The organism is Bartonella sp. AA1HLJMS (genome assembly GCF_042197445.1).
Classification (GTDB): Bacteria; Pseudomonadota; Alphaproteobacteria; order Rhizobiales; family Rhizobiaceae; genus Bartonella.
Genome location: NZ_JBHIRW010000004.1, coordinates 1 through 110,553 on the forward strand (window position 1 = coordinate 1; position 110,553 = coordinate 110,553).

General features: G+C 37.7%; 88 protein-coding genes and 5 pseudogenes. 42 read left to right on the top strand and 51 right to left on the bottom strand.

The features are described 5' to 3' along the window. Nucleotides 1-672: pseudogene (locus ACFIQE_RS02195) on the top strand (ATP-binding protein); the annotation flags it as partial. On the opposite strand, the gene ACFIQE_RS02200 reads toward ACFIQE_RS02195, so the two are convergent. From ACFIQE_RS02200 to lgt, 4 genes are all read right to left on the bottom strand, one after another. Next, nucleotides 669-1,601 carry a ribose-phosphate pyrophosphokinase gene (locus ACFIQE_RS02200; protein ID WP_375606345.1) on the bottom strand — a complete coding sequence of 311 codons (933 nt, stop codon included), beginning with the start codon at nt 1,599-1,601 and terminating at the stop codon, nt 669-671. The pseudogene ACFIQE_RS02195 and the gene ACFIQE_RS02200 sit on opposite strands and share 4 nt — an antisense overlap. 473 nt (nt 1,602-2,074) lie before the next feature. After that, the gene (pgeF, locus tag ACFIQE_RS02205; RefSeq protein ID WP_375707233.1) at nt 2,075-2,866 is read right to left on the bottom strand and encodes a peptidoglycan editing factor PgeF; all 792 of its coding nucleotides are present in this window, start codon (nt 2,864-2,866) and stop codon (nt 2,075-2,077) included. Between the two features lie 102 nt (nt 2,867-2,968). After that, the gene (locus tag ACFIQE_RS02210) at nt 2,969-4,048 is read right to left on the bottom strand and encodes a class I SAM-dependent methyltransferase (protein ID WP_375640209.1); all 1,080 of its coding nucleotides are present in this window, start codon (nt 4,046-4,048) and stop codon (nt 2,969-2,971) included. Continuing rightward, nucleotides 4,023-4,901 carry a prolipoprotein diacylglyceryl transferase gene (gene lgt, locus ACFIQE_RS02215; protein WP_375640205.1) on the bottom strand — a complete coding sequence of 293 codons (879 nt, stop codon included), beginning with the start codon at nt 4,899-4,901 and terminating at the stop codon, nt 4,023-4,025. The genes ACFIQE_RS02210 and lgt overlap by 26 nt, the downstream gene beginning before the upstream one ends. Before the next feature lie 305 nt (nt 4,902-5,206). Here lgt and ACFIQE_RS02220 point away from each other — a divergent pair, with 305 nt between their 5' ends. Together ACFIQE_RS02220 and ACFIQE_RS02225 are read left to right on the top strand one after the other, a co-directional pair. Continuing rightward, nucleotides 5,207-5,452 carry an accessory factor UbiK family protein gene (locus tag ACFIQE_RS02220; RefSeq protein WP_273791228.1) on the top strand — a complete coding sequence of 82 codons (246 nt, stop codon included), beginning with the start codon at nt 5,207-5,209 and terminating at the stop codon, nt 5,450-5,452. Between the two features lie 403 nt (nt 5,453-5,855). Beyond that, nucleotides 5,856-6,356, top strand: a complete 501-nt coding sequence (locus ACFIQE_RS02225) for a YbjN domain-containing protein (protein ID WP_273724125.1) — start codon at nt 5,856-5,858, stop codon at nt 6,354-6,356. A 45-nt stretch (nt 6,357-6,401) separates the two neighbouring features. On the opposite strand, the gene ACFIQE_RS02230 is transcribed toward ACFIQE_RS02225, so the two are convergent. After that, complete coding sequence (locus ACFIQE_RS02230) at nt 6,402-7,742, bottom strand: ATP-binding protein (protein WP_375637402.1); 1,341 nt, start codon at nt 7,740-7,742, stop codon at nt 6,402-6,404. Nucleotides 7,743-7,750: 8 nt separating this feature from the next. Beyond that, a complete protein-coding gene (locus ACFIQE_RS02235) occupies nt 7,751-8,455 on the bottom strand; it encodes a response regulator (protein ID WP_375705063.1) in 705 nt (234 codons plus the stop codon). Between the two features lie 143 nt (nt 8,456-8,598). On the opposite strand from ACFIQE_RS02235, the gene ACFIQE_RS02240 reads away from it, so the two are divergent. Further along, nucleotides 8,599-9,249, top strand: a complete 651-nt coding sequence (locus tag ACFIQE_RS02240) for an MBL fold metallo-hydrolase (RefSeq protein WP_375606477.1) — start codon at nt 8,599-8,601, stop codon at nt 9,247-9,249. Between the two features lie 71 nt (nt 9,250-9,320). On the opposite strand, the gene ACFIQE_RS02245 is transcribed toward ACFIQE_RS02240, so the two are convergent. After that, nucleotides 9,321-9,944 carry a BA14K family protein gene (locus tag ACFIQE_RS02245; RefSeq protein WP_375706657.1) on the bottom strand — a complete coding sequence of 208 codons (624 nt, stop codon included), beginning with the start codon at nt 9,942-9,944 and terminating at the stop codon, nt 9,321-9,323. A 471-nt stretch (nt 9,945-10,415) separates the two neighbouring features. Continuing rightward, nucleotides 10,416-10,814, bottom strand: a pseudogene (locus ACFIQE_RS02250) (sensor histidine kinase); the annotation flags it as partial. Nucleotides 10,815-10,818: 4 nt separating this feature from the next. Between ACFIQE_RS02250 and ACFIQE_RS02255 the strand changes: the two are divergent. Next, a pseudogene (locus tag ACFIQE_RS02255) lies at nt 10,819-11,130 on the top strand (MBL fold metallo-hydrolase); the annotation flags it as partial. A 69-nt stretch (nt 11,131-11,199) separates the two neighbouring features. Here ACFIQE_RS02255 and ACFIQE_RS02260 read toward each other — a convergent pair. The 3 genes from ACFIQE_RS02260 to ACFIQE_RS02270 form a co-directional block, all read right to left on the bottom strand. After that, nucleotides 11,200-11,979: a BA14K family protein gene (locus tag ACFIQE_RS02260; RefSeq protein WP_375707234.1), complete on the bottom strand. Its 780-nt coding sequence runs from the start codon at nt 11,977-11,979 to the stop codon at nt 11,200-11,202. Between the two features lie 629 nt (nt 11,980-12,608). Then, nucleotides 12,609-14,918 (bottom strand): excinuclease ABC subunit UvrB, encoded by a 2,310-nt coding sequence (gene uvrB / locus ACFIQE_RS02265; protein WP_375702807.1) that lies wholly within the window; start codon nt 14,916-14,918, stop codon nt 12,609-12,611. A 257-nt stretch (nt 14,919-15,175) separates the two neighbouring features. Next, entirely contained in the window at nt 15,176-15,490 is a 315-nt protein-coding gene (locus ACFIQE_RS02270) for an SH3 domain-containing protein (RefSeq protein WP_375702808.1), read from the bottom strand. Nucleotides 15,491-15,828: 338 nt separating this feature from the next. Here ACFIQE_RS02270 and greA point away from each other — a divergent pair, with 338 nt between their 5' ends. Together greA and ACFIQE_RS02280 are read left to right on the top strand one after the other, a co-directional pair. Further along, on the top strand, nt 15,829-16,302 hold the full coding sequence (gene greA, locus ACFIQE_RS02275) for a transcription elongation factor GreA (RefSeq protein WP_007347010.1): 474 nt from the start codon (nt 15,829-15,831) through the stop codon (nt 16,300-16,302). Nucleotides 16,303-16,319: 17 nt separating this feature from the next. Beyond that, nucleotides 16,320-17,378, top strand: a complete 1,059-nt coding sequence (locus ACFIQE_RS02280; protein ID WP_375707235.1) for a glycosyltransferase family 4 protein — start codon at nt 16,320-16,322, stop codon at nt 17,376-17,378. A 1,220-nt stretch (nt 17,379-18,598) separates the two neighbouring features. Here the strand turns inward: ACFIQE_RS02280 and ACFIQE_RS02285 are convergent. Further along, on the bottom strand, nt 18,599-19,993 hold the full coding sequence (locus tag ACFIQE_RS02285) for a TrkH family potassium uptake protein (protein WP_375620704.1): 1,395 nt from the start codon (nt 19,991-19,993) through the stop codon (nt 18,599-18,601). Between the two features lie 310 nt (nt 19,994-20,303). Between ACFIQE_RS02285 and trxB the strand changes: the two genes are divergently transcribed. Together trxB and ACFIQE_RS02295 are read left to right on the top strand one after the other, a co-directional pair. Continuing rightward, on the top strand, nt 20,304-21,260 hold the full coding sequence (gene trxB, locus ACFIQE_RS02290) for a thioredoxin-disulfide reductase (protein ID WP_375620705.1): 957 nt from the start codon (nt 20,304-20,306) through the stop codon (nt 21,258-21,260). Nucleotides 21,261-21,302: 42 nt separating this feature from the next. Then, complete coding sequence (locus ACFIQE_RS02295; protein WP_273791217.1) at nt 21,303-22,208, top strand: LysR family transcriptional regulator; 906 nt, start codon at nt 21,303-21,305, stop codon at nt 22,206-22,208. 1,161 nt (nt 22,209-23,369) lie between these two features. Here the strand turns inward: ACFIQE_RS02295 and ACFIQE_RS02300 are convergent. From ACFIQE_RS02300 to ACFIQE_RS02315, 4 genes and pseudogenes are all read right to left on the bottom strand, one after another. Next, nucleotides 23,370-24,572 carry a pyridoxal phosphate-dependent aminotransferase gene (locus ACFIQE_RS02300; protein ID WP_375645492.1) on the bottom strand — a complete coding sequence of 401 codons (1,203 nt, stop codon included), beginning with the start codon at nt 24,570-24,572 and terminating at the stop codon, nt 23,370-23,372. A 322-nt stretch (nt 24,573-24,894) separates the two neighbouring features. Then, entirely contained in the window at nt 24,895-25,104 is a 210-nt protein-coding gene (locus ACFIQE_RS02305) for a cold-shock protein (protein WP_012754908.1), read from the bottom strand. A 247-nt stretch (nt 25,105-25,351) separates the two neighbouring features. Beyond that, a complete protein-coding gene (gene carB / locus ACFIQE_RS02310; RefSeq protein ID WP_375611195.1) occupies nt 25,352-28,837 on the bottom strand; it encodes a carbamoyl-phosphate synthase large subunit in 3,486 nt (1,161 codons plus the stop codon). Nucleotides 28,838-29,094: 257 nt separating this feature from the next. Beyond that, nucleotides 29,095-29,193: pseudogene (locus tag ACFIQE_RS02315) on the bottom strand (integrase); the annotation flags it as partial. A 455-nt stretch (nt 29,194-29,648) separates the two neighbouring features. Between ACFIQE_RS02315 and ACFIQE_RS02320 the strand changes: the two are divergent. Further along, nucleotides 29,649-30,173, top strand: coding sequence for a methylated-DNA--[protein]-cysteine S-methyltransferase (locus ACFIQE_RS02320; RefSeq protein WP_375620707.1), 525 nt, complete (start codon nt 29,649-29,651; stop codon nt 30,171-30,173). Here the strand turns inward: ACFIQE_RS02320 and ACFIQE_RS02325 are convergent. The 9 genes from ACFIQE_RS02325 to thiC form a co-directional block, all read right to left on the bottom strand. Further along, on the bottom strand, nt 30,170-32,491 hold the full coding sequence (locus ACFIQE_RS02325; RefSeq protein ID WP_375707236.1) for an ATP-binding protein: 2,322 nt from the start codon (nt 32,489-32,491) through the stop codon (nt 30,170-30,172). The two genes, ACFIQE_RS02320 and ACFIQE_RS02325, sit on opposite strands and share 4 nt — an antisense overlap. 287 nt (nt 32,492-32,778) lie before the next feature. Continuing rightward, on the bottom strand, nt 32,779-35,406 hold the full coding sequence (gene pepN / locus ACFIQE_RS02330) for an aminopeptidase N (RefSeq protein ID WP_375707237.1): 2,628 nt from the start codon (nt 35,404-35,406) through the stop codon (nt 32,779-32,781). Between the two features lie 73 nt (nt 35,407-35,479). Beyond that, nucleotides 35,480-36,319 carry a uracil-DNA glycosylase family protein gene (locus ACFIQE_RS02335; RefSeq protein WP_375674708.1) on the bottom strand — a complete coding sequence of 280 codons (840 nt, stop codon included), beginning with the start codon at nt 36,317-36,319 and terminating at the stop codon, nt 35,480-35,482. 447 nt (nt 36,320-36,766) lie between these two features. Next, nucleotides 36,767-37,525, bottom strand: coding sequence for a hydroxymethylpyrimidine/phosphomethylpyrimidine kinase (locus ACFIQE_RS02340; protein WP_375611294.1), 759 nt, complete (start codon nt 37,523-37,525; stop codon nt 36,767-36,769). Beyond that, nucleotides 37,516-38,121 (bottom strand): thiamine phosphate synthase, encoded by a 606-nt coding sequence (locus tag ACFIQE_RS02345; RefSeq protein ID WP_375611199.1) that lies wholly within the window; start codon nt 38,119-38,121, stop codon nt 37,516-37,518. Before ACFIQE_RS02345 ends, ACFIQE_RS02340 begins: the two co-directional genes overlap by 10 nt. Next, a complete protein-coding gene (locus ACFIQE_RS02350) occupies nt 38,118-38,891 on the bottom strand; it encodes a thiazole synthase (RefSeq protein WP_375629378.1) in 774 nt (257 codons plus the stop codon). Before ACFIQE_RS02350 ends, ACFIQE_RS02345 begins: the two co-directional genes overlap by 4 nt. A 4-nt stretch (nt 38,892-38,895) precedes the next feature. Beyond that, nucleotides 38,896-39,093 (bottom strand): sulfur carrier protein ThiS, encoded by a 198-nt coding sequence (thiS, locus tag ACFIQE_RS02355; protein ID WP_273791115.1) that lies wholly within the window; start codon nt 39,091-39,093, stop codon nt 38,896-38,898. Between the two features lie 3 nt (nt 39,094-39,096). After that, a complete protein-coding gene (locus tag ACFIQE_RS02360; RefSeq protein ID WP_375611201.1) occupies nt 39,097-40,047 on the bottom strand; it encodes an FAD-dependent oxidoreductase in 951 nt (316 codons plus the stop codon). After that, nucleotides 40,044-41,879 (bottom strand): phosphomethylpyrimidine synthase ThiC, encoded by a 1,836-nt coding sequence (gene thiC / locus ACFIQE_RS02365; RefSeq protein WP_375707238.1) that lies wholly within the window; start codon nt 41,877-41,879, stop codon nt 40,044-40,046. Before thiC ends, ACFIQE_RS02360 begins: the two co-directional genes overlap by 4 nt. Before the next feature lie 1,867 nt (nt 41,880-43,746). On the opposite strand from thiC, the gene ACFIQE_RS02370 reads away from it, so the two are divergent. Beyond that, the gene (locus ACFIQE_RS02370) at nt 43,747-44,721 is read left to right on the top strand and encodes a tail fiber protein (protein WP_375611203.1); all 975 of its coding nucleotides are present in this window, start codon (nt 43,747-43,749) and stop codon (nt 44,719-44,721) included. A 1,121-nt stretch (nt 44,722-45,842) separates the two neighbouring features. Here the strand turns inward: ACFIQE_RS02370 and ACFIQE_RS02375 are convergent. From ACFIQE_RS02375 to ACFIQE_RS02395, 5 genes are all read right to left on the bottom strand, one after another. After that, nucleotides 45,843-46,676, bottom strand: coding sequence for a heme ABC transporter ATP-binding protein (locus ACFIQE_RS02375; protein ID WP_375611204.1), 834 nt, complete (start codon nt 46,674-46,676; stop codon nt 45,843-45,845). Then, nucleotides 46,673-47,770, bottom strand: coding sequence for a FecCD family ABC transporter permease (locus tag ACFIQE_RS02380; protein ID WP_375612958.1), 1,098 nt, complete (start codon nt 47,768-47,770; stop codon nt 46,673-46,675). The genes ACFIQE_RS02375 and ACFIQE_RS02380 overlap by 4 nt, the downstream gene beginning before the upstream one ends. A gap of 5 nt (nt 47,771-47,775) precedes the next feature. Next, a complete protein-coding gene (locus ACFIQE_RS02385; RefSeq protein ID WP_375620711.1) occupies nt 47,776-48,678 on the bottom strand; it encodes a hemin ABC transporter substrate-binding protein in 903 nt (300 codons plus the stop codon). Nucleotides 48,679-48,696: 18 nt separating this feature from the next. After that, nucleotides 48,697-49,740, bottom strand: coding sequence for a hemin-degrading factor (locus ACFIQE_RS02390; RefSeq protein ID WP_375620712.1), 1,044 nt, complete (start codon nt 49,738-49,740; stop codon nt 48,697-48,699). A gap of 263 nt (nt 49,741-50,003) precedes the next feature. Then, a complete protein-coding gene (locus ACFIQE_RS02395; RefSeq protein ID WP_375707239.1) occupies nt 50,004-52,181 on the bottom strand; it encodes a TonB-dependent hemoglobin/transferrin/lactoferrin family receptor in 2,178 nt (725 codons plus the stop codon). Nucleotides 52,182-52,423: 242 nt separating this feature from the next. Between ACFIQE_RS02395 and ACFIQE_RS02400 the strand changes: the two genes are divergently transcribed. Beyond that, nucleotides 52,424-53,194, top strand: a complete 771-nt coding sequence (locus ACFIQE_RS02400) for an energy transducer TonB (protein WP_375707244.1) — start codon at nt 52,424-52,426, stop codon at nt 53,192-53,194. Nucleotides 53,195-54,208: 1,014 nt separating this feature from the next. Here the strand turns inward: ACFIQE_RS02400 and ACFIQE_RS02405 are convergent. Further along, nucleotides 54,209-56,299: a lytic transglycosylase domain-containing protein gene (locus ACFIQE_RS02405; protein WP_375620714.1), complete on the bottom strand. Its 2,091-nt coding sequence runs from the start codon at nt 56,297-56,299 to the stop codon at nt 54,209-54,211. 251 nt (nt 56,300-56,550) lie between these two features. Between ACFIQE_RS02405 and dapA the strand changes: the two genes are divergently transcribed. Both dapA and smpB read left to right on the top strand, forming a co-directional pair. Continuing rightward, nucleotides 56,551-57,435 (top strand): 4-hydroxy-tetrahydrodipicolinate synthase, encoded by an 885-nt coding sequence (gene dapA, locus ACFIQE_RS02410; protein ID WP_375620715.1) that lies wholly within the window; start codon nt 56,551-56,553, stop codon nt 57,433-57,435. Between the two features lie 18 nt (nt 57,436-57,453). Then, nucleotides 57,454-57,930 carry an SsrA-binding protein SmpB gene (smpB, locus tag ACFIQE_RS02415; protein WP_012231306.1) on the top strand — a complete coding sequence of 159 codons (477 nt, stop codon included), beginning with the start codon at nt 57,454-57,456 and terminating at the stop codon, nt 57,928-57,930. Nucleotides 57,931-57,978: 48 nt separating this feature from the next. Here the strand turns inward: smpB and ACFIQE_RS02420 are convergent, their stop codons facing one another. Beyond that, nucleotides 57,979-58,647: a uracil-DNA glycosylase gene (locus ACFIQE_RS02420; protein WP_375620809.1), complete on the bottom strand. Its 669-nt coding sequence runs from the start codon at nt 58,645-58,647 to the stop codon at nt 57,979-57,981. Between the two features lie 567 nt (nt 58,648-59,214). Between ACFIQE_RS02420 and rpoZ the strand changes: the two genes are divergently transcribed. From rpoZ to panB, 11 genes are all read left to right on the top strand, one after another. Beyond that, nucleotides 59,215-59,613 (top strand): DNA-directed RNA polymerase subunit omega, encoded by a 399-nt coding sequence (rpoZ, locus tag ACFIQE_RS02425; protein ID WP_273791104.1) that lies wholly within the window; start codon nt 59,215-59,217, stop codon nt 59,611-59,613. Nucleotides 59,614-59,741: 128 nt separating this feature from the next. Continuing rightward, nucleotides 59,742-61,967, top strand: a complete 2,226-nt coding sequence (locus tag ACFIQE_RS02430; protein WP_375645484.1) for a RelA/SpoT family protein — start codon at nt 59,742-59,744, stop codon at nt 61,965-61,967. A 16-nt stretch (nt 61,968-61,983) separates the two neighbouring features. Then, complete coding sequence (pyrE, locus tag ACFIQE_RS02435; protein WP_375620810.1) at nt 61,984-62,562, top strand: orotate phosphoribosyltransferase; 579 nt, start codon at nt 61,984-61,986, stop codon at nt 62,560-62,562. Nucleotides 62,563-62,655: 93 nt separating this feature from the next. Then, nucleotides 62,656-63,264: a DUF2062 domain-containing protein gene (locus ACFIQE_RS02440; protein ID WP_375610146.1), complete on the top strand. Its 609-nt coding sequence runs from the start codon at nt 62,656-62,658 to the stop codon at nt 63,262-63,264. A gap of 26 nt (nt 63,265-63,290) precedes the next feature. Beyond that, the gene (acpS, locus tag ACFIQE_RS02445) at nt 63,291-63,692 is read left to right on the top strand and encodes a holo-ACP synthase (RefSeq protein WP_375620717.1); all 402 of its coding nucleotides are present in this window, start codon (nt 63,291-63,293) and stop codon (nt 63,690-63,692) included. 79 nt (nt 63,693-63,771) lie between these two features. Then, nucleotides 63,772-64,584, top strand: coding sequence for a signal peptidase I (gene lepB, locus ACFIQE_RS02450; protein ID WP_375620718.1), 813 nt, complete (start codon nt 63,772-63,774; stop codon nt 64,582-64,584). Further along, entirely contained in the window at nt 64,565-65,272 is a 708-nt protein-coding gene (gene rnc, locus ACFIQE_RS02455; protein ID WP_375612949.1) for a ribonuclease III, read from the top strand. Before lepB ends, rnc begins: the two co-directional genes overlap by 20 nt. Next, entirely contained in the window at nt 65,265-66,170 is a 906-nt protein-coding gene (gene era / locus ACFIQE_RS02460) for a GTPase Era (protein ID WP_012754937.1), read from the top strand. The genes rnc and era overlap by 8 nt, the downstream gene beginning before the upstream one ends. Before the next feature lie 25 nt (nt 66,171-66,195). Next, nucleotides 66,196-66,942, top strand: a complete 747-nt coding sequence (recO, locus tag ACFIQE_RS02465) for a DNA repair protein RecO (RefSeq protein WP_375620720.1) — start codon at nt 66,196-66,198, stop codon at nt 66,940-66,942. Between the two features lie 23 nt (nt 66,943-66,965). Then, a complete protein-coding gene (gene panC / locus ACFIQE_RS02470; RefSeq protein ID WP_375620721.1) occupies nt 66,966-67,826 on the top strand; it encodes a pantoate--beta-alanine ligase in 861 nt (286 codons plus the stop codon). After that, nucleotides 67,823-68,638 (top strand): 3-methyl-2-oxobutanoate hydroxymethyltransferase, encoded by an 816-nt coding sequence (gene panB, locus ACFIQE_RS02475; RefSeq protein WP_375620722.1) that lies wholly within the window; start codon nt 67,823-67,825, stop codon nt 68,636-68,638. Before panC ends, panB begins: the two co-directional genes overlap by 4 nt. Nucleotides 68,639-69,158: 520 nt before the next feature. On the opposite strand, the gene ACFIQE_RS02480 is transcribed toward panB, so the two are convergent. Together ACFIQE_RS02480 and ACFIQE_RS02485 are read right to left on the bottom strand one after the other, a co-directional pair. Then, nucleotides 69,159-69,776 (bottom strand): YfbR-like 5'-deoxynucleotidase, encoded by a 618-nt coding sequence (locus tag ACFIQE_RS02480; RefSeq protein ID WP_375707240.1) that lies wholly within the window; start codon nt 69,774-69,776, stop codon nt 69,159-69,161. Beyond that, nucleotides 69,769-70,641, bottom strand: coding sequence for a YgfZ/GcvT domain-containing protein (locus tag ACFIQE_RS02485; protein WP_375620724.1), 873 nt, complete (start codon nt 70,639-70,641; stop codon nt 69,769-69,771). The genes ACFIQE_RS02480 and ACFIQE_RS02485 overlap by 8 nt, the downstream gene beginning before the upstream one ends. Nucleotides 70,642-70,705: 64 nt before the next feature. On the opposite strand from ACFIQE_RS02485, the gene ACFIQE_RS02490 reads away from it, so the two are divergent. Further along, nucleotides 70,706-72,034, top strand: coding sequence for a dihydroorotase (locus ACFIQE_RS02490; RefSeq protein ID WP_375629361.1), 1,329 nt, complete (start codon nt 70,706-70,708; stop codon nt 72,032-72,034). A 418-nt stretch (nt 72,035-72,452) separates the two neighbouring features. Here ACFIQE_RS02490 and ACFIQE_RS02495 read toward each other — a convergent pair whose 3' ends face one another. Beyond that, nucleotides 72,453-72,821 (bottom strand): TIGR02301 family protein, encoded by a 369-nt coding sequence (locus tag ACFIQE_RS02495; protein WP_375673753.1) that lies wholly within the window; start codon nt 72,819-72,821, stop codon nt 72,453-72,455. Nucleotides 72,822-73,322: 501 nt separating this feature from the next. Between ACFIQE_RS02495 and cysS the strand changes: the two genes are divergently transcribed. The 5 genes from cysS (at nt 73,323) to pssA (ending at nt 79,215) form a co-directional block, all read left to right on the top strand. Next, nucleotides 73,323-74,831 (top strand): cysteine--tRNA ligase, encoded by a 1,509-nt coding sequence (cysS, locus tag ACFIQE_RS02500; protein ID WP_375612941.1) that lies wholly within the window; start codon nt 73,323-73,325, stop codon nt 74,829-74,831. Nucleotides 74,832-74,880: 49 nt separating this feature from the next. After that, nucleotides 74,881-75,552, top strand: a complete 672-nt coding sequence (locus tag ACFIQE_RS02505) for a DUF421 domain-containing protein (protein WP_375620811.1) — start codon at nt 74,881-74,883, stop codon at nt 75,550-75,552. Nucleotides 75,553-75,667: 115 nt separating this feature from the next. After that, nucleotides 75,668-77,551 carry an ABCB family ABC transporter ATP-binding protein/permease gene (locus tag ACFIQE_RS02510; RefSeq protein ID WP_375620728.1) on the top strand — a complete coding sequence of 628 codons (1,884 nt, stop codon included), beginning with the start codon at nt 75,668-75,670 and terminating at the stop codon, nt 77,549-77,551. Nucleotides 77,552-77,668: 117 nt separating this feature from the next. Continuing rightward, nucleotides 77,669-78,367 carry a phosphatidylserine decarboxylase gene (locus tag ACFIQE_RS02515; protein ID WP_375611224.1) on the top strand — a complete coding sequence of 233 codons (699 nt, stop codon included), beginning with the start codon at nt 77,669-77,671 and terminating at the stop codon, nt 78,365-78,367. Between the two features lie 8 nt (nt 78,368-78,375). Next, nucleotides 78,376-79,215 (top strand): CDP-diacylglycerol--serine O-phosphatidyltransferase, encoded by an 840-nt coding sequence (pssA, locus tag ACFIQE_RS02520; protein WP_375611225.1) that lies wholly within the window; start codon nt 78,376-78,378, stop codon nt 79,213-79,215. 70 nt (nt 79,216-79,285) lie between these two features. Here the strand turns inward: pssA and ACFIQE_RS02525 are convergent, their stop codons facing one another. From ACFIQE_RS02525 to rpsF, 9 genes are all read right to left on the bottom strand, one after another. Further along, a complete protein-coding gene (locus ACFIQE_RS02525; protein WP_375620812.1) occupies nt 79,286-80,035 on the bottom strand; it encodes an SDR family NAD(P)-dependent oxidoreductase in 750 nt (249 codons plus the stop codon). A gap of 2 nt (nt 80,036-80,037) precedes the next feature. Continuing rightward, on the bottom strand, nt 80,038-81,531 hold the full coding sequence (gene purF / locus ACFIQE_RS02530) for an amidophosphoribosyltransferase (RefSeq protein WP_375610159.1): 1,494 nt from the start codon (nt 81,529-81,531) through the stop codon (nt 80,038-80,040). A gap of 115 nt (nt 81,532-81,646) precedes the next feature. Next, nucleotides 81,647-82,189 (bottom strand): CvpA family protein, encoded by a 543-nt coding sequence (locus ACFIQE_RS02535; RefSeq protein ID WP_375620729.1) that lies wholly within the window; start codon nt 82,187-82,189, stop codon nt 81,647-81,649. A gap of 142 nt (nt 82,190-82,331) precedes the next feature. Then, nucleotides 82,332-83,708, bottom strand: coding sequence for a DNA repair protein RadA (gene radA / locus ACFIQE_RS02540; RefSeq protein WP_375611228.1), 1,377 nt, complete (start codon nt 83,706-83,708; stop codon nt 82,332-82,334). Nucleotides 83,709-83,714: 6 nt separating this feature from the next. Then, nucleotides 83,715-85,205, bottom strand: coding sequence for a replicative DNA helicase (locus ACFIQE_RS02545; RefSeq protein ID WP_273791081.1), 1,491 nt, complete (start codon nt 85,203-85,205; stop codon nt 83,715-83,717). A 592-nt stretch (nt 85,206-85,797) separates the two neighbouring features. Continuing rightward, complete coding sequence (gene rplI / locus ACFIQE_RS02550) at nt 85,798-86,394, bottom strand: 50S ribosomal protein L9 (RefSeq protein ID WP_375620730.1); 597 nt, start codon at nt 86,392-86,394, stop codon at nt 85,798-85,800. Nucleotides 86,395-86,419: 25 nt separating this feature from the next. Next, nucleotides 86,420-87,400, bottom strand: a complete 981-nt coding sequence (locus tag ACFIQE_RS02555) for a hypothetical protein (protein ID WP_375702811.1) — start codon at nt 87,398-87,400, stop codon at nt 86,420-86,422. Between the two features lie 149 nt (nt 87,401-87,549). Continuing rightward, nucleotides 87,550-87,798 (bottom strand): 30S ribosomal protein S18, encoded by a 249-nt coding sequence (gene rpsR, locus ACFIQE_RS02560; protein WP_375620813.1) that lies wholly within the window; start codon nt 87,796-87,798, stop codon nt 87,550-87,552. Beyond that, nucleotides 87,798-88,205 carry a 30S ribosomal protein S6 gene (rpsF, locus tag ACFIQE_RS02565; protein WP_375612935.1) on the bottom strand — a complete coding sequence of 136 codons (408 nt, stop codon included), beginning with the start codon at nt 88,203-88,205 and terminating at the stop codon, nt 87,798-87,800. Before rpsF ends, rpsR begins: the two co-directional genes overlap by 1 nt. A 335-nt stretch (nt 88,206-88,540) precedes the next feature. Between rpsF and ACFIQE_RS02570 the strand changes: the two genes are divergently transcribed. The 7 genes and pseudogenes from ACFIQE_RS02570 (at nt 88,541) to gmk (ending at nt 94,949) form a co-directional block, all read left to right on the top strand. Beyond that, a complete protein-coding gene (locus tag ACFIQE_RS02570; RefSeq protein ID WP_375702812.1) occupies nt 88,541-89,128 on the top strand; it encodes an undecaprenyl-diphosphatase in 588 nt (195 codons plus the stop codon). Between the two features lie 77 nt (nt 89,129-89,205). Beyond that, on the top strand, nt 89,206-90,150 hold the full coding sequence (gene fabD / locus ACFIQE_RS02575) for an ACP S-malonyltransferase (protein ID WP_375707241.1): 945 nt from the start codon (nt 89,206-89,208) through the stop codon (nt 90,148-90,150). Between the two features lie 18 nt (nt 90,151-90,168). Further along, nucleotides 90,169-90,906 (top strand): 3-oxoacyl-[acyl-carrier-protein] reductase, encoded by a 738-nt coding sequence (gene fabG, locus ACFIQE_RS02580; protein WP_375673755.1) that lies wholly within the window; start codon nt 90,169-90,171, stop codon nt 90,904-90,906. A gap of 261 nt (nt 90,907-91,167) precedes the next feature. Further along, nucleotides 91,168-91,404, top strand: coding sequence for an acyl carrier protein (locus tag ACFIQE_RS02585; protein ID WP_004860281.1), 237 nt, complete (start codon nt 91,168-91,170; stop codon nt 91,402-91,404). Between the two features lie 101 nt (nt 91,405-91,505). Continuing rightward, entirely contained in the window at nt 91,506-92,768 is a 1,263-nt protein-coding gene (gene fabF / locus ACFIQE_RS02590; RefSeq protein WP_375620735.1) for a beta-ketoacyl-ACP synthase II, read from the top strand. Nucleotides 92,769-92,864: 96 nt separating this feature from the next. Beyond that, a pseudogene (gene mltG / locus ACFIQE_RS02595) lies at nt 92,865-93,973 on the top strand (endolytic transglycosylase MltG). A gap of 298 nt (nt 93,974-94,271) precedes the next feature. Then, complete coding sequence (gene gmk, locus ACFIQE_RS02600) at nt 94,272-94,949, top strand: guanylate kinase (protein WP_375620736.1); 678 nt, start codon at nt 94,272-94,274, stop codon at nt 94,947-94,949. 29 nt (nt 94,950-94,978) lie between these two features. Here the strand turns inward: gmk and rsmA are convergent, their stop codons facing one another. The 6 genes from rsmA to lptF form a co-directional block, all read right to left on the bottom strand. Next, nucleotides 94,979-95,809, bottom strand: coding sequence for a 16S rRNA (adenine(1518)-N(6)/adenine(1519)-N(6))-dimethyltransferase RsmA (gene rsmA, locus ACFIQE_RS02605; RefSeq protein ID WP_375631726.1), 831 nt, complete (start codon nt 95,807-95,809; stop codon nt 94,979-94,981). Next, a complete protein-coding gene (pdxA, locus tag ACFIQE_RS02610) occupies nt 95,800-96,813 on the bottom strand; it encodes a 4-hydroxythreonine-4-phosphate dehydrogenase PdxA (RefSeq protein WP_375620738.1) in 1,014 nt (337 codons plus the stop codon). Before pdxA ends, rsmA begins: the two co-directional genes overlap by 10 nt. Further along, the gene (locus ACFIQE_RS02615; RefSeq protein WP_375707242.1) at nt 96,813-97,769 is read right to left on the bottom strand and encodes a SurA N-terminal domain-containing protein; all 957 of its coding nucleotides are present in this window, start codon (nt 97,767-97,769) and stop codon (nt 96,813-96,815) included. Before ACFIQE_RS02615 ends, pdxA begins: the two co-directional genes overlap by 1 nt. Before the next feature lie 109 nt (nt 97,770-97,878). After that, nucleotides 97,879-100,239, bottom strand: a complete 2,361-nt coding sequence (locus ACFIQE_RS02620) for an LPS-assembly protein LptD (RefSeq protein WP_375629336.1) — start codon at nt 100,237-100,239, stop codon at nt 97,879-97,881. Further along, nucleotides 100,240-101,331, bottom strand: coding sequence for an LPS export ABC transporter permease LptG (gene lptG / locus ACFIQE_RS02625; RefSeq protein ID WP_375612925.1), 1,092 nt, complete (start codon nt 101,329-101,331; stop codon nt 100,240-100,242). Continuing rightward, nucleotides 101,328-102,518: an LPS export ABC transporter permease LptF gene (lptF, locus tag ACFIQE_RS02630; RefSeq protein WP_375706672.1), complete on the bottom strand. Its 1,191-nt coding sequence runs from the start codon at nt 102,516-102,518 to the stop codon at nt 101,328-101,330. Before lptF ends, lptG begins: the two co-directional genes overlap by 4 nt. Nucleotides 102,519-102,925: 407 nt before the next feature. On the opposite strand from lptF, the gene ACFIQE_RS02635 reads away from it, so the two are divergent. The 3 genes from ACFIQE_RS02635 to ACFIQE_RS02645 are packed head-to-tail and all read left to right on the top strand — an operon-like array spanning nt 102,926 to nt 103,804. Further along, on the top strand, nt 102,926-103,372 hold the full coding sequence (locus ACFIQE_RS02635; protein ID WP_375620743.1) for a DNA polymerase III subunit chi: 447 nt from the start codon (nt 102,926-102,928) through the stop codon (nt 103,370-103,372). Further along, nucleotides 103,372-103,551: a hypothetical protein gene (locus ACFIQE_RS02640; protein ID WP_375611245.1), complete on the top strand. Its 180-nt coding sequence runs from the start codon at nt 103,372-103,374 to the stop codon at nt 103,549-103,551. Before ACFIQE_RS02635 ends, ACFIQE_RS02640 begins: the two co-directional genes overlap by 1 nt. Further along, nucleotides 103,538-103,804 carry a hypothetical protein gene (locus tag ACFIQE_RS02645; protein ID WP_375620744.1) on the top strand — a complete coding sequence of 89 codons (267 nt, stop codon included), beginning with the start codon at nt 103,538-103,540 and terminating at the stop codon, nt 103,802-103,804. The genes ACFIQE_RS02640 and ACFIQE_RS02645 overlap by 14 nt, the downstream gene beginning before the upstream one ends. On the opposite strand, the gene ACFIQE_RS02650 is transcribed toward ACFIQE_RS02645, so the two are convergent. Further along, nucleotides 103,801-105,090 carry an MFS transporter gene (locus ACFIQE_RS02650; protein WP_375620745.1) on the bottom strand — a complete coding sequence of 430 codons (1,290 nt, stop codon included), beginning with the start codon at nt 105,088-105,090 and terminating at the stop codon, nt 103,801-103,803. The two genes, ACFIQE_RS02645 and ACFIQE_RS02650, sit on opposite strands and share 4 nt — an antisense overlap. Nucleotides 105,091-105,660: 570 nt before the next feature. Between ACFIQE_RS02650 and ACFIQE_RS02655 the strand changes: the two genes are divergently transcribed. Next, nucleotides 105,661-110,553 (top strand): pertactin-like passenger domain-containing protein (locus tag ACFIQE_RS02655; RefSeq protein ID WP_375707243.1); only part of this gene is annotated, 4,893 nt, incomplete at its 3' end.

Below are 110,553 nucleotides of genomic sequence, written 5' to 3' on the forward strand. Positions count from 1 at the left end.
CGGGATGATGTGCAAGAGCTCGTTTTTACTGCTTCACCAGAGGAAATTTTAACGCCATTTAAACAAACACGAGAGCCGATGAGGGAAAAGTCAATGCACGAGATGTTAGAGGAGGTCGTGCATAAAAAACAAGAGTTGTTGGAAGAAAACCCAAGTTTATTTCCTGAACTTTCTGATGTTGAGCGTGACGGGCAAGCAGAACATATTATTCGGGAAATTCTTGAGGATTCTGAAGCTTTTTATCGTTCAACAGCGGTGCTTTATCAAGATTTTTCAGTTCGTTGCCGTATCCATGGGATGTCAAAGGTTCCTTTTAATCTTTCACAATTTCGGCGTAAATTGGCTATTGCTCAGGCTTTTGTTGATGAACAAACGGCTGTCAGTGAACATTGGAAACATATTTTGCAGATATCAGAAAGTTTGGAAGAAGATGTTCAAGGAGTCTTCTTGAACGTGGCACAGTCCGCATTAGGGGGAAAGCCATGTCCATCTGATGCATTTTTAGCACGTCTTTATGGGACTCATTCTTTAAGCCGTGCACGCCGACTTTTAACCTACTTTGAAGAGCGTGGACTTATTGTTATTCACACGCATTTTAGTGGTCAACGTATTGTTGCCTTTCCTGATCTTGGTGTTGAAACAGCGCCGGGAGACCCCAAGGAACCACTTTAACCAAATAAGCTGGAAACCGATTGTTCTGCTGCTGTCCTTGCTATTGCTTCTCCCATAAGGTCGGCAATGGGCAAAACACGAATATTATGGGTTTTCTCAATAGCTTGTGTTGGCATAATTGAATCTGTAATAACCAATTCTTTCATCTCTGAATTGGCAATTCGCTCGATTGCATTACCAGAAAGAACACCGTGCGTGATATAAGCCGTGACACTATTGGCACCATGTTTAAGCAGAGCACTTGCTGCATTGCATAAAGTTCCACCTGAATCAACAATATCATCAAGCAAAAGGCAATCTTTTCCCGATACATCTCCAATGATATTCATAACTTCTGATTCACCGGGGCTTTCGCGACGTTTATCCACAATAGCGAGCAAACTGTTCAAGCGCTTGGCGAGCGCGCGCGCGCGCACCACACCACCCACATCAGGTGAAACAACGATAACATTTTCAAGAGAATAATGCACTTTGACATCGCGAGAAATGACAGGAACAGCATAGAGATTATCCGTAGGGATATCAAAAAAACCTTGAATTTGTCCTGCATGAAGGTCCAATGTTAAAACACGATGGGCCCCTGCTTCAGTAATTAGGTTGGCAACAAGTTTTGCAGAAATAGGAGTTCGTGGTCCTGGTTTTCTATCTTGGCGGGCATAGCCAAAATAGGGGATAACAGCTGTAATACGACGCGCAGAAGAACGACGAAGGGCATCAATCATGATGAGTAATTCCATCAAATGATCATTTGCGGGATAGGATGTAGATTGCAAAACAAAAACATCTTGTCCACGTACATTTTCATGCAGTTCTACGAAAATTTCTTGATCAGCAAAGCGCTTTACAGTCGCTTTGCCTAAGGGGATGTTCAAATAATTTGCAACATCTTCAGCTAGGCGTGGATTAGAATTTCCGCAGAAAAGTTTCATAGTAGAACCTCTGAATCATCATGGTGGGAATGCGACACGGTTTTTAATTTCTTTTTATTAAATTGCAAGAGAACAATTACAAAAGCCTTACAATTTTATCGATTATTATTAAAGAGCTATGCAGTATGTTTTCTCTTTTTCCAAAAGTTTATTACTTTTAGAGCAAAGTTTTTTCTCCATGCGGCAAAGAAATACATATTGATTAAGCTTTTTGGTTATTACTTTATAAAAATACTTTCAATATGGGGAATGCTTCATATTTAAGATGAATGAAGGGGAGTAATAAAAAGAAGTATCATCTTGCCTTCAATCATTATAACCAAACATTGAAAATGATCATAGCGAAGGCTATCATATTTTATGGGCTGGTAGATAATTTCGTGAAAAAAGCAAAGTACAATGGGATTTATTTTTACATTTGGGTAAAAAGTTTAGTTTTGCAGTTTTGGTATTGTTCTCAAGCATAAAGAGGCTCATCTTTTGTTTTTCAGCATAATAGCAGAAATCTGCCGTCCGTAATCGGGTTCGTTGCGGTGTATTGCACGGCGATAGGAGAAAAAACGCTGTTCATCTTGATAGGTACAAAGCTCTACACAAGAAGCATTAACACCTGCTTCTTTGAGTTGGTTTATAATAAATGCCCATAGATTAAAATAAAAGCGATTTATTTTGTCTGTTTTTAAAAAATATTTTTGGTATTTGCTGTGGTAATCAATAAATTGGTCGTAAAATTCATTTGTTACTTCATAGTGATAAGGGCCAATACAAGGTCCAAGGACTGCTGTTATTGATTGTCTTTTGGCTCCTTGTTTTTCCATAACAGCAATTGTTTTCTCGATAATTCCATTTAAGCTTCCACGCCAGCCAGCATGAGTTGCAGCGATGACTCCAGCTTGTGGATCAGCAAACAGAATGGGTCCGCAATCTGCTGTAAGAACCCCAATAACGAGTTCTGGGGTGGTCGTAACCAGAGCATCAGCTTGAGGAGGTGCACCGATAATTGCTTGATGAGCTACGACAACGTTACAGGAGTGTATTTGATTAACTGTGACTAAATTTTGCGCTTCAATAGAAAAATAATTGGCAATCAAAAGACGATTCTGTACAATATATTCAAGTTGATCATTTGAACCTTTCCCAACATTAAGACTATGATAAAGATTTTTTGAAACACCATCTTGACGTGTAAAAAATCCATGTTTTATTCCATGGGAGTGTAAAGTAGAAAGATTTTTTGCAAGAATGGGATGAGGGATAGATTTCATAAAAGTTCCTTATGGAGATTATTTAAAGTGAGGATGGAGATGTTCATATTTGTCAATGAATATTTCAGATAATGATGTGCTTATTGACAAAAGCGCCGATCATTAAAATTGGGGAGGTATGGAGATATTTTTATCACTGAAATGTAAAACTTTAAATAATTTTCCCATCTGATCTGGACTAGCGAGCCGTTCGATGTCTTGGCGGATTTTGTCTTGCAAAGGAGCACTTTTGCCAACTCCAAGCTGGTTTGCGCGCTCCAGTAGCCCCATTTTAAAAAGAAAATCTCCTTGCTCGAAGATTTCAGCAAAACAGCCCTGTTCAAGAGCTATGTTTTTTAAAAAAGAAAAATCAACATGGGATGTTAAATCATGTTCACCAGGGGCATCAAAAACATCACGAAATCTATGTTTTGAGAGTGCTTGCAAGGTATCGCCAAAGGCAAGCTCACAAGCACCATAGTCGATAAGTAAAGCAGAACCTGTCACTTGCACTAAATGGTGGCTGATTTGTTGCATGAATTGATGCCGTAAGGGGGCATGTTCAAAAATTGTTCCGTCAGGCACTTTAGAACAACAGGTTTGTAGACAAGAAGAGGGAAGTTTATGCGGGGCAGCAATAAAGATGAAATCTCCATTTTGATTGACTGTAATGCGGCGCTCTTTCCATTCTCCATTGACTTTAATATATTGGTTGATAGGGAGTGTATCGAGAAATTCATTAGCAATGAGGAAGAGAGGTTTTGAAGGAATTTGATTAAAATTTTCAATGCTATGGATTTGTTTTTGATAAGAGAAAAGGCGCTTTTTTTGTTCTTTTGCAAGTTTTTTGCTTATTTCGATCAGAAAAATTTCAGCAGCATTAAATGCCGTTTGAGAGAGCTTTTGGATGGTTCGCAAAATGTCATCCATCAAAGTTCCTCGTCCTGGACCTATTTCAGCGAGGATAAAAGGGTGAGGGCACCCTTGAGCTTTCCAGCTTGCAAGAGTCCAAATGCCAATCATTTCTCCAAATAATTGGCTTATTTCAGGTGCTGTAATGAAATCACCAGCACGTCCAAAAGGGGTTTGTGTTTGATAATAACCAAATTGGGGATCGGTGAGTGCCAACGTCATATATTGGCTAACAGTGATTGGTCCATTAAGGACAATCATTTCTTTAATTTTTTCTTTGAGATTGGCCATTTTCTGTCGATTTATATTTAAAGGCGTGGAGAAGAAGATAACCCCCTAAAAGAAGCATGGGAAGAGATAAAGCCATGCCATAGGTAAAACCAGTAGAATGGAAAAGAGTCGAAAACCATTCTGGATCTTCTTGAGGCGCACGGTAAACTTCAGAAATGCTGCGTGTTACTGCGTAGCCTATAATAAATGTTCCTGATACAGTACCGGGACGCTTTAATGCTTTGAATCCAAAAATAAGAAGACACAGGATGATGAAGAGAAGAAATCCTTCCATAAATGCTTCGTAAAGCTGGCTTGGATGGCGCGGTAAATAGTAAGGATCGAGAGGAAAACAAACAGCCCAAGGATGTGTAGTGATATTGCCCCATAACTCTTGGTTGATGAAGTTGCAGATTCGTACAATGCCGATACCAATAGGAGCACCTGCAGCAATGATATCAAACATGGCTCGTATGTTAATATAATTTTTACGGGCAAACCAGATCATAGCAATGATAATACCAATAAGTCCGCCATGAAAGGACATTCCCCCATCCCATACGGCAATAATAGCACTTGGATGGTTAAAATAGTAAATGGGATCCCATACAAGAACTTGTCCTAAACGCCCTCCGATAACAACACTTATGGCAGACCAGACAACAAAATCTCCGATCTTTTCTTTATCCATAGGAGGGTGGTCTCTATACCATAGAGATGTTTTTTTTAATAATTTTTGCGCATACCACCAAGCAAAAAGAATACCCAGTACGTAACCAAGTCCATACCAATGAAGTGCTATGGGACCTAGCTGGATAATGACAGGATCAAGGAAAGACGGAAAAGCAATGGCTGGACAAGACAGATTGTTCATGAGTTAAGCATTTTACATTATACGAGATGAATATGAAGTGACTCTGATGGTCAGAAATGACAGATGAATGCACAATGGTCAAGTCAGTAGGGAGGCTAGTCAGAAAGGGAGATAGATTTCCACTGATTTATCGCGGTAAAAAATATGGTGATAAAGGAATATTAAAAAATCTTAAACAAAATCGTTATGATAAAGTCTACATAGTATGTAAAATATAGAGTAAAAGGAACAAATTACAGTATCTAAATGTTATGAGAATACGCTATAATGCGTGCGTCAATAATTAAAATTTAAGGAAAAATGTTATGCGTAATGGATCAAATCGTATTCTTGATGAATTAGCAAAATTAGCAACGGATGCTGCTGACGTTGCGCAAGGCATACGACGTGAAGCTGGAACAGCTTTTCGTGTGCAGGCTGAAAAGATAGCAAACAAACTTGATCTTGTTTCTCGCGAAGAGTTTGAGACTTTTAAGGAGATGGTGCTGAAAATCCATGCTGATAATGCTGATTTGAAAAGGCGCCTTGATGATTTAAAAAAAGATGATTAAAAAAACGCAGACACAAAAAAGTAAAATAGTTTCTTAAAAAAAGAATCTTCAAAAAATATCCCCAATTTTTCAATGTGATGCGTGAAACTAAAAAATGCTTAATCTTGAGTCTGTTAGAGCGGAGCATTTGTTTATTTTTGATTTTTTTTTGGGTAAAATACATTTTTTTGAATCAGGGGGGCTGGCGCTATGAAATTGTATCAATACACTGAAAAGACTTGATGATTCGTTTTATGACTATCAGGTTGCCCTAAACAGCGCGATTGTGTTCTGGGTGTTTGTGTACTGTCGATGTTTTTATGTGTATTTGTTTGGTGTAAAGGTTCTGATTGTAGCAAAATATTGTTACAGTTTAGACGGTTTATATTCTGTTGACAATGTTTTAAGATGATTGAGGATTGTGATGAGGCTTGCATTTTGCGCCACAGAAAGAAAAGAGCACCCTGTTGACTTTATCGAACAGATTGCCTGTGAATATGATTGGTCGTTTGAGCGGGATGCACAAGATGAAATTAGCGTTTGTGTGGAAGGAAAACGCGCAAACTATCGTCTTGCTTTTTCATGGATGGAAGAGCATGAAGCACTTCATTTAGCTTGTTCGTTTGATCTTTCTATTAAAAATGCTCGAACAGCTGAAATACAGCGCTTATTGCTAGCAATTAATGAAAAGTTGTTGTTGGGACATTTTGATTACTGGCAAAGGAATAATTCAGTTATTTATCGACAAGGTCTTCTTTTGGCTGGTGGGATGCATCCATCTCATATACAGGTTGAAACATTATTGATACATGCACTTAAAGCCTGTGAAAGCCATTATGTTGCATTTCAGATGGTTGCTTTGTCGGGAGAAAGTGCTTACAAGGCACTACAGTACACTTTGTTTGAAACTGTAGGGAATGCCTAAAATATACAGTTTGTTATTTTTACAGATGGTTTGCGGAAATATTGCTCATAGGGGGACATCAAGAATAGCGCGCACTCCCCCGAGTGGGCTCTCATCTAATTGTATATTGCCACCATGGCTGCGTGCTATGTCTTGAGCAATAGAAAGACCAAGTCCTGTTCCACTTGCATCTTGATTTCGCGCTTTATCAAGTCGAAAGAATGGCTTAAAAACTTCTGTGCGCATATTTTCATGAATTCCAGGTCCATTATCATCGATTATCAATATAAAAGATTCTTGTTGAGAGTTAGCGGTTAGTTTAACAGTCGTGCCGTAACAAAATGCATTTGTTACAAGATTGCTGACTAAGCGTGTGAAAGCACGGGGACGTACTTGTATTTCTGTAGGACCTTCAATGGTGTAAGAAAATTGACGTTTGTGAAGACGAGCATCGGTGGAGAATTTTTGCATAAGAGCATTTAAATCAAAAGTCTTGACACTTTCACTTCCTTCACCACGAGCAAAAGCAAGATAATCTTCTAACATATTTTGCATGTCACTTACATCTTGCTCAAGCGGTTTAATATCAAAGTCAGTATTTACTAATGCCAGCTGAAGTTTAAAGCGTGTAAGAATGGTTCTTAAATCATGACTTACTCCTGAGAGCATCATGGTACGTTGTTCAATTTGGCGTTCAATACGTTCACGCATGCGTAAAAAAGCGATGCCTGCACGACGGACTTCATCAGCTCCTTGTGGTTGAAATCCTTTTGGTAAAGGACGACCGCGTCCAAAGCTTTCTGCTGCTTCAGCCAATTGTTGAATCGGTTTGATTTGATTGCGTAAAAAGTAAATTGCTATCAGCAATAAAACAAGAGCTGTTCCTACCATCCAGCTTAAAAAAATAGCAGTATTGGAAGCATAGGCTTGGCTGCGTGGAGCAAAGACGCGTAAAATGTTGTGACCAAGGTGGATACGGATTTCAACAAGATCAGAATCTCCTACGGTATCGATCCAGAAGGGACGGTTAATTTGACGGGTGATTTCTTCACTTAAAAAATAGTCAAGAATTGCAAAAAATGGCTTAGGTCCTGGAGGGGGTAAGGAGGTAGGAGATAGAATAGAAATATTTAATCCCATACGTTGTTGTGCAATACGCTTGATATCTTCATAGTTATCTTGTTGGGGATATGTTTCAAGAATATCAATAATGGCTGAAATATCATGCACGACAGCCGTTGAAAGACGCTCCGTTACCATTTGCCAATGGCGTTCCATAAAGACATAAGCAATGACCGTTTGCAGAAGCACCATGGGAGCAATGATAATGATCAAAGAGCGAGCATAAAGCCGTTTAGGCATTTTTTTCGTTAACCATCGAAGAAAAAATCTTAAAGGTTTGATCATTCTTGTGCCTATTCAATAGAGAGTTTATACCCTATTCCTCGCACGGTTTGGAGCCATATAGGCAGTGCTGGGTTTTTTTCGATCTTACGACGAAGGCGGTTGATCTGCACATCAATGGCACGTTCACTTATATTGCTGTCATCGGTCGCGAATTTATGGCGCGGAATTGTATCGCCTGCATTTTCGGCAAACATGACCATCATTTCTTGTTCTTTATCTGTTAATTTAATAATTTCTCCTCCTTTTTTGAGTTCGCGTCGTGAAATTGAAAATATATAAGGACCAAAAACTATTTGCTCAATTTTGGGTTGGTGAGGGGGAAAACCACGTCGTAAAATGGCGTTGATGCGAAGGAGAAGTTCACGAGGGTCAAACGGCTTAGCCAGATAATCATCTGCCCCTGCTTCTAATCCACGGATACGATTGTCTATTTCTGATAAAGCTGTTAACATAAAGATAGGGACATCTTTTGTTTGGCGGAGTGAATGAGTGAGATCAATACCGTTTTCGCTAGGCATCATGACATCAACAATAAGAAGATCAAAATCTAAACTTGCTAACAGTCGTCTTGCTTCATTCGCATTAGCTGAAACTGAAACACGAAATCCATTTTTAATGAGAAACTGAAATAAAAGATTGCGAATACGTGTATCGTCATCAATCACAAGAAGGTGAGGGGCATCGTCACACAAAACTTGAACGTGATTGCTCATTCTTAAAAAACCTTGATAAAAATTTAGTTTACACAAAATGCAAGTTTACATAAGTTGTATAAAGCTGTCGAGCAGCACCTTTACCTTAAAGGAAAGAAAGTTTTATTTATAAATTTAAAAAAGTTATTTTTGAAAAGGATATTATGGGTAGTCTTAATATACATATTATTCCAGTTACGACATTTCAACAAAATTGCACTTTGCTTTTTGATAGTGAATGTAAAACGGGGGTTCTCGTTGATCCTGGTGGTGATTGGCCGCGGATTCAAGACGTAATCGAAAAGAATGGTGTTATCGTTGAGGCTATTTGGATAACACATGGTCATTTTGATCATGTAGGAGCAGCAATGCAAGTAAAAGAAGCGCTTAATGTAAAAATTATCGGTTCACATCGCGATGATAAGCCTGTGATGGATGCCGTGAGCGAAAGCGCAAAAAATTATGGCATCACTGATGCTTGCATTTGTATTCCTGATCGATGGTTAGAAGATGGTGAGTGCGTTCATTTTGCTGGACATGTGTTTAAGGTTTTTCATACACCAGGGCATTCTCCTGGTCATGTTATTTATTTCAATGAAAAAGAGCGCTTAGCCCTCTTGGGTGATGTTCTTTTTCGTGGCTCTATTGGACGTACGGACTTCCCCTTCTGTTCCCATGAAAAATTGATGCAATCTCTTCGAGAAAAAGTTTTACCTTTAGGCAACGATGTTCGTTTCATCTGTGGGCATGGTCCCAAAAGTAGCATAGGCTATGAGCGCCAAAATAATCCTTTTCTTCAAGATTTTAATATATGAGCAAATAAAAAAAAACGCTTTGAAGCGTTTTTTTTTGCCATTTAAGACTTTTTAATAGGGCAGAACAGAAGTTAATTTATTGGGGCATAACAAACGTGTTCCAAACCATTACGGTCTCGGAAAGTTCCTGTTTTAGGGTTGAAGGAACGGTATTTTTTCTTGCAATAGTTAAGCCAATCAGATTCTAATGATTGTTGTACTGGCTCATATTCCACCGTTTGCGGAGCTTCATAAATTATCTGTTCTTGTGGAGCCTGTTGATATACAATTTGATGCTGTGGTGCGGTTTGATAAACAACTTGTGGCTGTTCTGGTTTTTTTAAAATTTTGCCGAGAAGTGCACCTGCTGCAAGAGCAAGAATGCCCATTGCTAAAGCTTCTCCTGAGTTATTTATATTAATACTACTGTGTTTTGTTTTTTTGCGCTCGACATAATGATATGTCTTGTGTTCAACATGATGGTGTTGTTGTGCTCCCCATTTATGGCTAACATAATGACGCGTGTGGGGGTTATCAAAAGAGTGATGTTCACTATGAGAAAAATGGGAGCTAAAATTGTGAGACGGTAAACCAGCCTCCCTTCTCATATCATAGTTATGATACCATGCCATATCCGCAAGCGTTGGATCTAATGGCATCAAAATGGTTACAGTAGACATTGCTGATAATACCGCTAACCTGATCACTTTTTTCATAATGATGCTCCTTGTGTCAATTCGTATTTTTCACATCCTACACGTTTCAAACTGAATAGAGACTGAACAATTTTGGACTTTATTGTGACAAAAAAATAAAAATTCATTTAGTTAAAACTATTATCAATACAATAAAATAAAATCATGACAGAATTTTGATTTCAATTAATGTACTCTTCTTAAGATTAATTAAGCAGCTTGTATTTAGAGCACCAGATTTTTACTATTGGTTATAAATTATTTATTGATGAGTAATTTTTTATTGCTTGATACAATATGAATTGAACAATAGGTGTATGAACAAAAGTTATCGTTTTTTATTATAGGCTTATGGTGCTAAGATAGAACCTTATTTGTGTGATTGAATACAGTCCTGTTTGACTACTCTCTTGTGAGGCTAAATATTGAGTTCGATATCATATTATAACTGTATAAATATAATATATTGCGGGAACTTTTTTTGATATATGGGAAACATTCTTGTTGGGATATGGCTGTTAGTTTGACAGTATTGGCATGACAAAATGCATTTGACACAATATTGCTGATGAGACGCGTGAAGGCACGTGGGTGTGCTTGTATTTGTGTAGGGCTTTCAATGGTGTAGGAAAATTGACGTTTGTGAAGATGCGCATCGGTGGAGAATTTTTGCATAAGAGCATTTAAATCAAAAGTTTTAACACATTCACTTTCTTCACTACGGGCAAAAGCAAGGTAATCTTCTAACATGTTTTGCGTGTCGCTCACATCTTGCTCAAGCGGCTTGATATCAAAGTCATTATTTGCTAATGTTAGCTGAAGTTTGAAACGGGTGAGAATGGTTCTTAAATCATGGCTTACATCCGCAAGCATCATGGGGCGTTGTTCGATATAGTTAGAAGATGGTGAGTGTGTGTATTTTGCTGGACATGAGTTTAGGGTTTTGCATACACTAGGGCATTCTCTTGGTCATGTTATTTATTTCAATGAAAAAGAGCGCTTAACCTTCTTGGGTGTTGTTCTCTTTCGTGGTTCTATTGGACGTACGGACTTCCCCTTCTGTTCTTATGAAAAATTGATGAAATCCCTTCGAGAAAAAGTTTTACCCTTAGGCGATGATGTTTGTTTTATCTGTGGGCATGATCCCAAAAGTAGTATAGGCTATGAGCACCAAAATAATCCTTTTCTTCAAGATTTTAATATATGAGAAAACAAAAAAACGCTTTGAAGCGTTTTTTTTTGCCATTTAAAACTTTTTAGTAGGGCAGAACAGAAGTTAATTTATTGGGGCATAACAAATGTGTTCCAAACCATTACGGTCTCGAAAGGTCCCTGTTTTAGGGTTAAAGGAACGGTATTTTTTCTTGCAATAGTTAAGCCAATCAGATTCTAATGATTGCTGGAATGGCTCATATGCCACTGTTTGCTGCACTTGATAAACTCTTTGATTTTGCGGAACTTTTTGATAAATTACCTGATTTTGTGGTACTATTTGATAAACCACTTGTGGCTGTTCTGGTTTTTTTAAAATTGTACCAAGAATCGTACCTGTTGCAAGACCAAGAATACCCACCGCTAAAGCATCTCCTGAGTTATCTATATGAATATTACTGTGTTTTGTCTTTTTGCGCTCGACGTAATGATATGTTTTGTTTTCAACATGATGATAATGGTGGTGGTGATGATGTTGTTGTTGTTCCGTCTTACTCTGTTTGGCTACAGACCTTTCATGTTTGGCTTTAAATCTTCTCTTGTTGTCATCAGAACTCTTGTGGAAATCATCAACAAACTTTTGGAAATCATCAGATAAAAAGCTACGTTTTTTATCAGAACAATGGGAGCGAGAAAAACCGCAAGGCAGAATATCAGCTTTCTTCCTCATTTCCCTTATCGCATCATCTGTTTCTTTACGCATCTTCCTCATCATATCATCTATTTCTCTCGAGATAGAGTCACTACGATTCCATGCCATATCCGCAAGCGTTGCATTTAGCGGCATCAAAACGGTCACAGTTGACATTGCTGATAATACCGCTAGCCTGATCACTTTTTTCATAATGATGCTCCTTGTGTAAATTCGTATTTTTCACATCCTATACGTTTCAAACTGAATAGAGCCTGAACAATTTTGGGCTTTATTGTGACAAAAAAATAAAAATTTATTTAGTTAAATCTATCGCGGAGACAGTAAAATGAAATCATAACAGAATTTTGATTTCAATTAATGTACTCTGCTTGAGGTTAATTAATAAGTTTGTATTGAGAGTCCACGATTTTTTACTATGGAATATAAACTCTTTATTTAGGGATAATTTTTTATTGTTTGGTACAATATAAATTGAACAATAGGGATATGAATAAAAGTTATCATTTTTTATCATAGGCTTATGGTTCTATGAGAAAGTCTTATTTTACTTTATTTGTGTTATAGGACAGTGTCCTATTTGAATATTTTCTTGTAAGGATAAATAATATTGAGTTAGATATCAGAGTATAACTGTATAAAGATAATATATTTTAGAAATTTTTTATAAAATGTTCTCTCTCATGTTGTTTTAGACAAATTGAAGCACCCTTGATGTTGGAGGTTGTCTATTTTTCGGATAACGCTGTTTGCTTTTGAGCTTTCGTCTTTTTTTAGAAGAGCTGAAGATTATTTTATGCGGTTTGAAATTTTTTGCTCCTTCATTGATTGCGTTTTTTTCGTTTTATTGTTGCTTGATTAGGGGTGTTTTTACGAGATTTTCCTTTTTGATTTTCCAAAATACCAGTGTCCATGGTTGGTCCCATGTGTGCAAGGTCTGGTTTGGAGAAAAGACTTGGTTGTAACACGGGCTCATGGGGGGATTGTTCTCTATGATGTGTTAAGGGATTCTCTGCGAGTTCTAGTTCTATCTTTTGTAATTGTTTGATTTCATCGCGAAGGCGTGCTGCTTCTTCAAAATTAAGATCAGCAGCTGCTTCATGCATTAATTTTTCGAGGTGTTTAATATGAGATGCTAAATTGTTGCCAACCATATTTTTTTTCTCGATGACATCAGGGATATTTGTACGAATATGGTTGTTTTCATAGTCTGAATTGAGAATATCTCCGATATTTTTTTTGATACTTTTCGGTGTAATATGGTGTTCTTCATTATAGGCTATTTGTTTTTGTCGACGTCTTTGTGTCTCCTGTAAGGCTCGTTTTATGGAACCAGTGATCGTATCTGCATAGAGGATAACACGGCCATCTACGTTACGTGCAGCACGTCCGATTGTTTGTATGAGGGAAGTTTCAGAGCGCAAAAAGCCCTCTTTATCGGCATCTAGAATGGCAACAAAACCACATTCTGGAATATCTAAGCCTTCTCGGAGCAAGTTGATACCGATGAGGACATCAAAGGTGCCAAGCCGAAGATCGCGTAGAATCTCAATGCGTTCTAATGTATCAATGTCGGAATGCATATAGCGTACACGAATACCTTGTTCGTGCAGATATTCCGTTAAATCTTCGGCCATACGCTTGGTTAGGACGGTCACTAGTGTGCGGTAGCCTTTTTGAATTGTTTTACGAATTTCATTCACAACATCATCGACTTGATTTTTGGCTGGACGAACCTCTGTTGGTGGGTCAACAAGCCCTGTGGGGCGAATAACTTGTTCTGCAAAAGTACCGTGAGATTGTTCTATTTCCCACCGTCCAGGTGTTGCGGAGACAGCAATCGTTTGTGGGCGCATAGCATCCCATTCTTCAAAGCGCAAAGGACGGTTATCCATACAAGAAGGGAGGCGAAAACCATATTCTGCTAAGGTTGCTTTTCTGCGAAAATCACCTCGGTACATACCACCAATTTGGGGAATGGTTACATGGCTTTCATCGATAAAAACAAGAGAATTGAGTGGAATATATTCGAATAAAGTTGGGGGTGGTTCACCGGGATTTCGTCCTGTTAAATAACGTGAATAATTTTCAATTCCCGGACATGAACCGGTGGTTTCCAACATTTCCAAATCAAAAACTGTACGTTGTTCTAAACGTTGTGCTTCTAAAAGACGTCCAGCTTCGTTCAACTCATCGAGGCGTTGAACGAGTTCCATTTTGATAGATTTCATCGCTTGGTTAAGTGTTGGGCGTGGTATTACGTAGTGTGAGTTGGCATAAATTTTAATTGATTGAAGATCGCCTGTTTTTTGTCCGGTGAGAGGATCAAATTCCGTAATTGTTTCCACTTCATCGCCAAAGAGCGAAATACGCCAAGCACGATCTTCGAGGTGGGCAGGGAAAATTTCGATTGTATCCCCTCGTACACGAAAGGAACCACGAACGAAGTTGATATCTTGTCGATAATACTGTTGAGAGACTAAATCAGCCAAGAGTTTTCGTTGATTGAGTTTGTCCCCTTTTTCTATTTCGAAGGTCATGGCCGTATAGGTTTCTACGGAACCAATTCCGTAGATGCAGGAGACAGATGCGACGATAATAACATCATCACGCTCTAAGACAGCGCGTGTTGCAGCATGACGCATCCGGTCGATTTGTTCATTAATTGAGGATTCCTTTTCAATATAAGTGTCTGAGCGTGCAACATAGGCTTCTGGTTGATAATAGTCATAATAGGAAACAAAATATTCGACGGCATTATGGGGAAAAAAACTTTTAAATTCCCCATAAAGCTGCGCTGCTAGAGTTTTATTGGGAGCTAAAATCAGAGCTGGACGCTGTGTTTTTTCAATGATATTGGCCATTGTATAGGTTTTCCCTGAGCCGGTAACACCCAAAAGCACTTGTGTACGTTCATTTTTTTGAATTCCCTCAACCAGAGTTTTAATAGCTTGAGATTGATCTCCCGCTGGTTTAAAAGATGTTTCGAGTTGAAATGGAATACCACCTTCAGATTTTTCAGGACGAATGGGGCGGTGAGGTGTCCATAATGCACCATTCTTAAAAAGAGGATTACCTGAAGCAATAAGAGCAGAAAGAGCTTCTACTGTTGCAGTAACACCATTTTTCATTGTTGTATCCTTTGATAGAAAAGTGCTGGTGATTTTAAAGAAAATACTAATTTTTACAAATTTATTACGACAACAGCAAAACGTTATTGAACAGATTTGTTTTGGTTTATTGGAGCCTTCATTAGGATATGGATCAAGTTTTTATGAGACAAATTCTTCGAAGTATTTCTTTGGAAGGAGCATATTTGTGGTTGTTCGTGAACACTATTGCATTTTTGCCATGATGATATTCAAGAGGGCATAAGTTATTATGGCTGTTATGGAGAATAATCGGTACGTTTGGGCATTAAAGACATTGTATATGTGTGATAAAGATCATTTCCATCTTTAAATGAAAGATAACGAGATGACACCCAACCTATTTGAGTGTTATATCGGATATGGCACCAATTTCCTTCACAGTTTTTAACAAAAACTAATTCTCCAGCAGAGATTAAGCCGCAAAGTGCATACTGAGTGCTGGGACCTGTTCTAAAATTAAGATTTCCCGTAACAAAAGCATCTGCTGCCTCTGATATTGTTGTGGCTAAAAAGAAAGAGCCAAACATAAAAAAAATGACGATTTTTTTCATTTTTCTGTAAAGAATTTCTTTAGAGATTTTCTATCCTTCTCTCTTCATATTCTATATAATTTCTTTTACTAGATTATGATAAAACAGAAAAAAATACAATTCTTTCTTCTTTAGGACACTTTAAAGAGAAGAGTGAAGTTTAACGTTTTAAACACCAAAATGAGATGTTTTAATCACTATTTGTGCATGTTTTGTTTCCTTTATTTATTTTTGTATGGAAAACAGTGATACTGTACTATATAATAAAAAAGATCGTAGTTTTCGGATTCCAAAAGTAATTTTGGAAGCCGTTTTTTGTATTTTTATTAAACCTTCCGTGTAATAGAAAGGGACGGATTATGGAAAAAGTTCCGATGACTACAGCTGGTTTTGAGAGTCTTAAAGAAGAGTTGCGTTGGCGTCAACAACAGGAGCGTCCGCGAATTATTGAAGCAATTTCTGAGGCGCGTGCGCATGGTGATTTATCTGAAAATGCTGAGTATCATGCAGCTAAAGAAGCGCAAAGTCATAATGAGGGGCGTATAAATGAGCTTGAAGATTATATCGCACGAGCAGAAGTTATAGATGTCTCGCGTCTTTCAGGTGACAAAATAAAATTTGGTGCAACCATTAAACTCTTGGATGAGGATACTGAGGAAAAAAAAGTGTATCAGATCGTAGGAGATCAAGAAGCTGATGTAAAGGTTGGAAAAATCTCTATTTCTTCGCCTATCGCACGTGCACTTATTGGCAAGCAAGAAGGTGATGTGATTGAGGTGAATGCACCAGGTGGTGCGCATAATTACGAGATCATTAAGGTTCAGTACATCTAAATAACATATGGATTATTATGCGTGTATCTTTGGACGAAACTGAGATTATTGCGCCTCACTTGAAAAGGCGTTTATCGGGAGTAACATCTACGATTATTCAGCTTATTCCACTGCAACGCGAACAGGGTGTACGTATATCCACTTTTGGGTTTGGATTACCACAAAGTTTACCGGCTCTTGCCTTTAGGGACCTTTTCGGACTTTGGAAAAGTCCGAAAGGGAAGCCATTTCGTATTTGGCATGCACGACGCAATATTGAGATGCTTTGTGGGATCTTTTTGCGCGATGTTTTGCGAATGAAGCTTAAACTCATCTTTACTTCGGCTTCACAACGTCATCATAAGCCTTTTACCAAATGGTTGATTCGCTGTATGGATAGGGTTATAGCTACCAGTACACGTACGGGCGCTTATCTAGAAGTGCCTCATAAGGTTATTATGCATGGGGTGGATGTGAGGCGTTTTACTCCACCACACACTCTTGATGATTGCTTTTCTTCGACAGGATTTCCAGGAAAATATGCGGTAGGATGTTTTGGGCGTCTGCGCTACTCAAAGGGAACAGATTTATTTGTTGATGCCATGATAGCATTATTGCCTGACTATCCTGAATGGACAGCACTTATCGCTGGTCGTACGACAGAGCAATATTATCATTTTGAAAAAGAATTACGCCAAAAGATTGCTAAGGCTGGTCTGGATGATCGCATTATTTTTCTTGGTGAGATTCTGGACATCCCTTTATGGTACCGTCGTTTAACACTTTATGTTGCACCCTCTCGTACAGAAGGTTTCGGTTTAACACCATTAGAAGCAATGGCATCACAGGTTGCGGTTGTAACGAGTGATGCAGGAGCTTATAAAGAATTGGTTGTAGAAGCGACAGGAACAGTTGTAAAAGCAGGAGATGGAGCGGCTTTAACAGCAGCAATTGAACCTTATTTTGCTGATGTAGAAAAAACATTGGCAGCCGGAAAGAAAGCTTTAACCCATGTTCGTACGCACTTTCCTTTGGAAAAGGAGACAGCGGAGATTGGGCGTGTCTACAAAGAACTGTTTGCAGAAAAAACACTTTGATTATTATATCAAAAATCTTCTTGAGGAATGGTAAAAAGTATTTTCCTTAAAGGTTTTTCATAGTCATCAAGAAAACAGCTCAATGATATAAATGTTATTTTACAAAATTTATATTGTCTTTAGTAGCACGCTATAAAAAGTTCTAAAAATTTTGGATAAAAGATTAAAAATGTATACGCTTGAGAGCGATATGTAGTTTATGATAAAGCATACTAGGAGAGAAGAAAGCTACTTTTATTCATTGATATTTTAGAATAAGAAAATAATGCTTTAACTCAAGTCTGGGGATTTATGCACTATCTTATACGGGGTTGTGCTGATATTGTTCGTTTTGTAAGACTTAAATAGATAGCAAAAAAAACGTTTTCTTGTCTTAAAAAGATAATGATGGTATCTTCATGGATAAAATAGTCGTACATATTTTCAATAAATTCATAATAAGATGGATTTAAGATCAATATATATATATATATATATATGATTTTTATAAATAAATTACCTTTTCAATTTAAATAAGAGCTTTGAGTACCGTAAGATTTTCTTATGTAAAATCTGTTGATATTAACAATGAGAGCTATCTTCTTGTACATCACAATTGGAAGAAGGCATGTGGTGGATAAAAACTATTGAAGACAGGGTGTAAAGAGATTTCTTATAAATTGTCTGAAATGCAGGCTGTTACGACATTAATAGAAAGAAAATAATATGGTGGTACTAATTTATATCTTATTTTTTTGTACCGACTTGCACCTTATTGTTATTTAAGTAAAAATGATGGTGCCCATTTTATATCTTTCATGAGGCCTGTCGTGAAATGGGGGTGATGAGTATTGTGAGATGTTTTTTACAAGTTTGTGAGTTCATAATATAATAGCATTTTATTTTCTATAAGGGTGTAACTCTATTAAAAAGAAAAAACACTTTTATCAGTAAATATTCATATTTTTGCATGAGAGATTATTCGTAAAAAAGAATGTTCTATGCGTCCACTTTATTTGATAAAGAAGATCAATAAAGGGAAGTTTTATATGTTATGGCTTTGAGAATATCGGTATTTGATTGTTTTTGTTGAATTATTTTTATATCATTGATATGATGTTTTGTATGAAATTTTAGGAAATCTTCAGTAGATTGGGTGAGGAGTGAATATTATGACGCATACTGTTCTCGCCTTTTTATCTTGTAAATTTTTTATCATGGTAGCATAAAATATCTCTGCATTAGAATTGTTCACGCCAGAAAGCGGGAATAAAAAGGACGAATATTGTTATGATTTCAAGGCGTCCAGCTAACATTAGAAAACTTAAAATCCATAAAGCATGATCGTTGATTGTAGAGAAATTACCAGTGGGGCCAATAATATCTCCAAAGCCTGGACCAACATTTGAAAGTGCGGTTAAGACCCCGGTAAAGGCAGAGGTAAAGTCAAGACCGGTTGTAAGCAAAAGTGCAGTGCCGATAACAAGGCAAAACATATAAAGACAGACAAAAAACAAAACGGCTTGAGCAACATCATTTGATATATTTGAGTGATCGTAGCGCGCTTTTACAACGACATTAGGAGAAAGAAGTTTTTCTATATTTGTTTGTGTAATACGCCAAAGAATAATGAGGCGATTGATTTTCATACCACCAGAAGTAGAACCAGCACATCCGCCTGTAAAAGAAACAATGAAGAAAACTCCAAGCGCAAACGGTCCCCAAAGTTGATAATCTTCAGCGCTGTAACCGGTGGTGCTAATAATGGATGAAAGGTGAAAAATGACATCAAGAAAAATCAAGTGGAACGCGCGATGATCATAAAACCGTAGCCATGCCGCTAAAGCAAAGCTGAAAAGGAGAACGATATGGAGAAAAACAATCACTTGTGGGTCAAGGAAGCGTTTAGAGTGTCCAGGAAGGACTAATTTAACATAAAGTACGAAAGGTAAAGCAGAAAGCAACATGAAGATTGTTGAAATAATTAAGATGGCTGGTGTATCAGAAAAATAGCCAAAAGAAGCATCATGCGTTGAAAAACCAGCTGTTGCTACTGTACTCATTGCATGGTTAATGGCATCAAATAAATTCATGCCTGCAGCAAAATAAGAAAGCATACAAGCCAATGTTAACCCAACATAAGCGATGATAATTCCGTTAGCAATTTGGTTGATGCGAGGCAATATTTTTTCAGATTTATCAGATGATTCCATATGAAAAAGTCGCACGCCACCCACACGCAGTGAAGGCAAAATTAAGAGGGCTAAACCGATAAAACCAATGCCCCCAATCCAGCATATAAGAGAACGCCATAATAAAATACTTCGCGATAAATTATCAAGATCAGAAAGGACTGTGGAGCCTGTTGTTGTAATTCCAGAAACAGATTCAAAAATGGCTCCTGCTAGAGAAATGGGAAGAGGAGAAAGATAAAGAGGTAAGGCACCTACGATGCTTCCTGTAAGCCAAAGACAAACAGTGAGCATAAAGCCAAGTCGTGCTGAAAAGCGACAAGTAGCTCCCTTAGTTGCTAAAAGAATCAGCGTTGCTAACATGGTGGTTATGGCACAAGAATAGAGAAAGCTTATCCAATTACGATTGTTGTCGTGCAAATCCACAAAAATTGGCAAAAGCATTGCTCCCCCCATGATTAAGGCAAAACGTGCACAGACATTGATAATAAATTGAAAAATGATCGTTCCCTATCTTTGTATCTCTTTTTATTATGGTTTTGTGCTCATAAGAAGTTACATTTTTCTCTTTATAGGATAAGGATTAATTCTTAACATTAGCGTGCCTTGATGAATTAGTAATCAGACCTTTTCATAAAACTTGAAAAGAAGTATACATAACATAATTAGGGCTCTTGAAAAATATTTTTTTAAAAGGCTGCATTCCGTTATCATTTATAGAATAATTAATTTATAATAAAGTGAAGGGGATTTAATGGTACAATCGCATATTCGTCTGCTGATTATTGGCTCAGGTCCGGCTGGTTATACAGCGGCGATCTATGCAGCAAGAGCAATGCTTAAGCCTGTTTTGGTGACGGGCTTGCAGCAGGGGGGACAATTGACAATTACAACTGATGTTGAGAATTATCCAGGTTTTGCAGATCCCATTCAAGGACCATGGTTGATGGAACAAATGGCAAAACAAGCTGAGAATATGGGGACAAAAATTGTTTATGATACAATTATAAAGGCTGATTTGTTGAAGTATCCTTTTGTCTTATATGGGGATTCAGGAACACAATATTCTTGTGATGCACTGATTATTGCAACAGGAGCTCAAGCGCGCTGGCTTGGTTTAGAAAGTGAACAGACCTTTATGGGCGGAGGTGTTTCCGCTTGTGCTACATGTGATGGCTTTTTTTATCGTGATAAGGATGTTATTGTCGTGGGAGGAGGAAATACGGCTGTTGAAGAAGCACTTTATTTATCGCATTTGGCTAAGAGTGTAAGCGTAGTTCATAGGCGGGGGCAGTTTCGGGCAGAAAAAATTTTGCAAGATAGGTTGCTGGCTTGTAATAATGTGCGTGTTCTTTGGGATCATGTGGTTGAAGAAATTGTGGGGCTGCCAGCTCAAGATTCAATGGGCGCTGTTGTAACAGGGGCACGTCTGAAAAATGTTAAGACAGGTCACGAGATGAAAGTTAATGCAGAGGGCATATTTATTGCCATTGGGCATGATCCTGCTGTTTCTCTGTTTGAAGGACAGCTGAAACAAAAACGAGGCGGCTATTTATGGACAGCACCCAACTCAACAGCAACAAGCATTGCTGGTGTTTTTGCTGCTGGGGATGTGACAGATGAAACATTCCGCCAAGCTGTAACAGCTGCCGGAAGAGGATGTATGGCAGCGTTGGAAGCAGAACGGTTTTTGGATATACCCAGGCGTTAGTCACTCATTGAGAACATAGAGAATATAGAGGTAGAATTAATTGTGGCGCCACCGTTGGATTGGGATAAGTTAAGGGTTTTTCACGCTGCAGCAGAAGCGGGATCTTTTACGCATGCTGCTCAAAAACTTCATTTATCTCAATCAGCCGTTTCACGACAGGTTTCGGCTTTAGAACAAGAGGTTGGGGTATCCTTATTTCAACGTCATGCGCGTGGTTTGATTCTTACAGAACAGGGAGAAACTCTTTATCGTACAGCTCATGATGTTTTGATGAAGCTTGAAAGTGTGCGTTTGCAATTAAGTGAAAGCTATGCAAAACCAACGGGGCACTTGCGTGTGACCTCGACCTTTGGAATGGGGGCAGGGTGGATTGCAGAGCGTATGCCAGAATTTCTTAGTCTTTATCCTGATATGCAGGTTCAGCTTTTGCTTTCCGATGAAGAGCTTGATTTGACAATGTGTCATGCGGATTGTGCTGTTCGCTTACATCAACCCAAACAACCTGATCTTATACAAAGAAAACTCTTTACAATTCATATGCATGTTTATGCTTCGGAAAAGTATATTGCAAATTATGGAAAGCCGGAAAAATTGTCTGATCTCGATGAGCATCGTATTATTTCGTTCGGTGAACCTGTTCCACCTTATTTGTCTGGTTTAAATTGGTTGGAAAAGGCTGGTAGAAGTGATGGATCATTGCGCGTTTCAGTTTTACAAATCAACAATATCATCTCAATAAAGAATGCGCTTATGCGTGATCTTGGGATTGCTGTGCTTCCTGATTATATCGTCAATAATGATGAGCATTTAGTGCGTCTTTTTCCTGATATGGTTGATATTCCCTCTTTTGATACTTTTTTTTGTTATCCTTATAATTTAAAGAATTTGGCAAGGTTAAATGCTTTTCGAGATTATATTTTTTTAAAAGCTCGCCAGTGGTCTTTTTAATATTAATATCTTAATTTATAAGGAATAATTAGCTGTTTTGCAACTTGAGACTCCCGTAATATTCTTTCGTTTCAAATTTGCCTATATTGAATCAATTAAAATTATTTGTTGCACATTAAAAGTGGAGGGAGTCCGTACGGGTAAATATTTTTGAAAAGAGGGATAAATGTTTTTTTACAAATGCTAGCAAACATGAGAGCTATTATATATTGAAAAATGGACAATCGTGTGATGGTGTAGTTAACATTTTTACTATTTAATTAAAGAGAGTGGTACATGATGGAGACAAATTTAAAGCTATGTGTTTATTGCATAGCAGATACGCTTAAGTCTTTATTGTGCTTTTCCTTATAAAATGACATAGAGTACTATCTCTTGATTATGTTGCCTCCCAGTTTCGTTTTCTTGAGTGTTCCCTTACGAAGATCTATCAGATTGATTTTATCTCTGAGGATCTTCCAAATTTGCCGGACATATGTCCGGCTTTTTTTTAATTTTTGAAAGAGTCCCTAGAAATTGCAATATATGGGAAGATGATAAAAAAAAATTTCGAAACTGGTGGATATCCAACAATTTTTTTAAGAATACTAAAATTCAATGAGGAGTTTGAGAGGGGGTATTCTATTGTACTGTAAAAGTCTGTCTTTTAGGGGTGTGATATAAAATATTTAAAACCTTATACATGAAGTGCTTTTTATTAGAATGTGAGGTGAATATTTAAGGCAGGTCTTGTTCATAAAGCCTATGAAGTAAATCAAGTAGTTATTAAATAGAACTTAAAGGAAACTGGATTGCTTACACAACGATGGGAGGTGGCTTCTTCTTCGTTTTAGGACGAAGAAGAAGCTGAGAAATAGAAGAGATTTTATTGTAAGGGCCTTTGATTATAAGGGCAATTGTGTTTAAAAGTGCTCGGTCTTTTTTAGAGTTATAAATTGAATGGAGAAAGTATAATAGGCGTGTCATCTCTTATGATAATAGACCGATTCATTTATTTGATAGCTAAATTTTTTTGATCTTTATCTACAGCATCTATTTTTGTGTTTATTCATAGATATTTTTGCTGAATCGATAGATTTAGACCATGACACAGTTTCAGATATTTTCTCGGATATACTAACATTCGGCAAAAAACAATCACAAGAGATGATATTAAAAATTTTAAATTAAACTGTTGCAAAAACGCTGTATACGTATACAAGCTTTTTCAAGTAATTCTTCTGATGTTGCATAAGAAATACGAAAAGTTGATCCAAGTCCAAAAGCAGATCCTTGGACGACAGCAACAGCTTCTGTTTCTAGAAGCGCTATGGCAAAGTCTTCATCATTCGTAATACGTTGACCATTGGGTGTTTTCTTTCCAATAAGTCCGGTGCAAGAAGGATAAACATAAAAAGCACCCTCAGGCGTTGGACAGTAAATGCCAAGAGCTTGATTTAGCATGGAGACAACGAGATCACGGCGTGCTTGAAAAATACTTTTATTTTTAGCAATAAAGTCTTGTGGTCCGTTGAGTGCTTCAACCGCAGCCCATTGTGAAATGACACTTGTTCCAGATGTTTGCTGTCCTTGAATGGTATCCATGGCTTTAATTAATTCTTGTGGTCCGCCTGCATAACCGATTCTCCATCCCGTCATCGCATAGGCTTTAGAAACACCATTCATTGTGAGTGTACGCTCATAAAGCGCTGGTTCTACCTGAGCTGGAGTCACAAAGGTAAAACCCTCATATGTGAGATGTTCATATATATCATCGGAAAGGATATAAACATGAGGATATTTTACTAAAACATCTGTAAGTTTTTTCAATTCATTATGTGTATAAGCGGCACCTGATGGATTTGAAGGAGAGTTAAAGATGAACCATTTGGTTTTGGGGGTAATGGCAGCTTCTAGCTCTTGTGGTTGGAGTTTATAAGAAAATTCGGCTTTTGTTTCTAAAAAGACAGGCGTACCATCGTTGAGTGCAACCATTTCTGGATAACTAACCCAATAAGGGGATGGAATGATGACCTCATCTCCTTTATTCAAAGTTGCCATGAATGCATTAAAGAGAATTTGTTTTCCACCAGTACCAACAATAATTTGTTCTGGTTGGTAAAGAAGGTTATTTTCTCTTTTAAACTTTGCAGAAATTGCTTGGCGCAATTCTGGAATTCCAGATATGGGAGGGTATTTTGTTTCTCCCCTTCGAATAGCTTCAATAGCCGCGTTTTTGATGTTGTCTGGGGTATCAAAGTCTGGCTCTCCAGCACTTAAAGCAATAACATTTCGCCCTAATGCTTTTAAATGACGGGCCTTTTGAGAAGCAGCAATTGTTGCAGAAGGTTTGATACGAGACAGCTTGTCGGCAATAAAAGCCATAATTTTAAATCCTTATATTATATCAACAAATGGTTATTGCTTTAAGGATATTCTATAAGAGATTATATTGTATGCAATAAAAAACTTCCAAAATACTCTTACACGGGCTTTATATTCTTCTTTTTTGAGATCTTTTACAAGATAATCTCTTCGTAGATTTTATGAAAGTTTTTGAGGAAGTATAAGAGAGGTTTGATAAATTGTGCAAAGGAGATAAGCAGTCTTTTATTTTAACAAGGTAAAATAATGCTTTATACAAAATAAAAAAATCTTCGTCTTTACAGACGAAGATTTCTAAATAAAATATTGCAGAATTTAAACTTTAAAGTGCTGCAAGGTTACCAGCGGCAAATTTTCCTGAACGACGATCTTGAAGAACATCATAAGAGATTTTTTGCCCTTCATTAAGACTGTTTAGACCTGAACGCTCGACGGCAGAAATGTGTACAAATACATCTGCACTACCATCGCTAGGCTGAATGAATCCGAAACCTTTTGTTGTATTAAACCACTTAACTGTTCCTGTAGACATAGGAAACTCCTTAGAATATATAATTATATTGAGCATTGAAGCTTTCATTTCTTCAATACGGTTGTAGATCGAAATTAGGTGGGAGAAGTTTCGCCGAAAGTGCAGATTGCACAGGAAAGAAAGTCACGTAACCGAAAATTCGATGAAACCTCTATAAAAGTTTTTAGAACAAAAAGCAAGTCTTAATCAATTTTTATATAAAGAAAAAATAAGAAAACAGTGTACATTTTGCTAAGTAGAAAAAAATTCAACTAAAATAACTTTGTAGTGAACGTACCTCAAGGTGCCTTTTTTTGAGTGCTTTGATCGCTTCTACGACGGCTTCGGCTCCAGCTATTGTTGTATAATAGGGAACATTTTGCATGAGTGCTGCATAACGTAATGATTTTGAGTCTGAGATGGCACTGGCAGTGCTAGTTGTATTAAAAATTAATTGAATTTGGCGATTACGAATAGCGTCTTCAATATGGGGATGTCCCTCTAGAACTTTGTTGATTTTTTTTGCTTCAACGTGGTGTTCGGTGAGAAATTTTTGTGTTCCACTTGTGGCGACAACAGAAAAGCCAAGCTCAGTTAAACGTTTTACAGGATTTAAGATGCGTTTTTTATCTTCATCCCTTACAGAAACGAACAAAGTTCCCTCTTTAGGGAGTTTTACACCAGCTCCAAGTTGGGCTTTAGCAAAAGCAAGCGAAAATTCATAGTCAAGTCCCATAACTTCACCGGTTGAGCGCATTTCTGGACCAAGAAGTGTATCAACACCTGAAAAACGAGCAAAAGGAAATACTGCTTCCTTGACGGCAATATGTTGTTTTTTTTGCAAAGAAGGTAATCCACCATAAGCTTGAAGAGCATCATGAAGCGTTTCTCCTGCCATAATACGTGCAGCCATTTTAGCAATAGGGCGACCAATCGTTTTTGCAACAAATGGGACAGTACGTGAAGCACGGGGATTGACTTCTAAGACATAAATGGTGTCATCTTTTATAGCATATTGTACATTCATTAAGCCGCGAACATGAAGTGCTTGTGCTAATGCTTTGGTTTGGCGCTCTAATTCAGTAACTATTTTATTTGAGAGCGTATGGACTGGTAGAGAACATGCTGAATCACCAGAGTGGATACCAGCTTCTTCAATATGTTCCATAATACCAACGATTAGTGTTTCTTTGCCATCACATAGACAATCGACGTCTACTTCAATTGCTTCTGTTAAATAGGTATCAAAGAGAAGCGGATTTTTACCAAGCAATATATTGATTTGTCCTGTTGTGTCGTTAGGATAACGGACTTTGATATCTTCTGAAATTAATTCGGGGACACTCTCAAGTAAATAATTTTGTAAGCTACGTTCATCACGGATAATTTGCATAGCACGTCCTCCTAAAACATAAGAGGGACGTACAACCAAGGGGAAGCCTAGTTCGTGGGCAATGAGGCGCGCTTGTTCAATGGAGTGGGCAATACCATTTTGAGGTTGTGTTAAATTAAGTTTAAATAACAGTTTTTGAAAGCGATCTCTATCTTCTGCTAAGTCGATAGCGTCAGGTGAAGTACCTAGGATGGGGATGTTGTGTTTTTCTAGAGCGCTTGCCAATTTCAAGGGTGTTTGTCCGCCAAATTGGACGATGACTCCAACCAAATCTCCTTTTTCCTGTTCTGCTTCTAAAATAGCGATAACGTCTTCTGTTGTTAAAGATTCAAAGTAAAGGCGATCAGAGGTATCATAGTCGGTTGAAACTGTTTCAGGATTACAGTTAATCATAATCGCTTCAAATCCTGCATCACGCAGTGCAAAAGCAGCGTGGCAGCAACAGTAATCAAATTCAATACCTTGCCCAATGCGGTTTGGTCCACCGCCTAAAATAGCAATTTTTTTGCGTTCAGAAACGTGTGCTTCCGAGTGCTCTACACCTGCAAAGGGAACTTCATATGTTGAATACATATAGGCTGTAGGAGAAGAAAATTCAGCGGCACAAGTATCAATCCGTTTGAAGACGTGTTTAACATTCAGTGATTTGCGTAAAGCTGCGATATAATCGGGTTCTTTCCCTGTAAGGGAGGCTAATCGCGCATCTGAAAAGCCCATAGCTTTTAACATACGTAAGTTATCTGCGTCTTGGGGTAATCCATGAATGCGGATACGCTGCTCCATTTCAATGATGGAGGCTATTTGTTCTAAAAACCACGGATCAATTTTGCTAATTTGGTGAATCTCGTTTAAGGGTAAGCCTGTGCGCATGGCTTGAGCAATATAGCGTAGACGATCAGGGCTTGGTATGGCAATGGCGGAGCGTATAGAACTTTTTTCATCACCTTCAGCATGCTCTGGAATCACAATTTCATCAAGACCCGTAAGCCCTGTTTCAAGTCCACGGAGTGCTTTTTGTAACGATTCTTGAAAAGTGCGTCCAATTGCCATGACTTCTCCTACAGATTTCATCGCAGTTGTGAGGACGGGTGATGAACCGGGAAATTTTTCAAACGCAAAACGAGGAATTTTTGTCACAATATAGTCAATAGAAGGTTCAAATGATGCTGGTGTTGCACCACCCGTGATATCATTTTTTAATTCATCAAGAGTATAACCAACAGCCAGTTTAGCCGCTACTTTAGCAATGGGAAACCCCGTTGCTTTTGAGGCAAGCGCTGAAGAGCGAGAAACACGCGGATTCATTTCAATAACAATGAGGCGCCCATTTTCAGGATTGACAGCAAACTGTACATTGGATCCCCCCGTTTCAACACCAATTTCACGCAAAACAGCAATCGAGGCATTGCGCATACATTGATATTCTTTATCGGTTAAGGTGAGAGCAGGTGCTACAGTGATCGAATCACCGGTATGAATCCCCATCGGATCAATGTTTTCAATAGAACAAACGATGATACAATTGTCGTTCTTATCACGAACAACTTCCATCTCATATTCTTTCCACCCTAAAACACTTTCTTCAATTAATACTTCTGTTGTTGGTGAAGCTTCAAGCCCACGTTCAATAATTTCATAGAATTCAGAGCGGTTATAAGCGATTCCACCACCAGTTCCACCAAGGGTGAATGAAGGACGAATAATAGCTGGAAGCCCAACAACATCAAGAGCTTGAACTGCTTTTGCTGTTGCATGAGCGATATAATGTTGTTTGCGATCAGCTTCGGTATGTCGCCAGTTGCGCTCAAGTTCTTCGAGTGCTTTGTCAAGCGCAGCACCAGAAAGCTTTGCTTTAAGTTCAGCACACGTTTTTGCGTGTTGTTGGCGATTTTCTTCTTTCAGTTCTGTTGCATTGGCTAACATAGAGCGTGGCGTTTCCAAACCGATTTTTGCCATCGCTTGGCGGAATAAAGCACGATCTTCAGCTTTATCAATAGCATCAGCATTGGCTCCTATCATTTCAACATGATAGCGGTCTAAAATACCCATACGCTTTAATGATAAAGCAGTATTGAGGGCTGTTTGTCCTCCCATAGTGGGTAAAAGGGCATCGGGACGCTCGTGGGCAATAATTTTGGCAACTATTTCAGGAGTAATGGGCTCTATATAAGTTGCATCAGCTAGATCTGGATCTGTCATAATCGTGGCAGGATTAGAATTTACCAAAATAATTCGGTAACCTTCTTCTTTTAATGCTTTACAGGCTTGAGTGCCTGAATAATCAAATTCACATGCCTGACCAATGATAATAGGTCCTGCTCCGATGATAAGAATAGATTTTATATCTGTGCGTTTGGGCATGACTTTTTCCTATGACAAATATCTATGTGCGATTGTTGCGGGCAAAATATTTCAGTTCTGAGGCTACAATCATTTTATAAGTTAAGTGACAAAGAAAGTAAGCATTAAAATACCTTATCCATGCTTTTTTTCATAAAATTGAAGATAAATTTCCTTTTTGAGTTGAGTCATCTCGTCAGTCTATCAAAAGTATGACCTTTGATAAAAAAATAATAACAGTGCTCTAACAAATTAGAATATTCAAGCATACGTGGAGCATAAAAAGCCGGAACATCTTTCCAATCCATTGCCGGTATATTTTGTGTTTTATGACATTTTTTGCCTAAGAGAGCACGCGCTTTTTCTATTGCTTGTAAAACATAAGCCATTATTTATGGTTCAATGGGATTTCGTAAAATGAAGTGGAAAGCTTATCGTGTTGTTCTGTAAAATACTGCCGTTTAGAGCTGTGATATAAGGTATGAAAATTTACCACATTAAGGTATTTTTTGTTAGTATATGATAAAATTCAGGACAAGATTTGTCTGTAGAGAGCTTATGAAATAAACTATATCAAATGGTTTCAGTTGGAATCTGTTAGATAAATAGCAAGATTGTTGATAAATCAGCTCTGGTCGAAGTTTCTGTTTTAGGGTAGGGAACGTCAATCTATAGATGTGTCCGTTTCATAAAAGGATGAGAGTGTATTTTAATACAATGGCTAAGGAGATCATTTCAGAATGATTTTATTTGTTTTTAAAAGAGAGTGAATACTCTCCTTTTACTTTATGGATGATGTTCAAGACTTATTTAAAATATAAAGAAGGCTAAAATGCTGAACATTTCCCAAACAAGAGTATTCTGTTTGAAAGATGTATCAATAGGGAAACTTTTGGTGGCTAGGTCTCAAAAAGGGATTTGTCATATAGCGTTAGGAGATACTATAGAGCAATTATTACAGGAGTTTACGATACGCTTTGGTGATGCACAACAAGTTGTAGGTGATAATACATTTAAGAGAGAAGTTGCCCATATTATAGCCATGATAGAAACACCTAAGCTGGTAAAAAAATATAATTTTCCCTTAGATATAAATGGTACAGTTTTTCAACGACAAGTATGGGCAGTATTATGTGATATACCATGTGGTGAAACAATTTCCTATGAGATCTTAGCGTGCCGTATTGGTATGCCGAAAGCTTTTCGTGCCGTTGCTAATGCCTGTGCACGTAACGAATTGGCTGTTATCATTCCTTGTCATCGTGTTGTGCGTAAAAATGGTTTTATTTCAGGGTATCGTTGGGGGGACAAACGGAAACAGATTTTACTACAACGAGAACAAAATGGAGAAATTTAACTTTGTGTGATGGGCATTATAATTGTTACAGTTGTTCCTTTCATTTCTTTTGAAGTAATTTCAAGTTTTCCTTTGTGGAGTTCTAGCAAGGAGCGTGAAATGGCTAATCCAAGACCTGAGCCTGTATGAGACTTAGTAAGCTGATTTTCAACTTGTTCAAAAGGTTGCCCAAGTTTTTTAATTGCTGATTGGGGAATACCGACACCTGTATCTGTAATTTTAAAAATAAGGTTATTTTTTTTCTTGAAAGCGCAGACATCAATATTTCCGCCAGAAGGCGTAAATTTAACGGCATTAGAGATGAGATTAAGGAAAATCTGTTTCATTGCACGACCATCAACTTCAGCATGAAGTTCTGGGGTAATGTTTGTTGTAACAACAATATTTTTTTCTTGAGCTTGAGGCGTTAGTGTTCGTACTGCTTCACTAATGATGGGCTCAAGATCGGTATTTTTACAATCAAGCGTAAATCTTCCTGCTTCGATTTTTGACATATCAAGAATGTCATTGATAAGGGTTAGAAGATGGGTTCCTGAATTGTAAATATCATGCATATATTCCTTATAGCGTTGTGAGCCAAGAGGGCCAAAAGTTGATTGCAACATGATGTCTGAAAAACCAAGAATAGCATTCAGAGGCGTGCGCAATTCATGAGACATATTGGCTAAAAATTCTGATTTAGCCTTATTAGCACTTTCGGCGCGTTCTTTTTCTGCTTTCAAACTTTTATTAAGTTTTTCAACTTCTGTTGCGCGTTGTTGAGCACTCCCTCGTGCGCGCTTGAGTTCTTGAATGAAAGAAAAAAGACGCCTTTCACTGTCTTCAAATTTTTCCTGTTGTTGTTTAAGCTCAGAAATGTCAGTACCAATACAAACCAATCCTCCATCTTGGGTTCGTCGTTCGTTAATTTTGAGCCAACAACCATCTGCCGTTTGGCGAATACTGGTTAAGTTACCAGTACCATCATCTTTAAGGGGATATTCACTGAGTGCAGGGCGTGCCATGGCTTCGACTGTTGCACGTTGGATACCTGATTGGAGAATTTGTTTAGGAATAGCGGCATATTCGCAAAATTTGCTGTTGGACATGACTAAACGTCCTTCAGCATCCCACAAGACGAAAGATTCTGAAATGTTTTCAATCGCATCACGGATACGAAGGTCGGCTTGCGCCGTTTGTTCAGCCAATTGTTGCTGTTCACTAATATCGAAGGAAATACCAACCAAATGGGGTTCTTCTTCTTCAGTCACTTCGGCACGAATGCGCATCCATACATAATGACCATCAGCATGACGCATAGGAACGTTAATATCGATATGCTTTTTTTTACCGCTCATTAATTCCTGAGCAAGGTCAAAAAAATTCGCATCATTTGGATTGATAATGGCGCTAATTTGGGAAATTGAGAGCAATGCATCTTGAGGGACATAGCCGAGCATTTCGTACATTGCTCGTGACCAGTAGACGCGTCCACTTGCCATATTCCAATCCCATAGTCCACAGCGTCCACGCATCATTGCCATATCAATACGGTTTTGAATTTTTTCTGAAACAAGATCTGTTTTGCGTGCTCGTACAATTTGGTTATAATAAGCATAAAGAAGAGCGAGGATAACGCCACTAGTTCCAATGAATATGGTTATATTTAACGAGAGAGTTTTCCGCCATTCCATGTAAATATGTTGCATTTTTTCACTGATGAATACCCCATATTGTCCATTTTCTGTTTGCTGAAAGGAAGCAAGAGCAGGAATATCTTTTCCTATTGTAATTTTCATGATTCCAGCATGTTTTCCTAGAGCTTGCAAAGTAATGCTTTCAGAGGTAAAATCCTGTAAGGGTTTTCCTAAGACAATCTCGGAACTTGATGAAGCTAGGACATTGCCTTTTTGATCGACAATAGCAATAACAGCGCTGGTTTTTATAAAACCTTTGTTACGAAAATTGGTCAGGATATTTTGTAAATGATTATGAGAAAGAGCAGCAGCTTTTCCTTGTCGAGTGGCGGCAAGTATGTCACGGTCGATTGTATTGGTAATATGAGAAGCTAAGAGAGCGATGGTAGAATGCGTGTTTTTATCAATTGTGTTGCGCCAATCATAGATTGATAGGAAACGGATTGCTGCTAGCATAACAAGAAATGCAAGAATTACAAATGGGAGTGAATGTCGCAGCCAAGGTTCAATAAAAAGAAGTTTTTGATAGGCAGAACCAGAAAACAGATTGGTACGCTCTGTGCGCTCCTTGCGGCTTTGAGCGCTTGATTTTGAATCAGCATACACCTCCCTTGGCGCATTATATGCGTCCAATTTAGCCATCTCGCGTTCCTTTAATTCTGGAATAATGTGATTTAAAAACTGCTTCGATATTCATAGTAACCCCATCGAATGCAATGAATCAAAACAGGAGTCTTCTGTCCAGTCTTTTTTTTAAAAAAAATAATTTTACTTTTATGATTTTGGAATATGAAAAGAAAAAAGTACTTTAAACGTGATCTATAAACAGGCTTAGATTGCCTGTTTATAGATTTAATGATGATCGAATAGTTTATAGAATTTATTTTAAAAAATATTATAGCATATTGATTTAAAATAATTTTTTTGTTTCAAGTGAGTAGACGATTGATGATATCAGAAACATCGCTTGATAATTTTGGCGCGGCAGCAATCGTTTTTAATGCCATTTCAAGTTTTTGTTGCCGAATAGATTCTAATTGTCGCCAAGAGCGCAAAGTTGTTAATAATCGTGAAGCAAGCTGTGGATTTTTTTTGTCAATTTCTAAAATGATTTGGCAAAGAAAATCATAGGAGGCACCATCAACTCTGTTAAAGCCTGTTAGGTTGTTAGAGGCAAAGACACCGATCAGAGATCGTACACGATTAGGATTATCCTTTGAAAATAGCGGGTGTTGCATGAGCTTTTGAACATTTTCGAGTGTTGATGTGCCAGCAACCATTGCTTGAATAGAAAACCATTTATCCATAACCAAAGGGTCATGTCGATAGCGGTTTTCAAAATCATTTAAGGCATTTTGTGCCTGCTCATTTTCATTAAAACGCTTCACGAGAACAGCGATACTGGCCATACGGTCAGTCATATTATCAGCTGTTGCATATTGTATAGCAGCTCGATTTGGATTGGCTTCAGCAATGGAAAGGTAATCCAGTATGATATTCTTTAATGCTCGCTTTCCGGCTTGTACAGTGTCTGGTGAATAGGGTTCTTGGGTTTGCATTTGTTCATAAAATTTTGTTAAGAGTTTTTGATGTGTTTGTGCAAGTGAAGCGAGAAACTGATTGCGCACGTAATGAATACGATCTGGATCAATATTTTTACCGATTGTATGAGCAAGCTCAACTTCACTAGGTAAATTTAAACAGAAGGCACGAAATTCAGGCTCTAAGGTTTCATCTGTTATGATTGTTTCAATCAGCTTTAGCAAAGCAGAAGGGAGAGTTGCTTTTTCTTGTGTTTTATCTTGAATGCTTTGAAGCAAAGCTTGCGTCATTAAATGATTAAGAGATTGCCAGCGATTAAGGTGATTGTCATCATGTTGTGCAAGAAAAATAAGTTCATTTTCATTAAATGGCGTGTGTAGAATAATTGGTGCTGAGAAGTCTCGCAGCAGTGATAAAACGGGTTTTTCACGCAGTCCTTTTAATGTAAACGTTTGGCTTTCCTTGGATAAAAGCATAACATCTGATTGAATATCTGTATCCGCTTCATAGGTGAGGTTTTCTCCGTTAGGTCCTAACAAGCCAAATACGATAGGGATAAGCATAGGCTTTTTTGTATTTTGTTGTGGGGTTGCGGGAATATGTTGCTTTGCATGAATTGTTAAAACACCATCGCTATAATGACTATCGATTTCTACATTGGGTGTTCCTGCCTGTTCATACCATAGCATGAATTGGGAGAAGTCTTGACCAGACACTTCAGCAAAACAGGTAATAAAATCTTCAATTGTACAAGCTTGTCCATCATGACGTTGAAAATAAAGATCAGTGCCTTTACGAAAAAGAGTAGGACCTAAAATAGTCCGTATCATGCGAACAACTTCAGCACCTTTTTCATAAACAGTTGTTGTGTAAAAATTATTAATTTGGCTATATTGACGAGGACGCACAGGATGCGCAAGAGGTCCTGCATCTTCTGCAAATTGCGTCGCTTTTAATGCTTTTACATTTTCAATTCGCTGTAGGCTGCGTACATTTTGATCTGATGAAAATTCCTGATCACGATAAACAGTGAATCCTTCTTTTAAACAGAGTTGAAACCAATCGCGACAGGTAACACGATTACCGCTCCAATTATGGAAATATTCATGTGCAATGACACGTTCAACATTTCTATAATCCTGATCGGTTGCTGTTTCAGGATCGACAAGAACATATTTATCATTAAAAACGTTAAGGCCTTTGTTTTCCATTGCTCCCATATTAAAGTCGGAAACAGCAACAATATTGAAAACATCAAGATCATATTCGCGCCCAAAACATTGTTCATCCCAATGCATGGAACGTTTAAGAGCATCCATTGCATAGGTTGCGCGTTCGGTTTTTCCTTTTTCTACATAGATACCAAGCTCAATACGTCGTCCAGATACAGTTGTAAAATGGTCTTCTAACTTATCAAGATCTCCACCTACTAAAGCAAAGAGATAAGATGGTTTGGGATAAGGATCTTCCCAAATGGCAAAATGGCGATTATTTTCTAAAGTTCCTGTTTCCACCAGATTACCATTTGAAAGCAAGATTGGGATTGTTTGGGTATCTGCTTCAATTTTCACTCTATAGGTAGAAAGAACATCTGGGCGGTCGTAAAAATAAGTAATACGACGAAAACCTTCCGATTCGCATTGTGAGCAATAAACACCATTTGAAAGATAAAGCCCCATAAGTTGGCGGTTGCTTTCAGGATTCAGTTCCGTAACCAATTTCAATGTAAAAGGAACCGTTGGTGGCGTTGTAATTTCTAAACGTGAAGGCGTCACTTTATAAGTGTTTGGGGCTAATATCTCATCATTAATAGAAACGGAAATTAAAGTAAGATCATCACCAGAAAGAACAAGAGGTGTTAATTCTTTTGTATCGTGATGAGGCTCAATAGACAATATGGCTATAACATAGGTTTTTGTCGGTGCTAATTGGAAAGAAAGTTGTGTTTTAGGGATAACGTAAGGGGTTGGTTGGTAGTCTTCCAAACGATAAATAGATGTTATTGGCTGTTTCATAGTTTTTTCCCATTTGTATTTTAAGAGTTAAAGAAGGGTGTGTTAATTTTAGAAGCAATATAGGATTAAAGAATTACAAAAGGCTGTCGAGGCGATTTTTTACTTCTAAGAAGTCTATCCATGTAAGCTTCTTTTGACTAGGGGTTCTAAGAAGGTAAGCTGGGTGGAAAGTTGGCATAACAGGTATTTTTATATTATCCTCGCTTTCATAGATATGCCATTTCCCTCTTGTTCGGATAATCCCATTTTGAGATCCAGTAAGAAACTGTGCAGCAACGCCTCCTAGTGCTATAAGAACACGAGGACGCGCTAAATAAATGTGTCGTTCAATAAAAGGGCGGCACAAGGCAACTTCTCTTGGTGTTGGTGTACGATTTCCTGGCGGACGCCAAGGAATAGTGTTGGCAATGTAAACATTATTTCTTGTTAAGCCAATTGATGCGAGGATTTTATTAAGCAACATCCCAGCTTTTCCCACAAAAGGAATTCCTTGTATATCCTCGTCTCGTCCTGGTGCTTCGCCTATAAGCATCAGGGGGCTTCCTGCTGTTCCATCTGAAAAACAGGTATTTTTTGCTGTCAATTTTAATGAACAGCCATTAAATGCAAGGAGAGCAGATTTTAATTCATCAAGTGTCTTTGCATTTTTTGCACTCTCTATAGCTGTGGATTCATTTTGTATAGTCCTAGAGTTATGCAGCTGATGATGATCTAATTTTACGGTTGGAGATGTTTTGGGAGATGCTTGTTGATTATGAGAAATGTTCACGACAGATATTAATTTTCTCTCTGAACAAGCAGACTGCTTAAAACGATCAATAGGAAAATCTGTCAGAACGGCATCCGCACCACTTTCTTTATAAAAGTTTAAGAGTTCTTCATAGGAAATTGAGCACGGCGTTTGATTTAACATTTTATTTTTTCTAATGATCTAGCGATTATAGATCAAACAAAATTATCCTTCAAGTTTTATTAAATGTATTCGCTAGCCATTAATGTATAAGAACGTTGATAGGATTCTCTCTTTTCACAAAAAAGGCAAATCGTAAAATGCGAATGTTCGCGATTATGTGCATCTTTAAATGTATAATTTGTTTAAATTGCGTTATTTCAACTTTTTAAACAGAATAAACTCACTCATACTAAAAGAATTTTTTACTAAATGCAAGTGGTGTTATAATATTTTTATCATTATATTCTATATTTAATACTTAATTAAAGTGAATTTTGTAGTATTTTATTTATAAAATTAATTATAAATTTCATATTATTATATTTTTTAATAACTTTTATTAAAAAATATTAAATATATTAATTTAAATATATAAATATTACTTTTATATGAGAAAATACTAAGACGTTATAAACTATTTTTACAATGGGTTAAAAGCAATGTGTGGATATATGCTTTTGCTTTTTTTACAGCTGAAATGAGAGGTTCATTTAATGCTAAATGCGCTGCAATAGCGCTTGAGAGAATGCAACCTGTTCCTCGCATTGTTCCTTTTAAACGTGGAGTAGAGATATTTATGACTTCAGTTTTGTCAATGAAGCTATCAATTGCAAGAGGCCCCTCTGCATGTCCCCCTTTTACTAAAATAGAGCGAGCTCCCAATGACAAAAGTTTTTTTGCTTGTTGTATTGCTTGCTTATCATGAGATGCCAATGGACTTTTGCTAAGAAGAGCGAGTTCTTCTCTATTCGGTGTTAAAAGATCAACATGAGGAAGCAGTTTATCGATCATCGTGTCGATGATTGTTTCCGTTATTAGTTTTCCTCCTGATGAAGCGACAAGTACAGGGTCCAAAATAACTGGAACATGGGGATAGTCTTTGAGTACGTTACAGATTGCTGCTATAATTGCTTTTGTCCCCGTCATACCGATTTTTATTGCGCTTATTGGATTTGCTTCTAGGGCAGCACGCATTTGCGCAGCGACGAGGTCTCCACGCATTGGAATGATTTCGACAACGCGATTATCATCTTGTACGTTAACACAAGTAATTGCTAAATTTGCTTTTATTTGAAAATGTGCAGAGGTTTCTATATCACGAACAATACCAGCACCTCCTGTTGGATCAGTGCCCGCAACAATAAGAATAGAAGGTATCAACGCCATGTTTGTGTTACTTTTATCCACTGCTGTACACGCTCTTCTGGTTTTTTATGGAGGATAATATCAGTCACAACAGCAGCACTATTTGCTCCTGCTTTTAAAACACCCACTGCGCGTTCTGGTGTTAAACCACCAATACCCACCAAAGGTAAAGCACCAATCCGCTTTCTCCATTGTTTGATTTTTTCTAGTCCTTGCGGCATCCATTTCATTTTTTTTAAGATTGTCGGATAAATAGGACCAAGTGCAATATACTCAGGATTAGCAGAGAGTGCGATATCCAATTCATGTTCATCATGTGTACTAAGACCAACTTTTATACCACTTTTACGAATTGCGTGAAGATCAGCATTGCTTAGGTCTTCTTGTCCCAGATGAATAAAATTACACTTTTCATCAATTGCTATTTCCCAATGATCATTAATAATTAATTGTGCTCCCAATTTATTGCATATGTTTTTTGCACGCTTAATATGTTGACGGATTATTTGTTGATTTTCATGTTTCATACGCAATTGTACGAGCTTGATACCAAGAGGAAGCAAACGTTCAATCCAATCAGCGTTATCAACGATGAGGTAAAATGGATCCAGTTTCATGAAAATACCGCTTTTCCAATGATTGGTGTTGAAGGGACTGCTACATTGCGTGCTTCGATCATGCCAGCTTTATATCCCATACGTCCTGCTTGAACAGCTTTAGAAAATGCTTCAGCCATTAAGACAGGATCACCTGCTTTAGCAACTGCGGTATTAAGCAGTACTGCATCATAACCGAGTTCCATCGCAATGGCGGCATGTGATGGGCGTCCAATGCCGGCATCAATAACAAGAGTAGCATCAGGAAGGTAAGCACGGATAGAACGCAATCCATCAGTATTATGAGGTCCTTTGGCAGAACCAATAGGAGCACACCAAGGCATAATAACACGGCAACCAATGTCAAAAAGTTTTTCAGCAACAATGAGATCATCCGTTGTATAGGCAAAAATTTTGAAACCTTCATTGTTTAAAATTTGAGCAGCTTCGATTAAGGAAAAAATATTTGGCTGTAAGGTATCTGAATTACCGATAATTTCGAGTTTAATCCAAGCCGTTTTAAAAAGATCTCTTGCTAATTGGGCTGTGGTTACGGCCTCTTTAACAGTATAACAACCAGCAGTATTAGGAAGCACTGTTACCCCAAGTTCTTGAAGAAATTTCCAAAATTGTCCACCTTGTTTTCCACCTGCAGTTTCACGGCGCAAGGAAACAGTTACAATTTCCGTATTCGATTTATGAATAGCATCACGAAGGATTGCTGGTGAAGGATATTGCGCTGTACCTAATAGAAGACGGGAAGAGAATTGTCGTCCATAAAGATTCAGCATAATTTTAGCCTCCTTGCATTGGGCTTAAAATTTCAATTTTATCTCCTTCATGCAAGACAAATTGGCTTCGTGCATCTATGGGAACAACTTCAGCGTTAACAGCAGTTGCAAGCCAATTTCCTTCATATCCCAATTCTTCAAGCAAGAGACCGAGAGTCATAACTTCTGTTTGGACTGTTTCACCATTAACAAATATTTGCATGTTTTATTCCAATGCCAATTCCATTGCTCGTTTTGCCATTTCTGGAGACAACAGAAAACCATGTCTATAAAATCCATTAATAGAAATAAAGTTACCATCTTTATGCACAGAAGGGAAGTTATTAGGATAACATGGACGAACACCAACGCCAGATTCAATAATTTCTGCTTCAGCAAAAGCAGGATGTAAAGTATAAGCCGCGTTGAGCAGTTCCATCATTGATCTTACAGAGATTGCACCATCAAAGTCACTTTCAATCATCGTTGCACCAATCATAAAAATATTATCTTGTCGAGGTACAATGTAAAGAGGAAACCGTGGGTGAAGAAGACGAATTGGACGCGAAATTTTAATATCGGTGCAGCGCACGAGAAGCATTTCACCGCGTACGCCCCGTATATTTTTATCTTTTCCTAAACGTGCTATTCCTGTCGCATCAATAACAATATCAAATTTTTTTTCAGCCTTCTCTACATCAACAAAACAGGCTCCATTGTTGAGAAGCTTTTCTTTTAAAGCCATAAGTGCTTTGCGAGGATCAATATGGGCTTCATTTTCATAAAAGAGTGCACAGTTAAAACGTTCAGCAAGATCTGGTTCAAGATGAGCTATTTCTGTATTATCTACGGTTTTGTGATTATGCGTACGTACAGAAAATCGTTCAAGTTCTCCTCTATCTCGTGTAGGTGCAACCACTAAAGTGCCTTTTTGTATGACAAGGTTGGGGAGCGTTTTACGCCACCATTGTATAGCTTGTACACCAAGATCTTCAACAATTTGTTCTGCACTTTCCCTTTCACAGTAAGGTGCGAGCATTCCTCCTGCATACCAACTAGCACTTCCTATCGGTGAATGAGGGGGGGCTGATACAGTAACAGAAGCACCTTTTTGCTGTAACATAAAGGCAGCTGTTAAGCCGCCTACACCTGCACCTTTGATAAGAATGTTCTTCAACTATTTACTTTCTTTTTTTGAGGAGGAACAATTTCCATATAAAGGTCACCATTTTTCTGATATTTTTCGGCCATGGCGATCATACCTTCCCCTTTTGTTTTTCTTATTGCAGCTGCCTCACGAATATCATGGGAAATACGCATAGAACAGAATTTTGGTCCACACATGGAACAAAAATGCACTAATTTATGGGCTTCTTTAGGCATTGTCTCATCGTGAAAGGCACAGGCTGTTTCTGGATCAAGAGAAAGGTTAAATTGATCATGCCATCTAAAATCAAATCGTGCACGCGAAAGAGCATTATCGCGCAATTGTGCTCTAGGTAAACCTTTAGCAAGGTCAGCGGCATGAGCAGCAATTTTATAAGTGATCACACCAGTTTTTACGTCATTCCTATCGGGGAGTCCTAGGTGTTCTTTAGGTGTTACATAACACAACATAGCAGTTCCAAACCATCCAATCATAGCGGCACCAATTGCTGATGTAATATGGTCATAACCAGGAGCAATATCCGTTGTAAGAGGTCCCAAAGTATAAAAAGGCGCCTCATGACAAAGATCTAATTGTTGCTCCATATTTTCTTTAATTTTGTGCATTGGGACATGTCCTGGTCCTTCAATCATAACCTGTACATCCTTTTTCCAAGCAATTTTTGTCAATTCTCCCAAGGTTTTAAGCTCTGCAAATTGGGCCTCATCATTGGCATCGGCAATAGAGCCAGGGCGTAACCCATCTCCTAATGAAAGAGAGATATCATATGTTTTTGCAATATCACAAATTTCATCAAAATGTTCATAGAGAAAGCTTTCTTTGTGATGATGGAGACACCATTTTGCCATAATAGAACCGCCTCGTGAAACAATACCTGTTACACGATCAATGGTCATAGGAATAAATGGTAATCTTAATCCTGCGTGAATGGTAAAATAATCAACACCTTGCTCTGCTTGCTCAATAAGGGTATCACGGAAAATATCCCATGTTAAGTTTTCGGCAATACCCTGTACTTTTTCGAGTGCTTGATACAGAGGAACAGTCCCGATGGGCACAGGAGAATTTCGAATAATCCATTCACGAATATTGTGAATATTTCGACCTGTAGAAAGATCCATAACTGTATCTGCTCCCCAGCGAATGGCCCAAACCATTTTATCAACTTCTTCTTCCATAGATGAAGTTACTGCTGAATTGCCAATATTAGCATTAATTTTAACACGAAAATTACGCCCAATAATCATGGGTTCGCACTCTGGATGATTAATGTTTTGTGGAATAATGGCGCGTCCACAAGCAATTTCATTGCGCACAAATTCCGCAGTATAAATTTCTGGTATTGATCCAGCAAATGTTTCATTTGATGGTACATTCTGCCGTTCTTCTACTGCTAATCCTTCATTTTCTCGTATAGCCACATATTCCATTTCTTCGGTAATAATGCCTGCGCGTGCGTAAGCCATTTGTGTAATTGCTTTGCCATTTTTTGCTCGTAAAATAGAACGTTTTTGCTTAAAGGCTGGAGTAAGGTTTTTATCAGAAGTCAATCCATTATCTTCAGGTTTAACTAATCGTGCAGGATAAGTTTCAGTATCATCCCGCTTAGAGAGCCAAGGCAAGCTAATTGCTGGCAGGCCTTTTGTAATATCAATGATCATATCTTTATCTGTGTAGGGGCCAGAAGTATCGTAGACGTTTAAAGGTTTTTCACCACTGCCATCAGCCAGTGAAATTTCACGCAATGGTACGCGCACATCAGAAAAGAGAAGGCTCTGTTGATAAATTTTGCGTGAAGCGGGAAAGGGGCTACAACTGATTGATGGAGTATTTTTCTGCACAAACTTTTTCCTTATAGACACGAAGTTCAAAAATAGGTTGCGATGTTAATGGAGTTACGATGTTAATGGAGATGTATTCAAATTATCAATCACGAGCATTCAGATGAATAGGGATAGTATTGCTTTGTAGCAAAGAAAACCCAATACAGCTCAAGAAAAGTTATTTTGAAAAACTGATACAATATCTATTCTAATATTTGCATGCCTCCTCCCACTTGAAGTATTTTTGTTAATACGAATATGGTTGGCTTAAATATCTATATTGTCAATCATAAAAATATATTTTAAACGATTTTGGTGTGTTTTTAAGAGTGAAAATGGATATTATGAAGTGATAAACTATGATATTGAAGCTTTTATAAACCAGAATAAAGTTAAAAACGGCTTATCAGGGAAAAGTAGATAGTTTATGGCTTTGATTGAGATTTTTTTCATATTAAAATAATAACTCAGAATACCATAAGATCCTCTCATCATATATCTTTTCGTATAAAAATACTTCCTTGTACGTCATAAGTGGGAGCGTATGGGGCAAAGCACTTGAAGAAAGGAAGCCAAATGTCATTTAATGAACATTCTAAGAGTGAGGCTGTCAAAACGTGGGAGCCAACAAAATGTATGATGGATTCCACTTGTATCTTCAAAAGCTTAAAGCTGATGATCTATAATGGCTTGCTATTGTATCATTGACGTGCGCTGTCGTAAAATGAAAGGAGTATATTTTGAGCAATATTTCTTAAAAAGTGCGTAATATGCAATATCATTATATTTTGTTTGGGGCATTCTATTCTTCATGAGGGGGATGTTCCCATTAAGAATGCGATAAATAAAAGCGAGAAACAATACCTAATCTTTATTATAAAAATAATATTGCCTTGAATTAAGAAGAACACCAATAATTGCAAGATGTTATTTAGAATGATTTATTGTTCTTGCAAAAAAAATATACATATAATAATATATAGAGGGGGATATGCTAAGTGTGGGAGGGCAAAAGTTGGTTATGGGGCGTTTAATAAACAAGGATATTGTTCATAAAAATTGGGGGAGGGGCTGGGTTATGCTTTTTAATTTTTTCCGGATCGGATACAACCTTCAAATTTTGTGAAGGTGTGTGATATTTAATATTTCAAAGTATTTTATTTCCAGTTTAATGAAAGTGTGGAGCAAATGTCCATATTGAATATATTCTCTTTGATACATTTAGATTGAACAAAAGCTTATTCAAAAAAAACATTGGTGCTAATCTTGTGACACAATTTCAGAAATCAATTGAATAAAATAGAACAAAGTATCTGCATGTGGATAAAAACATAATGAAGCATGCAAAAAATTTGAAGCTAATTTTTAAAATTTTAATACAAATGATAGCCAAAAGATAGAATTTCTTTGTTTAAAATATATGGTATAAAATATCGACGAGATAGATTTAAACTATTGAAAAAATAAAAAAAGATAATGTTTAAGTCAGAAATTTTCTATGTGGATGATAAGTTATTACATTCAGTAATGGTTATATGAAATCCATAATAAGAAAAATTTTGGAAGTATTTATAAATTTTGCAACAAGATGCAAGATGCAAGATTGAAAAAATAATTATATAACAACAGCAAAGCAACAAAACAAGATATTAAGTAACATCAGATGAGGTGTTACATTATACATTAGAAGAGAAAGCATTAAGACTAATGTTATGAAAAGCGTCTGGTGAATTTAGGTTATAAAATTGGAAGGAGTGAAGAGAGATAAAATGCGTAAATAAGGATGGTGCAGTGGTTATGATGTACCAATAAACAGCGGCAGCACATTTTAGTGCACAGAACGAGAAGTTGTTAGAAAAACTATGAAAATAATGGGGGATTTAAAATGTCTAATATCTATGATTGGTCTCTAAAGGCTGATGAAAATGCTTATTCAGATAGTATCATTAATTGGGCAGAAGGACAGCCGCCTAGTTCTGTTAATGATAGTGCAAGGGCGATGATGCAGCGCGTGCGCGAATATCTTGCAGATAATGGTGGATCTATTAATTCAAGCTTTATAGTAAATTTGGAAGATAAAACAACATTAATTACCTTAAAGACAGTTTCGCCTATAAAGAAATACAACAATGATATCGTCATACGTTTTAAAGCTTGTGGTGTAAATATTGGCGTGACAACAATAACTGTTAATAATATAGGAGAAAAGCTTATCTATAAAGCCACTGATACAGGGGTTATACCATTAGAAGGTGGAGAATTTCAAACAGATGGCATTTATGAAATGGTATACAATAATGGTGTTTTAATAAAAGAGCATGAGGGTTGGTATTTATTAAACCCTACACCACCAAAGATAGAAAGTTTCCCCTCTGGATTCATTGCAACATTTGCTATGCAAAATGTGCCAAATGGTTGGCTTTTATGTGATGGTAAGGCCTATAAGCGTGAAGATTATCCGCAGTTATTCGAGGCAATAGGTGATAAATGGGGAAAAGACAGCAATAAAACTTTTAAAGTTCCTGATTTTAGAGGCATGTTTTTACGCGGCTTTGATAATGGTCGGGGTTTAGATGGTGGTAGAAAGTTTGCAGATGAACAACAAGATAGCATAAAATCACATACGCATATTGGGAGTATTGAAAACGCAGGCGAGCATGCGCATAATTTTGAGTATCAAGGGGTAGGATGGCCCGTTGGTGATATTGGGAGACTCCCGAATCATTATACTTATAATGCAACCCTGAAAGGGAGAACAGCTTCTGCTGGTGCACATACACACAAGGTAACTCTTTCCCATACGGGTGAGGCAGAAACGCGCCCTGTTAATACAACCGTTGTCTATGCTATAAAATCATGAGTATGTTTAAGTAATAATAATCTATACACCTTGATAATTTTGTTAACGCGGAGCAATTCCGCGTTATTTTCTATGCATATGAAAAGGAAATCTATATTGTTAATAGAATACTTGAGAGCGTCAAAAAACAATTTTAAAATGATTGAAAGAAAGAGTTAAGGATATAATTTATTTTATAATTATATGATAACATAGGGAAAATGTGTAAAAATCATTTAAACTGTGCCGTGAAGAGATCTGGAGATATATTTTTTCATAAGGTGTTTTGATAGGGGAAGGTAATAAAATTATTCAACCTGAGGCATAAAAAAGTACAATATTTTTAGCGTTTTTTGTGCAAAAATAGCATACCCCTGTATGAGTTAATTCATCTTATAAAGATATTTCTCACCTTGTTGTCGATTTCATTTCTTTGCATTCCATGGTAGGAGGCTTTATCTGTAAATGATAGTTCCCCTTTGAGTGGAATCATCATTATGCTTATGAAGCAGAAGACAAACGCTATTTCTATACTCTCTCCTCATCCCTATATTCCGCATTGTTTTTGCATTAGGGGGCTTACAAAAAGCGTTATTGAGTTTATTTTAAAGTTTTTATTCAATAGGTTAATTCTTTGTGATATGCCAATAAACAATTTTTTAATAGAGAGAGAAAAGTAAAAATATCATTGTAAATCAATATTTATTTATACAAATAAGCTAAAGTATATGTATTATAAAGAAAACATTACCATTAAAGCTACAAATAAATCTTTTATGCAGGGGAGAAAGGTACTTGATTTCTATATGGTCCTTAGAAGATATAATAATACACCCGTTATTATAACAAAGGCATTTATATGTATTTCTTGAATCATTTTTATAAAGATAAAAGTGATAGAAAGAGTGGGAAAACGCATGTTTATGTTGTATAAATTTGTATGATATAACAGTTTGATAACAAAACAAAACTTCACATGTTTTTAGTTACGTAAAATCTTAAAAGATTTTAAACTGGTATTTTTTTCCAAAAATATCTTTAGGGTAATTGGTCTTCTTTTTTAATGACAGATGACAAAAAGGAGTTCATATGAAAATAAAAAAGATTCTTGAATATTTGCGTATTTTATTTTGCTATGGACTTTAGTTTTTAGATTGAAGCCGATAGCCTAGAGATCTAATTTCATAGGAGGATGTCGTTTGAGGGAGTATAAAAGGGATATCTTCTTTAGGTAATTCAGAAACGTTTAAAGAACAATGATAAACATCGCGGAGATTTTGTGTTGTCAACACATTAGTTGCATTTCCTTCGCAATAAATCTCACCTTCCTTGAGCAAGATCATGTTATCTGCATAATGTGCCGCGAGATTGAGGTCATGAAGAACAGCAAGAACGCCGCCACCAGAATGAGCAAATTGTTTAGCAATATCCATAACGATGATTTGATGTTGAATATCGAGGCTAGCAATAGGTTCATCTAATATCATCCAGCGAGGAATCCCATTATGAACAGGTTTCCAGACTTGGCAAAGTACACGGGCAAGTTGTACTCTAGCTTGTTCTCCACCTGATAATTGGTGATAATACAGGTTGCCATAATCAGAAAGGTCAACGCACTCTAAAGCTTTCTGGATAAGATTTTGCAATTCGGCTTTGGCAATGCTAAATTGGTTTACAGAAAGACCAAGCCCTACAACTTCATGGACTAAGAATGGAAATACGAGCGTTGTTGATTGTGGTAGTACAGCGCGCATTTTTGCCATTACATGAGTTTTTGTTTGGCATACATTATAACCATTTAAGGTTATTTTTCCACTGTAAGGAATTTCACCACTCAGAGCTTTGATAAAAGTACTTTTTCCTGATCCATTAGGACCAATAATAATGGTAAAAGCACCACTTTTAGCTTGAAGATTAATGTGTTTAAGAATCTGCTTCTTTCCGCGCTGAACACAAATATTTGTCGCTTCAATCATGAAAAGTCTGTTCCTCGTTTGCATATAAGGATCCATAGAAAGAAAGGTGCACCAAAAAGTGCTGTTACAATCCCAATCGGCAATTCAGCGGGGGCAACAATTAAGCGTGCAAACATATCAGCAAAAATAAGTAATGCTGCTCCCAAGAGAGCAGAGCAAGGAATGAGATAGCGATGATCAGGACCTATGAGCTGACGTAAAATATGAGGAACAATAATACCAATAAAACCAATACCACCACTGACAGCAACAGCACTACCGCACATAAGAGCAACAAGGGGAATAGCAATATTTTTGACGCGTTGAATATGGAAACCAATATGGCCAGCAACAGCTTCTCCAAGAGCAAGGGCATTAAGTGCTCGTGATAAAAAGGGAGAGAAAAGAAGACCAATAACGATAAAAGGGAGAACAAGCCATACTTTCAACCATGTAGCGCCCGCAAGAGAGCCCAGACTCCAAAAAGTGATATCACGCAGTTGTTGGTCATTTGCGACAAAAATCAATGTTCCGACAACAGCACTGCTTAATGCACCAAGAGCAATACCAGCAAGCAGCATGGTTGCAATAGAGGTAAAGCTGTTATGCGTTGCTATTATGTAGAGAATAATCGTTGATAAAAGTCCACCAAAAAAAGCACCTATGATAACTTTATAAGGCTCTAGAAAAGGTGCAAAAGAAACAGGAAAAGCAATGCCGACAACAATTGCTAAGACTGCTCCAAGTCCAGCACCTGCTGATACACCTACAATTCCGGGATCTGCAAGAGGATTACGAAAAAGCCCTTGCATAAGAACACCGGAGACAGCTAAGGCTGCTCCAATCAATAATCCCAAGATAACACGGGGAAGCCTTATGTCGATGAGCACGAGGTAATCACGCGTTTTACTACTTACCGAAAAATCTTGTGTAAGTATCACATGGAGGAGATCAACGAAAGAAACCTTTGCTGCACCATTCAAGAGCCCACCAAAAATACTGAAAATAAGGAATATTATTAAGCTTAATAATAAAATTTTTCCCTGCTTTGAACGGTTTATTTTTTTACCTTCTTTTTCTTTAGGTAAATGCATCCTGGATGTACCGTCTACCATTTTTATCAGCTCTTACCGTTTTGATGTGCACCATAAAGTATCTCAATAAGCTCTCTTGATGCGTCTGCAGTACGTGGACCAAATCCCAAAAAATACATAGCATCCATCTGTTTTATGGCATGATTTTTCGCTGCAGTTGTTGCTTGAACTGCCGGTATGGCTAAAATCTTATCAATGCTGGTTGATCTTGCACCATGTTTTATAAGCAAAATAACATCAGGATCTGATTTCAATAATGCTTCGCCGTTGAGAAGTTTATATCCTTTATAATCGGTGATAGCATTGATAGCGCCTGAAAGTTTGATCATACTATCAGCTGCAGTACCTGTCCCAGATGCCATGACGCGTCCATTTTGCACAGAGAAAACAAAAAGAACACGCTTTGGTGTTGTTACTTTCGCCAAAAGCGCATCGTTGTCTAAAAAATTACGCTTCAATTTCTCAATTAACGCCGCGGCTTGCACTTCCCGATGAATGGCTTGACCAACGAGGCGAATCTTTTCTATCACATTTTCACGGGAGTAGTCTTCTGGTATGATCACCAGAGGTATTGATGTTTTTTTGAGAATATCAATTGTTGAAGCGGGACCACTTCCTTCAACAAGCAATATACCCTCTGGAGCAAGTGATAAAACCCCCTCAGGTGAAAGAGCACGCATATATCCAAGCACAGGAAGCTTGAGCGCTTCTTGTGGGTAGACGCTTGTACTATCACGGGCGACAAGTTGATCTTGGGCTCCCAATGCATAGACAATTTCTGTAAGTGCTCCGCCGATAGAAACAATTCGAGCATTTTCAGGAAAACGCGTTGCAGGTTCAGCAATTACTTGTTTAGAAAAACAAGTAAGAGAGAGCAGTAAACACGTAAGAAAAAGGTTTGATAACCTATGTAAAAGAGATATGAACATGTCTAACCTTATCTTATCTTAGTTACTGCTGTTTTCTTGGCATGATGGCAAACTATTCAATAAAGAACGCCAATCTTCACGTTCTTTTTGACCCTCCTTGCGTACGCCAAAAAATTGAATAACCATCTCATCATCTTTATCGAAAACTTCAAGTGAACTGACATAACCATCACGGGTAGGTTTGCGAACATGCCATACTCTAGCAATCCCAGACGTGAGTAAATGAAGGTCAAATCTTGGATCAAGAACATTAAGCCAAGGTCCCATTTGCTTAATATTTTTTACAGTCCCACTAAAAATTTGAATACACCCTTTATTCCCAACAAAACACATGATTGGCAGTTCTTGTTGTGCGACTTGGTTAAGCATCATTTCAACAGCATTTACCTGTAATTCATCGGCAAATTCATTACCAACATATTTTACAGCATGATGTCGATTAATTTTAAATTCGGAAATAATTTTGTGAAGTTGGTGTACATCTGTCATTTTCCGCCAACGATCCCGAAAACTCTCAATATCCAATTCTGTTATGTCACATTGGGCTGGGAGAGAAACGGGAAGAATGTTAAGAACAGGAGACTGATCTTCAAGAAGGAGCTTTTCAACAAGTTTATTCCACTCTTCCATATTTGTCATATCTTTAGAATAGACCTTTAAAATAGCAACGCCATGTTGATCAAAGAATTGCAGACTTTTTGTAGGTTTTCCAAGAATAACGACATCATATTCAAAACCGAACTTCCATTGTTTTGTAAAAATACGCAAATCAATTTCACCAAGTGTGATAGGAATATGTTCGTTTTGAACAATTTTTTCAAAGCGTCCCGTTATTTCGTGAACAGCATATTCATTGCGAGTTAAGACCATGACGGTTCCAAGTCGAGGTGCATTTTCCAAGAGAGTAGCAACATCAGTTTGTAGCCTTTTTGCTTTTCCAATGGTACAATAAGCCGCAATAAGCTCCGCTTCAGATATACCAATCGAAACCGCAAAATCGCGGTTTCGCATTTCTTTTTTTTCTTCACGCAAACGAAGAATCATTTCAGCTGTATGTGCCATGAATTTACCTTATGTTACTTAACTCAAAAACTAACTTTCAAATTTTACAATTCCAAGGCAATAAATTAAATTCTTTTAAGAGTTCAATCTATCACAAAATAACACTCTATCGTCAACAGCTGAGCAATCAAAAAACGATAAAACAGAAAGAATTAAAACTTTTCTACCAAATCTTTGTAATTTTAAAGATGTTGAAAATAGAAACACAATAATTAATCCTTTTATCAATACGATTTTATTGACCGAATAATTAACAGAAGTGACTAAAACTTTTGTACAAACGACACCTTAAAGTTACGACCAGGCTGGCTATAATAATCTTTTGGTGTTGAACTTTTACCTGAAGGAAGTTCAGATACATTCCAATATTTTGTATTGAAAAGATTATAAACACCGGCTCTTAGAATAGGTCCCGTTTCACCGAATGGTTTCCACCACCCTGTCATATCAACGACATGATATCCTGGAATTTTTTGGTAATCAGATTCTTCGGCTACTTTGTCACGTTTAGCTGCCAAAGTAAGGATAATATCGCTTCCCCAAACTTCTTTTGCATATCCTAATCCGATAACTGCTTTCAAAGGAGGAATTGAGTTAAGATACTCCTTTTTATCAAGATCTTTTCCTTGTGAATAAGCAAGAGCAACATTGCTATGAAAACCATTTTTAAGAACTAAATGAGCTTTTGTCTCAACACCAAAAATTTGCACGTGAAAACGATTCATGTAATGCCGACGCGCAAATCTAAATTCCTCTGATGGCCCTCTATCCTCAGTATCTATGAAATTCTTATATTGATTGAAAAAGGCATTGAAGGAACCACCGAAATTTACATTTCCATACCGTAGACCAACATCATACCCATTGCTTGTTTCTGGTTGAAGATCAGGATTCCCTTTCACGTAATAAGCAGAAGGTTTGATATAAGAGACGTAAAGTTCTGAAATACGTGGTGCACGAAAAGCCTGTGCCCACTGAGCATAGAGCGTTACTTGATTACGAACATCCCACTCCACGCGTAATTTAGGAGAAAAGCGTGAACCACTTCTTTCTGGAGGGAATTTATCAGAAATCAGTGCTTTCTCATAAGAAGGTGTTTTCTGAGGAACATATTTGTACCAATCATACCGGATTCCCGGTGTTACACGAAAACGATCATCAACCAACCCAATTTCATCTTCAAAAACAAAACCTAAATTGTAACCATTTGTGTCTGGTGAATCTGATCGATTAGCAGGAACAAAAAGACATCCCCGAGCGTATTCTTTTATATGACAATTGTCTTTACCTAACAAATAGTGATGAAATTTAGATGACGAAACATTCATTACAAACTTTAACGTATGGTTTATAGTGCCAAAATCCACTTTTTTAAGGGCATCAGCATTGAAACCATAATTGATATTACGCAAGAAATTATCTCTCAAATAATCCCCTTTGGGAGCTGAAACACGAACGCCTGTCATAACGTAACGACTTGATTGCCTTTGCCAATAAAGCTGCCCATTAAACGCATCAAGAACTGCATCACCATTACCATTATAATTATAAGAAAGAGAAAAGCGCTCACGAAGTTTATTATCCTGCTCATAAACGGAACCTGGAGCGTATCTTTTAGACGAATTTAATTCATGTGTGTTACTATTATGACCAAAACGCTCTGCGGTAAAACCAAGGCGGTGATTATCACTCAAATATTGATGAATTTTAAAAAGCAAGTTATTTTTATCAAAGTGAGAAGGGTTTTTGCGCGTGCGTTCCTCATACCCTTCTACTGTTCCCATATTTTTGCGCTCATGACCTTCTACATAAGATCCTTGAAAAAGTAAAAATGTCCGGTAATTACGCACAGCAAAAGCTTGATCGATGCGCCAGCTGTTATCAACAGAATTATAACCACCTTTTATAAGGCTTCCCCAATTCTTTTCTTCCACGATCAGGTCTTCAGGATCAAGGGTACGCAACGCAATGATTCCCCCTAAGGCGCCAGAACCATAAAGACTAGAATCTGATCCTTGAATAGTATCAAACGTAGAAAGAGCATTGAAATCAAAAGTTGTGTTTCCACCTCCACCACGGAATATATCATTAAACCATGGAAGAGAAATACCATCCATTGTCGTAAGAACACGGTTTGCATCTAAACCCCGAATAACGAAACTGTTATTTTCTGAGTTATAGGATACGGAAGGATTAAGACGACTCACATCATAAACATCAGTTATTTGTCTTTCATCAATATTCTTGTTGGTCTTACGATCAGTCAGAATGGTTATTGAATTTGAAGCATCTTCTATTTTTTTTCCTTTAATAAGGATTGGTTTGAGTTCAGTGACAGCACTTCCATCTTTATTTTGTGCAAAAACAAATGAAGGTATACAGACCGATAATGCACTTAAAATTACACAGCTTTTATAGATATTTTTTCGTCTTATTTGCATAACACATCATAACCCTTTTAAACATCCCCTCTCTGTTTTGAAATTTTTTAATACAAAAAGGCTGGACTCACTGATTAAAACTTGCCAGCCAAGTAGGAATGATTTTGACAACGGCACAAAATCATTAGAAGACCATATTAAACATGACAAAATCAGTCAAGAAAAAAGTTGCAATTTCAAAATAGCCTGTTTTAATGAGATTGAACACCAATATTAAGCTTAAAATAGTGGCAGAAGAAACGATGAATTTTGCAAATACGAAACAATTATTAACTCTTTGGATTGGTGCATTTATTGGGGCTTTCTTTTTGCATGTATTATTGGCAGCACAGTTTTATTTTCAAAGTACTGGTATAAGTAATGGTTTGCTCTCGTCGGAGATTATGCTGACTTTTATGCAAGAAACTGTATATCCGGATGTTGATACAGACTTGCCAGATATTCATAGAGAGTTGGATATTAATACAGAGCAAGAAGTATTACAGTCTGATCTCCTAGAGCAGGAGTCAGAAGGATTGGAATCCGTGGATGAAGTTCAATCGGAAGAACCTCAGCATATAGTAGAACAAGATGACTTAAAGCCTTTGGAAGAACCCCTACCTCAAAAAGTGGAGCATAAAGCGTTTATCAAAAAAACAATACCGATGCCAAAGGCTGTAGTAAAGCGCTCCAATGCAAAGGCGGTACGTTCTTCTTCCATCAACAAGGGTGGCGGTACAGCAGGGCTTGAAGATATGTTGTTAATGGAGTGGTTAGCAAAGGTACAGTCACAATTAGAAAGGCAAAAAAATTATATTGTGGGACAGCGCACCAATCGTACAAAAGGAACGGTGAAGTTAGAATTTATGGTGCATGAGCAGGGGAGTATTTTTTCTAGTCGTGTAGCAGTCTCTGCTGGTGACCCGGAACTTGATCGATTAGCGATGGCAGCCCTTCGACGCGTTGGTTCTTTTCCACCACCACCACCATCAAAAGTGAATAAAACAATTAGAGTATCCCTAATATTTAGCTGATTTTTTATGCGGGGCGCTTTTCTTATAATATATTGATTTATAATGATTATTTATAATTTTAATGAAAGTTCAAATACAATTTATTCGAATTTTTTTGATGTTGAATCAATCAAAACCATCCGCTTACGTATGATACAAGTTGAGGAGGAGCATGGATAAAAAACTTCTAAGAAGCAGTGAATATACTTCTTATGAGTGCTCTAAATGAAAGGGCTTTTGCATCATTGGGAGTTAAGGGATGATAGAGCTATAGCTTTTATTAATTAAAGGTCTAATCGATTTTTATACCATTCGTGAGAGGATTTTCGTAAGTACTTTTCAGATACACCGTTGTGAAATGGACTTAGAAACATTAAAATAAAACAATAATATAAATAAGAAAAACATACTATTTGGGGATACTCTGTTTTGTGTGAAGGATGTGAGCTTATATGTAAAAATAAGAAAAAAAGCAAAGCTTCATCTTCATCATTAAAAGATATTGACATATTTAAAAGTCGTAGAACCGAATGAAAAGGGAAGGGGCAGAAGAGAATTGTTTGTCTTTAAGGCTTTCTAACTCAATGAGTCTGTCTTTCTGTTATCAGAGATAATCCAAACGATATATATAATAACGTACTCTTATTTGTTATAGAAATGTTATAAGCAGGAAAAAATAGTCTTAAAAGATGCTGTTTCACAAGATTTGAATATTGACTAATAAGCAACAGTAAAAGGATGAGCTATTTGTTTCACTCTTCTCTTATATTTGTAATCTCTATGATATTGTCGTCTATGTTGAGAAGAAATGAATTATTTGTACTACCTGTTGATTTATAATGATAATTCATCATTTTGTATTTAAAATAAAAGACCCAAATAGCGTAGGGTTTCCTCATTTCGAATTTATTAATACTGAATCAATTAAAATTACTTTCTTATACGTCCTAAGAAAGTGGGTATGGTACTATTTAAAAAGGAATAAAAACACTTCTTATCAACGCTTTCAAATGCTATTTGGGAAGTTAAGGCATATTATTTCCGTCGACCAGAAAGCAAGTCGGTTTTTATATCTATTTTCCCAGTGAGTCTTGCTTTGTAGACACCATAATTTTCCATGACACGCATCACGTAATTACGTGTTTCTGTATAAGGAATACGTTCAATCCAATCAATGACGTTATCGAGAGATTGACCTCGAGGATCGCCATAACGTTTTATCCATTCATTGACTCGACGGGGACCCGCATTATAGCCAATAAGAGTTAGTATATAGGATCCATTAAAACGTTCTAATTGTTCATTGAGAAAATGAGCACCTAATGTTGCATTATAATGAGCATCACTGCTAAATTTTTTAGGAGACCATGCGATTGAGTATTTTTTTGCCAGTGCTTTTGCTGTTGTAGGAAGCAATTGGAGTATACCTTGTGCACCTGCTTTTGATATGGCTGTTGGATTAAATTCGCTTTCTTGGCGTGCAATGGCATAGATAAGCGATTTTTCTTCTACAGAAATATTAGCAGAAGCTGGTATAGCTCCCAGAGGATGAGAGAGTGCACCGACATTTTTCCCCTGAAAAACAGCCATTTTTCCAATTTTGAGGCTGGTATAATAGTCTCCATTTTTTTCTGCCATAACAGCCAGAAGAGCTAATTCACCGGGGCTTTCTATTTTTTTTCCGAGCTCTCTATAAAAAATTTTAGCAAAATCAGCATAGCCGGCTGCTTCAAGACGTTGAATTGCTTTGATCGCTTTTCGTGCACTAAAATGTTGTCGCTCAGCGGTTGTTGGTTTGGGAAAGAAAACTTTAAGCTTTTTTTGGTTGAGTCGTGCAGCGGCTAATTGACCATAGTAAGTTGCACCAAAATGAGCTGCGCGATGAAAGTATTGCTGGGCATTTTGATGTTCTTTTAGCGCTTCTGCTGTTCGTCCCATCCAGTAATATCCACGTGATGCATAAAAAGGTAAAGAAGAGAGTTGAGGAATACGTGAAAAATGCTGCATTGCTAATTTAGGGTTATGAAGAAACCGTAGTGCATACCATCCTGCATGAAACTCAGCATCGATGGCTAATGCAGATGTTATACCAGTGTGCATTGCAACGAGTTGATAAGCAATTTTTGGTTTGTTTAAATCGAGCATTTCACGAGAAAGGGCGCGTTGTTCTTTCCACAATGAATGAGGGTTCATAAGGCGAAATGCATCTTTTGATGTTTTCATCATGAGTGCTGCGGCCGCATCATATTGCTCTGTTCGTCGAAGATGGCGTATTCGAGCAAACTGAAAAAGAGGATCTTTTTGCCATGATCTCTCTACAGCTTTTAATTTTTGTGTAGCTCTAGGATCATTTTTTTCAACGGCCACAAAAGCATTAAAAAGAGATTGAGCATGGGCTAATTTTGCAACGCGTGCTGCTGAATCAAAACGATGTGCATACAGCATAAACTGCATGCGTTTCAAATGATCAATAGGTTTTAATGTAGCGCTTGCATTTTTAAGAACAAATACTTCTTCTTTTGCATTAAGCTGTGTTTTATGCCACCATGGCGCAATAACGTGTTGAGCACGAGTGGTTTGTCCCGTTGCGATAAGTGCTTTAGCGAAAAGAGCCATCCCTTGTGCTGTTTGGGGCGGGTGATGAGAAAATTTTTGGATGATTGCGCGTGTGACGTTGGTTTCGTTAAGAAAAGCACGTTCAGCATTGCGTTGCATCGTTTCTATACCTGGCCATCCTTTTAGCATGTTGATTGCATTAAATATTTCAGAACTGGATATATTAGCTTGGTTTGACACCCCCAGCGCCCATGTCAAAATATGACGATCAAGGCTATGTTTTTCCATTGAATTACGAAGATTTATTGTTTTTGCAATATTGTTGTTTGCTAGTGCATCTAGCCCAGTTTTCAGTTGCTGAAGTGTAGCAGTATTGTGTGATGTTGTGTGTGTCTGTTGAAGAGATTCTTGAGCTTCTTTTGCGGTAAAGGGAGTAGGGCGAACCAAAGGGATTGGTACTTTCCCTTGCAAAAGGGGTGTTTGCGCGTATGCACTTGAAAATAAAATTCTTATTGCCAGTATAAGTGCAGTAAAGGTTGATACGAAAAGAGAGGTGGAAAATACACGCATAGAGAAAAGACCTTGAGACCTTGCTTTTTGTAAAAACTTAAGGATTTATAGAACACAAGCATGAAAAACGCGTTAATATAGACGGCTTATTTTAAAGAAATGTTCAACATTTAAGGAGGGACATTTTCATCTTATGGGGGCTTTTTTTGAAATTCATCTTGCTTCAATGATAGAGCAAGATTATGCTCTATTTAAAATTTATAAAAGGCGATTATTAAAAAAATAAAAGCAAACATTATAGGGAGTTTGTCATGCTCAAGGGAGCTATAACTGCGCTTATCACACCGTTTGATAACAAGGGCGCAATTGATGAGAAGGCGTTTTGTGATTTTGTTGAATGGCAGATCACACAAGGGATTAACGGTGTAAGCCCTGTTGGGACAACAGGTGAATCAGCAACGTTAAGTCATGAAGAACATAAGCGGATTATAGAATTGTGTGTTGAGCAGGTTGCAAAGCGTGTTCCTGTTGTTGCTGGAGCGGGATCAAATAGCACAAGCGAGGCTGTAGAGCTTGCACAATACGCGCAAAAAGCTGGCGCAGATGCAGTTTTGGTTGTCACTCCCTATTATAATAGACCAAATCAATCTGGCTTATATAAGCATTTTTCTTCCATTGCCAAAGCTGTTTCTATTCCGATTATAATTTATAATATTCCTGGTCGTTCTATTATCGATATGGCTGTAGAAACGATGAAAGACCTTTATCAAGATTTTAACAATATCATTGGTGTTAAGGATGCAACGAGCAGAATTGAGCGCGTTAGTGAACAAAGTGAAAAGTGTGGAAAAGATTTTGTGCAGCTTTCCGGTGATGATTGTACGGCGTTAGGTTTTAATGCACATGGAGGTATGGGGTGTATTTCAGTTTCCTCCAATGTTGCTCCGAAGCTTTGTGCAGAACTTCAAGCAGCTTGTTTTCGTGGTGATTATAAAACAGCACGAGAATTAAATGATCGCTTGATGCCTCTTAATCGTGCTGTGTTTATTGAACCTAGTCCAGCAGGTATTAAATATGCTGCTGCAAAATTAGGATTTTGTGGTGATACTGTGCGTTCTCCTATTGTTCCATTAACAGAAAGAACAAAGAAGATTATTGATGCAGCCCTCAGTCATGCTGGTCTTTTAAAAGCATAAAATGATATTGACAAAGCCATGAATAAAAAAAAGAACGCGCCCGTACGGAAAATAATTGCTGACAATCGTAAAGCACGTTTTAATTTTGAAATCCTTAATAATCTCGAGGCTGGTCTTGTCCTTCAGGGAGCGGAAGTGAAGTCCTTACGTTCTAATCATGCCAATATTGCTGAAAGCTATGCGAGTTTTGAGAATGGGGAATTGTGGTTAGTAAACAGCTATATTCCTGAATATACGCAGGCTAATCGTTTTAATCATGAACCACGACGTTTGCGCAAATTATTACTTTCAAAACGTGAGATGGCACGTTTTTTTAATGCAACGTCTCGTGAAGGAATGACACTTGTTCCTCTCAAACTTTATTTTAATGAACGAGGGCGCGTTAAGTTGGAGATCGCTCTAGCGCGGGGGAAAAAGCTTCATGATAAGCGCGAAACGGAAAAAAAACGTGATTGGGGACGTGAGAAAGCAAGACTTTTAAAAAGGTATGGCTAATGGATGCGATCTAGATATTCTTTATTCATAGCGCTGTTTAAAACAGTTTTAGCATTGATCTAAGTATGTTTTTGCTGCTTGAAAGATTTGATGAAACATGGCGTCTGTCAAACGTCCAGTATTTGTATTATAACGAGAACAGTGATAGCTCGAAAAGATGCGTAATCTGCCGATGTTATTGATTTCGCCGTGTCCAAAAGGGTGAGCTAAAACTTTTGCATTAAGGGCACGTATCGTTGAATGGTGCGCAATGGTGCCTAAGGTAATAACGGCTTTAAGTTTGGGAAGATTTGTTAAAAGAGGTGAGAAGAAATAGCGGCACGTGTTAATTTCTGCACCGGTGGGTTTATTTTCTGGTGGAACACAACGAACAGAGTTAACAATTGCTGCATCAATAAGTTCAAGAGTATCGTCTGCTCTTTCTTCAAAGGTTCCTTGGGCAAAACCAAACTTTTTTAAAGTTGAATAAAGTAAGTGCCCAGCATAATCACCAGTAAATGGACGTCCAGTTCGATTTGCTCCGCGTAATCCAGGAGCAAGCCCAACAATAAGAAGGCGTGTTGTATCTGGCCCTTTATAAGGAAAGAATGGGCGCACCGGTGCGTTATACCAACTTGGTTCTTTTACACGCCAGCCAGCGATAAATTGATGAAGCCTCGGACATAAATTGCAATTTTGGGGTGGTTCTGGGCACAGTGATGTTAATTGGCTATTCATGGTGTTAGGCATCAATCGTTTTTCTATTTTGTGAGTCTTTATATAGCGTATATGACGGGTTATGTTTTGATAAACAATCTATAATGAATATAAATAAACTTTTTTAGAAGAAAGTTTAATATAAACTTATTGCTCATTATTGTGTAAAGAGAGGTCATCTTTCAGTAATTTATTCGATGAATAAGAGTGCGATACACATGATGTTCAAAGAAAAAAGTTTTCTCTTTAGATAAAGATATTATCATAAAAAGTATGTATAAGACTGCTGTTATTGCAAAGGGTTTAAACAGCAGGTATTCCTTTTAAAAGGATAAGGACTCCAGACAAGTCTTTTGTCAAGAAAGACCTCCCTTTGTTTGAAGTCAATCTATTGGAATGCTTTTAAAAGAAATTTTGATAACGAGCATGAATAGGTTATACATTTTTAAATTTTCCAAGAATTTTTTTAAATAAGTTCTTTAATCAAAAAATATAAAAGTTTGTGTTGTTTTTCTTGTGTTTTATTTTGATTATTGTATATACTCCTTTATCCGCTATTAAATTTTTTTATTTGAGAAAGAGGCATAAATGGCCCGCGTAACGGTAGAAGATTGTATTGATAAAGTTGACAACCGCTTTGAATTGGTACTTTTAGCAGGTCATCGGGCGCGTCAGATTTCACAAGGAGCGCAGATTACGGTTGATCGTGATAATGATAAAAATCCAGTTGTTGCTTTGCGTGAAATAGCAGAAGAAACATTGTCGCCTGCTGATTTAAAGGAAGACCTTATTCATTCGTTGCAAAAGCATGTGGAAGTAGATGAGCCAGAAATGGCAAGTGAATTTATTACCCATTCAGGTGAAGCTGAAAGTGTTTTTAATACGTCGTCGCAAGAAGAAGGTACTTCATTTGATCATATGTCAGAAGAAGAGCTTTTAGCGGGTATTGAAGGTTTGGTTGTTCCAGAAAAAAGTGACGATTATTAATTGCAGCAATTTATGTTACAGGAGTAAAGATACCTTGTCATGTAAGGAGCAATTATTTTTCTTGTCTTTTATTGATAGGACATGTTCAATAAAGATTAGAGGTGTGAAAAGATAAAGGATATGCTCGTATGATGCGTCAGTGTGAGCTTGTTGGACGTGTTCAACGTTACAAGTCTGACGTAGATGAGGCTCTTTTAAACAGGGCCTATGATTATGCAATGAAAAAGCATGCACATCAAAAGCGTGCATCAGGTGATCTTTATTTTTCTCATCCTTTAGAAGTTGCTGCTATTTTGACAGATATGCGGTTGGACGAGGCAACGATTGCTGTTGCTCTTTTGCATGATACAATTGAAGATACAAGCGCTACACGAGCAGAAATTGATCAGCTTTTTGGTTCTGAAATTGGGAAGTTGGTTGAAGGGCTTACAAAGCTTAATAAGCTTGATCTTGTATCAAAGAAAGCCGTACAAGCAGAAAATCTTCGTAAACTTCTTATTGCTATTTCTGATGATGTTCGTGTTCTTTTAGTCAAACTTGCTGATCGTCTTCATAATATGCGTACCCTTGGTGTTATGCGTGATGATAAACGTCGGCGAATTGCTGAAGAGACGATGGATATCTATGCGCCACTTGCAGGTCGTATGGGTATGCAGGATATGCGTGAGGAATTAGAGGATCTCTCTTTCTTTTATTTAAATCCAGAAGGTTATCGTACGATTACCAATCGACTTTCTGAATTATTGAAACACAACCGTGATTTGCTTTCCACAATTGAAAATGAATTGACAAAACTTTTTTTGGAAAATGGCATTAAAGCAGATGTTAAAAGCCGTCAGAAAAAATCTTATTCAGTTTTTCGCAAAATGGAAAGTAAAGCATTATCTTTTGAACAATTATCGGATATTTTTGGATTTCGTGTGATTGTTGAGTCCGTGAATGATTGTTATCGTGCTCTTGGTGTCATTCATACGACATGGCCAATGGTTCCTGGTCGTTTTAAAGATTATATCTCTATACCAAAGCAAAATGATTATCGTTCTATTCATACAACAATTGTTGGTCCTTCAAGACAACGTGTTGAGTTGCAAATTAGAACGGCTGCTATGGATGAAGTTGCTGAATATGGGGTTGCTGCTCATTCCATATATAAAGAGCACGGTTCCAATTATTCGACTGTGAAGTTATCAAGTGAAACGAATGCCTATGCATGGTTGCGTCAAACGATACAATCTTTGTCTGATGGAGATAATCCAGAAGAGTTTTTAGAACATACAAAACTTGAGCTTTTTCAAGACCAAGTTTTTTGTTTTACGCCGAAAGGTCGATTAATTGCTTTTCCTAAAGGAGCTACGCCTATTGATTTTGCTTATGCCGTCCATACAGACATCGGTGATTCTTGTGTTGGTGTAAAAATCAATGGTCGTATTATGCCTTTAATGACCAAATTAAAAAATGGTGATGAGGTTGATATTATTCGCTCACACGCTCAAATTCCGCCAGCAGCATGGGAATTTCTTGTTGTCACGGGTAAAGCACGTTCAGCTATTCGACGAGCAAGTCGTGCAGCGGTACGTAAACAATATTCGGGTTTAGGATATCGTATTCTCGAGCGTTCATTTGAATATATGGGAAAGCAATTTTCAAAAGACCTTTTGAAGAAAGTTTTGCCACGTTTAGCACGTAAAGATGTAGAGGATGTATTGGCTGCTGTTGGGCGTGGAGAGCTGTTTTCCGCTGATGTGATTAAAGCGGTTTATCCTGATTATCAAGATCACCGTGTGGTACAAAAGTCATCTTTTAAGCCTGGGGAAGAAGGTTGGTTTAATATTGAAAATGCTCAAGGTATGATTTTTAAAGTTCCAGAAAATGAAAAGAATGCAATGGTCGAGAATCATCAATCTAAAGCATTGCCTATTAGAGGAACCCGTGGAGATATACCCGTACGTTTTTCACCGGAAGGAGCAGTACCTGGAGATCGGATTGTTGGTATTATGCAGCCAGGAGCTGGGATCGTTATTTATCCAATACAGTCTTCAGCTTTGATGGCGTATGATGATCAGCCAGAACGATGGATTGATGTCCGCTGGGATATTGATGCCCAAATGAATGAACGTTTTCCTGCACGGATGGATATTTTAGTTGTAAATAGTCCAGGTTCTCTGGCTGAAATTACACAAATAATTTCTGCTAACGATGCCAATATCCAAAATTTATCTTTTATCCGTACAGCACCAGATTTTACAGAAATTATGATTGATTTGGAAGTGTGGGATTTAAAACATTTGAATCGTATTTTTTCTCAGTTAAAAAAGGCAGGTTCAGTAAGTACAGTACGGCGGGTTCATGGATAAAAAGAAAGATTTTGCAATGAAGACACAAGATGTCATTGATATTTTTAAACAAGCAGATGCTATTCTAGAAGGGCATTTTATTTTAACATCGGGGCGCCATAGTGCGACTTATATGCAAAAAGCGAAAGTATTCATGCATGCTGACTTGACGGAAAAGTTATGTCGTGGATTGGCTGAAAAAATCAAAAAATCTATCGAGGGAAAAATTGACTATGTTGTTGGTCCCGCAATTGGCGGTCTTATTCCTTCCTATGAAACTTCACGTCACCTTGGTGTTCCTTCTCTTTGGGTAGAGCGTGTAAATGGCATCTTTGAATTGCGTCGTTTTGAAATCAAGAAGGGGGCACGGATTGTTATTGTTGAAGATATTGTAACAACGGGTCTTTCCATTCGTGAGACTGTTGAAGCGCTTGTTGCAGCAGGAGCAGAGGTATTGGCTAGTGCATGTATCCTTGATCGTTCTGGTGGTAAGGTCAATGTTGGAGTTCCATTGATTGCGCTTGCTGAATACGAGATAACCTCTTATGCTAGTGATGCACTTCCTGCAGAGCTTTCTGTTCTTCCCGCGATTAAACCAGGCAGTCGAAATATTTAATTGTCGTTATATTTTTTTTGTGCAAAAGCTTAAAAAGATTAATTTGGATGATATAGATTATTTCATCATCAAAAGATGTATATTGAGAGTCATATGCTTTTTCGTCGTCGAGAACCAATAGATTTTGTAACGCGTATTCGACTTTGGTTATGGCCACGTCGTTCATTTTCTCGCTCATTTTGCTACATACATAAACGTATTTTGCGTATATCAGCAACACCGCATGAAGTAGCATTAGGGGTTGCTGTTGGCGTTTTTTTAGCTTGTTCACCTTTCTTTGGGCTGCATATTATTTTGGCAATATTTTTTTCTTGGCTTTTGCGTGCAAACTTTGCTGCCGCAATCATTGGGACAATTTTTTCTAATCCACTCACATTTTTATTGATTGTCATGGCTGATTATAAAGTAGGGTATTTTTGTTTATCACTTTTTAGCGATGTCAAAGAGATTTCTCTTTCGCAAATTCGTGCTCTATTTAATGGTTTGACATTGTCAAATCTCTCTCTCCTCTTTAAAGGCGCATGGGACACAATTATGAGTCCTATGATTTTAGGGGGAACTCTTTTAGGTATTGTTTTTGGTGGTTTATCTTATATAGGTGTTTACAGAGCAACGGTTCGTTTTAAACAAAAGCGATACCAAAAGATTATAAAAAAAAGGCGTTTAAAGAAGCGCTCATCGCCTGTATTAAAACAGAAATGAATTTAAGAAAGATCGGGTAATATCTTATGATTATTGGTCTTGGAAATGATCTGGTTGATATACGACGTATTGAGAAAATGTTGGTTCGTTATGGTGAGCATTTTATCGAACGTATTTTTACGGATATTGAAAGAAATAGATCTGAAAATCTCAAAAAAAGCTCCTCTTCTTATGCAAAAAGATTTGCTGCTAAAGAAGCATGTGCTAAAGCCTTAGGAACGGGAATCGCTTGTGGTATCAATTGGAAAGACATGGGGGTAGTTAATTTGCCGTCTGGTAAACCAATAATGCAATTAACAAATCGTGCGCAAATACAACTTCAAAAGTTATTACCTCCTCATCATGATGCAGTTATTCATCTTAGTATAACAGATGATTTTCCTTGGGCGCAGGCATTTATTATTATCGAAGCACTTCCACGTGGATAGATGGCATGAGAGATTGTGCTTTTGTTATTTGAATATTATGATGAAAAAAATTATATCTGTGATGAGAAGGCAGTTGGTGATGATCCAAAAAGATAAAGTGCATAAAAAAGAAAAAAAAGGTGGGCTTCGTGAATTTATTTCTGTTTTAATACAGGCTTTGCTTTTAGCAGCGTTTATTCGGACACTTTTTTTCCAGCCGTTTAGTATTCCTTCCGGTTCAATGCGTCCTACTTTGTTGGTGGGAGATTATCTGTTTGTTTCTAAGTATGCATATGGGTATTCTCGTTTTTCCATCCCTTTTTCTCCTCCTCTTTTTTCTGGACGGATTTGGGCATCTCAACCTCAACGTGGAGATGTGGTCGTTTTTCGCTTACCAAGTAATCCGAAGATTGATTATATAAAACGCGTTGTTGGGCTACCAGGTGATCGTATACAAGTCCGTCAAAGTGTCCTTTATATTAATGATGAGGCTGTTTCACGTCACTTTATGGGGGAGATTGATAATTCTGATATAACAGAGGTTAACTATCCTGTTGAGGTTTATCGCGAGACAATGCCTAACGGTGTCAGTTATGATACACTTGATTTAGCTTTCATCCCGAAAGTTGATGATACAGAAGTCTTTGAAGTTCCTCAAGGACATTACTTTATGATGGGAGATAACCGCGACAATTCAGATGATAGTCGTTTAGATGTAGGCTATGTTCCAGAAGAAAATCTTATTGGTCGCGCGAGCGTGATTTTCTTTTCTATCAGTAATGGTTCAAGTGCTTGGCAGATTTGGCGCTGGCCATTTGATGTGCGTTGGAAACGTTTGTTTTCTTTCATAAATACGGTTCATGATTTGCCGCTTATCAAGCAAGGAAGCAACGATGAAACGTCTCATGATTGATCAGCTTTTCAAGCTGACGGGGCATCGTTTTAAAGATGAAGAGAGGTTAAAGAAGGCATTAACACACTCGAGTGTACAAGATTCGGAACAGGGGAATTATGAACGACTAGAGTTTCTAGGGGATCGGGTTTTAGGGCTTTTGATTGCAGAGATGCTGTATCAACTTTTTCCTCAGGCAAGTGAAGGTGAATTATCAGTTCGTTTAAATCATCTGGTCAATGCACAGACATGTGCTGATATTGCGCGTGAAATGAGGCTTCCTGATATGATCCGTGTTGGTTTTGAGATGAAAAATTTTGAGGGACGTCGACTTATCAACATGCATGCAGATGTCGTGGAAGCTTTGATTGCAGTAATATATCTCGATGGAGGATTGGAAAGCGTTCGCCCTTTTATTCAAAAATATTGGCAAAGTCGGGCAAAGAAAATGGATGCTGGTCGACGTGATGCCAAGACAGAATTACAGGAATGGGCGCATATCCAAGGCAATGCACAACCACATTATCAGGTTATAAAACGTTCAGGTCCAGATCACGATCCTGTTTTTATGGTAGAGGTCAGTATTTCTGGGTTTGCTTCAGAGATTGGGCAGGGAAGCTCCAAAAGATATGCTGAAAGAATGGCAGCTGAAAAAATTTTGCGACGAGAGGGTGTATGGAAAACAGTAGGAAAAAATGATCATGAGTGACGTTATGAAAACGCGTTCTGGGTTTGTTGTGCTTATTGGGATGCCTAATGCCGGTAAATCCACATTGGTTAATCAATTGGTTGGAACAAAGGTTTCAATTGTAACACATAAGGTACAAACAACACGAACTTTAATCCGCGGTATTGTCATTCATGATGATGTGCAAATTGTGTTGGTCGATACACCGGGTGTTTTTCGTCCCCATAAGCGCTTAGAACGAGCCATGGTCTCTGCTGCTTGGGGAGGGGCTAAGAGCGCTGATGTTCTACTCGTTTTAATTGACGCTCAAAGTGGTCTTTCGGATGAAGTTGATATGATGTTAGATATTGTAAACAATATGAAACAAGAAAAAGTTCTTGTTCTTAATAAGGTTGATACAGTTGTTAAATCATCTCTTCTAGCGTTAACCACTAAAATAAATGAACGTGTAAAGTTTGCGCAAACATTTATGATTTCTGCTCTAAACGGTTCTGGTTGCAAGGATTTACTTCATGCGTTGAGTAACATGATGCAGGAAGGGCCATGGTATTATCCGGAAGATCAAATTTCTGATATGCCTATGCGTCATCTTGCTGCTGAAATTACGCGTGAAAAACTTTTTCTTCGTCTTCATGATGAACTTCCTTATTCCTCAACGGTTGAAACAGAAAACTGGGAAGAGCGTTCAGATGGTTCCGTTAAAATTAATCAAGTTATTTATGTCGAGCGTGAGAGTCAGAAAAAAATTGTCTTAGGAGCAAAAGGCGATACAATTAAAGCGATTGGTCAAGCAGCACGTAAAGAACTCATGGAAATTATGGATCAAAAGGTTCATCTTTTTCTCTTTGTGAAAGTGCGCGATAATTGGGATACTGATCCAGAACGTTATCGCGAAATGGGATTGGATTTTTTAAAATAAGATTTTTAAAAATAATTAAAGTAAAATGAAGTGGAAAGAACAAGCCGTTATTCTTGGTACACGCCAATATGGTGAAACAAGTGTTATTCTTGAGATTATGACACGTGAACATGGTCGTTATATGGGAGTGGTAAAAGGGGGGCGGTCGCGTCGTATGGCAGCTCTTCTTCAACCTGGAAATTTTGTGGAGGCTGAATGGTGGGCTCGTTTAGACGAACATTTGGGACTTTTTCGGCTTGAAGCTCTTGATTTACATGCGGCACGATTAATCTGTCTACCAGAAGCACTTTATGCTTTGCAATTGATAGCTTTTCATTTGCGGCTTCTTCCCGAACGTGATCCGCACCCCATTTTATATGATATTTTACACCTTTTTATGCAGAATTTTGATGAACCATTTGTAAATGCAGAATTGCTTGTACGTTTTGAAATGCTGCTTCTTGAAGAACTTGGTTTTGGTCTTGATTTATCTTGTTGTGCTGCAACAGGTCGTCAGGAAAGGCTTCATTACGTATCACCAAAATCTGGTCGGGCTGTCTGTGAAGAAGCAGGAGAACCTTGGAAAAAAAAGCTTCTCATTCTACCACAGTTTCTTGTACAAAGAACGACTCGTCCTGCTGATTTTAGTGATATAATAAATGGTTTTATACTGACGGGTTTTTTTCTTATGCGTCATGTCTGGGAGCCACGAGATATAAAGCAGCCGTCAGTGCGCATGAATTTGATACAATTGTTTGAGCGCCAATTTGGTGTACAGGCATTAATTTGTTGATCTGATGATAATTGAATGGGAAAATGAGAATTTTAAAGACAATTGCTGAAGTTCGCCAATATACTTCAGAGGAACGACGTTTAGGTTTTTCGATTGGTTTTGTTCCAACAATGGGGGCATTGCATGATGGTCATCTTGCATTAGTACAGTATGCAAGAGCAATGTGTGATCGCGTAGTGGTTTCTATTTTTGTCAATCCAAAGCAATTTGGACCTCATGAAGATTTTTCTCAATATCCAAGAGATTTGAAAGGCGATTGTGCTTTGTTAAAAGAAGCAGGTGTTGAATGTGTTTTTGCTCCTTCTGTCGATGAAATGTGGCCACTAGGAAATGATACAATTGTGCAAGTGAAAAAATTATCACGTATTTTGATGGGAAAATTACGTCCGGGGCACTTTTGTGGTGTAACAAGCGTTGTTGCTAAACTTTTTAACATTGTCCAAGCAGATAAGGCTTTTTTTGGGGAAAAAGATTTTCAACAAATTTTAATTATTCGGCGTATGGTTGAAGATTTGGCTTTTCCTATTGAAATCGTTGGAGTTCCTATTCTACGGGAGTCAGATGGTGTAGCTTGTTCTTCACGCAATCAGCTTTTAACATTAGAAGATCGTAAAGCTGCCAAAATTATTCCTGAAAGTGGAAAAGCTGCTGAAAAGCTTTATCATGAAGGTGAACGGTCGGTTGATAAATTATGCAAAACTGTTCGTGATATTTTACAACAAGAAACGCGTGCAATCATTGAAGCGATAGATTTACGGGATATGGAAACTTTATGCGTGGTTAAAGGAACATTGAATAAACCGGCGGTTTTACTCCTTACTGTCCGCTTTGGTGAGGTAAGGCTGATTGATCAATATATATTGCAAGAGAAGGGTGGAAAATGAGTGTACATAAAACCGTAAAGCGTATAACATCTTCCGAAATACGTGCACGAAAGGGACAACAGCCAATTGTTTCTTTAACAGCTTATCAAGCTTATACTGCGCGGATTGCTGATCCATATTGCGATATCCTTTTGGTTGGTGATAGCGTTGGGATGGTTGTGTATGGGTTTGAGACAACGCTTCCTGTTAATTTAGATATGATGATTTTACACGGGAAAGCCGTGGTGCGTGGATCTCAAAAAGCTCTTGTTGTTATTGATATGCCTTTTGGATCTTATGAGGAAAGTCCAGAACAAGCTTTTTTAAATGCATCGCGCATTCTTGCACAAACGGGGTGTGGTGCAGTTAAGCTTGAAGGTGGCGTTTATATAGCCCAAACAATAGATTTTTTGTGTAAACGTGGCATTCCAGTGATGGGGCACATTGGTCTTACACCCCAAGCAATGAATCGTTTTGGTGGTTTTAAAACACAAGGACGCAAGGAGAATGATTGGCAAAGAATTGAAGCAGATGGAGCAGCGATTGAAGAGGCAGGTGCTTTTGCTGTTGTTTTAGAAGCAATGGTTGAACCTTTAGCGGTGAAACTGACAGATAAGCTTTCTATCCCTACGATCGGTATAGGGGCGTCCAATCAATGTGATGGGCAAGTATTGGTTATGGAAGATATGTTGGGCTATGGTTCTCATGTGCCAAAATTTGTACGCCGTTATGGAGACCTTGAACAAGCGATGGAAACTGCAATAAAGAATTATGCAGAGGATGTCACATCTCGCGCTTTCCCAGCGGATAATGAAGTTTATAAACTAAAATAAACTTCAGTTTAAGATGAAAGGTTTGACAAGAGAACATTTTTTATTTTGATAATGAATGAGCATTATTTAATATATTTTGTATGCAATTTGAACTGTGCTTTTTTAAAGAAAGCTTTCTTAAGGTACCCAACCTATTTCGCGACGGCGTTCGTGAATAGTATAGTGGTAAGTCCCTTATAAAGTTTATAAAATTTATAGAGTACTCCCGTCTTTACGCTTCATAAGAGAGCAAGCCGGTATCATCACACACTTTGCCAATTTTCAATGCTGCGACAGCGCTTAGCACTTGAGATGGTTCATAAGGAGCATTTTAACTCTTTCTTTAAAAAAATTTTACCCACACGCCAGACCCGCTTGTGGTGTGCAAGAGAATGATTTTGATTGATTCAATATAAACAGATTTGAAATGAGTGAAGCTTACGATATTAGGAGCTCTCATTCAAAATGAAAAAACAATGAATTATTATTATAAGTCAGTGTGATGATTCTGTAATGACAAGGAATCAACAATGCGAAGAGTCTATAATCTTTGGGCATCCAAGTCATTAAAGCGCGTTAAAAATGCGTTTTCAATGTGTTGTGTAGAATAGGGGGATAAATTAAGATCATCGGGTAGAATATTATTGGGAGAGCCAAAATAGCGAAAGGCTTCTTCTGTATTAAATCCAGCAAGCGTAATCGCTTCATAATAGGCAGCGATACGGTCGGCTTGTTTAATTTTTTTTAAAAGTTTTTGAGAAAGATCAACGGGAAGAGAAAAGCGCATGTGGATAGCATCTTGGATGTGCTTTTCAACGCGTTCATATTGTTTTCCTATGACAGCTTTAAAAGGGGAAATCATATCGCCGATGACATATTCTGGAGCATCATGAAGAAGGGCATAAAGACATTCGTTGCTTTCCGATTGTGGAAAAAGTTTTTGAAATATTTGTTCAACCAAAAGTGAATGTTGCGCAACAGAATAGGCATGCTCTCCTCGTGTTTGACCGTTCCAACGTGCCACGCGAGAAAGTCCATGGGCAATATCTTCAATTTCAACATCAAAAGGAGAAGGGTTGAGAAGATCAAGTCGCCTTCCAGAGAGCATTCTTTGCCAAGCGCGGGCTTCTCCATTTTTTAATAATTCAGCTTTAGCCATGAGTATTTTCTATAGTATTTTCAGGAAAGGTAAAATTCATATTTTCAGCAATGCTTATAGTGACAGGAATGTTTTTTACAGTAAAGGGGATGTTATAATCCATAGCATCTTTGACGTGGTCAATACGCATTAAAGCAAGAGCCTCATTTCCTATACATGTTCCCAAGTAGCCAAGCACTTTTGTTCCTGCTTCAATGTTAGATTGAGGGGTTAATTTACACTGGCCTTTTACAATAAAAATACGGCGACGTACTGCACGGCGGTGGTGCATTCGTGAAACAATTTCTTGTCCAATATAACATCCTTTATTGAATGCAAGTCCATTGATTTGATCGTAATTAATATCATGAGGAAAGACTTTGCCAATTTCATAGTCTTGATCACTTTCCGCAATTGCATAACGGATACGCAATTGATTCCATGTGTCATGATATTCTGAAGTCAAAAAAGGTTTTTTGCCATAGATTCGTATTATTTTTTCTTGTTGTGGGAAGCGTTTATCAACAAAACTTGAATCAAAATTTAAAGCATCTGATTCATTATTCAAAAAAACTGTAACAAGCTCTTGAAATGGTTGTGTAATTTCTACTTTTTTGCGCAGCTTATAGAGCAACAGACGCTTATGGAGCGTATCAGCTAAAGGCATCCTGATATCAATCAGGTAACCATCTTCTTTTTTTCCGATAAGAAAATCAGCAAGAACCTTTCCTTGTGGGGATAAAAGGGCTCCAGGGAAAAGTTCCTGTGGACTGATTTTTTTTACATCTGTCGTGATCAGGGATTGTAGAAAATCTGTTGCTTCTTCGCCTGTAATTTGAATAAGCCCGCGGTTTTTTAAGCAAATGGCATTTTGTTTTTTAATCATGGTTCTTGCCTTTCTGCTCAAAGTTACATAATCGATAAGTGAGCAATATGTAAGGAGCGTGGTTATGTTTAAAACATTTGATACAATTTTTAAAGGTGCAACACTTGTGAATCATGATGGAAGAAGCAAGCGTGATATTGGTATTACAAATGGTCGTATTGCTGAAATAGGCGACCTTACATGTGCATCGGCTAGTGAGGTCATTGATTGTACGGGGCTTCATATTTTACCAGGAATTATTGATAGCCAAGTGCATTTTCGTGAGCCAGGAAATGAATATAAAGAGGATTTGGAAAGTGGCTCGTATTCTGCTGTGTTAGGGGGTGTTACGGCAGTTTTTGAAATGCCTAACACCAATCCATTGACAACATCAGAAGAAACATTAAGCGATAAGGTTAAACGCGCATTTCATCGAATGCATTGTGATTTTGCATTTTGGGTTGGAGGAACGCGTGAAAATGCTCATGAACTATCTGAATTAGAAAGACTTCCTGGTGCGGCTGGAATTAAAGTCTTTATGGGGTCCTCTACCGGTGATCTTTTGGTTGATGATGATGAAAGTGTACGCCTTATTTTGAAGAATACACGCCGTCGTGCGGCTTTTCATTCTGAAGATGAGGCGAGGCTCAAAGAGCGTAAAATATTGCGTATTGAAGGGGATGCATCGTCACATCCGATTTGGCGTGATGAAGTTGCGGCATTAAAATGTACGCAGCGTTTGGTAAAAATTGCTCATGAGACGAAGGCTCGGATTCATGTGTTACATCTTTCGACAGAAGAAGAAATTGATTTTCTAAAAAAACATAAGGATGTTGCAACAATTGAAGTGACACAACATCATTTGACGCTCACGGCTGATGATTATAAGAAGTTTGGTACATTAATTCAGATGAATCCGCCTATTCGTGAGCCGCGCCACCGTGACGCTCTTTGGTACGGTGTTCAACAAGGAATTATTGATGTCTTAGGTTCAGATCATGCGCCTCATACTCTTGAAGAAAAACTTCAACCTTATCCCTCTTCACCTTCAGGTATGACAGGCGTGCAAACAACAGCAGCAATTATGTTGACACATGTGAATGCAGGAAAAATATCTCTTGAACGTTTTGTTGATCTCACTTCACATGGCCCTAGTCGTATTTTTGGTATAAGTTGTAAAGGGCGCATTGCTGTTGGGTTTGATGCTGATTTAACCATTGTTGATCTTAAGCGAGAGGAAATTATTACGAATAGCTTAATTGGTTCTCGCGCCGGTTGGACACCTTATGATGGTCAAAAAGTTAAAGGTTGGCCTGTTGGGACTATTATCCGTGGTATGCGCGTTATGTGGGAAGGTGAAATTGTCACACCTTCACAAGGAGAGCCTGTTAAATTTATGGAAACTTTGGTGTAAACAGATTAAAATTATAAGTATGCCGTAAAATACCATCCTTTAGAGTGGTGATATAGGGTATGTCAGCCTCTTTGATACATAAGTGTTTTTTAATGCGTGGTGAATATTCTTAGGCTTGTTTGTAGAAACTATGCAGCAAATTACATGCGTTAGAAGCCAAGAGGAACCTTGTTCAACAAGAACCTAGATTGTTTACAGAGCAAATTTAGTTAAAAATCTTCGTCCTTTGAGGTGTGGGGAGGAAGCCAAAGAGCGATTTTGTATGGGGAAAAAGACGCTCATACGAATAAAAGCGTATCGAGACATTATTCTTTAAACGTCTCTCTATTTTCAGAGCTGGTTTATTGCTCCCCGCATTTGTGAAAGGAGTATCATTGATACCGCTAAAATTGAGAGAGATACTTTTTGTATAGATTAATTATTTATAATGCATGAGGAGGTTTTCAGATAAAATTCTTCCTTCCTCAATGTATCTTTGATTGGCTTCAATGGCTGCTTGTGTACAATGATGATAATTTTCTGAGAAAGCACGATACGCTTCATTAAACGCTTCATAAAAATAAGCACGTCTTTGTGGAATGGGGTGTTCTGCTTCAATCAGTGCATTCATATAGTCATACCATTGGTTTGTTGGAGGCTCGCAAAGATTTTGGAGAGAATGCAATGATCCCAAAATTTCTGCTAGTCGGAGTAAATTTTTTTCATAAGGTGGAGATTGTTGTGCAAAGGCTGGTATTGAAATGACAAGAAATATTAAAATAATGATGTTCATCAATCTATTACGCATTATTTTTATTGCTTTCTTTGAATAAAACTCTGTAAAGATAAAATAATTTTGTCATGAGAACGGTGTAAAAAAATAAAGTTAATTGCTACATCATTCTCAATTATTGATTATAAAATATAGGGCGTAAGAGGCAGTAAGGAAACCATTGTGGAATATTGAAAATACTGACGAAGCTTTGTGTGGTTAAAAATTTAAGATTTTCTGCCTGCAAGCTATCTATTTTTCACATAGATTTATATTGTATTGCCTATAGATTTTTTTCTAAGCTCATTTTTTTTAAAGAGAGAAAGCATCTCTAATGATAGAACGCTTTTGTCCAATCAAATAAAATAGATTGTTTTTATGATAAACGATGAATACAGCCGTAAATACAATGGGAAAATGGTAAGAAGAATTTACTATAAAAGATACAAGTTTTTAGCTTAAACCGCGTAATACAATGATTTGAGATAAGATACATCTAAAAGGATCGGTGCATAATATCGTCCATGGAGTCAATAAATGAAAGAGTTGCGATTTTATAATACGCTAACACGTAAAAAAGAAAAATTTACACCAATAGATGCGACAAGAGTACGTCTTTATGTTTGTGGACCGACAATTTATGATTATGCGCATATAGGAAATGCACGTCCTGTTATTGTTTTTGATATTTTATTTCGCTTATTGCGTCATGTTTATGGCAATGAGCATGTTCTATATGCACGTAATATCACAGATGTCGATGATAAAATTAATGCACGAGCAGCTAGCGAATATCCAAACGTATCATTGAATGAGGCTATTCGTCACTTAACAGAACGTACATATTCTCAGTTTCAACAAGATACCATAGCACTTGGTTGTCTGTTGCCAACCAGTCAGCCACGCGCCACTGAGCATTTAGAGGAGATGCGCTCTTTAATTGAAAGGTTGCTTGAAAAGGGGCACGCTTATGAAGCCGAAAATCATATATTATTTTCTGTAAGTAGCATAAAAAATCCTCCCCATTATGGGGCATTTGCAAATCGTTCTTTAGATGAAATGAGGGCGGGGGCGCGTATCGATGTTGCTGCTTATAAAAGGGAAGAGATGGATTTTGTTTTGTGGAAGCCTTCTGTGGAAGGAGAACCAGGTTGGAAATCACCGGGCGGAATTCCTGTTTTAGGTCGTCCAGGTTGGCATATTGAATGTTCTGCAATGTCAATGGCAAAGTTATTAGCGCCCTATGGCGGTGGTTTAACCTGTGATGATCCGACCGCCAATGTTTTTGATATCCATGGTGGTGGAATTGATTTAATTTTTCCTCATCATGAAAATGAGATTGCACAAAGTTGTTCAGCTTTTGGGACGGAGCGAATGGCTAATTTTTGGATGCATAATGGTTTTTTACAAGTTGAAGGCAAAAAGATGTCGAAAAGCTTTGGCAATTTCATAACTATTCGTTCTGTTTTAGAGAATAATTTGGGGGAGTTTAATGGTATTTTAACCGATGAAATGAAGCAAAATTGGGCTGGTTTGTCTGCGCGTTTTTCGATGTTGCAAACGCATTATCGTGAACCATTAAATTGGACAGCACAGCGTTTAATACAATCGAGCAGCGAACTGTATCGTTGGTATGAATGGCTTCGCAGCAAAAAGAGTGAGATGAAAAACAATGAAGCAATTGATGATACTTTGATAGATGCACTTAGTGATGATCTTAATACTCCAAAAGCACTGACTCTTTTGCGAAAATTTTATAAAGAAGGAAATGCTTTGGCTCTTCTGAATGGGATGAATTTATTAGGACTGTTAAGACAAGAATGGATTAAAGAAATAGATTGCCCATTATTTATGAGAAAAACTTTCCTTGATACAAAATTTATTGATCAGCGCATTGCCGAAAGACTAAGACTTATCCATAATAAAGAGTGGGAAGCTGCGGATACAATTCGTGATGAGCTTGCAGCCGAGGGGGTTCTTTTAAAAGACAGTAAGGATCCGCAGAGTGGTGAGCGCATAACTGTGTGGGAAATAAAGCGACACTAAAGCGCACTAATGTCTCTATTCCAGCAGCTCCATAAAAAAGGAGAATATGATGGAATTTTTATATCATTATGGATATATCGCGCTTAAACTAGCTGTAGGTCTTGTTGCCTTCTTATTTATTTTAAGAACGACGGGGCGGGGTAGTCTTAGTCAGATGACACCAGTTGATTTGGTCAGTAATTTTGTCATGGGAGGTATTATTGGAGGCGTTATTTATAATCAGAATATTAGTAGCCTTCAATTATTGCTTGTTTTATTCATCTGGCAAACCTTGATTACATCTTTTAATTTTTTTGCACGCTATTCAGTTTTTTTTCGTCGTCTTATTGCAGGGCGGAATGTCACATTAGTTTTAGATGGAGTTTTCCAAATGGATAAGATTAAGAACTTAGGGATCAATATTAATGATCTCATTACGATGTTACGTCTTAAAGGGTGTCACTTACATGAAGCTGCTTTTGTTCGTTTGGAAACCAATGGTGATTGCACTGTCATTAAAAAGGAAGAGGGAAAGAAATCGACGATTTTAATAGAAAATGGTGAAGTTATTGATGATGGACTTAAAGAGATTGGTAAAACAAAAAAATGGCTTCAGGCAGAATTGAAAAAAAAACATGTAAAAGTTGAAAATTTATTTGCAGCAGAGTGGTATGAAAATACAGATCAAAATAATAAATTGTATAGTGGATTATTTCTTGTTCCTTTTTCAAAAACAGTCTAACTTCAAAAAACGGGTAGGTATAGCTTATTGGAAGCCGTAATGAAGAGATAAATCTATAAATAACCACAGAGGGTATTTTGCCTGTTTGTGCGGATGATAGAGAAGTAAGGACTTTATGAAACGCAATGAAATGACAAAAACTGTATCATCAGATACAGGGAAGACTCTGCACACACTTTACAATTTATGGCCCTATATGTGGCCGGTAGGGCGGCGTGATCTAAAAATGCGTGTGCTATGGGCAATATTTTATCTTGTTTTGGCTAAGCTCGTTCTCATATCTGTACCGTATTTATTTAAATATTCTACGAATGTGCTTGATTCAAGCTTTCAGCTACCTGAATGGTTCCCATCCAGTTGGATTATTCCCATCATGCTTGTTTTGGCATACAATGTCGCGCGTATTATGCAGGCTGGATTAAATCAATTACGCGATTCCCTGTTTGCCACTGTTGGTCAATACGCTGTTCGTCAATTAGCTTATAAAACCTTTGTACATATGCATGAGTTATCCTTGCGATTTCATTTGGAACGCCGAACAGGTGGGCTTTCTCGTGTGATTGAGCGTGGAACAAAAGGAATCGAAGCGATCGTAAGATTTTCAATTCTTAGTACAGTACCAACAGTTTTAGAATTTATATTAACGGCACTGGTATTTTATATAAGTTATGGGTGGCATTATCTTCTCATTGTTGTTGTAACGGTTGGATTATATATTTTGTTTACCATTAAGGCGAGTGATTGGCGTATTCGTATTCGGCAAAAAATGAATACAGCGGATACTGAGGCGAATACTCGCGCTGTTGATTCTCTTTTGAATTTTGAAACGGTCAAATATTTCGGTAATGAAACTCTAGAAGCCGATCGATTTGATGCTTCTATGGTAGGTTATGAAAAAGCCGCAACAAAGATTTGGACATCTTTAAGCTGGCTTAATTTTGGTCAGACTCTTATCTTTGGTATTGGAATGACGATCATGATGCTGATGTCAGCTTATGAAGTTTTTTATAAGACACAAACTTTAGGAGATTTTGTTTTTATTAATGCGCTTTTAATGCAACTTTCCATTCCACTAAATTTTATTGGTTCAATGTATCGTGATATTCGACAAGGTTTAACGGATATTGAAGCAATGTTTGATCTTTTAGATGTTCAGAAAGAGATCGTTGATAAATCGGATGCTAAACCGTTAGAGATAAGCGATGGGACCATTTGTTTTCATCAGGTAAAGTTTTCCTATGATTCGAGACGTCAGATTCTCAGAGATATTGATTTTGAAGTTCCTGGAGGAAAAACAGTCGCTATTGTCGGTCCATCGGGTGCCGGTAAATCTACTATTTCTCGGTTGCTTTTTCGGTTTTATGATGTTGATGCAGGATCTATCACAATTGATGGGCAGGATATTCGTGACGTAACACAAAAGAGTTTGCGTGAAGCGATTGGCATGGTCCCACAAGATACGGTGTTATTTAATGATACAATTGCCTATAATATTTGCTATGGGCGTCCAAGTGCTACAGATGAAGAGATGCGCAAAGCTGCTGAAATGGCACAAATATCAAAATTTATTGAAATTTTACCGGAAGGTTTTCAGTCTATGGTAGGAGAGCGAGGTCTCAAATTATCAGGTGGTGAAAAACAACGCGTGGCTATTGCACGGACACTTTTAAAAGCTCCTCCACTTCTTATTCTAGATGAAGCAACGGCGGCTCTTGATACGGCGACGGAACAGGAAATTCAACAAGCATTGGATATTGTAAGCCGTGGACGTACAACATTGATTATTGCGCACCGTCTTTCTACTGTTATCAATGCGGATGAAATTTTAGTTCTTAAAAGTGGTCGTATTATTGAAAATGGGACGCATACAGAGCTTTTACGCAAGAAAGGTCTTTATGCTTCAATGTGGAATAAGCAGCTTGAAGCATCGCAAGCGGAAGAAAAATTACGTAAAATGCGTGAAGAAGATGAGACGAGTGTTGTTAATCGTAAAAAATAAATAGAGCAAAATGTAATCTATATCTTTATATGGAGTGATTGATTAAATACATAAAAAGACACAAGAGGAACAAAAAGCTTTGTTGCTTGTTTAAGTTTACGATGAATAGGAAATTATATGAGTATTCTGCAATCTTTCCATAATAGCTTTGTACCGGTTCATAAAGAAGGTTATCCTTTTATTGTAGCGTTTTTTGTTATTTCGCTCATTCTTGGTTGGATATGGAGTCCGTTGTTTTGGTTTGGTCTCGTTCTCACGGTGTGGTGTGTATACTTTTTCCGTGATCCAGATCGTGTGATCCCTTTGAATTCAAATTGGGTTATGTCGCCTGCAGATGGGCGTATTTCATTTGTGGAATCATGTGTTCCACCTGAAGAATTAGGATTAGGGAAAGATGAAATGATCCGTATTTCCATTTTTATGGATGTTTTTTCATGCCATATTAATCGTATTCCTATCAGTGGTACAGTAGAGTCTATCGTTTATCATCCAGGTCGATTTACCAATGCTGACTTTGATAAAGCTAGTCAGTTTAATGAGCGTAATGGGGTGGTAATTGATAGCAAACATGGTAAAATTGGTGTCGTACAAATAGCGGGAATGGTTGCACGCCGGATTGTTTGCTGGTCAAAAGAAAACGATGCCGTTATGACTGGTGAGCGATTTGGATTGATTCGTTTTGGTTCTCGCCTTGATGTTTATATACCAACTGAAATGAAATTGCGTGTTGCAGTTGGACAGACAGCAATTGCTGGAGAAACAGTTTTGGGTTCTTTTGATGATAAGAGTGCCACAACGGGCTTCAGATACGATTAGGACTCACAATGAAAAATTTTTCGCCATTTTCTTCATTCAACCCTGAGGGGCAGCATGATGATGTTGCAAATCGGCGGCGTTCACCTACATCAATGCGGTATGTTATTCCTAATATTATTACTATTTTAGCAATTTGTGCAGGGATGAGCAGCATTCGTTTGGCTTTTGAACATCGCTATGAAGCTGCTATTTTAATGGTGCTTTTGGCTGCAGTTTTAGATGGTGCTGATGGTCGCATTGCCCGTTTAATAGATGGTAGTTCATCTTTTGGGGCACAGATGGATTCTCTTGCTGATGTTATAAATTTTGGTGTTACCCCTGCACTCATTGTTTATTCATTTATCTTGAATCAAGCGAATCATATTGGGTGGGTTGCTGCCCTTGTTTATTGTGTTGCTTGTTGTTTGCGATTAGCACGTTTTAATGTGATGTTAGATAACCCCAATATACCTAAGTGGCAGAGAAGTTATTTTGTTGGTGTTCCAGCACCAGCAGGAGCATTATTACTTTTATTGCCTACCTATTTAGGCACTCTTGGTTTGGTCCCCAATTGGGGGTGGGCATTATTTTTTAGTCTTTATACTGTAATTATTGCTTTTCTTTTGATTAGTCGTTTACCGGTATGGAATGCAAAAACAATTGATCAAAATTTAAGGCGCGATATCGTTATACCGTGCATGTTGGTCATTGTTATTTATGTCGGTTTTCTTGCGACTTACACATGGGAAACTTTATTGATTACAGCTGTTAGCTATATGATTTTTCTCCCTTGTAGTTTTATCGCTTATAATAAACGTGCTACTTTAGAAGAGAAAAAGGCTGATGCTAAAGCTATCCAAGAATTATAGAGTGCTTCATTCTTCTGTCGAAAAGCACAGGGAAAAGAGAGAGTCAAACGATTTACTTCTCATATGATGATCAATCAGGTACATGATAATCTACAAACCGATTTTTATGGACATTAAAAAGTTTTCCAGTTTCCTTTAAATCAGGTGATAACAAATGGACTATCTTTTTTGCAACCTCTTGTGGTGAAGGAAGAGTTTGTGGATCTTCACCGGGCATAGCTTCAGCGCGCATGGCAGTGCGTGTGGCACCAGGGTTGACACAATTAATCTTAATAGGGGTTTGTTTGAGTTCTTCTGCCCAACAGCGGGCAATCACCTCTAAAGCCGCTTTAGAGGCTGCATAAGCTCCCCAGAAAGGGCGCGCAGCATGCGCAACGCTTGAGGATAACAGGATGGCTCGTCCAGCATCAGATTCACGTAATAAAGGCTCAACGGCTTTCATTAAGCGCCATTGGCTGAAAAGATTTATTTGAAAAACATCTTCAAATACCGTGTTTTCTATATGCGCTATTGGTGAGAGTGTTCCAAGAATTCCTGCGTTTGCAACGATAATATCAAGTTTTTTCCAGCGTTTGGCAATTGAGATAGCAAGGGTATCGATGTTTTCCATATGATGCAAGTCAAGGGGAACAAGGGTTGCATGAGCTCCTTTTTCTCGGATTTGATTATCTAATTCAGTAAGTCCACTGACTGTTCGTGCAAGAGCAATAATATGAGCACCGCGTGCAGCAAGCTCGAGTGCCAAATAATAGCCAATCCCTCTTGATGCGCCAGTAACAAGTGCAACACGCCCATGGAGACTAAAGTCACGTTTTGTCATCATTAATCTCTTGTTTTAAGAACAGATGATTGATGAATTTTGGAGAGATTTTCTTGATCAACCAGATGCGTAGGATAATATCCAGTAAAATAATGGTCAGTAAATTGTGGATCGGCGTTATTCCGTTTTTCCCCTGCTACAGCAAGATATAATCCATCCGTTGAAAGAAATTCTAATGAATCCGCTCCAATAAAATCACACATAGATTTTAAATCTGGATATTGATTTGCTAAAAGGTTTTCAGCTTTAGGTGTATCAATACCATAAAAGTCAGGATAAAAAATCATAGGGCTAGAAATGCGCATATGAACTTCTTTTGCTCCTGCATCGCGAAGCATTCGTACAATTTTAAGGGATGTTGTTCCACGCACAATGGAGTCATCAACCAGAATAACACGTTTTCCTTCAATCACAGGACGGTTTGCCGAATGTTTTAACTTGACGCCAAAAGCGCGAATTTGTTGTGTTGGTTCGATAAAAGTGCGGCCAACATAGTGATTACGAATAATACCAAGCTCGAAGGGAATTCCAATTTCTTGTGCATAGCCAATTGCGGCAGGCGTTCCTCCATCAGGAACAGGAACCACAACATCACCCTCACAAGGGGCTTCCTGTGCTAAACGGATTCCCATATTTTTGCGTGTTGTATAAACACTACGTCCTCCAACGATTGAGTCTGGGCGGGCAAAATAAACATATTCAAACAAGCAAAGTTTTTCTGGTTTTGTATTTTCTGGTTTTATAATTTTTTTTGTAATTTCCCCATTTTTTTGTATTTCACATATGATGATTTCTCCATTTTTAACATCACGGACATATTTTGCTCCAATAATATCAAGAGCACAAGTTTCAGAACAAAAGATAGGCTTACCATCAAGTTCCCCCATCACGAGAGGTCTAATTCCTGTTGGATCGCGTGCCGCAATAAGTTTTGTACGTGTGAGCGCTAACATAGCATACCCACCTTCTACTTGCCGAATCGCATCAACAAAACGATCAGAGGACGACTCATAACGTGAGCGGGCAATAAGATGGAGAAAAACTTCTGAATCCGACGTTGATTGACAGATAGCACCAGAAGCGATGAGTTCACGGCGTAATGTGAGACCATTGGTAAGATTACCATTATGCGCAATAGCAATACCTCCAACTTTCAATTCAGCAAAAAGGGGTTGAACATTGCGTAATGCCACTTCTCCAGTTGTTGAATAACGGGTATGTCCAATAGCACGATTTCCTGGTAAGCGCGCAAGTGTTGCAGGGTTTGTATAGTGATCTCCAACAAGACCTAAATGCTTTTCTTGATGAAATATTTTATTATGGTAAGAAACAATCCCAGCTGCTTCTTGCCCACGATGCTGAAGTGCGTGGAGTCCAAGAGCTGTTAATGTTGCGGCATCTTCATGCCCAAGAATACCAAAAACTCCACATTCTTCATGAAGGGTATCATCATCTAATGAAAATTCTTGACAGAAAACATCGCTTTTTATCATCATATTCTTTCAGTTGTGATATGGAGGAATCATTAATATCACATTTTACATCATTTAGTTCTCTTTCCTCATGAAAAACTATTCTCTATTTTTTGAAAATTATCTTTTCATGAGAGTGTTACTCATACGTATGTTTATTGCTGTCTTTAAACAAATTTTCCGTCTTTTCGAGAACAGATCCAATATCTTTGGGGAGTATTTCCCAAACTTTTTGTCCCAATGAATCTAAAATAGGCCTTGTTTTTGCATTTTTTAACCAATTCGCTTGAAGCTCGGGTTTAATCAGTGCATTAAGCAGCAACATACCGATGACCATGATAAGTAAACCACGAAGTGCTCCAAAAATAAAACCAATAGCACGGTCAAGGATACCAATTCGACTATCAATAATAAAATCAGAGATCTTCATTGTAATAATTGAAGTAATAATGAGAACAATAATAAAAATTGTGACCAATGTTGTGATCAATGCAATCATTTTATTAGAGAGATATTGTTCAAAGAAAGGTAAGACAGGTTTAAATAAAAACAGTGTCGTAACAGCTGCAACTGTCCAAGAAATCAACGATAACACTTCACGTGAAAATCCTCGAAGCATAGCAAGAAAAGCGGACAACAGGATGATTACTACGACAATTCCATCAAGGATTGTTATGATCATTTGTTTGTTCCTTATACATAAAGTTGTGTTCTTTTAAGTCTGTGTGCAAATATATTTTTTGTTATGCCATTTTTTGTTCTTATAGCAAGGATCTTTTGTATTTTATAGAGATTTTTCTATATTATCATATCTGTGGTGCAGATCATTTTTTACTTACGGTAAGAGTAGCAACGAGTTCGGGAAGGTCGGAGAAAGTTTTTTGTTGAAAGTTGAGCGACTTCATCATTTCGGTTGTTGTTGTGGGGTGAAAGGCTCCTTGAAAGCCGAGTTTTTTTGCTTCATTGATGCGCTGTGCTGAATGTGCAACAGCGCGGGTAGCTCCTGAAAGACTGACTTCACCAAAATATACATAATCCGTTGGCAATGCGATATTGGCAAGAGAAGATACCAAAGCAGCGGCTACAGCTAAATCAGCAGCGGGTTCTGATATGCGATATCCACCTGCTACGTTCAGATAGACATCATGCTGTCCAAAACGAATACCACAATGGGCTTCTAAAACGGCAAGAATCATAGAAAGGCGATTTCCATCCCATCCGACAACCGCACGTCTTGGTGTCCCAAGGGAAGAAGGAGCAACAAGCGCTTGAATTTCTACGAGTATCGGGCGTGTCCCTTCCATTCCTGCAAAAACAGCAGCGCCTGGTGCTTTTTCATTACGTTCCCCTAAAAATAATTCGGATGGATTTATCACTTCGCGTAATCCTTTATCAGACATTTCAAAGACACCAATTTCATCTGTTGGTCCGAAGCGATTTTTTACAGTTCTAAGAATGCGATAATGATGTCCTCCTTCACCCTCAAAATAGAGAACGCCATCAACCATATGTTCAACGACTCGAGGACCAGCAATTTGTCCATCTTTTGTAACATGCCCAACAAGAACAACGGCGGTTCCTGTTTTCTTGGCAAAGCGGATCATTGCCTGAGCACCGATACGTACTTGTGTGACAGTGCCAGGTGCTGAATCTGCTGTATCTGACCATAGGGTTTGAATCGAATCGATAATCACCATATCAAGGTTTTTATGTTCGCTTAAGGTTGCCAGAATATCTTCAACATTGGTTTCAGCAGCAAGTTTCACTTCTGTATTGTTAGCTTCAAGCCTTTGTGCGCGCAGACAAATTTGCGCAATAGCCTCTTCACCTGAAACATAGATGACATTATATCCTTTACGTGATAAAGCAGCGGCTGTTTGTGTCAGCAATGTTGATTTACCAATACCCGGATCACCTCCAACAAGGAGTGCCGATCCACGGACAAAGCCCCCACCGGTAACACGATCAAGTTCAGCAATACCAGAATGAATACGTGGAGCATCTTCAATATTTCCAGAAAGAGATGTGAGTGTGACAATGCGTCCTTTACGAGCATTCTGCTTAGGACCACTTCCTATGCCGCTATTTATAGTTTCTTCGATAAGGGAATTCCATTCCCCACAAGCGCTACATTTTCCTGCCCAACGGGAATGGATGGTTCCGCAATTTTGACAGATAAATTGAATACGATTACGCGCCATGTCGATTTAACCAATTTGCTCTGGAAGGTAATTGCTATCGGCCAGATCACTAAAGCGTGTGAAATCAGATTGAAAGGCAAGGGGCACGATTCCTGTCGGCCCATGGCGCTGTTTTGCAATAATAACGTCAGCTTTTCCAAAAGCTTTATCCATTATTTCTTGCCATTTCGTATGTTCCAAGCTACCTAGTTTTGGTTCTTCATTTTTGAGATAATATTCTTCGCGATAGACAAACAGAACGATATCGGCATCTTGCTCAATTGAACCAGATTCACGTAAATCTGAGAGCTGTGGACGTTTATCTGTTCTATTTTCTACTTGACGTGAAAGTTGAGAGAGAGCGATAATAGGAATATTCAATTCTTTCGCTAATGCTTTTAATCCTGTGGTAATTTCTGTGATCTCTTGAACACGATTTTCTGATGAACGCTTTGAACTGCTTGTCATGAGTTGGATATAGTCAATAAACAAGATATCTAAACCATGTTGCCGCTTGAGACGCCGCGCACGAGCAGCTAATTGCGTAATTGATATTCCCCCAGTTTGATCAATATAAAGTGGTGCCTTTTGTAGTTGGTTCACCGCACGAATAATTTTTGAAAATTGTTCATCTGAAATATTGCCACGCCGAATATCAGAAGAAGAGACTTCTGTTTGTTCAGAAATAATACGGGTTGCAAGCTGTTCGGATGACATCTCAAGTGAGAAGAATCCCACAATGCCGCCTTCATTTTCTTGGATATTGGCATTACGATTATAAGCATTAGCAATATTAAAGGCAATATTGGTAGCCAGTGAGGTTTTACCCATACCAGGGCGGCCCGCAAGGATAATTAAGTCAGATGCTTGTAATCCTCCCATTTTTTCATCAAGTGTTTTAATATGGGTGGCTATCCCTGATAATTGTGAAGAGCGCTTTTTCGCAGCACTTGCCATATCGATAGCTTTTTTAATAGCCTCATTAAAATTTTCAAATCCACCTCCATATTTCCCTTTTTCTGCTAGCTCAAATAACTGATTTTCAACAGTTTCAATTTGTTGGGTAGGCGTGAGTTCTACAGGAGCATCAAAGGCTGTATTGACAACTTGAGTTCCAAGGTTAATCAAAGACCGTCGGATAAACAGATCGTAAATGACGCGTCCATAATCTTCAGCGTTAATAATAGTGACTGCCTCTGTGGCTAAGCGAACAACATATTGGTATACAGTAATATCTCCAATTTTTTCTTCCATTTGGATATAGGGCTTGATTGTAACTGGATCTACACGTTTTCCTGTTTTAATAAGGTGAGATAAAACATGATAAATTTTTTGATGCAATGGTTCAAAAAAATGTTCTGGTTTTAGAAAATCTGAAACGCGGTCAAGAGAATCATTGTTGATAAAGATAGCACCAAGCAATGCCTGTTCAGCTTCAATATTATGCGGAAGTTGCCGAAAAGAAGGAGAATCCTCTTTCTTTGAAGAGCTGACATTAACAACGTTAGTTTCTTCCATAATATTTTTCCACTAAAATTCTAAGTCTAGCTACTTTAGGCGATAAATTGAAAATCGTATAATTAAAAGAATAGAGCTACAAACCTTCATTTTAAGTTAAAATTATATAATTTTTTAAAACTCTCTTTTCGTTCCTCATTTATCATTTGTGTATTATTTATATAACGTCTATCTATTTATTTTATAATATGTGATTTTAAAGTGGAAGTTTTGCTACTCTAAATTTAAGTATTTTTAAGTTACTTAACCTTAAAATTCCAATATCTGTGTAAGTAGAATTATTTTTTATAACTGAAATTATTTCAGATCATGTGAGGATATAATCAAATTAACGCTCATACAAACTTTAGTCTTAAGGGTAGAACTTTAAATTATTTTTGCTTTATATGCTGGAAAACAAAAGACATTTCCTCTTAGTGATACTACCATTCTCGGCATGTAATGCCTTTAAATAGTATATTTCTAATTCTTTCATAAAAATTAGGTTCTTTATGTACGATAGCCATAAAATACTCACTTTTAAAGTGTGAGTATTTTATGATCGATATTTAAAATGGAATAAAAAATATAAAATAGAAAGAAAAAATAGAAATTAAGCTTCTTGATGAGAACTGTTTATATCGTTGTCATTAATTTCTTCTGCCAATAATTCTTCCTGACTTTCTTCTAATAATTCTTCTTGAATATTATATATTTCTTTAGCCGAAGTGAGAGTTTCACCTTCTGCTTGGCGTTGTGCTTCACTAGTAGAACGCGCAACATTAATAATCACAGAAATTTGAACCTCTGGATGTAAACTAAGAGTGATAGTGTGAAGACCGATCATTTTTATTGGATGATTAAGTTCGATTTGATTTCTCCCAATAGAAAAGCCTTCATCTGTTATCATTTCAGCAATATCACGTGTTGACACAGAACCATAAAGTTGTCCTGTTTCACCAGCAGAACGAACAACAATGAATGATTGTCTATCAAGTTTTTCAGCAATTTTTTGCGCTTCGCTTTTGCGTTCAAGATTACGTGCTTCAAGTTGTGCACGTTGTATCTCAAAATGTTTTTTATTAGCTTCATTTGCGCGTAAAGCTTTACCTTGAGGCAAGAGAAAATTACGCGCATAACCATCTTTAACTGAGACAATATCACCCATCTGACCAAGACGAGGAATGCGCTCAAGTAAAATAATATCCATAGTTTTTCCTTTCGAACAAATAAATTTAGTGGAGTTTTTTGCGTGATTGAAAATTGTATTGAATAGCAGCCCAAATTCCCATCAAAAGCATCATGAAAACAATAGGTGGAGTAAAAACGACTGTAAAAATAGCAATATAAACAAGAGAAAGTATAATAATCCGACCGTTTACCCCTTTTGTAATATTGTGAAGATATGCTAGACCGCTAATTAATATGATGACAATGTATGCAGTACTAAAGACACGGGTACTCAAGTTAAGAGAAGCGCTCAGCTCAACCATCGATGCTATGCAAACAATAATAAAAATAATAATTCCAGAAATTGGAAGGCGGAGAGTTTGGCTCCAATCATCACGGGGTCTTTTCAGCCATTTCATATGTTGTGCTGCTATCATGGAAAAGTAAAGGTTACCAATGAGAAAAACCAAACTATAAATAGTCAAAGAAAAAGCAGTAAAAGTTGCTGTATGCGTCATTAAAAGCTCATTAAAAGCGCGTATATCGGCTTCTTTTATTGACTGTGTTTGTTGCAGAGTTTGTGCTATGTTTTCGGTGATTTTTTTTGCAACGATGGGTGTGGAAGGACGTGTTTGAACATAGAGCCCAATGAAAGTTGCTATAAGAGCGATAAAATTAGTTAAATGAAAAATAACCGATGACAATGGATACCATATCAGTTCGTTTTCTTTTTGCGCTGGTCGTGCAAGCCCAAGAAGCCAAGAAGCATAGACAGCAGGAAGGAAAAATAAGAACATAAAGCCAAGAGCAATATAGGTATTAGTGGTTATGATAAGAACAACAGTGGCACTTATGAGGGCGATGAGACTGGCTAATGTTCCTTGACCGAACGCAACAATAAAAATTGGCAATGAAAGAAAGCAGCCAAGAAGAAGAGAAAAAAAGGGCGCGATATTTGCAACACTGATGATTGCCAGTCCTATCACGACAGCAAATAATCCTGCCAAAAGACCGGTTAATATCTCATAAGTACGATTTTTTTTCATTTATTGCTGTCCTGCTTTCTGCAGTTAGAGGCGTGTCAATACCCCAACTTTGACATTTAATAGCTTAACATAGGATACAACAAGCTATTTTTTAACCATATAAGAAATGCAACTGGAGAAACTCTCCAGTTGCATAGTGTATTGATTGCTTACTTTATAACGTACGGAAGTAAGCCTAAAAAGCGAGCACGTTTGATAGCATTAGCTAATTCACGCTGTTTTTTCTGACTAACAGCAGTAATCCGTGAAGGAACAATTTTCCCACGTTCGGAAATATAACGTTGTAACAACTTGATGTCTTTATAATCAATTTTGGGAGCATTGGTCGCTGAAAAAGGACATGTTTTACGACGACGATGAAAGGGGCGACGTGCAGAGTTTTGATTAGTATCAGTCATCATTCTACCCCTTCTATAGTATTTTCACGTTGACGACGTGGAAAACGAGGACGCTCTTCATCATGTCCAATGTGACTATTGCGATCAAGGTGTGAGAGCATAGCAGATTTTTCTTTTTCGTGTTTTTCTACGCGAATGGTCATATAACGCAAAATATCCTCATTGATGCGCATCTGACGCTCCACTTCAGCAATTGCTGAAGCTGGTGCATCAATATTGACTAAGACATAATAAGCTTTACGGTTTTTACGAATACGGTAAGCAAGAGGACGAAGTCCCCAATTTTCTATACGCCCAACTTTTCCACCATGCGCTTCAATGACACCTTTGTAGAGACTCAAAAGTTCATCAACTTGCTGTGGTGCAATGTCTTGTCGGGCAAGGAACATATGTTCATAAAGAGCCATTGTTTTGCCTTTCTTCAATTAAATTTCACCGGTTTTAGCGCAAAGCCTCTGCGACTTGTCTTTTTTGGAAATCCAAAGAAGAAAGGACGCGTTTACAATTCGAGACATCTCAGAGCGGAGATACGGGAGGCCGGAAACATTGTATTTCCTACTGATATTTTACAGCCCTCCGTTCAACCTCCAGCTAAAGTGCCGGCAACGAATATTTCATATCTACAGGTTATCTTTTAAAATAGCAAGTTTATGCACATAAAAAAATTGATTTGTTAAATCTTGATATATTTCCTTCTTCTACAAAAAGATAATACTGTAATATAAAGGCAAAGGAGGGAAAAATGGACTTTTTAAACCAGATTGATGTTACACTCTTTGAAATGTTTGTCGGCAATCATCAAGCTTGGTCGATTGTAGTTTTGTTTAGTATTTTTTGTGCAAAGTTTTTAATTTATATTATTCCTCTCCATCTTTGTGCGTTGTGGTTTTGTGGTGGGGAGAGGGAGCGGTGTGTTGTGCTAAGCATTTGCATGAGTATTTGTGCATCTCTTTTCATAGGTTATCTCATTTCTCTTTTTTATTTTCATCCTCGCCCATTCGTGGTAGGGCTGACGACACCGCTTATTCAACATCGTGCAACAGCTTCTTTTCCTAGTAATCATGCCTTGACCATTGCATCTTATGCAGCTAACTTTTATTTTTACCGATACAAAGTTACTTTTAAATTTGTCGTAGTGTTTTTATGCTTAATCTGTTGGGCGCGCATCTTTGTGGGTGTACATTATCCCTTTGATATTTTAGCAGGTGCACTTTTAGGAAGTCTCATAAGTTTGGGTGTTATTCAGTTTATAGCACCCTATTTCCCTAAGTTTTTATATCAAATTCCGCCTTTAAAATATAATTTTAAGTGTGGTATTCGTTTTAAATAAAGGGCTTTATCTTGATTTGTGCGGATGAATAAGGTCAAAAGAAAATAATTTAATTGTACAGTTTTAGGAGTTGATAAATGGGTGCAGCTTTTATTTTTCCAGGGCAGGGGAGTCAACTTGTTGGTATGGGGAAAGCGCTTGCAGAGCAATTTATTGTCGCACAGATGGTTTTCGAGGAAGTTGATGATGCTTTGGGTGAGAAATTATCAAAGATCATTTTTGAAGGACCTGCAGATGTTTTAACGTTAACAGCAAATGCACAACCGGCATTAATGGCTGTATCTATGGCTGTCATTCGTGTGATGAAACAATTAGGGCTTCGTATAGAAGAAAAGGTAAGGTTTGTTGCTGGTCATTCTTTAGGCGAATATTCGGCTCTTTGTGCTGCTGGTACATTTACTCTCACAGATACGGCAAGACTTTTGCGTATTCGTGGCAATGCTATGCAGGCTGCTGTCGCGGTTGGTGAAGGTTCTATGGCTGCATTAATTGGTTTAGAAGAGCACATTGTGGAAGAAATTTGTGAAACTGTTTCTGGAGAAGGACTATGTCAGATTGCTAATGATAATGGTGGTGGGCAAATTGTTATTTCCGGTAAAGCAAAAGCAGTTGAGGCAGCGGTAGAGATTGCATCAAAAAAAGGTGCAAAACGTGCACTTCTTCTTCCTGTTTCTGCACCTTTTCATTCATCTTTAATGCAACCTGCTGCTGATGCCATGAAGAAAGCACTTTTGACTGTTAACAAAATGTCCCCTATTGTTCCTTTGATTGCCAATGTTTCTGTTGCACCTGAGAGCAATCCAGAGCGTATTACTACTCTTCTTGTCCAACAAGTGACTGGGAGGGTGCGATGGCGAGAAACAATAGAATGGATCGCTGCTAATGGAGTTGATACGCTTTTTGAAGTTGGTTCTGGAAAAGTATTAACAGGTTTAACGCGTCGTATTAACAAAGATATAAAGGGGGTAACCATTGGAACAGTTGATGAAATAGAATCAGCGCTAGGTATGCTCGGCGTTTAATCTATAAGGAGTTAAAAAATGTTTAGATTAACAGGACGTAAAGCTCTTGTAACGGGGGCTTCGGGAGGAATTGGTGAGGCAATTGCACGCTGCTTTCATGCACAAGGAGCCATTGTTGGACTTCATGGAACACGCGAAGAAAAGCTTAGAGAAGTGGCGGCAGAATTAGGGCAGAATGTTTTTGTATTCCCCGCTAATCTTTCTGAACGCCAATCGATTAAACAATTGGCTGAAGTTGCAGAAAGAGAAATGGATGGCGTCGATATTTTGGTTAACAATGCGGGAATCACTAGGGATGGTCTTTTTGTGCGTATGCAAGATAAAGACTGGGATGATGTTTTAGAAGTTAACCTAACAGCTGCTTCTCTTTTGACGCGTGAATTAATACATTCTATGATGCGCCGCCGTTATGGAAGGATTATTAACATTACATCTGTTGTTGGTGTTGTGGGAAACCCTGGACAAACGAATTATTGTGCTGCAAAAGCAGGCTTGATAGGTTTTTCTAAAGCATTGGCACAAGAAATTGCTTCGCGAAACATCACTGTCAATTGTATTGCTCCTGGATTTATTAAATCCGCAATGACAGACAAGCTTAATGAAAAGCAAAAAGAAGCCATTATGGCTGCGATTCCGATGAAGCGTATGGGAAGTGGGCAAGAAATAGCCGCTGCTGCTGTTTATTTAGCAGGCGATGAAGCAGCCTATACGACAGGTCAAACACTCCATATCAATGGTGGAATGGCAATGATTTGAGTATTTATTTTATTCCACATTGATTTATGAGTTGTATTATTTTAGATAGTAACGATTGAAATGGATAGATGCATCTATTTCTTTAATATGGTCGTTGATCAATTGATGTCGGAATGTCAGATTGGTTCATTTTGTAGGGGATATCCACAGGATGTTTTAAATCATTACTAAAATCTTTTAAAGTAATGCATCTATTGCTTGATTAGATGAACCGATATAGTTAACCAAATTATAGGAAAATATAAATTCGAGGATTTCAACATGAGTGATACAGTAGAGCGCGTTAAGAAAATTATCGTGGAACATCTTGGGGTTAATGCTGATAAAGTTGTAGAAAATGCAAGCTTTATCGATGATCTAGGGGCTGATAGCCTTGATACGGTTGAACTCGTTATGGCTTTTGAAGAAGAGTTTGGGGTAGAAATTCCAGATGAAGCTGCTGAAACGATTTTCACAGTTGGCGATGCAGTCAAGTTCATTGATAAAGCTTCTGCGTGATTACTAAAGGGCAAAGGCATAAATTGCTTTTGCCTATATTCTTCGGAGCTCTTTTGAAAAGAGAGCTTTGAGAGGTGAAGTTTAGTTCAAGGTTAGAAGTTATGAGACGTGTTGTTGTTACTGGTTTAGGATTGGTATCTCCATTAGCTGGTAATATTGAATATAGTTGGAAGCGACTTCTTGAAGGAAGAAGTGGTGTCCGACGTATCACAGAGTTTGATGTGTCAGATTTGCCATGCCAGATTGCTGCGCGTATCCCCTTAGGGGATGGAACAGAGGGGACTTATAATGCTGATTTGTATATGGAACCTAAAGAGCAACGTAAAGTTGATGCATTTATTGTTTATGCAATGGCTGCTGCTAACCAAGCGCTTGCAGATGCCGAATGGTTTCCTAAGAGTGATGAAGATCAGATTTGTACAGGCGTGTTAATTGGTTCGGGAATTGGGGGAGTTGAGGGTATTGTTGAAGCTGGTTATACGCTTCGTGATAAGGGCCCACGTCGTGTTTCTCCTTTTTTTATTCCAGGTCGTTTGATTAATCTTGCTTCTGGTTATGTGTCTATTCAATATGGTTTACGGGGGCCTAATCATTCTGTTGTAACGGCTTGTTCAACAGGGGCGCATGCAATTGGTGATGCGGCACGTTTGATTATGTTTGGTGATGCAGATGTCATGGTGGCAGGGGGGACTGAATCTCCGATAAATCGGATATCTCTTGCAGGTTTTGCAGCTTGTAGAGCTCTTTCTACTTGTCGCAATGATGATCCTGAACGGGCGTCACGTCCTTATGATATTGATCGTGATGGTTTTGTGATGGGGGAAGGAGCAGCTGTTGTTGTTTTAGAAGAGCTGGAACATGCCAAAAAACGAGGAGCGCGTATTTATGCTGAGGTTATTGGCTATGGTTTATCTGGTGACGCTTACCACATTACAGCGCCTTCAGAAAGTGGTGAAGGGGCTCAGCGTAGTATGATAGCTGCTCTTAAGCGTGCACAAGTGAATGTGAGTGAACTTGATTATATTAATGCTCATGGTACATCTACGATGGCTGATTCCATAGAGCTAGCAGCTGTTGAGCGTGTTTTAGGGAGTTATGCACCACACGTTTCTATGTCATCAACGAAATCATCTATCGGGCATTTACTTGGTGCTGCCGGTGCTGCTGAGGCTATTTTTTCTATTTTAGCTATACGGGATAATATAGCCCCAGCGACACTTAATCTTGACAATCCATCGATTGAAACAAAAATCGATCTTGTACCACACAAACCGCGTGAACGAAAGATTGATACGATTCTTTCTAATTCTTTTGGATTTGGTGGGACAAATGCATCGTTGGTGATGCGACGTTTTAGGGGATAATAAGTATTTTTATTTAATTTTTGCTTTTGAGTTTTCTACTTTATTATAAGGTGAATGAGAAATTATAATATTATCCTTAATCGCTATTGAGGGGTTATGTCCGATGTGAAAAATGGAAATCATTAAAGGACGTAAGTGATTCCTCTTCGAATCATTTAGCAGATAGTTATGACATGTTAATACATAAAAAACGAAAGAAATCATCTATCGTCCGTAATCCGTTGGTCATTCTCGGTCATTTTTTTCTTATGCTGATTGTGATTATTCTTTTTGCCATAAGTATTCCTCTTTATATTGGAAAAAGTATTTTTGAAGAAAAGGGAAAAATTGAGGAAGAACAAATTGTTCTTATCCATCCTGGTACCGGAATTCGTGAAATTGCTTCATTGCTAGAAAAACGTGGTTTCATTCGATCATCAGATATTTTTGTTTATGGGGTTGGTTATCACCAAAAAACAACGCATCTGAAGGCTGGTGAATATTTAATTCCAGCTCATGCTTCGATGCAGGATATTATGGATATTCTTGTGAAAGGAAAATCTATAGAGTATACATTTACAGTACCTGAAGGTTTAACGGTTCAGCAAGTTTTCGATCGATTAGCTGCGAATGAAATTTTGATTGGAGACCTTCCAAAAATTTTGCCTCCAGAAGGTTATTTAATGACGGATACTGTTCGTTTTATTCGGGGAACAACGCGTAAAGAGATTGTAAACAGGTTGCGTGAAGGACAGACAAAATTAATTCATGCTATATGGGCTACGCGTTCACCTGATTTACCCATTAAATCAATTGATGAATTTGTTATATTAGCCTCAATTGTTGAGAAAGAAACGGGAATTGCAGCAGAAAGACCAATGGTTGCTGCGGTATTTTATAACCGCCTTACAAAGCATATGCGTCTTCAATCGGATCCAACAGTAATTTATGGTCTCTTCGGAGGAAAAGGAAAACCATCCGGTCGTGCAATTTATCGTTCAGATCTTGAGAAGGAAACACCATATAATACTTATAAAATTAATGGTTTGCCCCCAACGGCTATTGCAAATCCAGGTCGAGATTCTTTAAAAGCGGTGGCACATCCACCAATCAGTGATGCACTTTATTTTGTTGCTGATGGTTCAGGAGGGCATGTTTTTTCTCGAACTTTAGAGGAACATAATATGAATGTTCGCAAGTGGCGAGAATTAAAGGCAAAACATTGAATTTATAGTGATAACACATCTTTTTGCATCGTAAATGAGAATCCCAAATATAGTAAAATTTTTCTATTTAAATTTTTTATGAGAATGATAAAAAATCATTTTCTTGTCTGTCACAAGTGGGTTGGCGTATGGATAAAAATATTTAAGAAAAAAGTGAATATACTGCTAATACCTTATCTCACAAAAGAGCAAAATAACATTGAGAATTGCTAAGAAAACACATTGATTAGGGGAGAGGTTGAGATAATGTATAATTCAAATTTTGGAGAAACATTTATGAACAAAGTAGAGTGATGTAATGACAGTCTTTGAAAGTAAATTGAGTGCTATAAAAATAAATCAACGCCGCGGTTTTTTATTTATTCTCTCTTCGCCTTCAGGTGCTGGTAAATCAACAATTTCTCGATTACTTCTAAAAGAGGGACAATTAGAGCTTTCCGTAAGTATGACTACAAGGAAAAGGCGTCCTAGTGAAGTAGATGGGCTGCATTATTACTTTATTTCAAAGGAAGAGTTTGAATATAAGCGTGATAGGGATGAATTTATTGAGTGGGCAGAAGTTCACGGAAATTATTATGGCACTTTACGTGAAACTGTTGAAAACGCATTGAATGCTGGCCAAGATATGTTATTTGATATCGATTATCAAGGTACCGAGCAGCTGCAAAAAAAGATGCTAGGAGACACTGTATCTGTTTTTATTCTTCCACCATCAATGAAAGAGCTTGTTTCGCGTTTACATCGTCGAGCAGAAGATAGTCAAGATATCATCAATTTGCGATTGGAAAATGCACGAACGGAGTTAAAGCATTGGCTTTCTTATGATTATGTTGTGATTAACGAAGATTTAGATCAGTCTTTATCTTTTATTAAATCAATTTATTTAGCTGAAACCGTAAAACGTGAGCGTTGTTCTTATCTTGGCTCTTTTGTTGATGGGCTTATTGCTGAAAAAATCGATAAATGTTGTGATTAAAAAAGGTTTTATAACACAAAGTGCATTTTTTAGAGCACTAGATGCGCTAAAGTTACAAATTCAGAAATCGAGAGCGTTTCAGCACGGCGCGTTCCATCAATTCCAGCTTTTTCTAATAGCTCTTCACCTCCAAGTATTTTGAGATTTTGACGAAGCATTTTTCGTCTTTGTCCAAAGGCGGTTTTTGTGACGAGGCTTAGTTTTTGTGCAGAGCAGGCAAGAGGTTGTGTTCGCGGAATAATATGAACAACAGAAGACGTTACTTTAGGTATTGGTATGAAGGCTTGAGGGGGGACATCAAAAGCAATTTTAGCAGTGGTACGCCAGCCAGTTAGGACACTAAGACGTCCATAATGAGTAGATTGAGGTTTAGCTGTAATCCGTTTGGCAACTTCACGTTGAAACATCAATGTCATTGATTCATAAAAAGGAGGCCATGGTTCAGTTAAAAGCCAATTTAATAAGAGTTGTGTCCCAATATTATAGGGAAGATTTGCAATAATGCGCGGTTTTACAGGGCTTGTTTCAAAGAGTTTTGAGAAGTCTTGCTTCAGTGCATCATTACAAATAACTTTTAATTTTTTAGGATAGTGTTTTTCTATTTCTAAGAGAGCCGGTATGCAGCGCTCATCGCGTTCTATTGCTGTTACAATGGCACCCTTTGCTAGCAAGGCACGTGTGAGACCTCCAGGACCAGGACCAATTTCAAGAACAGGTTTTCCTTCTATATTGCCTGCTTGATGAGCAATTTTAGATGTTAAATTAAGATCAAAAAGAAAATTCTGCCCCAAAGATTTATGCGCTTGTAATCCATATATATCAATGACCTCACGCAGAGGAGGGAGATTATCTATTGGCATGGGTTTAAACTATTTTTTGCAAGTTGATTTGCAAGTTTAAGAGCAGCAATAAAGCTTTCGGGAGAGGCTATCCCTTTATCAGCAATGTCAAAAGCAGTTCCGTGATCTGGAGACGTGCGAATAAAAGGTAGACCTAACGTGACATTAACAGTGCTATCAAAGTCTAATGTCTTAACAGGGATAAGGGCTTGATCATGATACATACAAATGGCAACGTCATATGCTTTTCTTGCGCATTCATGGAACATTGTGTCGGCAGGCAGCGGGCCTGCAATATTGAGTCCTTTCTTTTTAAGATATTCAATAGCAGGAGTGATAATTTCAATATCTTCTTTTCCCATTGCACCTCCTTCTCCAGCATGAGGATTAAGACCAGCAACAGCTAGTCGGGGTGACGTTATTTTAAACCTTGTTTTTAAGTCATATTCAGTAATAAGTACCGTTTGAATAATTAAATCACGGGTAAGCTGTGAAGGAACATTTTTAAATGGAATATGAACAGTTATTGGTACTGTTTTTAATCGAGGTCCTGCTAACATCATAACTGGATGATAACATTTATGAAAAGCTTTATGGGCTAAATCGGCTAAAAATTCTGTATGACCTGGAAATCGAAAACCGGCATCATAAAGACTCTTTTTTGCAATAGGACAAGTGATAAGTGCACATGCATGGCCATTTTGAATCAATTGAACACAGCGTTTAATTGCTTCAATAATTCCAGCTGTATTTTTCGATGAAGGTATACCTAATTGATCACTTTGTTTGTTTTTTAACGGTATGATAGGAAGAGCTTTTTGAAAATTTTTTGCAGGATTATTGATTAAAACAGATTGCACCTCAACATCAATCTGTAAAAAACGAGCGCGCGAACGAATAACATCTGGATCAGCAAGAAGTACAAAAGGTGGAATTTGGCGCGTAACACGCAAATTCCACGCTTTTAGTACTATTTCAGGACCAATTCCGGCAGGATCACCACCGCTAACAATAAGAGCAGCCATTATGAATTTTGAATGCGTGCCACTCGGCGCAGTTCTCCTAAATATTTGTCGCTTAATTCTTCAAGTTTTTGCGGGCTTCTTTTTTTACTATCTTGAAGAGAAAATATCAGTCGAGCGACATAATCATCAGAAACTCTTTTTATTTTGCAGACAGCAATTGCTTCGATTCCATCAGATGTTTCTTGTAATTTTGTCATTTTTCCAGCAGGCGTTTCAAGAATAGCTTGTTCCCATGCATTAGGAAGTTGTGGCTCCAGAAACTTTCCTAAGTGGCGGATAGTAACGTCTAAAATACCTCTTGCTTGATTGTGAGCATTGGCACATCCACGGAAATGTGTGCGAAAATTACTTGCTTCTCTTTGACGTCTTTCAAAGATCTCTGAACGACGATGTGCAGGAATGACAAAAACAATTCGCTGTAATGTATATTCGTTGGTTGAAGGTTTTACACCACCATTTTTTAATATTCTGCGTACAGCTTCTTGTTCGCTAATCATACCTGTTTCAGCTTGATAGCGTGCGCTAACAAGACGCCCCCATCCTATTTGTCCACGGATGTAATCTTTAAAGTGTTGCACTGTGATCTCAGTTTGGATCAGAATCTGGTTGAGCTGATCAATCGTCATATTATTTTGTGTCGCAAAATTCTCAAAAGCTCTATCAACTTCATCATTGCTTACTTCAATATTACGACGTTTTATTTCAATATTTTTTAGCTTTTCATCAATAAGCTCTTTTTTAGCCTGTGCCACCAAATTGCCTTGCTTTTGTTGTAGCCTGAGAAAAGCAAGGCGTCTTTGTATATCATAATTTGTGATGGGGTTGCCATTAACTGTAACAACAATAGAGGTCTGCGCAAAGACTGTCGGAATCAAAAATCCATTTATTAGCAGGCTACTTACGCTCAAAGATGCAATATAAAATAAAGCAAGAAAACGCTTTTTCAATTTATTCATGTAAATAGGCTTTCGCATTGTTTATTAATTCTCATCAACAACTTAAAATACACGCTTTCTTTCATAAAAACAATGATAAGTTAAATGACTGATACATTCCCTTTATAAATTAATCTATCTTTTTTCCGATATCTGCAATCGTACGCAATGAAAGAGAGAAATTAAAGTTTTGCAAGGGTGCTTTCCTGCCTGGATTCGTTACCTGTTGATAACCGAATGTTAACCCGAAACATTCATCCATATAACTCAAGCTAATTCCTCGCTTTATAAATGTACCAGATACTAAATCATAACCGGCGTTGCTATTAATGGACCAATAATCTGCTAATTTAAGTCCTGTTTGAAAAGAAATTTCTTGGCGCTCTTGAGAATATTCATAATCTGGTTGCTTTGCGATATAGGCATATTGTAGAGCCGCCCAAAAATTTTGCCATTTTTGTGATGCTTCGATTTCACTACGGCGGATTTTTCCTGTTTTTTTGTCAAAGCGTCCACGCGTTTCTAAGGAAAAACCACTTTTATGGGTTGTACCAAACATTGCAACATAGTCTGAACGTTTTGCCTCTAAGCTAGAATGAGTACCGACATTGATAAAGTCCTTGTCTGCAAAAGAATTCTTTCCTGCTAGATGGAAGGATTGTCCAATGAGACCATAAAGAGACCAATTATCATTAAGGCTTCCAGAATATCTTATACCTATATTGGCTCTTGTACCACCTTCTACACGATCATAACCAGAAAATTTGTCTCGTTGAAAGAGAGTGGTTGCATCAAAGACAAAGCTTTGAGCATCTTCATTAGGAATTTGTCCAATATATTGTTCATTATTGCGTATAAAAATTTGTGCAGTTGGTTCTATAATATGTGTAGAATGATCAGCTGTAATGAGGAAGGGATAGCGTAGTTCCAATCCTGCTGTTGCCATGCCACGAATTGCTGAACCATGAATTGCGGATAAGGCATTGTTTTCTATAGAATCTGTGTGATTTTCGCTTGCATTGGTTGTAATGATATCAGCTCGTAGAGAGAGAAGAGGGGTTAAGATGAGTCCGTTGTGCGTGTTGAAGCGCTTTTTCCACTGAAGCTCGTTTGTTAAACGCAAACTATTTCCAGCCATACCAGAAAGTTTTACTGTGTTGAGAGGGTTTCCGTTCTGGTCGGGTGAACTGAAGTCAGCATGGCGACGATAAACTGATTGCATATTACTATGGAAGGTAAGCTCTCCATTATAAATGGGTTCATCTGGTGTGAAAAAATAATCGATGCGTGGTAAGACCCACGCTTGCCGAGAGTGACGTTCATAATGAGGATCATTCAATATTGAATCTTGAACTTTAAAATGATAAAAACGCATATCAAAATAATTTTTTCCTGCAAGACCATTCAGATAGATCTGAGAAAGTTGTGTAGGATTGTTATAGTTTTCAAGTTTATAGGCACGACTAAAATGCCGATCTGATTGTGCAAGAATATCCCATCCATAAGTCCAGTGTGAATTAATACGAAAATCCCCCTTTGTCGCCAGCATATAACGGTTTTTATGTTGGGCATCAATCGTATCATTATCAAATCTATGCGGTTTCATTTGATATATATGAGCAAAGCGAATGTTATAACGTCCCGTTTTTAAACGCTGACGCCATTCCCCTTCGGTTAAAAGCCCTTGTTGGGTATAAACCGTAGAAGAAAGGGTAAAATCATAATGGGGGGCGAGATTCCAGAAATAAGAATTCTTTATCCCCATACCGAGATAATCAGTATAAAAAAAATGAGGAGTAAGCAGACCGCTAGCACGCCTGACAGTTGGATCATAGATCTCAAAATTTGGAAATTTTATAATCGGTACACCAAAAACTTCAAAACTGCTATTTTCAAACCGAATTTTTTTGACGCTATTATTCCATATGATCTTTCTTGCTTTAATTTTCCATAGGACGTCTCTATCTGGTTTATAAGAGCAAGGTTCACAGGCTGTATAGGTTGCATTTTCAAAGACTGTTATGTGATTGTGTTTGCGTGTAGCATTTTGGGCTGAAAAGTGAACATTGTTGGCTGTATCAATACGTAGGGCGTTTACAAAACCCTCGCCAAGATCTTTGGTCATATCAATTTGGTTGGAATAAATTTTATTACCATCCTTTTGAGTAATTTCAACGTTCCCTTGTGCTATAAGCCGTCCTGTTTTTTGATTGTAAATAATTTTTTGAGCGACAACTTTATTGCCATCATATTTGATTTGGACATTACCGTGTGCAGAAACAGTGTTTTCATCACGATTGTAGATGAGTTCATCCGCAGAGAGCAAAAGAGGAGGTTCCAGATTTTGAATGCGACTTTGAGAAGGAGATTGAAGGCTTTGAGCGTGCGCACAATAAGACAAAGCACTTCCTAAAATAACCCCCACAACACTTTTAAAAGCGAGAGCACTTAATTTTGTTAAAATAGTTTTTTTAAGTGTTAATGCTTTCACTTAGCCATCCTCTTTATGAAGTAAAAAAGAGATTCCTAAGAATAACGCAATAACAACGGGTGTCCAAGCTGCAATAATTGGTGGAATATATCCAGCATTACCGAAAGCTTGAACAAGTACGGAAATAACATAAAGCATAAACCCAGCTATTACGCCACCAAGAATCAACATTCTAGATTGCCCAAAACGTGTAAAATTTAAAGATACAGTTGCTGCAATGAGGGTCATTGCCACAAGCAATGCCGGTAATGCAATCAAAGATTGGAAATACATATCAAAATTATTAGCAGAATAGCCAAATGAACGTGCAATCATAATTTTTTTTGGCAATTGGTAAAATGGAATAGTTGCGGGATTCACTAAACGTTCCGTTAAAAATTCAGGTTTTAGATTGGTTTTTATTTGCAACACGGTAAATTTTTCAGGAGGATGCCCTATTTTATAGATTGTTCCATTTGTTAATAGCCAAAATCCATTAGTCAAGGTTGCTTTTGGGGCGTTAATCCAATTTTTAACGGTTGCATTGTCATTGTATTGTACAAAGGTTGCATCGAGAAGAGAAAGTCCTTGATCGGTGATAGATTTGGCACCAATGGTTGTTCTGCCTAAATTTGTACGTTGTGTTAACCAGTGGATACTTGTATTGTGAAGAGGTGTTAGTACATTGTGATTGCGCCATTCAGTCATCTTTTTTTCTGCTTGAGAAAATCCCCATGCAGCAAGTGGATTAATGAGAAGAATTGAAAATAATCCCAAAAGAAAAGCTCCAAAACAAGCTGGCATAAGAAATTGCCATGCAGAAACACCGATTGAACGAGTTACTACAAGTTCAAGTTTTTTGTTGAGCGAGATAAGCGTTGCCATTGCAGAAAAGAGTGCAATGAAAGGGATAAGTTGTTGCATGATAAAAGGGATGCGTAAAGCAGAGAGGAAAAATGCATCTTTTGCTGTATAATGCGGAAGGGAAGATAGCCTACCAGAATTCTCTGTGAAATCGATTAAAAGAGCAAGAACAAAAATGCTTCCCCAGAAATAACAAGTTATTTTAAGATACCGTATAAAAAAATATCGTCCAAGTGTCCACCCAATCATGATATTTCATCCGAGGAATCTTGAGATTTTCGATGTTCAAATTTGTTCATTATTTTTTGAAAAGCGATTTGAAGTATCTCATTAACTTTTGTGGGAAGCCCAATTTTATGATTCGTTAAAAGCATAAAAAAGACAAATGCACTTGTTCCTATAGGTATAATATAAAGGAGAGGAACGTATGCAAGATCGCTTTTTGCCTTTTCTGCGAAAAAATATCCTATCCAATACACCAGAAAAGAAAGGGCAATTGCCGAGAGATTTGCGGAATGACGAGCTTGTCGATGGGAGCGTACATCCCCTGCCGCTGCTAATGCAATAAGTGAAAAAACAATAGGGTAGAGCCATTGTGTTAGTCTGCGGTGAAATTCAGCTTTATATTGGAGTGGTTTTCGTTGATAGTAGGGATCTTTTGGGTCAGGGTTTTGTAAATAAGAAAGAGACCGATCTTTTGGATAAAGAGTAGGTGTTTTATCACCGGGGATAAACTCTCCTAGGCTAAAAGTATATGAGCTAAATTGCACGATTGAAACACTGTTATTTTGATGATTGACTCTTTCTATTTCACCGTTATTGAGAACCAGAAAACTGCCGTTTTTATTGCTCACAATGGATGCGTCTGTTGCATAATAAAAAAGATCAGTCTTAGGATCACGCTGGTCGGCAATGAAAAGGCGTTCAAGTGTTCCATTTGGATTTCGTTCGCCAATTTCTATGTAAAGGTTATTGGCGAGTTTTTGGAAGCTCCCTTCACTAATGAATAGATTAATAAGATCAAAATGAGCGCTTGCTAGCATTTGTCGCATATGAAGACGCGCTTGAGGAACAACAAAATTAGCTATAGAAAAGGAGATACAGGATGCAACAATAGCAAGAAGAAGGATAGGTTTCCAAACAGTACTTTTAGGAAAACCAGAGGCATTGATGACAGCAAGTTCTGAGTCTTGATGCATTGCTGAGAGGATGGTTGTAATTGCGATGACTAATGCAAACGGAATGACAACAAAAATAACAGAAGGAACCAATGAGAGTGAAAATTGTAAGACTGTGAGGAGTGTTTGTTTACTTGTTGTGAGAAAGTTTATCCGTGCAAGAATTTGTATAGTCCAACTAACGCCCACTGCTGCAATCATGACAGAACTAAACAAAACAAGGACACGTTTCAGGATGTAGAACTCAATAATACGCATAAATTGGGGAAAATCCTCAGTTTTTAATTCGATAGCAAATATTCTTACTGCTTTCGGTTAAAATGTAATAAAGTTTGAAAAAATATCCTTTCATGAATTGGATATTTTTACCAAATAAATAATATAAAATTGCCTATGAGGTCCTCTTTAAATTTTCCGTACATTATATTTTATTTTCAACTATAGTCTACAAAGAATCTAGAAGAATCTAGAAAATAACTTAAAAAACTTTTTTATTAACGTTGAAGATAAAAATTTTTGTCTTTTAAAGACACGTGCAAAAAGATAATGCATCTCAATCAAAAAAGAGGATTTATATCTTGAACCGTTTCCTTTGTATTAGGGATATAGAAGTTTTTTTAAAAAGATGTTAGCTTTTTTATAAAGAATGATGAAGGCTTAAGAGATTGGATATTTTATTCTATCATTTGACGCAGTCAACGCTGAAGGATATTTTGCCGACGCTTGTGGAGCGTGCATTGGCTCGTTTTGGTAAAGTAACAATACAGTGTGTGAGTAAAGAACAACGCGATTCTATAGATATACATTTATGGGTTTATACTGATGAATCATTTATTGGACATGGAACGGAGTGTGATCAATATCCAAACGTTCAGCCTGTATTTCTTACGACAGGACAAGAAAATCCGAATGATTCAAAGATTCGTTTTCTCATAGAGGGAGCTGTTTGTTCGGATATTGATGCTTATCAACGGCTTGTCGTGATATTTGATGGTAGAAGTGAAGAGCAGTTGAATCTCGTTCGTGCACAGTGGAAAAAATATAAAATGGAAAATCATAATTTAACGTATTGGCAACAGACTGAAGATCGTCGCTGGGAAAAACAGGTTTAATGCGTCTTGTATCTATTGTTCTGATTTTTATAGGATTACTGGGAATAGTAAATCCTGCACTTTTTATTACGGAAGGCTCAGGGGGAGGGCGTTGGGTTTTTATTGTGATTTTTCTTTTAGGCATGTTAAATATATGGACTATAATTAAAAAAACGAAACGCCATAATGATAATTATTGATCGAATTTTGCTTGTTTTATGGGCTGTGATGTTGGCCTTCTTTTGCGTTTCATGGTTGGGGACAACGCATATCTTATCAGAAATGTTTGCTGTTTCTTATATAAGCAATATTGCAGATTTTTTATTTTTCTTTTTGAGTGCTTTGTTTGCAGGAATATTGTGGTGGAAAATACCTCAACCCCTGTCTTTAAAAACGAAACTGGCAGCATTTTTGCCGCCAGTCCTTATTTTATTCTTCATTATTATATTTTAGTTGGATATTTCATCATCTGTAAATCCGACGAAGCAAATCAGTGAAATAAAAGAAGCAAGAAGCAAATAATAACCGATATAAGATGTATCGAAATGTTGCACCAGATATTCTGCAATATAAGGCGCGAGAGATGCTCCTATAATAGCAGATAAATTGAAAGTAATAGAAGAACCGGTATATCGAATTGCTGTTGGGTATGGTGAAGCCAAAACAGCACCAAGAGGACTGTATATCATTCCCATGAGAGACAAACCGATAACAGACATTGCAAGGACTCCTATAACTCCAGAATTTAAGAAATAAGGAATTGCGAAAGAATAAATACCGGTGATGATTGTAATCCAAATCATCAAAGTTCTACGTCTAATACGGTCAGCGAGTCTTCCCGTGATGACAGTAAAAATCCCACAAAAAATAGCACCGACAATTTCGATTTGAAGAGCTTGATGAAATGGCAATTGCAAATGGTTTGTTGAATAGCTTAGCAAATATGTAGTAACCAAGTAAAACAAAACAAAAGTTGCCATACCAGAAAATATTCCAAGAAATAGGATTCGTGGACATTTTAAAAAGACATCTATGATAGGAACTTTGACATGTTTTTTACTTTCAAGAGTTTTTTTGAATTGAACAGTTTCATTGATTGAAAGACGGACCCATAATCCTATAATCATAAAAACAACTGAAGCAATAAAAGGAATACGCCATCCCCAGGCTAAAAGTTCTTCACGATCAAGGAAATGCAGCAGACCCAAATAAACAGCAATAGATAAAAACAAACCTATTGAAACGCCTAATTGGGGGAACATTGCATACCAGCCGCGCTTTTCTGGAGGGGCATTTTCTGTAGCGAGCAAAACAGCTCCTCCCCATTCTCCTCCTAATCCAATTCCCTGTCCAATACGGCACAAGGTTAAGAGGAAAGGGGCAAACCACCCAGCTATTTCATAAGTAGGAAGAAAACCAATAATGACTGTTGAAAGACCCATTGTGAGAAGAGAAGCGATAAGTGTTGCTTTTCTTCCAATTTTATCTCCAAAATGTCCAAAAACAACTGATCCAAAAGGGCGGGCAAAAAAGGCTGCTCCAAATATTAGGAAAGATTGTAAAATGGCAATTTGATCATTTTGTGTTGGAAAAAACACATGAGGAAATATAAGAGCTGCGGCAGTGCCAAAGACATAAAAATCAAAGAATTCAATTGTTGGGCCAATAAGGCTTGCAAATAAAATCCGACGAGGGGAGTTTCTGTTGCTTGTAGCTTTCATTTCTGAGTTTATAGACATGAATAGAATGTCCCTTTCAGTATATGACAAATCAAATGACGAGTTAACTGACTATAACTATAGAAATTTCAAATCAGTGTCGAGTCAATATTATGACACTTCGTTATATATTAGAACAATGATTATGGGCTGATGAGTATGAATAAGTGCTCTATATATTATCCAAATTGAATAAGATAAAGACACTGCTTTAAATGCTGTAGAAGATGGCAATAGATGGCTATAAACGCAGCTCTCATTCACATTGCTGTGTCCTTTAAAGTTTAATGCCATTTTTATCTATTAAGGGATCAATCTTATTCGTAGATCAGTGTTTAGTGTCTCAAAATATTAAAAATATTTTTCATGGATGCAATTATAACACTTTTAAAGTGTATCTAAAAAATTAAATCTTTTAGTTGTGCATGCATTTTAAAACACATGGTGTATATTTGATCTGTCAAAGCTTAATCCATCGAATGCTTTGCTGTCTTAAAAGACATGAGGTTGAGCAATTACGTTGTGTTGTTTTGGTCTATGCACTTTTTTCTAAATGGGAGAATTTAAATTTAAAATTATGGAGTGTAAATAATGCAACGCAAATTGAAATTAAGTTTTTGTGCGTTAATGGTCAGTGGTTTTTTTGTCAAGATTGCGAGTGCATATGGAGTAGCTACACCAAGAGAAAAGTTATTAACACCAGTAAGTATCAGTGAACACCTAGAAGAGACAAGAAAGTTGTTATCGGAAGTGAGGGGACTAAAAGAAAAAAAGGGGGGATCAAAAAAGATAGAGAATAAACAGACAGCAGAAGGAAGTGATCTTTCAGAAGAGGAAAGGAAGAGATTAGAAAAGCTATTCTTTGAAGTACTCCCAAATTCAATAATAAGCGATGGTGCTACGATCTATATTACTAACCGTGACTCTGAAGGTTCTGAAATAAATAGCTTTAACTATAAAGATGCAGCTTATTCCATTAATAATACGGTTAGAGAAGGGGGAAAACTCTACATTGATGCAGCAAGTGTTAGCAGGGATACGACAATTGAGCATGGTGGGATTGAGTTTGTCCAAAACTTGAGCAGTTCGGAATATGCCGCTGTTAAAAAAGGGGGAAAACAAATTGTTGAGAGTGGTGCAAATGCAGAAGGGGCTCAAATCCATGGCGGTGAGCAGATTATTTTTGGTAAGGGGTTTCTTGGGGATGGTTTGTCGCGTGAAGATAAGGCAAGTAGTGCTTATGGCACTGAAATTCATGCTGCAGATGGAATGCTAGGAATACAAAGTGTCTATAGTGGGGGGATGGCTGTTGACACAAAGATTATGAAAGGTGGTGTCCAGAATCTTGATGGTAAAGAGAATTTTCATAACGGTTTCTCAGAAGATGCTGATACAGCCGATATAAAAGATGAAGATTTTACAATTAATGAGGGGGCTTTTGCACTGAGTACCGAACTTTTTAAAAATGGTATGCAGAATATCTTTGCAGGAGGGAATGCGAGCGAAGTTACTTTATACGATAGAGCTACTCAGAAGATATATGATTCTGGATACGTGGATAATCTAACAATTAATCATCAAGCACAATCATGGGTTTTTGCCGGTGCGATATTAGATAAGGATACAAATGTTAATGATTTTGGCAACCTCTATCTCTATGCTGGAAATGGTGAAGCTGTTACGGAAGTAGAAAATCTTAATTTAAATGGAGAAGATAGCAAACTATACATTATTGCGTCTGAAGATAACGGCAAAAAAACTGAGATTAATGTTAAGAATTTAAAAGGAAATGGGAGAGTTATTTTTACGTCTTTAGGGACTAATAAGCATTATTCACAGCTTAATATCGATGATCTTTCAGGTTCTTTACATTTCGATTTTAATGTCAATTTTGCCAAGCAGCTTAGTGATTATCTTGTGATTAAAAAAAGGGGCTCTGGTTCTCACACAATAAGTGTGGCTGATTCTGGGCGTGAAATTACAAATTCTTCTTACAAAAAGCTTAAATTAATTACTGATCGCAGCGGAAATGCCCATTTTACTCTGACAAACACTTTTGGTGAAAAAATCGGAACTGTTGATGCCGGAACCTATCGGTACAGTTTGCAACATAGAAACAATAAGGGTACTGGTAAAATTTGGTACTTAGATGCAAACCACACCATTGATGAGACAACTTCTCAAGTTTTTGATAGTGTATTGAAACCATATACTGGTTCATCAAGTGATTTACTTACAGAACTCACAATTGATCAAGGAACAACTGTTTCTATTGCAGATCCTAGCTTTGACACGAGTAGCAAGGAAGTTGATAGCAATGGAGAAACTTCAATTAGTATTACAGTTAAAGATGGTGGAAAGCTTTCCGTTTATAGCGGTGGTTTTAGCTTGTATACGACAATTCAAAGAGGTGGCACTGAGCTTATTAAAACACAGGGTCTTTCACAGGATACTATTGTTCATAAAGGTGGGCAACAAAAGGTTAAAGAGGGGGGAAAAGCTGAAGGGGCTAAAATTTACGGAGGTGAGCAATTTGTTTCAGGAAAGTCTGATATTAAAGGTGCGACGGTGAGGAGCAGCGCCTATGACACTATCGTTTCTGGTGAGAATGGAGTGCGAGGATATCAGAATGTGTATGGTGATGGAGAGGTTTTTAACACACAGATCATGGAAGGAGGGATACAAAATCTTTATGGAGAAGAGGATCTAGACGAGTATAGCAGTTTTGCCTTTGATACGAAGGTCTTTTCTGGTGGACAGCAACATGTTTTAGCGGGAGGAATCGCGATTGGCGTTCTTTTAGAAGGGACTGCTTTTCAGGCAATAGATTTAGGAGGTTATGTAAAAGATTTAACCGTTAAGGATCAAGCACAATCATGGTTACATGGTGGCGCAACATTGGAAGGAAAGACAACGGTTAATGATTCTGGACGGATTTATCTTTATGCTGGTGCAGAGCAATCTCGTACTGAAGTAGAAAAAATTGTCTTAAATGGCAGAGATACAAAATTGTACGCGATTGCCTCTAATATAGATGGTGAAAGTTCTTTGATTGAGAATCTGAGTGGGAATGGTCGTGTTATTTTTACTTCTACCGTGTTTAATCCACATTACTCTAAACTTGAGATCAATGATCTTTCAGGGAGTTTACATTTTAGGTTGCATACTAATTTTGCAGAACAGCGCGGTGATTATCTTCTGATAAAACAAGGATCAGGTAATCACACCATAAGTGTTATCGATTCTGGTGTTGAAATTACCAATTCTCCTCTACAAGATCAGAATTTAGTTTTGGAGCTTGATTTAATTCATGTTCAAAGCGGAAATGCGCATTTTACTCTGACAGATTTTTCTGGTGAAGAGACGAGTACGATTGATGGTGGAGCTTACATGTATGGCTTAAAGACAAAAGATGATAATGGGGGAAAGACTTGGTCTTTGGCTACATCACAAATAACTTCTGCTCCTGTAATTCCTTCACCTCATGTGGAGTCGCCTATAGATAAGCTTCCTGAAAAAGAAGAAAATATGACATCGTCAAAAGATTTTAGTATCTCTGATGTAATTCATTACAGCATTGGGGAAGGAGGAGGAATTCTACAAAGCTCTTGGCTCGGTGATGATAACGTAGTTTATGTCTCTGATGATGGAGAGCAAGGTGTTCTTAAGAAGTCTATTAATAATACAATTCAGGGATCAGGAAGACTTTATGTTGAAGCTGGTGGTTTCAGTAAAAATACAACCATTGAAAATGGTGGTGTTGAGATTGTAGGGGAACAAGGGATTTCAGAATTTACGATTATTTACGAGGATGGAAAACAAAGAGTGGAGGGAGGAGGAACCGCATTGAGAGCTGAAATTTATGGTGGGGAGCAGCTTGTTTTCGGAGATGGTTATGTAAATGGTGGAATTGTGGGGAGCAGCGCTTATAACACGATACTGTATGGTCAAGGTGATACGCCAGGACAGCAGAATGTATATGATGATGGGATGGCTGTGGGAACAAAAGTGATGAGTGGAGGAATACAAACTCTTGCTAAATGGTTTCCTAATGATGATAACTTTGCAGAAAAAGCCGGCGGTTTAGCTGTAAATGCTGAAATCTTTTCAGAGGGTGTGCAGCGTGTTTTAGCAGGAGGTGAAGCAAATACAGTCATTTTACGCACTGGTGGTGTTCAAGAAGTCTATGCAGGTGGAATTGTAAAGAATCTAACGATTGAAGGTAATGCTAATTCATGGATTTCTCCTGGTGCAATATTAGGAGGAGAAATAAAAGTTCAGGATTTTGGTGGGCTCCATCTTGATGCTGGAGATAATGGTCAACAAACTATAGTAGAAAACATTGAATTAAACGGAGAAGACGCTCAATTATACTCCGTTGCTCGTGGGTTTGACGATAAAAGTACACGCATTCAGCAGTTAAGCGGTGTAGGAAAAGTCATTTTTACTTCTTCTGAAGATGATTTATATTACTCTCAGCTTTATATTGATAATCTAGCAGGGAGTCTACATTTTGACCTTAATGTTAGCCTTGCAGAAGGAAAAGGTGATTACCTCTTTATTGAGAATGGGAGTGGTTTTCATACAATAAGTGTCGTAGATTCTGGTATTGAAATTGTTGATCCTTCTTCAACAGAACTTGATTTAATTTTTGATCAAAGTGGAGGAGCACATTTTACCCTGAGAAGCTTTTCTGGTGCAAATGTTAAAACTATTGATGGCGGAACCTATACGTATGGTTTAAAACAGAGAATTGATGAGGGTGGGGGCGAAAAAGTTTGGTATTTATCTGCAGCATTTATTGATAATGTTTCATTTCTCAACAGTTTACCACGTAGTAGAAGCAGATCTGTGCGGCATTTAAATCAAAATCAATCGGTTTCTTCTCTTTCAACGATTGCAGCACCACAAGCGCATGTTATAAAATTGCCACGTCGAAGAGAGAACTGCCAAAACTTAAGGCAAAAATCTCAGGCTTCTGTATCTCCAACTGTTTTCTCTCTTGGAAGTCACGTTATTGAAGTTTTAGGTTCAGGAAGTTCTCATCCTCTTTCTGATGAAAAACAACAAACTGCTGTTTCAACCTCTTCTCAATCTTTAGCCGATCAAATGATTTTACGTCCAGTTCATAAAGAACAACCTTTGCCACAATTTAGTGAGAAACTTTCAGTTTCTCACTTTTTGACCACTCCCTCTACAGATGCGGTATTGTCTATGTCTGTGGCTCCAGTGATGGTTTTTCACAATGAAATGCAAACCGTACGTGCGGGAAGAGGAGTTCTAGATAAAAGTAAAAAGAATGCAGCTTTATGGACTTATGCGATTAAATCTAAAGAGAGCATTGCGACAGAGCATATAGATTTTAAACTGGATCAGACCGGTATCGTTTTGGGGATCAATGGTTTAGGCGAGTGGGAAAATGGAGAGTTTTATATAGGTGGTTTTGGCAGTTATGATCGTGCCCGTGTTGCGCATGCACGGGGG

Coding starts and splice junctions, on each gene's coding strand:
- ACFIQE_RS02420 (WP_375620809.1), bottom strand. CDS start 58,647: ATGAATAGCCAATTAACATCACTGTGCCCAGAACCACCCCAAAATTGC.
- lptF (WP_375706672.1), bottom strand. CDS start 102,518: ATGCGTATTATTGAGTTCTACATCCTGAAACGTGTCCTTGTTTTGTTT.
- acpS (WP_375620717.1), top strand. CDS start 63,291: ATGATTATTGGTCTTGGAAATGATCTGGTTGATATACGACGTATTGAG.
- ACFIQE_RS02280 (WP_375707235.1), top strand. CDS start 16,320: ATGCGTGTATCTTTGGACGAAACTGAGATTATTGCGCCTCACTTGAAA.
- carB (WP_375611195.1), bottom strand. CDS start 28,837: ATGCCCAAACGCACAGATATAAAATCTATTCTTATCATCGGAGCAGGA.
- ACFIQE_RS02385 (WP_375620711.1), bottom strand. CDS start 48,678: ATGTTCATATCTCTTTTACATAGGTTATCAAACCTTTTTCTTACGTGT.
- ACFIQE_RS02535 (WP_375620729.1), bottom strand. CDS start 82,189: ATGATCATAACAATCCTTGATGGAATTGTCGTAGTAATCATCCTGTTG.
- ACFIQE_RS02505 (WP_375620811.1), top strand. CDS start 74,881: ATGGAATTTTTATATCATTATGGATATATCGCGCTTAAACTAGCTGTA.
- rnc (WP_375612949.1), top strand. CDS start 64,565: ATGAAACGTCTCATGATTGATCAGCTTTTCAAGCTGACGGGGCATCGT.
- ACFIQE_RS02245 (WP_375706657.1), bottom strand. CDS start 9,944: ATGAAAAAAGTGATCAGGTTAGCGGTATTATCAGCAATGTCTACTGTA.
- ACFIQE_RS02285 (WP_375620704.1), bottom strand. CDS start 19,993: ATGCTTTTGCCAATTTTTGTGGATTTGCACGACAACAATCGTAATTGG.
- ACFIQE_RS02320 (WP_375620707.1), top strand. CDS start 29,649: ATGCTGAACATTTCCCAAACAAGAGTATTCTGTTTGAAAGATGTATCA.
- ACFIQE_RS02440 (WP_375610146.1), top strand. CDS start 62,656: ATGCTTTTTCGTCGTCGAGAACCAATAGATTTTGTAACGCGTATTCGA.
- uvrB (WP_375702807.1), bottom strand. CDS start 14,918: ATGAAAAATGGTGTTACTGCAACAGTAGAAGCTCTTTCTGCTCTTATT.
- ACFIQE_RS02640 (WP_375611245.1), top strand. CDS start 103,372: ATGCGTCTTGTATCTATTGTTCTGATTTTTATAGGATTACTGGGAATA.
- rplI (WP_375620730.1), bottom strand. CDS start 86,394: ATGGATATTATTTTACTTGAGCGCATTCCTCGTCTTGGTCAGATGGGT.
- lepB (WP_375620718.1), top strand. CDS start 63,772: ATGATCCAAAAAGATAAAGTGCATAAAAAAGAAAAAAAAGGTGGGCTT.
- ACFIQE_RS02570 (WP_375702812.1), top strand. CDS start 88,541: ATGGACTTTTTAAACCAGATTGATGTTACACTCTTTGAAATGTTTGTC.
- ACFIQE_RS02495 (WP_375673753.1), bottom strand. CDS start 72,821: ATGCGTAATAGATTGATGAACATCATTATTTTAATATTTCTTGTCATT.
- pyrE (WP_375620810.1), top strand. CDS start 61,984: ATGAAGACACAAGATGTCATTGATATTTTTAAACAAGCAGATGCTATT.
- rpsF (WP_375612935.1), bottom strand. CDS start 88,205: ATGGCTCTTTATGAACATATGTTCCTTGCCCGACAAGACATTGCACCA.
- ACFIQE_RS02325 (WP_375707236.1), bottom strand. CDS start 32,491: ATGGCTAAATTGGACGCATATAATGCGCCAAGGGAGGTGTATGCTGAT.
- ACFIQE_RS02300 (WP_375645492.1), bottom strand. CDS start 24,572: ATGGCTTTTATTGCCGACAAGCTGTCTCGTATCAAACCTTCTGCAACA.
- purF (WP_375610159.1), bottom strand. CDS start 81,531: ATGATGATAAAAAGCGATGTTTTCTGTCAAGAATTTTCATTAGATGAT.
- ACFIQE_RS02430 (WP_375645484.1), top strand. CDS start 59,742: ATGATGCGTCAGTGTGAGCTTGTTGGACGTGTTCAACGTTACAAGTCT.
- fabD (WP_375707241.1), top strand. CDS start 89,206: ATGGGTGCAGCTTTTATTTTTCCAGGGCAGGGGAGTCAACTTGTTGGT.
- fabG (WP_375673755.1), top strand. CDS start 90,169: ATGTTTAGATTAACAGGACGTAAAGCTCTTGTAACGGGGGCTTCGGGA.
- era (WP_012754937.1), top strand. CDS start 65,265: ATGAGTGACGTTATGAAAACGCGTTCTGGGTTTGTTGTGCTTATTGGG.
- fabF (WP_375620735.1), top strand. CDS start 91,506: ATGAGACGTGTTGTTGTTACTGGTTTAGGATTGGTATCTCCATTAGCT.
- ACFIQE_RS02350 (WP_375629378.1), bottom strand. CDS start 38,891: ATGCTGAATCTTTATGGACGACAATTCTCTTCCCGTCTTCTATTAGGT.
- ACFIQE_RS02545 (WP_273791081.1), bottom strand. CDS start 85,205: ATGGAAGAAACTAACGTTGTTAATGTCAGCTCTTCAAAGAAAGAGGAT.
- pepN (WP_375707237.1), bottom strand. CDS start 35,406: ATGAAACAGCCAATAACATCTATTTATCGTTTGGAAGACTACCAACCA.
- cysS (WP_375612941.1), top strand. CDS start 73,323: ATGAAAGAGTTGCGATTTTATAATACGCTAACACGTAAAAAAGAAAAA.
- panC (WP_375620721.1), top strand. CDS start 66,966: ATGAGAATTTTAAAGACAATTGCTGAAGTTCGCCAATATACTTCAGAG.
- smpB (WP_012231306.1), top strand. CDS start 57,454: ATGAATAAAAAAAAGAACGCGCCCGTACGGAAAATAATTGCTGACAAT.
- ACFIQE_RS02650 (WP_375620745.1), bottom strand. CDS start 105,090: ATGTCTATAAACTCAGAAATGAAAGCTACAAGCAACAGAAACTCCCCT.
- ACFIQE_RS02240 (WP_375606477.1), top strand. CDS start 8,599: ATGGGTAGTCTTAATATACATATTATTCCAGTTACGACATTTCAACAA.
- ACFIQE_RS02390 (WP_375620712.1), bottom strand. CDS start 49,740: ATGGCACATACAGCTGAAATGATTCTTCGTTTGCGTGAAGAAAAAAAA.
- gmk (WP_375620736.1), top strand. CDS start 94,272: ATGACAGTCTTTGAAAGTAAATTGAGTGCTATAAAAATAAATCAACGC.
- ACFIQE_RS02395 (WP_375707239.1), bottom strand. CDS start 52,181: ATGCAAATAAGACGAAAAAATATCTATAAAAGCTGTGTAATTTTAAGT.
- recO (WP_375620720.1), top strand. CDS start 66,196: ATGAAGTGGAAAGAACAAGCCGTTATTCTTGGTACACGCCAATATGGT.
- ACFIQE_RS02480 (WP_375707240.1), bottom strand. CDS start 69,776: ATGGCTAAAGCTGAATTATTAAAAAATGGAGAAGCCCGCGCTTGGCAA.
- rpsR (WP_375620813.1), bottom strand. CDS start 87,798: ATGACTGATACTAATCAAAACTCTGCACGTCGCCCCTTTCATCGTCGT.
- pssA (WP_375611225.1), top strand. CDS start 78,376: ATGAAAAATTTTTCGCCATTTTCTTCATTCAACCCTGAGGGGCAGCAT.
- ACFIQE_RS02335 (WP_375674708.1), bottom strand. CDS start 36,319: ATGTTAAATCAAACGCCGTGCTCAATTTCCTATGAAGAACTCTTAAAC.
- ACFIQE_RS02370 (WP_375611203.1), top strand. CDS start 43,747: ATGTCTAATATCTATGATTGGTCTCTAAAGGCTGATGAAAATGCTTAT.
- ACFIQE_RS02645 (WP_375620744.1), top strand. CDS start 103,538: ATGATAATTATTGATCGAATTTTGCTTGTTTTATGGGCTGTGATGTTG.
- radA (WP_375611228.1), bottom strand. CDS start 83,708: ATGGCGCGTAATCGTATTCAATTTATCTGTCAAAATTGCGGAACCATC.
- greA (WP_007347010.1), top strand. CDS start 15,829: ATGGAAAAAGTTCCGATGACTACAGCTGGTTTTGAGAGTCTTAAAGAA.
- panB (WP_375620722.1), top strand. CDS start 67,823: ATGAGTGTACATAAAACCGTAAAGCGTATAACATCTTCCGAAATACGT.
- ACFIQE_RS02555 (WP_375702811.1), bottom strand. CDS start 87,400: ATGAAAAAAAATCGTACTTATGAGATATTAACCGGTCTTTTGGCAGGA.
- pgeF (WP_375707233.1), bottom strand. CDS start 2,866: ATGAAATCTATCCCTCATCCCATTCTTGCAAAAAATCTTTCTACTTTA.
- pdxA (WP_375620738.1), bottom strand. CDS start 96,813: ATGGCTGCTCTTATTGTTAGCGGTGGTGATCCTGCCGGAATTGGTCCT.
- lgt (WP_375640205.1), bottom strand. CDS start 4,901: ATGAACAATCTGTCTTGTCCAGCCATTGCTTTTCCGTCTTTCCTTGAT.
- ACFIQE_RS02210 (WP_375640209.1), bottom strand. CDS start 4,048: ATGGCCAATCTCAAAGAAAAAATTAAAGAAATGATTGTCCTTAATGGA.
- rsmA (WP_375631726.1), bottom strand. CDS start 95,809: ATGCCAATAGATAATCTCCCTCCTCTGCGTGAGGTCATTGATATATAT.
- lptG (WP_375612925.1), bottom strand. CDS start 101,331: ATGATTGGGTGGACACTTGGACGATATTTTTTTATACGGTATCTTAAA.
- ACFIQE_RS02400 (WP_375707244.1), top strand. CDS start 52,424: ATGAATTTTGCAAATACGAAACAATTATTAACTCTTTGGATTGGTGCA.
- ACFIQE_RS02235 (WP_375705063.1), bottom strand. CDS start 8,455: ATGAGCAATCACGTTCAAGTTTTGTGTGACGATGCCCCTCACCTTCTT.
- ACFIQE_RS02585 (WP_004860281.1), top strand. CDS start 91,168: ATGAGTGATACAGTAGAGCGCGTTAAGAAAATTATCGTGGAACATCTT.
- ACFIQE_RS02200 (WP_375606345.1), bottom strand. CDS start 1,601: ATGAAACTTTTCTGCGGAAATTCTAATCCACGCCTAGCTGAAGATGTT.
- ACFIQE_RS02340 (WP_375611294.1), bottom strand. CDS start 37,525: ATGGCGTTGATACCTTCTATTCTTATTGTTGCGGGCACTGATCCAACA.
- ACFIQE_RS02225 (WP_273724125.1), top strand. CDS start 5,856: ATGAGGCTTGCATTTTGCGCCACAGAAAGAAAAGAGCACCCTGTTGAC.
- ACFIQE_RS02220 (WP_273791228.1), top strand. CDS start 5,207: ATGCGTAATGGATCAAATCGTATTCTTGATGAATTAGCAAAATTAGCA.
- rpoZ (WP_273791104.1), top strand. CDS start 59,215: ATGGCCCGCGTAACGGTAGAAGATTGTATTGATAAAGTTGACAACCGC.
- thiS (WP_273791115.1), bottom strand. CDS start 39,093: ATGCAAATATTTGTTAATGGTGAAACAGTCCAAACAGAAGTTATGACT.
- trxB (WP_375620705.1), top strand. CDS start 20,304: ATGGTACAATCGCATATTCGTCTGCTGATTATTGGCTCAGGTCCGGCT.
- ACFIQE_RS02615 (WP_375707242.1), bottom strand. CDS start 97,769: ATGAATAAATTGAAAAAGCGTTTTCTTGCTTTATTTTATATTGCATCT.
- ACFIQE_RS02260 (WP_375707234.1), bottom strand. CDS start 11,979: ATGAAAAAAGTGATCAGGCTAGCGGTATTATCAGCAATGTCAACTGTG.
- ACFIQE_RS02375 (WP_375611204.1), bottom strand. CDS start 46,676: ATGATTGAAGCGACAAATATTTGTGTTCAGCGCGGAAAGAAGCAGATT.
- ACFIQE_RS02525 (WP_375620812.1), bottom strand. CDS start 80,035: ATGACAAAACGTGACTTTAGTCTCCATGGGCGTGTTGCACTTGTTACT.
- ACFIQE_RS02305 (WP_012754908.1), bottom strand. CDS start 25,104: ATGTCTACAGGAACAGTTAAGTGGTTTAATACAACAAAAGGTTTCGGA.
- ACFIQE_RS02490 (WP_375629361.1), top strand. CDS start 70,706: ATGTTTAAAACATTTGATACAATTTTTAAAGGTGCAACACTTGTGAAT.
- ACFIQE_RS02230 (WP_375637402.1), bottom strand. CDS start 7,742: ATGATCAAACCTTTAAGATTTTTTCTTCGATGGTTAACGAAAAAAATG.
- dapA (WP_375620715.1), top strand. CDS start 56,551: ATGCTCAAGGGAGCTATAACTGCGCTTATCACACCGTTTGATAACAAG.
- ACFIQE_RS02485 (WP_375620724.1), bottom strand. CDS start 70,641: ATGATTAAAAAACAAAATGCCATTTGCTTAAAAAACCGCGGGCTTATT.
- ACFIQE_RS02270 (WP_375702808.1), bottom strand. CDS start 15,490: ATGAAAAAAATCGTCATTTTTTTTATGTTTGGCTCTTTCTTTTTAGCC.
- ACFIQE_RS02380 (WP_375612958.1), bottom strand. CDS start 47,770: ATGGTAGACGGTACATCCAGGATGCATTTACCTAAAGAAAAAGAAGGT.
- ACFIQE_RS02510 (WP_375620728.1), top strand. CDS start 75,668: ATGAAACGCAATGAAATGACAAAAACTGTATCATCAGATACAGGGAAG.
- ACFIQE_RS02515 (WP_375611224.1), top strand. CDS start 77,669: ATGAGTATTCTGCAATCTTTCCATAATAGCTTTGTACCGGTTCATAAA.
- ACFIQE_RS02405 (WP_375620714.1), bottom strand. CDS start 56,299: ATGCGTGTATTTTCCACCTCTCTTTTCGTATCAACCTTTACTGCACTT.
- ACFIQE_RS02345 (WP_375611199.1), bottom strand. CDS start 38,121: ATGAAACTGGATCCATTTTACCTCATCGTTGATAACGCTGATTGGATT.